Genomic DNA, 113,769 nt, shown 5'->3' with positions numbered 1-113,769 from the left:
TGCGGCACGGACACGCGGGCACATTGAGCATACCGACCGGTAGGCACGGAGGGGAGAGCCGTACGGGACCGAGTACGGGCCGGGACCGAACGGGCCGGGAGGCAGGGCGGGCCGGAGGCAGGACAGGGCGGAGGCAGGGCGGGCCGGAGCGAGTGCGCGCCTGAGCGAGCTCGCCGGAGGGATTGCGGGCCGGGGCGGGGCTCAGTCCAGCACGCGGGCCAGATAGGCGTGCATCATCGCGCGCGTCTCGGCGACGATGTCCGGATCCCCGGCCGGGTCGGTCCTGAAGGCCAGTTGGATCAGCGCGTCGGTGGCCTCGACGGCAACGAGGACGGCGCGTTCGAGGGCGGCGTCGGGGATCAGGCCGAGGTGCCCGGAGAGCAGCTCGGTCAGACGGGCGGCGACCTGGCGGTTCGGGTCGACGTCCGGACCCTCGGCCGGCGGCGCCGGCACGCCGAAGTCGATGAGCGCGAAGCCGGGGACGCTCCGCTTCATCGCCAGGTACTCGTCCAGCACGGCGTCCACGACGGGCCGCCAGTGGGTGGCCGGGAGGTCGGCGAGCCGCTCCGCGATGCCGTCGGCGTAGCGGTCCAGATTGCGGTGCGCGAGGGCGATGGCCATGGCCCGCTTGTTGCCGAAGAAGCGGTAGACGGAGCCGATCGGCACGCCGGCGCGCAGCGCGACGGCACGGGTGCTGAGGTTCTCGTACCCGGTCTCGTCCAGGACCTCGGCGCAGGCGTCGAGGATCCGGGCGAGCCGGTCGGCGCTGCGTTGCTGGATCGGCGCACGGCGCAGGGAGGGGGCGGGAGGCACGGGGTCCATCATGCCGCTCCTCGCTTTCGGGTTCGCCAGGGGCCTCAGTTCAGCAGGAGGCTGAGCCCCCCGATGGTGTACGTGATCATCAGCGCGAGCAGCGGCAGTTGGCCGGCGACCGCCTTCGCGGGCGGGAAGAGGCGTACGGAGCGGTCGTGGGCCGCGACGACGCCGAGCACGTGACCGGTGACGACGGCGATGACCTGGAGGGCGGCGAGGGCCCCGGGACCCAGTGGTGGGACGGGTTCGGGGCCGTTGTCAGTGCCGAGTGCCATGCTGACTGTGCGTGGTCCTTCGACTACCAGGAGGGAGAAGTAGTGGGCGATGAGATAGCCGAGTGCGATCGGCACGAGTGAGTGCGCGAAGGCGGTCAGCGGGCCGGGGTGCGGGCCGCCGACGAGTCGGGTTGCCGCCGCGCAGAGGCAGTAGAGGGTGGCGACGAGGGCGATGGAACCGAGCAGTCCGAGTGTGGCCGCGGGGGTGCGGCCGAGGGGGGAGGTCTGTATGGCGTTGATCCACGAGGGGTTGTCGGAGAAGCCGTCGTAGGCGGTGGAGCCGAGCAGGACGCAGACGGTGGCGACGAGTCCGGGCCGCTCGGGTGTCGCGTCGAGTCCGTGGAAGGGGTTACGGAGGACCAGGCGGCCGTCGCTGCGACGGCCGAGGGGGGAGAGCCGGGCCAGGAGGGCGGAGTACACCTCGAAGGCGTCTCCGTCGTCGAACCAGCGCTCGCCGAAGCGGGCGGCGAGGAGCAGCTGGGCGGTGGCGTAGGCGGCGAGGGCGATCAGGAGGGTGGTGGTGGATGCAGGGTCAGGAGCGACGAGTTCGAGCCAGGTGAAGCCGAACAGGCCTGCGGCGGCGGGCCATTGCCCCAGTCGGGCGGGAAGGGGGCGGTCGGGCCCGCGGCGGCGCAGGGCCCGGGAGAACAGGCGGTGCAGGGTGCGGAGCGGGTTGAGCAGGCGCCAGACGGGGCCGAGGAGGAGGGAGGCGGGGACGAGTCCGACCCAGAGGAGGACGTAGACGGCGCCGGGAGCGGGGTTGTGTGCGGGGGCGTCGGGACCGAGGAGGAGGTGGAGCAGGACGGCAAGTGCGGCGGCGAGTCCCAGTCCGCGCAGGGTGGTGCGGGTGGCCGGCGCGTCGGCCACCCGCTGGAGGGCGGCGGGCAGGGCGAGCCCCGAGCGGTTGCCGCGGAAGCGGGAGGTGGACCAGAGCAGGCCGAGCGCGAGAAAGGAGACGAACAGCGCGGCGAAGGCACCGGCGAACGCGTAGAAGGGAGAGATGGGCAGGTCGTGTTGGGAGCCGATTCCGTGCGCGAGTGCGGTGAGCGGATCGGCCGGGTGAAGGACCACGCCCTGGCCGTGACCGCCACCGCCGGCGCCGGGGAGGAGGCCCGGCCCGACGGGGCTCACCACCGGCCCGCCGACGGCGCTGTCCTGCCGCCGGCTTGACCTGGCATTCCGGACTCGGGCCCGAGTCCGAGCGGCCGGGCCGGGGCGGCGGCCGGGGGCATGGACCGAAGTGCGGGCCGCCGGGGCGCGGCCGCCGGTGCGGGCGCGGGCGCCAGTGCGGGCGCGGGCGCCAGTGCGGGCGCGGGCGCCAGTGCGGGCGCGGGCGCCAGTGCGGGCGCGGCCACCGGTGAAGGGCCGGGCGCCGGTGAAAGGCCGGGCGCCGGTGAAGGGCCGGGCGCCGGTGAAGGCACGAGCACGGGCCCGGCCGCCGGTGCAGGCGCGGCCCCGGCCGCCAGTGCAGGCACGGGTGCGGGCGCGGGACGGGGATGGGTCATCGGACGAGGAGCTGGGTCAGGACGAGGCCGGACTCGTGGGTCTCGACTTCGAAGAGGCCCGTGCGGTCGGCCGTCAGGATCAGGGTGGCCTCCTGGCCTGCGGGCAGAGCGAGTTCCTTGTCGTAGCCGTGGACGTGCAGGGTGTCCGCGCGGTCGCTGGTGACGCGCAGGGCGACCCGCTCCCCGCGCCGCAGCTCGGTGCGGGCGGGGGCGGGGCTGACCTTGCCGTCCCGGACGGTGATGGTGACGGTCCGGTCGGCTTCGGGCGCCGCCGATGGCTGTGCCGGGGGTGGCGATGTGTCGCCGTGACTGTGGCCGCCGGGCGCGGCCGGGGCGGTGGCGGTGAGCTGGGCCGTGCCCTCGACCGGTTTGCCGGACACCGCCCAGGCGGTGTGGTCGTCCGCGTAGAGGCGGACGGTCAGGGTGTGCGCGCCCTCGGGGACCTGGGCGGCGGACAGGTGGAACCAGGGGCCGTACAGCCGGGCCAGCTTGCGGCCGTCGAGCTCCAGGTGCGCGTGGCCGGCGCCCGGGAGCGCCGCGCCGCCGGTGCTGTCGGGGGTGAAGCGGAAGTTGTTCACCGTCAGCTGGAGGTTCCAGCCGTCCTCGGAATCCGGGCGGGCGGTCAGCTGGACCTCCGGCGCGCCCTCGGCCGGGACCTCGCGGAGCCGGTGGCCGGTGCTGTCGGCGGCGGTGAGCAGGGTGCCCACACTGCCGGAGGCCTGCTCGTGGCTGGTGCCGGGCTTGTGGTGGGTGGTGGCCCGCCCTCCGCAGGCCGTCGCCGCGCCGCCCGCGAGGAGCAGGGCGAGGGCGAGCAGGGCTGCGGCGCGGGCGGCTCGGCGGGCTGTCCGCGGCCCGCGGGGTGGCCCTCCGCAGGCGTCGCACCGGATCGGGTCGTCGGTACGGCCGTGGCTCATCGCGCACCTCCCCCGGTGCGCCGAGCCCGCAGGGCAGCGCACCGGCGCGGCCGGGTGGCGGGCCGAGCCCGCAGGGCAGCAGGCCGAGCCCGCAGGGCAGCGGGCCGGGGCGGCAGGGCGGGGGTCATGCGGCGGCCTCCGGGGTGGTCGGGTGGGCCGACGGTTCGGGGGCTACCGCGCGGAGGGCCGGGGCCGGGCCGGCGGGGGCCGGGCTGCGGTCGCCGGCCGGGTCGTCGCCCGGGCCGGAGGGGCGGGCCGGGGTGCCGGGGCGGGCCGAGGCGATGGCTGCCCACAGGATCCAGATCACGGCCACCAGGGCCCGGACCCAGGCGGGGCTCAGGGGGGTCCAGGGGATCATCAGGACCGCCTTGTCGAAGGCGTCCAGCAGGGTGAGCCCGGCCAGGAGCAGGGTCAGACGGGCCAGCCAGGGGCGGGTGGGGCGCAGCGCCACGCCGACGCCCGTCCACCACAGGCCGAGGAGGAGCAGAGCGAGCGCGGGGACGAAGGTCGCGACCAGGGGCATGGTGGAGCCGGCCACGTCCAGGACCAGACCCGCCAGGCCCAGGAGCGAGGCCGCCGTGCCCAGGCGCGAACCGCGCAGGCGGCGCCACCACAGGACCCCGCCGACCAGCAGCAGGACCGCCGCCACGGCCAGCGCGAGCTGGGTCTCCACCCGCTCCAGACCGCGCGCGCCGTACCAGTCGCAGCCGGCCGGGAGTTTGCGCGCCTGGACGTTGTAGTCCGCGCAGACGAAGAGCTGGACCAGCTTGACCGGTTCGCCGACCAGTCGGGCCGAGGCCCCGGAGATGGCGCCCCGGCGGTCACCGCACTGCGGGACCGCGCCCGGGGAGGAGCCGTCGGGGCCGTCCTGCCAGCAGTTGCCGCGGCCCTGGCCGTCCCACCACACGTCCATGCCGTTGGGGCGGGCGGCGCCGGACTTGTCCTTGCCCATGACGTTCCCGGCGTACCGGTTGTGGTGGGAGGTGTCCATCTGCTTCGACCACTGCTCCTCGCCGCGGATGAAGGCCGGGACCGCGCTGAGGAAGAAGCCCGCGCGCCGGTGTCCGTACACCCAGTTGTTCTCGTAGAGGTTCCAGTTGCCGCCCGCGGTGATGATGCCGGTGCCCGGCGGCATGGAGATCTGCGGGCAGACGACACCGCGTTCGTAGCCGCGCTCGATCGGCGGCTTGGCGCAGGTGCCGTCGGCGACGTGGCCGTAGTAGTCCTGGTTGTTGTCGTGGATCAGGTTCCGCTCGAACTTGGCGTGGTTCTGCGGGAGTCCGGGGTGGCCGGGGAAGGCGCTGTCCATCGAGGCGCCGCCCATGTTCTGGTCGAACTCGTTGTCGTGCACCCAGACCGAGTCGCCCGCGGTGCCGGAGTAACCGACCATGTTGTGGTGGCTGCGGCAGCCGGTGATCTCGATGGAGTAGCGGGGGACCTCGTAGCCGCGGCCGTCGTTGATGTTGGAGGCGCTGCCGGGGTAGATGCCGGAGTCGCCGTTCCCGTACGACTCGCAGTTCTTGTAGAGCCCGTGGTCGCTGGCGAAGGTCAGGAAGCCGTACTCGTCGTTCCAGCGGGTCAGCACGTCGTCGATGACGAAGCCGTCGCCCGCCAGCACGTACAGCGAGTTGAAGGTGGTGCGCTGGGCGGTGAAGTTGCGGAAGTAGATGCCGTTGGACTTGTCGGCGCGGATGGCGTTCAGCTTCTGGTACTTGGCGTCGATGACGACGTCCATGCGCGCGGCGCCGGTGCCCTCGATCTGCAGGTTCGTCTTGCCGAGGATCGCGACGAGGTTCTGGTTGTGGCGGCAGGCGACCTGCTGCTCGTAGGTCAGGATCTGGTAGCCGAGGGAGGAGTTCGGGGCCTTCAGTGCGGCGCACTCCCCCGTCGGCGTCCCGAGCGAGGGCTCCTCCTCGTACAGGCCGGGGAGGATCGCGATGTTCATCCCGGGCCGGTCGACGGCGTCGACGGCCTCCTGGAGGTGCCGGTAGCCGCTCTTCTCGCACCGCTCGTACAGGGCGAGGTTGCGCTGCCGGAGCTCCTCCGGGAAGGCGGATATCCGGCGTTCGAAGGCGGGCCGGTCCGTCTTGCAGACGATCAGGTCCGGCTCCGCCCTGCGGTACTCGGGCACGGAGCCGGAGCCGTCGGGGAGGGTGACCGGGCGCTCCTCGTGCGCGCGGGCGGCGGGCGCGGCGGCGAGGAGGGACACAAGAGCGAGGAGGGCGGCGAGGAGCACCGCCGGCACGGCAGGAAACCTGCGGGTCCACGACATGCGCGAGAGAGTAGAGCATTGTTCATCTTTTAGGAGCCCCCTTCGCACGAATCGAATCGGCCCCCGCCCAAGGGCACCGTTGACGTGCGGGCCGCGGAATCCTACTGTCGACCATAGGATTCCTTCGACGGAGCGGGAGCAGCACATGAGCGAGCAGGCCGGCAGCGAGCAGGCCAGGAAGACGGCAGAGGCGCTGGAATACCTCACCGGCTTCGGCAACGAGCACAGCTCGGAGGCGGTCCCCGGCGCGCTGCCGCTCGGCCGGAACTCGCCGCAGCGCGCCCCCCTCGGCCTCTACGCCGAGCAGCTCAGCGGCAGCGCCTTCACCGAGCCCCGCAGCCACAACCGACGCTCCTGGCTCTACCGGATCCGCCCGTCGGCCGCGCACCCGCCCTTCACCCGGATCGACAACGGGGCCCTGCGCACCGGACCCTTCACCGAGGCCCCGGCGGACCCGAACCGGCTCCGCTGGAACCCGCTGCCCGACCCGGCGCCCGGCACCGACTTCCTGGCCGGCCTGTGGACCCTCGGCGGCAACGGCGACGCGACCCAGCGCACCGGCATGGCCATCCACCTCTACGCCGCCAACGCGCCCATGACCGACCGGGTGTTCAGCGACTCCGACGGCGAGCTGCTGATCGTCCCCGAGCGCGGCGGACTGCTCCTGCGCACCGAGCTCGGCCTGCTCGCCGCCCGCCCGGGCGACGTGGCCCTCATCCCGCGCGGCGTCCGCTTCCGCGTGGAGCTGCTGGACGACGATGCCCGCGGCTACGTCTGCGAGAACTACGGCCAGCCCTTCGAGCTGCCGAACCTGGGCCCGATCGGCGCCAACGGCCTCGCCGCCGCACGGGACTTCCAGGCCCCGGTGGCGGCGTACGAGGCGCCCGAGCTCCTCGACCGCCCGACCGAGGTGGTCAACAAGTTCTGCGGCAACCTCTGGTCGGCCACCTACGACCACTCCCCGCTCGACGTGGTGGCCTGGCACGGCAGCCACGTCCCGTACGTCTACGACCTGCGTCGTTTCAACGTCCTGGGCTCGATCAGCTACGACCACCCCGACCCGTCGATCTTCACGGTCCTGACCTCGCCCTCCGACACCCCGGGCCTGGCGGGCGTGGACTTCGTGGTCTTCGCCCCGCGCTGGCTGGTCGGCGAGGACACCTTCCGCCCGCCGTACTTCCACCGCAACGTGATGAGCGAGTACATGGGCCTGATCGAGGGCGCCTACGACGCCAAGGCCGAGGGCTTCGTCCCCGGCGGCGGCTCGCTCCACAACATGATGTCCGCGCACGGCCCCGACCACGAGACCTTCGAGCGGGCGAGCGCCGCCGAGCTGAAGCCGCAGAAGATCGACGACGGCCTGGCCTTCATGTTCGAGACCCGCTGGCCGATCACCGCCACCGCCCAGGCGGCCGGCGCGGATCACCTCCAGCGGGGCTACGACGACGTGTGGCAGGGTCTGCAGCGCCACTTCCGCGCCTGACCTGCACTGCATACCCTGCATGCGCCGCACGTCATCCCTGTCCATCCGTTCGGAGATCCACCCGTGACCGCCTTCGCCCCCGATTCGCTGGTCCTGAACCGGAAGCTGCCCCTCTGGTATCAGGTGTCGCAGTCACTGCGCGCCTCGATACTCGGGCGCACCCCGGACGCCTCGCTGCGCCTGCCCACCGAGGAGCAGCTCGCCGGGCACTACGGGGTGAGCGTGCTGACCATGCGGCAGGCGCTCAAGGAGCTGGAGGGCGAGGGGCTGATCAGCCGGCACCGGCGGCGCGGCACCTTCATCGAGCCGGGGGCGCTGCGCAGCACCCCGGTGCGGCTGCTGGGCTCGGTCGACGCGATCGTGGCCCAGCAGTCGGGTGACCGTACGACGATTCTCGGCCAGGGGCGGACGGCCGTGTCCGGGGAGCTGCTGGAGCACTTCCCGGACACGCCGGAGGTGGTCACGTACCGCCGGCTGCGCCACGACCGCGAGAGCGGCGAGCCGACCAACTGGGTGGAGAACGCGGTGCTCCCGCAGTTCGCCGAGGCGGTGGACCTCGCCGATCTCGAACGCTGGCCGATGACGAAGGTGCTGCGGGACGTCGTGGGGGTGCGCATCAGCCGGATCACGGACACGGTGGAGGCACGGCTCGCGGACCCGGAGACGGCCGAGCTGCTCCAGGTCCCGCTGCTCAGCCCGATCCTGCACTACACGGGCGTGACGTACGACGAGGACGGCCGGGTCGTGGACGTGGCGCGGATCCGCTACCGCGGCGACCGGTTCTCCTTCACCGTGACGGTCGACGCGCACTGAGCCGACGCGCACCGAGCCGAGTCGGCGCGCGCCGACCGGAGACCGAGACGGGGTTACTTCTCGTCGGCGTCCTTGGTGCGCTCGCCCTCCGCCTGGGACGGCGTGGTCCGCATCGTCTGGGGGTGCCGCTCCTTGCGCTGCTTCTCGTCCATGTCCTCGTCGAGGCGCTCGCCCTCGGCCTGCGACGGAGTCGAGTATTCGTCGTACTGGCTCATGACCCACTCCTCGGTCGGAACCGTATGGTGCGCACATGTGCGTACATCTGCGTATATAAGGAGCCTAGCGCTTCGGCCTGGACGCAGCCCGGCCATCGGATCCCGTCGCTACCATCGGCGGCGTGAGCGAAGACGTACCGCTGCTGGACGATCTGATGCCCTGGTCCGTGGGCGGCCTGCGCCTGGGCCGGGACTGGGTGGCCGCGCCCGATCCGGCCGTCCTGCGCGCCCGCTGGGCCGCTCTGACCGGCTCCGAAGGGGCCGAGCGGGAGCGGCTGTTCCGCCCGAGCCGCAGCCGCACGCCCGCCGCCGGGGCGGCCGCGCTGCCGGGTCAGCGCTCGGCGTCCACGGCCCGCTTCGCCGACGCGCCGGGCCCCTGCCCCGACCCCGTACGGGTACTGCGCGAGCCCTTCGACGAGCAGTGGCTCCTGCCCGACCAGCGGCTCATCGACACGGCCCGCCCGGAGCTCTGGCGGGTCCGGGACGAGCACCAGCTGTTCGCCGTCGAGACCCCGGAGCTGCTGGTCACCGCGCACCTCCCGGCCGGCCGGCTCGGCCGCATCCGTCCGCTGCACCGACGCCCCGGCGGCGCCGAGCCGAATCTCGCCCCCGGCCTGCTGCCCCTGCTGGGCGAACGCTACGGCGGCTGGGCCACCCCCGAGGACGTCCTGTGCTGGATCCTCGCGGCCGGCCGCCCCGGGCCGCGGGGGTACGAGGTCCCGCTCGCGGCCGACCCCGAGCGCTGGCGGGCCGGGCTGCGGCTCGGGCACCGGCTGCTCGGCGTCCAGCTGCGCGGGGCGCGCGGCGGCGAGCCGCCCCGGCTGCCCGGCGGGCGCCGCCCGTACGTCCGCTCGGCGGTCGGGACGTGGCCGCACGAGCTCGCGTACGACGCGCAGAGCGAGACCCTGAGCCTCGGCACGGGAACCGTGTCGCCCGTGCCCGCCGGGGCCTGGGAGTACGAGGCGCAGGGCGTGCGGGTGCTGGAGGCCTGGTTCGCCGCGCGCACCGCGCACCGCGGCCCGGACGCCGACGGGCTGGAGGCGCTGGGTCCGGCGCAGTGGCCGCAGAGCTGGACCTCGGAGCTGCTCGCCCTGGTGACCACCCTGGCGCTGCTGGCCGATCTGGCCCCGGAGCGGGCCGCGTTCGAGCCCGGCCCGGGCCTGGCGGCCGGGGAGCTCCGCGCGGCCGGGGTGCTGCCGCCGCCGGCCTGGGCCAGGCGCCCGGCCTCGGTGCTGGACCACCAGGAGGAGGGCCCGGGCGGACAGTTCGCCCTGCTCTGAGCGGCCTTACGAGCCCGAGCCCGAGCCCGAGCCCGAATCCGATCCCGAACCCGGCCCCGCACCGGCACCGGCACCGGCGCCCGCACCCGGATCCCAGGCCCCCAGCAACCGCGTCAGCGTACGGTCGAACACCTCGGCCATGTCCAGCCCGGCGCCCGGCACCGGGCCGCCGCCCGTCAGGGCCGCCGCCAGCCGCGGGTACTGCCCGGTGGCCAGGCAGGAGCCGAGCCAGGCCGTCCGTACGCCCTGCTCCTCCGCCTCGCTCCAGGGCAGCGACCGGGCCCGCTCGGCCAGTGCCAGCTCGCCCGCCACGTAGGTCGCGACGGTGCCGTTGACGGCGGCGACGAGTTCCAGCTTCTCGGCGTCCGGGACGTCCAGCGGCGCCAGGCAGTCCAGGCTGTGCTCCAGGTAGCGCAGGGCGTTCGGACTGAAGCCGTAGACGGGTGTCAGCAGGCCCGGCAGCCACGGGTGACGGTGCATCAGCGCGCGCGTCTGGCGGGCCAGCGCCAGCAGGTCGGCCCGCCATGCGCCGGTCGGCGGGGCGAACTCGTACTCCCCGCTGACGGCGTCGACCATCAGCTCGTACAGGTCCTCCTTGCGCGGCACGTAGTTGTAGAGCGACATCGTCCCGGCGCCGATCCCGGACGCCACCCGCCGCATGGAGACGGCCTCGATCCCCAGGGCGTCGGCGACCCGCACCGCCTCGGCCGCGATCGACTCGCGGCTGTGCGCCGGCCTGGGTCCGCGGCCGGCCCGCTGGGGGCGGGACCAGATCACTTCGGGTTCAGCGGGTCGCCCGCCGGCTGTCATCGCTCAGATCACCTCATCGTCTCGCCACCATCTTAGTTACGTACGCCGTACGTAGTGCGGTAGGGTGCCGCACATGACTACTACGTACGCTGTACTTAGTGAGGGTCTGGAGAAGAGTTACGGGGAGGTCCACGCCCTGCGCGGCCTCGACCTCGCCGTTCCCCAGGGCACGGTCTGCGGCCTCCTCGGCCCCAACGGCGCGGGCAAGACCACCGCCCTGCGGATCCTCACCACCCTCACCGCCCCCACCGCCGGCCGCGCCCTCGTCGCCGGCCACGACGTCACCCGCGACCCCGGCGCCGTCCGCCGCGCCATCGGGGTCACCGGCCAGTACGCCTCCGTCGACGGGGACCTGACCGGCCGCGAGAACCTCAGGCTCTTCGCCCGGCTCGCCGGACTGCGCGGCTCCGCGGGCCGGGCCCGCGCCGACGAGCTGCTGGAGCGCTTCGGCCTCGGCGAGGCCGCCGACCGCATGGCCGGCACCTGGTCCGGCGGCATGAGGCGGCGCCTGGACCTGGCCGCGGGGCTGATCACCCGCCCCCGGGTGCTGTTCCTCGACGAGCCCACCACCGGCCTGGACCCCGCGGCCCGCGAGCAGATCTGGGCCGAGGTACGGGGACTGGTCGACAAGGGCGGCGAGGGCACCACCGTGCTGCTCACCACCCAGTACCTGGAGGAGGCCGACCGGCTCGCCGACGACATCGTGGTCGTCGACCGCGGCCGGGCCGCCGCCACCGGCACCCCGGCCGAGCTCAAGGCCCGGATCGGCGCCTACGCCGAGGTCGCCGTCACCGCCCGCGACTTGCTCACGGGAGCCGCCTCCGTCCTGGACCAGCTCACCGGCGGCCGCCCCGTGCTCGACGAGGAGCGGCTGACCGTGGGCGTGACCGTCCTCGACGCCGGGCTCACCCTGCCCCGGATCATCCGGGAACTCGACACCGCCGGGGTCCCGGTGACGGACGCGAGCCTGCGCCCGCCCACCCTCGACGAGGTGTTCCTGCGCCTCACCCGGCCGCCCGGGCACCAGAAGGAGTACGCGGCATGAGCACCCTGCTGTACGACGGCGGAGCCGTCCTCACCCGCCAGCTCCAGAAGGCCCGGCACGCCCCCGCCCTGCTGATCCTCACCCAGACCATGCCGATCACCATGCTGCTGTTCTTCGGCTACGTGTTCGGCAGCGCGCTCGCCATGCCGGGCGCCGAGTACCGCGAGTTCCTCGTTCCCGGGCTGCTCGCCGCCACCGCCGCGAACGGCCTGATGACCGGCATGTTCACGGCCGCGCAGGACGCCCATCGCGGGGTGATGGACCGCTTCCGGACCCTGCCGATGAGCCGCACCGCCGTCCCGCTCGGGCAGACGGCGGCCGACCTGCTCACCACGGGCGTGTCGATGGTGCCGCTGATGCTGGTGGGTCTCGCGATGGGCTGGCGGGCCGAGAACGGACTCCCGGGCGCGGTGGGGGCCTTGGGCGTGCTGCTGCTGTTCCGCTTCGCCACCGCGTGGGCGGGGACCTACCTCGGCCTGCTGAGCAGGAGCGAGGAGGCGGCGGGCCAGCTCGGCAGCGCCACCTTCGTCCTGCCGATGCTGTCCAGCGCGTACCTGCCGACGGCCGGGCTGCCCGGTTGGCTGCGCGCGGTCGCCGAGTGGAACCCGATCAGCGCGGTCGCCACGGCCGTGCGCGAACTGTGCGGGAACGCGGGCGGCGAGGCCGCGGCGGGCGCGGCCTGGCCCGCCGCCCACCCGGTGGCCGGGGCGCTCGTCTGGTCGCTCGTCCTGCTCGCGGTCTTCGTGCCGCTGGCCACGCGCCGGTTCGCGCGCGGCCAGGACTGAGGTCATCGAGCCCCCGGCCGGGGAGGGGCGGCGGCGCCCGTCACCACGGGCAGGGTGACAGGACCCCGCCCGACCGGGTAGGCAGGGGCCCATGGCTACCGAACCGCTCCCCCTGGACGGCATCACCGTCGTCGCCGTCGAACAGGCCGTCTCGGCCCCCTTCGCCACCCGCCAGCTCGCCGACCTCGGCGCCCGGGTGATCAAGGTCGAGCGCCCCGACGGCGGCGACTTCGCCCGCGCCTACGACACCGCCGCGCACGGCCTCGCCTCGCACTTCGTCTGGGCCAACCGCGGCAAGGAGTCGATCGCGCTCGACCTGAAGGCCCCGCGCGGCCGGGAGATCCTGCACGACCTCCTGGCCGGCGCCGACGTCTTCGTGCAGAACCTCGCACAGGGGGCCGCCGCCCGGCTCGGGCTCGACTCGGCCGCGCTGTGCGCGCGTTACCCGCGGCTGGTCGCCGTGGACGTCTCGGGCTACGGCGCCGAGGGCCCGTACGCCCACAAGCGCGCCTACGACATGCTCGTGCAGTGCGAGGCCGGGCTGGTCTCGGTGACCGGCACCCCGGAGCAGCCCGTGAAGGCGGGCATCCCGGCGGCGGACATCGCGGCGGCCATGTACGCCTTCTCCGGGGTGCTCGCCGCCCTGCTGCGCCGCGGGGTCACCGGCCGCGGGGGCCGGGTGGAGGTGTCCATGCTGGACGCGCTCGCCGAGTGGATGGGGCATCCGCTGCACCACACGATGCACGGCGGGGAGCAGCCGGTACGCACCGGCCTCGCGCACGCGGTGATCGCGCCCTACGACGCCTACCCGACGGCCGACGGGGACCGGGTGCTGCTGTCGGTGCAGAACGACCGCGAGTGGCGGCGGCTCGCCGTGCAGGTGCTGGACCGGCCCGAGTTGGCCGAGGATCTGGCGTACGCGACGAACACGGCGCGCACCGGCAACCGGGAGAAGACCGACGCGGTGGTGGCGGAGGCGCTGGGCCGGCTGGACGCCGACGAGGCGATCGGGCGGCTGGAGGCGGCGGGCATCGCCTGCGCGCGCCTGAACTCTGTGGCCCAACTGGCCGGGCATCCGCAGCTGGCGGCCCGGGACCGCTGGCGGGAGGTGGGCTCACCGGCCGGTCCGCTGCGGGCCCTGCTGCCGCCGATCGGGCTGCCGGGCGGCGCGGCACCGCACATGGGTGCGGTGCCCGCGCTGGGTGAACACACCGAGACCCTGCTGCGCGCCCTGGGGATGGCGGGCGCGCAGATCTCGGAACTGCGCCGGGACGGTGTGATCGCTTAGGGCCGGGAAGCCGCGGGCCCGGGAGGGCCGGCGGCCGCGGTGCGGGGACAGTTACGAACGGCGGCTGCCGAAGAGCGTGCGACGCAGGCGGCGCAGCGGCGCGAAGAGCGAGACGCGCGCGCTCCTGCTCCGCAGGCGGTGCGTGTGGTCGCGGGAGGTGAGCTCGCGCATCAGCAGCGTCGCCTCGGCGGTCTCCCGGTGCGGGACGGCGGGTCCGCCCAGCACGGCGAGATGGCGGTCGAGGCGCGAGCTGGTCGCACTGCTGCCGCAAGTGATGGAAGGCACGCGAGGCGGCCTGCTGCGCATAGCTATCTGTTCCATGTTCTCTCCCCACCCGTACGAGGGCACCCGGCCCGGGCAGGTTAACCCTATCGTCCCCGCGTCGCGCTCGGGTATCCCGGTGGTGTGAATTACCCCTGTGGCTACGGGTAGTTGACGGTTACTCAGTGGAGTCGACGGTCACTCTCCGCACAGATGTCACGCTGCGGAGGGCCCTCGCGCGAGTCGCGTCACGACAGGGGCCACATGCCGCACACTGCGCTAACTTGGAGTGATCGCCCGATGACACATCGGCGCACAGGAGCACTCGGGGGGCTCGCGTGAGTGAGGAATCGAACTCCGATCGTGTCATCTCGGGCCGGTACCGGTTGCTGGAAGCGATCGGCCGCGGCGGGATGGGCATCGTGTGGCGGGCCCGGGACGAGGTGCTGGCCCGTGACGTCGCCGTCAAGGAGGTACGGGCGCCCGCCGGGCTGGATCCGGCCGAACTGCAGCGGATGTACCGGCGGCTGGAGCGGGAGGCCTGGGCGGCGGCCCGGGTCTCGCACCGCGGGGTCGTCACGGTCTACGACGTGGCGTCCGAGGACGGGCGGCCCTGGATCGTGATGGAGCTGGTGCGCGGGCTCTCGCTGGCCGACGTACTGGACGCCGAGGGGCCGATGACCCCGCAGCGCGCCGCGCACATCGGGGAACAGGTACTGGCCGCGCTGCGCTCCGCGCACGACGCGGGGGTGCTGCACCGGGACGTGAAGCCGGGCAACGTGCTGATCGCCAACGACGGCCGGGTGGTGCTCAGCGACTTCGGGATCGCGAGCCTGGAGGGCTCCTCGGCCATCACCATGACGGGCGAGGTGGTCGGCTCACCCGAATTCCTGGCGCCCGAGCGGGCGTTGGGGCGCGATCCGGGACCCGAGTCGGACCTGTGGTCGCTCGGGGTCCTGCTCTACGCCGCCGTCGAGGGCGTCTCGCCGTTCCGGAAGGCCACCCCGCTGGACACCCTGCGGGCCGTGGTGGACGACGCGTTGCCGACGCCGCGCCGGGCCGGGCCGCTGGAGCCCGTACTGGAGGGCTTGCTGCGCAAGGACCCGGACGAGCGGCTGCCCGCGGCGGAGGCGGCCCGGATGCTACGGGTGGTGGGCGCGGGCGGGGCCGTACGGGCCACCGGCGGACCGGTGTCCGGGCCGGTGTCGGGGCCGGTAACGGGGCCGGATTCGCCGACGGCCACCGCGCACCGCCACCCCCGCGAGCGGGAGCCGGGGCGGTACGGGCAGCCCACGCCGCCGCTGCCGTCGCCGCCGCCCGCATCCGGGCCGGTGGCGCGCGAGAGCCGGGCGGGGCTGGTGCTGACCGTCGGGATCGTGCTGATGCTGCTCGCGCTGGCCGCGCTGGGATGGCTGCTGCTGAAGGACCGCGAGAACGGGGACGGCGGCGGGGGCGGCACCCCGACGGGCTCGGCGACCACCGCTCCGACCGTCACCACGAGCCCTTCGGCGCCCGCGTCCGCCTCGGCGTCGGCCTCGGCCTCGGCCACCGCGGGGCAGTACGTCTCCGTGTACGTCGACGCCGTGCGCACCTCGTACACGGGCAGCTGCCCGCCGGCCGCCGAGCGCGCGCCCGCCTTCGCCGCGACCGTGGAGGTGGAGCGCACTCCTGTCTCACTGGAGTACCGCTGGGCCACGAGGAGCGGGCGGACCACCGGCCCCGGCTGGCAGTCCGTCACGTACGAGGAGGGCGGGCCGAAGAGCCGGCGGCTGGAACACACCGAGCTCACGTACGTGCCGGACGCGACCTTCGACGACGCGGTCCGGCTGGAGGTGCGGGGACCGGCGGAGGTGGCCACCCAGTGGGTTCCCACCTCCGTGACGTGCGAGAAGGCGACCCCGACCGGCGGGGCCTCCCCCTCCGGCGCGAGTCCGTCGCCGACGCCGAGCCCGTCCCCGAGCCCGGCGCCGAGCAGTGAGGCGGATCAGGTGGACCGGGTGGACCGGGTGGATCAGGCGGCGTTGGTGAGGACCGGCAGGTAGCCGCCGGAGTGTCCGGCGGCGGTCGGGTGGTACGACTCGCTGATGTTCAGCCAGTTGAGGCTGTGCAGCCACGCGCTGCCGGAGCAGATCTCGTGACCCGTGAAGGCGCCGACGACCGAGGCGTAGGTGAAGCCGTGGTCGGCGGCGCGCTTGGCGATGGCGGCGTTGAGGTGGTCGGCCGCGCCGTTGATGGCGGAGCGCTCGCCCTCCGTCAGCCCCGTGGTGCAGGTGCCGCCCAGCTTGTAGAAGCGGGGGTAGCCGATGACGACGACGCGGGCGGCCGGGGACCGGCTGTCGATGGCGTTGTAGACCTGGTCGAGCTGACCCGGGAGGGTGGAGTCCACGTAGGCCTTGGCCTCGTTCACGCGGCTGATGCAGGTGGATTCGGACTGGAGCACACAGGTCGTCATGACGTCGGAGAATCCGGCGTCATTGCCACCGATGGTGATGCTGACCAGGTCGGTGCCGGAGTTGAGCGGGCCGAGCTGGTTGGCGAGGACATCACCCGTACGAGCGCCCGAACAGGCGGTGAAGGCGAAGCTCTGCGGGGAGTGGGCGGCGGCCCACAGGGCCGGGTAGGCGCGGGTGGTGCGCTTGCAGTTGCCGCTGGCGCTGTCGTAGTTGCCGGCGCCGAGGCCGGAGGAGTACGAGTCGCCGAGGGCGACGTAGCCGAAGTCGGCCTGGGCGGCGGCGGACGCCTGGCCGGCGCCGAACAGGGCGGCGCCCGCGGCGAGTAACAGGGAGGACGTCAAGGCGGCGAAACGCGTCAATCTCATGCTCATGGGGTGCGGCTCCTTGTGGGGGTTACTCCGGAGTTGCTCCTGAGTCCGTGGTACAAGCAGCCGAGCCTGGCTGGAAGTGTCCATGCCAAGAATGTTCGGGGCAGAGTTGTGGCCCGAATCTTCACTCCGAATGCGTTTGAAGAGGGAACTTGGGCACCCGATCCGGCGAAACACGGGTGCACGAGGGCACCGTGTGCCGGATCATGGGCGCCATGCCAGCCAACCCGCATGACGCGCTGCCGATCCGGCTCAATGTCGACGACAGCGATTCACCGTCGGATGTCGTGGACGCGCTGTTTCTCGGCCGGTTCGCCTCCGGCGAGCAGCCGTACTCGCACAGCGTGTCCATCGAGCGGGTCAAGGCGGAGGCGACCCTCCTGCCGCCCGAGGCCACCGTGTTGCGCTCGGCGCGCGACAGCGACCGCAGCGCCATCCTCGCCGAGGGCGAGGACTGGACCATGCTCGTCTCCCGCTGGAGCCGGGGTGCGGACGTCACGGTGACGGCGGTCAGCGACGAACTCGCGGAGACGGTGCTCGCCGCCGCCACGGAGGGGGCGCAGGACGAGCCCGAACCGCAGCCGGAAAACGTCACGATGGGCTTCTGGTACGTCTCCCCGCGCCGCGGCCCGTACCGGACGACCCGCCAGATCGCGGCCGGGACCTGGGCGGAGGTACGGCCCAACTACACGGCGCCGGTGGCCGGGGCGATGGACCGGCTGATGAAGGTGACCCCGGACGACATCGCGGGCCGGCTGCTCCTGCTGCACGGTCCGCCGGGCACGGGCAAGACCTCGGCGCTGCGGACGCTGGCGCGGTCGTGGCGGGACTGGTGCCAGGTGGACTGCGTCCTGGACCCGGAGCGGCTGTTCAACGACGTGGGTTACCTGATGGACATCGCGATCGGCGAGGACGAGGGCACGGCGAGGGGCCGTTGGCGGCTGCTGCTGCTGGAGGACTGCGACGAGCTGATCCGCGGCGAGGCCCGCCACACGGCCGGGCAGGCACTCTCCCGGCTGCTGAACCTGACGGACGGACTGCTGGGCCAGGGCCGCAACGTCCTGGTGGGGGTCACCACCAACGAGGACCTGGAGCGGCTCCACCCGGCGGTGGTGCGCCCGGGGCGCTGCCTGGCCCGCATCGAGGTCGGCCGGCTGACCCACCGGGAGGCGGTGGACTGGCTCGGCACGGACGAAGGGGTCTCCCGCGAGGGGGCGAGCCTGGCGGAGCTCTTCGCCCTGCGGCGCGGCACGGGCCCGGCGGCGATCCTGCCGCCGCAGCCGCACAGCTCGGAGGCGGGCCTGTACCTCTAGCCTCCGGCGGCGGACGGGGTGGCCGGTGGTGCGCGGGCTCGGCGGCGGCGCCGTGCCGCACGGGCGCTGCCCGGACCCGCGCCTCACACGCGCGCGGCTCAAGACCGGGGCACCGCCCCAGACCCCGCCTCACGCGCGCGCGGCTCAACGACCGGGGCTCCGCCCCGAACCCCGCGCCTCAAACGCCGGCGGGGCTGATAGCCGAGGCTCCGCCCCAGACACCCCATCTCAAACGCCCGCGCGGCTCAAGACCGGGGCACCGCCCCAGACCCCACCTCACGCGCGCGCGGCTCAAAGACCGGGGCTCCGCCCCGAACCCCGCGCCTCAAACGCCGGCGGGGCTGATAGCCGAGGCTCCGCCCCAGACACCCCATCTCAAACGCCCGCACGGCTCAAACGCCGGCGGGGCTGGAGAGCGGGCCATTCAGATTGCCCGGCCCGAGGTCGCGCGGAGCGCCTCTGGCCGCGGTCGGGCGCACTTCCAGCCTCGCCGGCGTTTGAGGCGCGGGTCCGGGCGGAGCCCGGTGGGGTCCTGGGGCGGAGCCCCGGCAGCCGGGCCGGAAGGGGCTATTGGGCGTACCGGGCCCGGACCGCGTCGCCGGCCGCGGCCACCGCCTCGGCCTCCGTCAGGCCCAGCCTCCGCACCCGCTCCGCATACGCCTGCGCGGCGGCCGCGGCCTCGCGGGACGCCGAGTCCCCCGCCGCCGCGACGAACGTCCCGTTGCGGCCCCGCGTCTCGATCACCCCGTCCGCCTCCAGCGCCCGGTACGCCTTCGCCACGGTGTTGGCGGCCAGCCCCAGTTCCTCCGCCAGGCCCCGTACCGTCGGCAGCTTGAAGCCCGCCGGCAGCTTCCCCGACCGGGCCCGGTCCGCGATCTGCGCGCGCAGCTGTTCGTACGGGGCGGCCGAGCCGGCCGAGCCGTCGATGGTGATCTTCAGGTTCGTCGAGGTCACGGGGGTGATTCTCCCCCATCACCGGTTAATTGGGAGGCGCCCGGGGCCAGCGCGCCCGTAGCGTCTGACGTATGACCGTATCGATCCGCGACCTGCGTCCGAGCGGGCCCGGCCAGGCAGATGACGCGCAGTCCGTCGTACGGGTAAGGCGCGCGTCCCTGCCCTTCATGATCACCACGCCCGAGGGCGTGGCCTTCGAGCTCTCCTGCGCCCACCCCGCCAAGCACTACCGCCTGCTCGTCGCCGAGACCGCGGACGGCCGGGTCATCGGTACCGCCCAGGTCGGCATCGCCTACGACAGTCCGGAGCCCGGGCAGTCGTACGTCAACGTCCTCGTCGATCCGGCCCACCGCGGCCTCGGCGCCGGATCCCTCCTGCTCCGCGCGGCCGAGGCGCACCTCGCCGCCCGGGGCGCGGTGGACACGTACGCCTGGGTCCTCGACGACCCCGCCCACCGCGCCTTCGCCGAGCGGCGCGGCTACCGCCCCAGCCGGTCCTCGCACTTCCTGCGCCTGGACCTGGCGGCGGGCGCCCTGCCCGCGCTCCCCGAGGTCCTCCCGGCCGGGGTCGAGCTGCGCCCGGCCTCCGCCTTCGCCGCCGACCCGCGTCCGCTCTTCGAGGCCGACGCGGAGACGACGTCCGACGAACCGGGGGACGTGGCAGCCGAGTTCGACGACTACGAGGACTGGCTCGCGCACACCTGGAACAGCCCGTCCCTCGACAAGGAGCTGACCACCGTCGTCCTCGTCGACGGCACGGTGGCCGCCTTCACCGCCGCCCAGACCGACGGAGCGACCCGCTACGCCACGGCGATGACCGGCACCCTGCGCGCCTTCCGCGGCCGGGGGCTGGCCAAGCTCGCCAAGACGGCGTCGCTGCACCGGGCCCGCGCGGCCGGGTACACCGAGGCGTTCACCGGCAACGACGCCGACAATGGTCCGATGCTCGCGATCAACGAGTGGTTCGGATACGAGATCTGCGCGACCGAGACGCGCTACACGAGGAAACTGGAGACAGTGTGACCGAGCAGCTGACCGTCGTCCTGACCAAGGCCGGCCGGACCAAGATCCGCTACCCGGCGGCGCAGGTCGCCGACGACGGCGACCGGATCTCGGTGCGCGCCCCCTGGGCGGCCGAGGGCGTACGGGACTTCGGCTTCGTGCGCTTCGAGCCGGGCGACGTGTTCGTCGAGCACTTCTGGCGCACGCGCTGGTACGCGGTCAAGGAGGTGTGGACCGGCGACGGCGTCCTCAAGGGCTGGTACTGCGACGTCACGCGCCCGGCGCTGGTGCGGAGCGGGGAGATCCTGGTGGAGGACCTGGACCTCGACCTGTGGGTCTCGGCGGACGGGACCTCCGTACTGCGGCTGGACGAGGACGAGTTCGCCGAGAGCGGGCTCGCCACGAGCGACCCGGAGGCGGCCGCCCAGGCCGTACGGGCCCTCGACGCCCTGGACGACCAGGCCCGCACGCCGGCCGGCCTGGGCGCGCTCCTCGCGTAGCGGGAGCGCACGCCGGACCGACCGACCGGGCCGTCGGCGCCACGGCAGGCCGACGGCATCACACCTTGGGGGAACCATGAGCGACACGACCGCGTTGGGCGACCGCATGAAACGGTACGAGGCCGCGCACCGGGCGGTGCTGCCCCGGCGCACGTACACGGTCCTGCGGCTCGACGGCCGGGCCTTCCACAGCTACCTGCGGGAAGCCGACAAGCCGTTCGACCTCGGCTTCGTCGAGGACATGGCGGCCGTGACCGAGGTGCTGTGCGGGGAGATCTCGGGAACGGCTCTCGCGTTCGCGCAGTCCGACGAGATCAGCCTGCTCCTGACGGACTTCGCGACCGCGGGGACCGAGCCGTGGTTCGGCGGAGTGGTGGCCAAACAGCTGTCCGTCTCGGCGTCGCTCGCCACCGCGGTCCTGAACGAACGCCGCCCCGGTCGGCGGGCTCTCTTCGACGCACGCGTCTTCACCCTGTCCGACCCGGTCGAGGTCGCGAACTACTTCCTGTGGCGTCAGCGGGACGCCGTGCGCAATTCCATCTCCATGGCCGCGCAGGCCCACTTCTCCCACAAGCGCCTCCAGCACGTCTCCACCCGTGAGATGCAGGAGCTCCTGTGGGCGGAGGCGGGCGTCAACTGGAACGACTACCCCGACGCCTGCAAGCGTGGCCAGGTCGCGGTGCGGCAGACCGGTGAGCGGGCCGTCGAGTACGTCGACAAGCGCACCGACGAGACGGTGCGGACGACCGCCGTCCGCTCCTGGTGGGAGGTGACCGGAGCGCCGCACTTCACGACGGAGCCGACGGGGTGGCTGGCCCGGGTGATCCCCGCGCTGCCCGTGTTGGCCGGAGCGTCCGCCTGACGCCCACCGGCTCAGAACACGGGCAGGGCGCCGAGTGACGTGCCGTCCAGGAGGAACACGCGGTTCGCGTCGGCCGTGATCCAGTAGCGCTCGGGGTTCTTGATGACGGGGAACACCCACGGCGGCCGGTTCTCGGGCGAGAGGTCGACGACGTTGATGCCTCCTTGGGTCCTGTTGACGGTGACCGACCAGAGGCCGTTTCCCTGCACGACGAGCGGGCTGGGCGGATCGCATTCGAGGAGACCCGCGAAGGCCCAGTCGGTTCCCTTGCCGTTCCGGAGGTCGAAGCGGAGGGGGAACCGCTGGGCAGTCGCGTACACGTGGTCGCCGTGGATGGTCGCGGGGCCCCAGGAGAGTGCTTCGGAGTTCGGCGGCTTGGGGTTCTCGACCGACCAGAGGTCCTTGCCGTCGACGATGTCGAGAGCGAAGAGGTTCTTCCCGGTCACGCACAGGGAGCGGCCCGACAGGGCGACCTTGGCCCGGCCGTCGTCGGACTGCTTGCGGCGGTCCCACACCTTGCGGCCGTCGGCCGTGTCGAGGGCGACGACGGCCCCGTCCGCCGCCGTGATGACCAGCCGGCCGTGGGCCGCCAGGCCGCGCGACGCGGCCTTCGTGCCGAGGTCCGCGTCGACGTCGACCGTCCAGCGGATCTTGGCATCGGACCGGCCGACGCCGCGCACCCGCCTGTCCTTGGTGATCAGGTAGACGGCCTCCTCGTCCGCGGCGAGGAGGGAGGCGGCCTCGGCCGGGGACTTCCACTTCGGCTCGCCGGTCGAGGCGACGAAGGTCACGAGGGTGCCGCTCCGGTCGGTGGCCGCCACCAGCCGGTCGGAGAGGGACAGGTAGCGGTTCGCGGCCACCGCCTCCGGCGCCGACCATCGGAGCGTGCCGTCGACGACGCTGTGCGCGGCGATGCCGCCGTTCGGCGCTCCGACGATGATCACGTTCCGTACGGGGAGGGGCGCGGGCGACTCTTCCGAGAGCGCCGAGGGGACGCTCCAGAGCGGCTTGGCCGTCTCGCCGAGGACGTAGTCGCCCTTCTTCGGGTCCAGGACGCGGGCCTGCGGGGTCTGTACGGCCGGCGGGATGTCGAAGGGGCCGCTTCCCTTCCGGATCCACCACGCGGCGCCGGCGCCGCCGGCCGCGAGCACGGATCCGCCGACCGCGAGGCCCGTCAGCAGGCGGCGACGTGAGACGGAGCGCGGTGCGACCCCGCCCGGCACCGTGGTCAGCCGGTGGAGGCTGTGCTCGCGGGTCGTGATGTCCTGTGCGACCGGTCCGTGCCGCCAGGCGCGTTCGGCGCCCCGGGGCGGGGCGAAGAACCGGATGATCTGCTCCGGCAGGGGCCGCGACGCCGGGTCCTTGGTGAGGCACGGGCCGATCAGCGGCTGGAGCGCGAGCGGTACGCGGTCCAGGCGCGGCTCGCCGTGGACGACCTCGTACTGCACGGCGGCGACGTGTGAACCCTCGTACGCGTGCTGCCCGCTCGCCGCGTACACCAGGACCGCGCCCAGGGAGAAGACGTCGGCCGGTGGGCCGACGCGCTGCCCGAGGACCTGCTCGGGCGCGCCGTAGCCGGGGGTGACCGGGACCTGGCCGGTGGCGGTGAGGGTGAGGCCGTGTTCGGGGCGGGCGATGCCGAAGTCGATGACGCGGGGGCCCGTCGCGGTGAGCACGATGTTGGCGGGCTTCAGGTCCCGGTGGACGAGGCCGGCGGCGTGGATGTCGCGGAGCGCGTGGGCGAGCGCCGCCGCCAGGGCCCGTACCGTCGGTTCGTCGAGCGGCCCGTGGGAGCGGACGGCATCCGCGAGGGTCGGCCCGGTCAGGAACTCGGTGGCGATCCACGGACGCCCGCCTTCCGTCCGGGCGTCCAGGACGCGGGCCACGGAGCCGCCGGTGACCGCCCTGGCCATCTGGGCCTCGCGGACGAATCGTTGCGTGAGGTTCTGGTCGTGCGTCAGGTGGGGGTGCAGCACCTTCACGGCGGCGGCGTGCCCCTCGCCGTCCTGACCGACGTAGACCTTGCCCATGCCTCCTTCGCCGAGCACGGCGAGGATGCGGTAGGGACCGAGTCGGATCGGGTCTCCGGATTCCAGGGGCTTCATTGCGTGTGCGGCTTTCTGTGAGCTCAGTCGAGGGGGTACGCGGCGGTGTATTCGCCGCCGATGGCGATGAGCCGCCTGGCGGACGCGTGGGCGAAGTACCGCGCCTTGGCGGCTTTGAAGGGGCGGGTCACTGCGCCGGTCCGGATGTCGGCGGCCACCAGTCCGGACGAGGCCCTGCTGTGCGCGTACACGTACGCGATCCCGACCGCGGGCGGGGTGTCGAGATCCTCGGCCGGGACCTCGCGGCTCTTCTCCGCCCACCGCTGGGTGCCGTTCGTGGCGTCGAGCGCGACCATGCCGCGGCCTTCCTCGACGGCGTACACCACACCGTCCTTGACGGCCGGGGGGCTGAAGCGCGCCCGCGGAGTCTGCCCTTCGAAACGCCAGGCCTCCTTGCCGTCGGCCAGGGCGAGCGCAACGAGTTCACCCGCCGACGGGTACACGTGCCGGCCGTCCACGGCCAGATGGGCCCGGGTCAGAACCGGCTGCTTGCCGTCGAGCGGCCGGTCCCACAGCGCCTTGCCCGTCCGTGCGTGGTGTACGACGAGGCGCGGTTCTCCGTCGGCGGACTGCTGGACGAGGACCAGGTACTCGCCCACGGCCCGGGCGGACAGGAAGTGCAGGCGCTCGGACTTGTCCGGTCGAGCGGGGAGCGGGACCTCCCAGAGTCTCTTGCCCGAACGGGTGTCGACGCCCAGCAGGAACCACGTCTGGTCCTTGCCGAAGCCGCCTTTCGTGTGCGGGCCCCGGCCGCCCACCAGGTAGACGGCGTCGCCCGTCGCGCAGAGCACCTGGGTTCCGTGGAGGATCGCTCTCAGGTCCCCCAGTTCACCGAACGGGGCCTTGAGCCTTCCGGTGGCCGGATCGACGGTGGAAATCCTGAGCGGATCGGTCTCTTCGAGGGTGTAGTCGACGGCGTGGATCTGCTTGCCGTCCGTGGCGGTCCGGTGCATGAAGTAGACACCGGGGTCCGACCACTTCGTCGCTCCGGTCACGGGGTCCAGGCCCTTTACGCCGTATTCGCCCACGACGACCAGTCCGTCCAGGACGAGCGGCGCGGGCGGAATGCGGGGTTCGGCGTAGCTGGTCTGCACCTGCCAGAGCAGGTCCCAGGCGGGTTCCTTCGAGGCGGCGGCGGGTGGCTTCGGGCCGGTGGTGTCCTGACGGCCCAGCCAGGCCCAGGCGCCTGCTCCGACCGCTGCCGCTCCGAGTACGGAACCGCCCCCGAGGACCAGGAGCCTGCGGCGGGACAAGGCGGACGGGGTGGACGGCGTGAACGGGGTGAACGGCGTGGAGGGGGTGCCGTTCGGAAAGGCTTCGGCGAGGTCGGCTTCCGGTGGGGCCGGGAGGCGGTGGGGCCGGGCGTGCCAGACGCCGCCGACGCGGCGGGCGATCTCCATGAGCAGGGGCTCGGGGAGATGGCCGGCGAAGCCGCCCTCCCCGGGGTGCAGTTGGGCGGCGAGCTCGGTGGTGGTGGGGCGGTCTGCGGGGTTCTTGCCGAGGCAGCGGGCCAGGACCGGGAGCAGGGCCGGGGGGACTCCGGTGAGGTCGGGGTCGGCGTAGCGGACGCGGTAGATGAGGTCGGCGTGCTGTCCGGTGCCGAAGGGGCCGTGGCCGGTGGCCGCGTAGGTGAGGACGCCGGCGAGTGCGAAGACGTCGCCCGCAGAGGTGTGTTCCTGGCCGGTCGCCTGCTCGGGGGACATGAAGGCGGGCGTGCCCGCGGCGGTACCGGTGCGGGTGAGGCGGTCGTCGCCGATGGCACGGGCGATGCCGAAGTCGATGACCTTGGGACCGTCTGCCGTGATCATGATGTTGGAGGGTTTGAGGTCGCGGTGGACGACGTCCGAGGCGTGGAGCTGGGCCAGAGCCGCACACAGCAGGGCTCCCAGCGCGCGTACCGCGGGCTCGGGGAGCGGTCCCGCGGTGGAGACGGCGTCGTCGAGGGGCGGGCCGAGCACGTACTCGGTGGCCAGCCAGGGGGTTTCGGCGAGCGGGTCGGCGTCGAAGACCTGGGCGCCGTGCACGGGGCCGATGACGCGGGCCGCGTCCACCTCGAGGCGGAAGCGGGTGCGGACGGCGGGGTCGGTGGCGATGCGGGCGTGCATCGTCTTCAGCGCCGCCGTACGGCCCGTGGCCGAGCGGGCGAGGTAGACGGTGCCCATGCCGCCGCTGCCCAGGCGGGCGATGAGGCGGTAGGCGCCGAGCCGGTGCGGGTCGTCGTGGGTGAGCGGGGAGAGCATCAGCCGTCAGTCCAGGGAAGCAGGAACGGGGAGTTCGGCCGCGAGGACCTGCGCCGACTGGCGCGCGAGCGCGGCGACCACGGGCGGCGGAAGAGGGATCGGCGCGGCCGGGTCCAGGACGGTGGCCTGATGTGCCGCCGCAGGTGCGGCCGACTCCAGGTGGGCGAGGACCTGGTGCGCCTGCGGACGCCGCTCGGGGTCGCGGGAGAGGCATGCCGCGATCAATTCGCGGAGGAGAGGGGGAAGTTCGTCGCGTTCGGGGACGGTGTGGCCGGTTCCCGCGTAGGCGAGTACCGCCCCCAGGGCGTACACGTCGCCCAGCGGGCGCGGCCGTCCACCGGCCGCCTGCTCCGGGGCGAGACTGCCGGAGTCGAGGCCCGGCAGGCCGCTGCGCCGCTCGCCGTCCGGGGCCGCGGCCCGTACCGCCCCGAAGCAGCTCAGGCGGGGGCCTTCGGTGGTGAGCAGTACGGCGTCGGGGGACAGGCCCGCGTGCGTCACGCCGTGGGCGTGGGCGGTGGCCAGCGTCCGGGCGAGGGCGGCGCCCAGCGCCCGTACGAACGGCTCGGGCAGCGGACCGTCGTGAGCCCGCAGGGCGGCGGGGAGCGGCAGGGCCGGGACGTACGGCGCCGTGCACCAGGGGAGGTCCGCCGTGCCGCCGACCTCCCCGACCGGCAGGAATCCCGGAATCGAGAGCCGGCGGGCACCCTCCGCCTCGATCGCCCAGCGGGTCGGGTCGACGTCGGCGCGCGGGAGGCAGGCGAGGTACGTGCGGTCGCCGTCGGCGCTGCGGGCGATGAAGCGGCGTGCGGGAACGGCCGTGTAGGAGTCCGCATCGAGCCGGGCCAGGTTGATGTGGGGCCCGGTCCGTGGAGGGTCGTCATGGCGCAGCCGTTCCATGCGCGCTCTCCCCCGGTCCGTGATGATCCGGGACCAGCCTACTCAAGCGCCGGTGCGGGGGCGGAGGGCGGTGTCGCAGGCGGCCGGGCCGTGGGGCGGAAGGCTCTGAGAGCCCGGTTCCTGAGCCCCTCCTTACTGCTTCCTTAAGCGGACCCTAAGGATCCCCTCCCGCCGCCCGGATCCGGTGAAAGCCGTGGTCCGGGGGGCTAGCTTGGCGGGGCCAGGACAGGAAGGGCCCGATGTGGCGCCGCCGGGGGGCGGCGCCGCGGAGCCCATTTCCGATTCCGCCGGCGCTCCCCCGCCTTGTGCCCGAAGGAGATCCACCCATGCCCGCACGCCGCACCGTGACCCGTATCGCCGGCAGCGCCGTCGTCGCCGGACTGGCCCCGCTCGCGCTGGCCGCGTACGCCGCCGCTCCCGCGGCCGCCCACGGCTCGATGACGGACCCGGTCAGCCGGGTGGCCGCGTGCTACGCGGAGGGCCCGGAGGCCCCGCGGTCGGCGGCGTGCAAGGCGGCGGTCCAGGCGAGCGGGGCGCAGGCGTTCTACGACTGGAACGCGGTGAACATCGCCAACGCGGCCGGGAACCACCGGGCGTTGATCCCGAACGGCCAGCTGTGCTCCGCCGGCAACGACAAGTACCAGGGTCTGGACCTGGCCCGGGCCGACTGGCCGGCCAGTCCGATGACCGCCGGCGCGCACACCTTCCGCTACAAGGGCACGGCTCCGCACAAGGGTTCCTTCGAGCTGTACGTCACGAGGGACGGGTACGACCCGGCGCAGCCGCTGAAGTGGGCCGACCTGGAGCCCGCTCCCTTCGCGAAGGCCACCGACCCGGGCATGCAGAACGGCGACTACGTCTTCCAGGGCACCGTCCCGAACAAGTCCGGCCGCCACCTGATCTACAGCATCTGGCAGCGCTCCGACAGCCCGGAGGCCTTCTACACCTGCTCGGACGTGGTCTTCGGCAAGGACAACGGAGGCAACGGGGGCAACGGCGGCGGGGGCGGCGGGGGCGGCGGCAACGGCGGCACGCAGACCGGCAAGCCCAGCACCAAGCCCACCGCGAAGCCCAGCGCGAGCTCCGCCCCCTCGGCGCCGACGGACCAGCAGATCGCCGACGGCGCGGACAAGTCCACGGTGGAGCACAACGGGCACGGCGACAACGACCCGAAGACCAACGGCAGTACGGCCGTGCCGACGGCCGTCGACACCACCACCGCCGCCGCGGCCCCGCAGAACGACAACCTCGCGCAGACCGGCGGCAGCAGCGCCACCCCGTCGATCGCGATCGCCGGGGCCGGCGCCCTGTCCGTCGGCGCGGCCGTGCTGTTCGCCGTGGCCCGCCGCCGTGCGACGACCGGGGGAGGGTCGCGCCGCTAGTCGAAGACCGAGGCGCAGGTGGTCCGTTCGGCGTGGGCCGGGTCGAGGGCGTTGAGCGCCTCGTGCCACGCGATCCGGTCCGTGATCCCGATGCCGGCGTGTTCCGAGAAGTCCAGGACGCACAGGTCCTGGAGTACGACGTTCCGTACGTTCGGGCCGTCCAGGAACTGGGTCCGGTACGGGGTCACCACCTCGTCGTACTTGGTCGCGATCACCGTGTACTTCACCCCGGGCACGGTGTCACCGCCCTCGTTCAGCTTCTGCTGGAAGGGGGATCCGGCGATCTGGTCGGCGAGGCCCGGGGTCGCGGTGCTGATGAGGTCCTCGGCCCCGGGGAAGTACGGGAGGAGCTTGGTGAAGCCGAGCAGGGTGGTGCCGTGGTTGCTGGGCGCGAGCCCGACCAGGGCGCTCACCTTCTCGGCGCCGCCGAGGAACTTCAGGTAGTAGCGCGGCATCATGCCGCCCTGCGAGTGGCCGATGATGTCGGTCTTGGCGGAGCCGGTGGAGGCGAGCACCTTGTCGACGAAGACGTCGAGCTGCTCGGCGGACTTGTCGATGGGACCGAGCCCGTGGAAGAAGGGCACGCCGGGCAGTTGCCCGTAGTCGAGCGAGTAGACGCAGTACCCGCGGTGCACGAGGTACGGCGCGAGGCCGAGCCAGTTGTCGACGGAGTTGCCGAAGGTGCCGTGCACGAGCACGACGGGGCGCGGGTGCGCGGCGGACGGCTTGCAGGACCAGTTGTTCCAGCCGCTGCTGGGTGCGGTCGCGGCCTGCGCGGTGCCGGTGGGGGCGACGAGCGCGGCGGCGGTGAGGGTGAGGACGGCCAGCGGGCGGAGCAGGCGTCTCCAGGGCAGCATCGTGTGATCTCCTTGCGGGTCGACTCAAGGGGATGGGCGTGGGGGTTCGTCCCGTGATCCGGATCACAAAGGGGGGCTGCTGCCGCCAAATTACGGGCGAGTAGCAACGCATGGAAGTTACGCGTCGGTAAAAACTCGCGTGTCGCCGATCCTCCGTCAGGCCGCGAGCGTGCCGCGGGCGATGGCCTGCGGCCCGAAGCGTGCGCGGACCCGGTCCGTGACGGCTTCCAGGCGGCGGGCCTTCTCGTCCTCGGGGTCCAGACTGAGCTGCCGCGCGGCCCGTTCGGCCGGGGTCAGGTCCTCGGCCCGCAGGGACAGCGCACGGACCCGGGCCCGTTGCAGGCCGAGGCCCGCGTACAGGGCGTAGGCGGTCGCGGTCAAGGCGGCGGAGTGCGCGGTGGGTTCGGCCAGGATGCGCGTCCGCGTGAGCGTGGTGCGGTCGGCGCAGCGGACGGTGAGCGAGAGGGCGCGGCAGACCTGCCCCCGGCCCTCTTCCTGTGTACGAAGCTTCGCGCCGAGCTCATGCGTCAGCGAGAGCAGGGCCCGCCGGTGCCGCGCGGGATCCAGCTCGTCCCGGTCGAAAGCCCGCTCGGCGGCGATGCTGCGGGCGCCCGCCCCCGGCTGGACGGGGGTCCGGTCGATCCCGAGGGCGCGCTCGTGCACCTCGCGCCCGAGCCGGGCGCCGAGGATCCGCCGCAGGGCCGCGGGCGGGGCGGCGGCGACCCGGCCGACGGAATCCAGGCCGTAGGAGCACAGGGTGCGGGCGGCCTTGGGGCCGACCCCGTCGAGGACGGTGACGGGCTTGCCCGCCAGGAAATCCCGTACGGCGGCGGGCCGTTCGGGAATCACCAGGGTCTGCCCGGGCCGGGTCTCGCGGACCGCCGCCCGGGCCAGCATGGGGTTGCCGGCCACGCCGACGGCCGCGTCCACCCCGTACAGGGCGAGGGCCCGGACCCGGATCACGGCGGCCAGCCGGGCGGCGTCGCAGCCGAAGTAGCGCAGCGCGCCCCGGACATCGGCGAGGGCGGTGTCCGGTGGCAGGGCCTGCACGGCCGGGGTGACGCCGCCGAGCAGCGCGAGCACCCCGGCGTACGCCTCGGCCCCGAGCGGTCCCCCGTCGGCCGGGCGCAGCCGCAGGCACATCACGGCCGCGCGGTCCCCTGCCCCCGCGTCCGCGATCCGGCCGGTGGTCATCCCGCGCTCCCGGGGCTGGAGTGCCACAGCTTGCGGCCGGTCGCGGGGCCGGTGCCGGGGGGCTGGAGGTCGGCCCAGGGGTTCATCTCGTACCCCGTGGAGAAGTGGATCCGGCGGCCCGCTCCCCGCTCGCCCGCCGCACCGTCGCCGTCGCCGTCGCCGGACGCGGCCGACGGGGCCGACGGGGCCGACGCGGTCGGCTCGGCCAGCCGGGCCGCGACCGCGTCCAGGCCGCCCGCCGCCCGCAGTTCCACCAGCTCCGCCAGGTTCCACGCCACCGCCCCGACCACGCTCAGGCTCTGCGGGCCCCGCCGCTGCACGACGCCCCGTACCAGCAGCAGGAAGGAGTGGAAGACGGTGTGCGCGCACCGCTCGTGGCTGTCGTCGAAGAAGGCCAGGTCGACCAGGCCCGTCCCGTCGTCCAGCGTCGTGAAGATGACCCGCTTCCCGGACCGGATCGGCGGGGTCTGGGTGGCCGCCTTGGCCCCCGCGACCAGGACGGTCCGCCCGTGTTCGATGTCCCGCAGCCGGCGCGCCGGGATCACCCCCAGCTCGGCCAGGAAGGCGTGGTGGTCCGCCATCAGGTGCCGCGAGGCGTCCATGCCGAGGACGCCCAGCTCGGCGCTGAGCCGTTCCGCGTCGGTCAGGTCGGGCAGCCCGACGGAGGCCGTGGACCGGCCGCCCTCCAAGGGGAGTTGGGCGCCGCCCCGGACTCCCGCCGCCCGCTGCGCGCCGTGCAGCTCCGTCAAGTGCAGCAGCAGGTCGCGCCGGTTGGCACCGAAGGCGTCCAACGCCCCGACCTGGGCCAGCCGTTCGGCCACCGGGCGGCCGGGGTGCGCCCGGTCCCAGAAGTCGCGCAGGGAGGCGTACGGCTGTCCGGTCTCGATCCGCTCCGCCTCGGCCTCGCTGATGCCGTGGACGTCGGACAGCCCGAGCCGCAGCCCCCACACACCGGCCGGATCGGACACCAGTTCGATGCGGTGGGCGACCGCCGACCGGTTCACGTCCAGCGGCAGCACCGGCACGCCCCGCCGCCGCGCGTCCGCCAGCAGCAGCCGCTTCGGGTACATCCCCGGATCGTGCGTGAGCAGCCCGGCGTAGAAGGCCGCCGGATGGTGCGCCTTCAGCCACGCCGACTGGTAGGTGGGCACGGCGAAGGCCACCGCGTGCGCCTTGCAGAAGCCGTACGAACCGAAGGCCTCCACGATCTCCCAGGTCCGGGCGATCACCTCCACCGGATATCCGTGCTCGGCCGCCTTCGCCGCGAACCAGACCTTGATCCGCGCCTGCGACTGCGGGTCGGACAGCCCGCGCCGCACCCGGTCCGCCTCGTCCCGCCCGCAGCCGGTCATGACGTGCACGATCTCGATGATCTGCTCGTGGAAGACCACCACCCCGTACGTCTCGCGCAGCGCCTGCGCCAGGTCCTCGTGCGGGAAGCGGACCGGCGCCCGCCCGTGCCGGGCCTCGATGAAGGGCCGCACCATGTCGGCCGCCACCGGCCCCGGCCGGAAGAGGGAGATGTCGACGACCAGGTCGTGGAAGGTCGACGGCTGGAGCCGTCCCACCAGGTCGCGCTGGCCCGGCGATTCGATCTGGAAGCAGCCCAGCGTCTCGGCCGAGCGGATCAGCTCGTACGTGGCCCGGTCCCCCGGCGGCACCTGCGCCGGGTCGTCCAGGTCGAGCTCCTGCCCGGTGCCGCGCCGGATCTCCGCGACCGCGTGCGCCATCGCGGACTGCATCCGTACGCCCAGGACGTCGAGCTTGAGCAGCCCGAGCTCCTCCACGTCGTCCTTGTCGAACTGGGACATGGGGAAGCCCTCGCCGCTGGTGGGGACGACGGGCGTACGGGCGAGCAGCGAGGCGTCGGAGAGCAGCACCCCGCACGGGTGCATGGCGATCCCGCGCGGCAGCGCGTCCAGCGCTTCGACGAGCTCCCACAGCCGCCCGTACGACTCCCCCCGTACGTCGCGCAGTTCGGGGAGTTCCTCCAGTGCGGCGCGGGCGTCGCGGGCCCGGATGTGCGGGAAGGCCTTGGCGAGCCGGTCGACGGCGGCCGGGTCCATGGACAGGGCGGCGCCGACGTCGCGGATGGCGTGCCGGACCCGGTAGGTCTCGGGCATGGAGACGGTGGCGACGCGCTCGGTGCCGAACCGGTCGATGATCCGCCGGTAGACCTCCAGCCGGCGGGCGGACTCCACGTCGATGTCGATGTCGGGCAGGACCCGCCGGCGCTTGGACAGGAAGCGCTCCATCAGCAGGCCGTGCGCGACGGGGTCGGCGTGCGCGATCCCGAGCAGGTGGTTGACGAGGGAGCCGGCGCCGGAGCCGCGTGCGGCCACTCGGATGCCCATCTCCCGTACGTCGTCCACTACTTGAGCGACCGTCAGGAAGTACGAGGCGAAGCCGTGGTAGGCGATGATGTCGAGCTCGTGGTGCATCCGCTCCCAGTACGCGCGGTCGTCCGCGTAGCCGCGCAGCACCATGCCCGCCGAGGCGCGGGAGGCGAGGACCCGCTGGGCGCTGCGGTGGGCCGCGCCGACGAGCCGGGCCTCGGGGAAGTGCACGGAGCCCATGCCGAGGTCGTCCTCGGGGTCCACGGAGCAGGCCTCGGCGGTGTGCCGGGTCTCGGCGAGCAGGCGCCTGGCGTCGGCGGGGCGCAGGCCGGCGGCCCGGGCGATCCGGTCGGCGGCCTCGGCCATGGCGTCGGGGCCCTTGAGCCAGCGCTCGCCGGTGTCGAGGGGCCCCCGGTGGTCGATGGGGACCAGGCGGCGGGCCGCGTCGAGGATGTCGGCGACCGGGCCCTGGCCGGGGTCGGCGTAGCGGACGGCGTTCGTGAGCACGGCCGGGACGCCCTGCTCGGCGGCGAAGCCGACGGTACGGGCGGCCAGCCGCAGCGAGCCGGACCCGGTGCCGGTGCGGCCGTGGTGGACGGCCTCCAGGCGCAGGGAGTCCCCGTAGATCTCCCGCCAGGGCGCCAGCAGCCGGGCGGCCCGGTCGGGGCGCCCGGCGGCGAGCGCCCGCCCCACCTCGGAGCCGGGCCCGAGCAGGACGAGGACGCCCTCGCCGCGCAGGGCGCTCCAGGGCAGCAGCGGGACCTCGGCGGCCCCCGCGTGGGCGGCGGTGACCATCCGGCACAGCTCGGCCCATCCGGCGGCCCCGTCCCGGGCCAGGAAGACGGCCCGGGCGGCGGACTCGTCGACGAAGGCCCCGCCCTTGACGGGGGTGCGCCGCCGGTACGAGGCCTCGCCCGTACGCACGCCACCCGCGCCGCCCGCGCCGCCGGCACCGCCCGCGGCGGAGCCGGCCGAGCCCCCCGACCCGGCCGACCCCGCCGGAGGCGACACGGCCATGTCCACCCCGAACAGCGGCCGGATGCCCGCCTTCGCGCACGCCTTGGCGAACCGCACGGCGCCCGCCAGGGTGTCGCGGTCGGTCAGGGCGAGGGCGTCCATGCCCCGCTCGGCGGCGCGTTCCGCCAGCCGTTCGGGGTGCGAGCCTCCGTAGCGCATGGAGAACCCCGAAACGGTGTGCAGATGCGTAAAACCAGGCACCCGCGGCCTCCTGCTTCGCTCGTAGAACACCTCCTCCCCCAGCTCCACCATAGAGCAATTCGAATATCCGTGCGAAACGCTTGTTCGATCGTCTGAGGTCATCCATTCGGCCCCTCCCCTGCTGCGCCCCGCCCCCCGTACGCCGAGCGTGTGAACATGACCCAGCGCACCGAGAGCACCGCCCCAGGCCCGTCCCAAGGCTTCCTCGCCGAGATCAAGGACGCCGTGACCACCCGGGCAGCCCTGCTGGTCCTGGGAGTGCTGGTCCTCCAGCTCGCCTTCATCACCTCGTACATCGGGGCCTTCCACCATCCGAAGCCCAGCGAGATCCCGATCGCCGTGGCCGCCCCCGCCGCACCGGTGGCCGAGCAGTCCGCGAAGCAGCTCGCGGCCCTGCCCGGCAAGCCCCTCGACCCGCACGCGGTCAAGGACGAGGCGGCGGCGCTCGCACAGATCGGCAACCGGGACGTCGACGGCGCGCTGATCATCGACCCGGCCGGCAAGACCGACAGGCTGCTGGTCGCCTCCGGCGGCGGAGCCTCGCTGTCCCAGGCCCTGGAGGAGATCGTGGGCCTCGCCGAGAAGGCCCAGGGGCGCACGGTCCGGGTCACCGACGTGGCCCCGGCCGACAAGGGCGACAGCCGCGGCCTGAGCTCCTTCTACCTGGTGGTCGGCTGGTGCGTGGGCGGCTACCTGTGCGCCGCGATCCTCGCGATCAGCGCGGGCGCCCGCCCGGCGAACTCCGCCCGCGCCGTCATCCGGCTCGGCGCGCTGCTCGCGTACGCGATCGCCGCCGGGCTGCTCGGGACGGTCATCGCGGGCCCGGTCCTGGGCGCGCTGCCCGGCAGCATCATGGGCCTGTGGGGGCTGGGCACCCTGGTCGTCTTCGCGGTCGGCGCGGTCACCCTCGCCTTCCAGGGGCTGGCGGGCGTGGTCGGCATCGGCCTCGCGATCCTGCTGATCGTGGTGTTCGGCAACCCGAGCGCGGGCGGCGCCTACCCGTACCCCCTGCTGCCACCGTTCTGGAAGGCCATCGGCCCGGCCCTGCCGCCGGGCGCCGGTACGTACGCCGCGCGCTCCATCGCGTACTTCAAGGGGAACGGCGCGGGCGGGCCGATGCTGGTGCTGGCCGCCTGGGCGGTGGCCGGCGCGGCCGTCACCGTGGCCTGCGCGGTGTTCCGCAGGGGCCGGCCGGGGGCCGCCGTGGGGAGCGGGCTCCCCGATGACGCGCCCTCCGTACCCCGCTTCGCGGGCGGGGGCACGGACGCCGGGTGAGGAGCCTTTCCCCACCCCGCCCCTTCCCGGAACTGGGGGCTCCGCCCCCATGCCCCCGCGCCTCGAACGCCGGCGAGGCTGGATCTTCAGCCCCGCCCGGCGTCAGGCCGTCCGGTGGACCACCTCGCCCGCGACCACCACCGTCTCCGCGACCGTGCCCGGGATCCGCTCCGGCGGGATGCGCAGGATGTCCCGGGACAGGACCACGAAGTCCGCCGCCTTGCCCACCGTGAGGGAACCGCGCTCCCGCTCCAGGAAGTTGGCGTGGGCGGAGCCCATCGTGTAGCCGTGCACGGCCGTCGCCACGTCCACCGTCTCGGCCGGCTGCCACGGCTCGCCGCCGGCGAGGGGGCGGCGGGTCACCGCCGTGTAGATGCCGACCATCGGGTCCATCTCCGCCACGTTCCAGTCGCTGGAGAACGCCAGCACCGCCCCGGCCTCGTGCAGGCTCCGCATCGGCCAGGCCTTGTGCCAGCGGCCCTCGCCCACGTTCTGCGCCCAGTCCTGGCCCGGCCCCGCGATCTCCGGCGCGCAGTGCCGCGGCTGCATGCACGCGACCACGCCCAGCTCCGCGAAGCGCGGTACGTCCGCCGGGTCCAGGCACTCCACGTGCACCACCTGGTGGCGGGCGTCGCGCGGGCCGTTCACCGTCCGCGCGTGCTCCACCGCGTCCAGCACGGTCCGGATCCCCCGGTCGCCCGTGGCGTGCACGAAGCACTGGAAGCCCCGCGCGTCCAGCCCGGCCAGCAGCTCCGCGAACTCCTCGGCCGGGTAGAAGGTCTCGCCCCGGTGCGTGCCGCACCCCGCGTACGGCTCCAGCAGCGCGGCCGTACGCGGTTCCACCACGTCGTCGATGTACAGCTTGAGCGGCCCGACCCGCAGCCGCTCCCCGGAGAACCGGCGGGCCGCTTCCTCGAAGTCGGCCAGGTCGCTCTCGCCCGTACCCCGCGGGTGGAACAGCGCGGCGACGATCCGCGAGCGCAACCGCCCTTCCGCCCGGGCCCGTTCGTAGAGGGCGAGGTCGTCGAGGGAGTTCTGCGGCTCCACCACCGTGGTGATGCCGAAGCCGATCGCGTCGTCGAGGCTCTTCGCGAGCCGCCCGTACTGCCGCTGCGGCGAGGCCCACGGGACGCCCAGCTCGCGCAGCGCCCGGTGGCCGTCCCGCGAGAGCCCCTTGACGGCGAAGTCCTTGACGAATCCGGTGGGTTCGCCCGCGGCCGGGTCCACCACGGCCGTGCCGAACGGCAGATCGGTGTGGTCCCGCGAGACCCCGAGCCGCCGCATCGCGGCCGTGTTCAGCCAGGCCGTGTGCACGTCGTACGAGAGCACGAGCGCCGGGGTGTCCCCCGTGACCGGGTCCAGGTCGGCGGCGCACGGCATCCGCCCGCCCGGGATCGCGGAGTAGTCGAAGGCCTCGGCCTCGATCCACTGCGCGTCCGGGTTGGCCGCCCGCCAGGCCAGGATCCGCTCGTGGATGCCCTCCAGGGTGCGCACCCCGGCGAGCTGCACGCAGGCGTCGTCCGAGCCGAGCCGGACGTGGTTGTGCGCGTCGATGAAGCCGGGCAGGACCAGCTTCCCGCCCGCGTCGATCCGCTCGGTGTCCGGGCCGGCCCAGGCCGCGGCCTCGGCGTCGGGACCGACCCAGACGATCACCCCGTCGTGCACGGCCAGGGCTTCGGCCTCGGGGAGGTCCGGGTCCACGGTGTGGATGCGGGCTCCGGTGAGCAGCAGGTCGGCGGGGAAGGGGCGTGCCATGTGGGTGTGCTCCATTGCGTAGGGCGTGCGGTTCAGGCGGCCGGGACGTACGAGGGGACGCGCCGGGCGAGGACCCAGTACGTGAGGGCCGAGACGACCGAGCCGAGCAGGGTCAGGTCGGCGCCGCCGAGCGGGGCCACGAGCGGCCCGGTCCACAGCTCGGAGTCGCAGGTCAGGGCCGCGAAGGCCATGCCGGTGAGCAGGGCGGCCATGCCGGCCGGGTGGTAGCCGGCCCGGTACCAGTAGGCGCCCGCGCTCCCGGCGTGCAGCGCGTCGGCGTCGTAGCGGCAGCGGCGCAGCAGCATGTCGGCGAGGAAGACCCCGCCCCAGGGGGCGAAGACGATGATCAGCAGGGAGAGGAAGGAGAGCAGTGAGGTGGTGAAGTCGGTCAGGAACAGCGCGGCAACCGAGCCGGCGGCGGTGACGGCGGCGCTGATCGCGAGGGCGCGGGCGCGGCTCCACGGGATGCCGAGGACCTGGAGGTTCAGGCCGGACGAGTAGAGGGTGATGATCGAGTTGGTGACGGAGCCGCCGAGTACGAGGGCCAGGAACAGCGGCTGGAACCAGCCCGGGAGCAGGCCCTGCGCGCCCGCGACCGCGTCGGTCATGTCGGTCTGGGTGGCGGCGGCCACGCCCGCGACGCCGAGGGCGACGGAGGAGGCGAAGCCGCCGAGGGCGCCGGTCCAGGTGATGGACCTCAGCGAGGTGGTGCGGGGCAGGTAGCGGGTGTAGTCGGCGGGCATCGGCAGGTACGAGAACGGCCCGGCGAGCATGACCACGAAGGCCAGGCTCCATCCGGAGAGGCCGGGAGCGGCGGCCGGGGCGGAGGTGTCGGCGCCGGGCAGGACGAGGACGAGCAGCGCGCCGAAGCCGGCGGCGAGGACGTACGCGGCCCAGCGCTCGGCGAACTGCACGGTGGCGTGGCCCCACAGGGTGACCGCGAAGGTCAGCGCGAGGGTGATCGCGAGGGCGAGGGCGCGGGCCGGCTTGCCGTCCGCCAGGCCGGTCTCGGCGAGGAACAGCTCCAGGGCCAGGGTGCCCACGACCGTGTTGACGATGGTGTAGCCGATGCTCACCACCCAGTTGAGCACCCCGGCCGGGAAGTTGCCCCGGACGCCGAAGGCGGCGCGGGAGATGACCAGGGTGGCGGTGCCGGTGCGGATGCCGCCGAGCCCGGCGGCGCTGACGGCGAAGAACGCCAGTCCGCTGATCACGACCACGGCGGTGGCCTGCCAGAAGGAGAGCCCGAAGGCCACGGCCAGGGCGCCGTTGATCACGTAGGTGAAGGTGAGGTTGGAGCCGAACCAGAGCCAGAACAGGTCCTTGGCGCTGCCGTGCCGTTCCTCGTCCGGGATCGGGTCGATGCCGTGCGTCTCGACTCTGAAGACCTCGTCGCTCATGTGCGTACACCTCTGACTGATCTTGAACGGCGTTCTAAGTTCTTGAATGGCATTCAAGATGAGGGGTGCACCGCCCGACCGTCAAGACCCCGCGCGGGATAAGGTCTGGCCAGGACGTGCGGAGGGCGGGACGGTGGCGGGAGCGGTGGCGGGAGCAGCACGGCGGCGCGACGGGCGGATCGCCCAGGAGCGGATGCTCGAAGAGGCCATGGCGGCGATCGCCGAGGACGGGCTGGCCGCGCTCACCATGTCCGCGCTGGCCGAGCGGCTCGGCACCAGCGGCGGCCACATCCTGTACTACTTCGGCAGCAAGGACCGGCTCCTGCTGGAGGCCCTGCGCTGGAGCGAGGACCTCCTCACCGGGGAGCGCCGGGCCCTGCTGGGCCGCCGGGTGACGGCCGCCCGCAAGCTCGACCTGTTCCTGGAGCTCTACCTCCCCGAGGGGCCGCGCGACCCGCGCTGGACGCTGTGGATCGAGCTGTGGGCCCGTACGGCCTCCAACGAGCCGCTCAAGGCGGCCCAGGAGGAGATCGACGAGGGCTGGCAGCGCGACCTGGAGGCACTGCTGACCAAGGGCGTGGACCAGGGCCGGTTCGCCCCCCTGGACGTGCCGGCGCGCGCCTCGGAGCTCCTCGCCCTGCTGGACGGGCTGAGCACCCGGGTGGTGCTGGGCCAGCGCGGCTCGGACCGCGCCCGGGCCCTGGAACAGGCCCGCTCGGCGACCGCCCTGCTCGTCCCCCGCACCTAGGCCGTCTCTTTCGGATCTTGTCGGGCCCGTCTCGTTGGCCTGCGTGGCGGGAACTCCTTCATTTCGACCGGCCCGAACCGGCGAGCCGCCCTTTTCCCCGACGACTCAGCCCGAAGCTCCAATTCGACGCCCAAAAGCGGAAGCGACCGTGCCGAAAAGCCCATTCCGTGCAGACAGAAGGGCCCTTCACCCGCGTCCACGCCCCCTCGAAAGCCTGGTTGACCTGGGCACATGCGGGAAGACCAAAGACCTCGGCGCGCCTGTGAAACCATTCACAGGAATTTCGCGCGAAGTGCGCCCTACCGCGCTCCTCCCCCAGCGCGCACAATCACCGTGACGACTCAAGTCGACCGTGAGGGAGGGAACGCGTGCGCAAGCAGGTGCGCGCCGCGGACGGACGCGCTCTGACGGTGGAGCGCTGGGGTGATCCGGACGGCAAACCCGTTTTTCTGCTCCACGGCATGCCCGGCAGCCGCCTGGGCCCGGCCCCCCGCGGCATGGTCCTCTACCAGCGCCGGATGCAGCTCATCGCCTACGACAGACCCGGCTACGGAACCTCCGACCGCCACCCGGGCCGCACCGTCGCCGACGTGGCCCAGGACGTGGCCGCCGTCGCCGACGACCTCGGACTGGAGACCTTCGCCGTGGCCGGCCGCTCCGGCGGCGCCGCGGGCGCCCTGGCCTGCGCCGCCCTGCTCCCGGACCGGGTCACCCGGACCGCGGCGATGGTGGGCCTGGCCCCCCGCGACGCGGAGGACCTGGACTGGTTCGCCGGCATGGCCGCCTCGAACGTGAAGGAGTACACCACCGCCACCGACGACCCGGAGGAGCTCGCGGCCCGGCTGATCCCGCGCGCCGCCGGCATCCGCAAGGACCCGGGCCGACTGCTGGACGAGCTGCGCCGGGAGCTCACCGCCAACGACCGCATGATCGTCTCGGACACCGGCCTGCGGTCGATGCTGCTGCGCAACTACAGCGAGGGGCTGCGCCATTCGGCGTACGGCTGGATCGACGACGTCCTGGCCTTCAGCCGCCCCTGGGGCTTCGACCCGGCCGACATCCGCTGCCCGGTGCTGATCTGGCACGGGGAGCTCGACGTGTTCTCCCCCGTGGGCCACTCCCGATGGCTGGCCCGCCGCATCCCGGGGGCCACCACCACCTTCGAGCCGGCCGCAGCGCACTTCGCGGCCTTCCGCGCGCTGCCCGACGTACTGAACTGGCTGCTCCGCGACCTGCCCGCCGACGACCTCACCCCCCGCGGCCTGGCTCCCGACCTCAGCGAACAGCAGCCCGCCTAGGCCCCCTCCCGACCTGTGTCCCGTCCCTGCCCGAGCAGGCCGTGGGGAGCGCTCATGGCGATCACCACGGCCGAGGAGAACGCGACGTCAGGCACCGATGGGGGGCAGCGCCTTCGCCTGGCCGAGCTCGTGCCAGTCGATGGCCTCGCGCACGGCTCCGATGAAGCCGTTCCAGAAGTGGGCCTCGTTCCCGACTCCCTTGCCGGCGGTGTCCCTGCGGCTGTCCCCGCCGCTGAAGTTTTCGAACATCGCCTTGCGCAGTTCGGTGGATATCTCCAGCTGGGCACCGGCTCCGGTGCGCGAGCGGTTGACGATGTTCGCCGGGTCGTCGCCGTTCATTGCGGAGTCGTCGCCCGCGAGGGTCACCTTCACGGAGAGCTCGGGGTTGTCGGTCCGGGTCTTGAGACCGTACTTGTCGAAGGCCCACGCCAGGCTCGTCATCAGCCGCTTGTCCCGGCCGCCGATGAGGATCTCCTTGGCCAAGGGGTTCTCCTTCGGCCTGAAGCCGTGCAGGGAGACGGCGTACAGGTTGTTGGCGCAGACGGCCAGGGCTGCCGGGTCGTCACAGTGGGCCGACGTGACGTGGAGCTCGTCGTGGGAGGTCAGCGCCTCGAACATCCAGTAGTCCCGCTGCACCAGGCCGGGCACGGCGGCCGGCATCGTGTCCGGCTTGGCGGGGTCGGTGTTCGGATCCTGGTCGTGCCTGTAGCCGGCGATGGCCAGACACAGCTCGCTCGTGCCCGGCTCTATGGCGCCGCCGTGCGGGGCGATGACGGCCGTACTGCGGACGGCACTGCTCACGGGCCTCAGGTTGTCGCCGAACTCGGACCGGGCGCCGCACCGGAAGCGACGCATCCAGTCGGTGCCCTCCTTGTACTCGCTGCTGCTGTAGAGCGTGGTGTTCGAGTCGAAGTGCTCCGTCGTGGGGGAGCTGACGCTCCCCTCCGCGGCGGCCGTACTGCCGTTTCCGGCCAGGTCGTTGAGCAGGGGCAGGCTGGCGGCCGCAACCGCCACGGAGGTCAGCACGCTACGTCGGCTGGTGAAATTCATGCGGTGATCATCTCCGATGCCGCCGGCCCGGCGATGACCGGATCCCGCTCCCGGCGGTAACCGGATCCCGCCCGGCCGACCGGATCCCGCCCGCCCGACCGGGCCGCGCCGGCCGTCCGGAGGCCGACCACGACGCACCGAGGACGGACCGATCACCCGCCCCGCTCCGCGACCCCACCAGGAGAAATGGATCTTGCCATCCGGCGAACGGCCGAATAAGCCACCTCGGAAATCCGTTGCGGTTGCTCTAGAACGGTTGACCAGGCGTCATGTCTCGGTTGCCAATGGGGTGTGGCCGAGTAAAGTCCACGCATGACGGCAGCGCGTCGCTGTTTGTCATACGCATGCCCATTCCACATGGCTTCCCCAAGGACGGTGTCGTGAACACTTCCGCAACCCCCGCGACCAGCACGGTCAAGGCCCGCCGGGTCCCGCTCACCAAGATCGACGTCCACACCGCCTCCGCGGTGTCGACGCTCGGCCGCGTGCTGCCGACCGAATCCGGTCGTTCGGTTCAGGCGCCGATCTTCAACTCCGCGCTCTGACACCGAAGTAAGCGCTCTAGACTGGTGGAATGACCGGCCTGATCGCATTTCGCGAGATCGTCCTGAAAGTTCACAGCAGATGCGATCTTGCTTGTGATCATTGCTATGTCTACGAACACGCAGATCAGAGCTGGCGAGCCCGGCCGAAAGTGATCTCCCCCGAGGTTATTTCGCATACCGCGTCGCGGCTCGCCGAACATGCCCGTGACCATGCACTCCCCTCCGTCACGGTGATTCTCCACGGAGGGGAACCCCTGTTGGCGGGCACCGCCCGGCTCCGGCTCGTCTGCCAGGAGTTCAGCCGGGCGCTGGCCGGAACCTCGGCCCTCGACCTGCGGATCCACACCAACGGGCTCCAGCTCAGCACCCGTTACCTCGACCTCTTCGACGAGTTCGGCGTCCGGGTCGGCATCTCCCTCGACGGCGACCGCGCCGCCAACGACCGCCACCGCCGCTTCGCGGACGGCCGTACCAGCCACCCGCTGGTCCTGGCAGCCGTCGCCCTGCTCCGCTCGGAGCCCTACCGCCACCTCTACCAGGGCCTGCTCTGCACCGTGGACGTGGCCAACGACCCCGTGGCCGTCCTGGACGCGCTCGTCGAGCTCGGTCCCCCGCGCGTGGACTTCCTCCTCCCGCACGCCACCTGGGAGACCCCGCCGGCCCGCCCCGACGGCGCCCCCGACGCGTACGCGCGCTGGCTCCTGCGGATCTTCGACCACTGGGAGCGCCTCGGCCGCCCGGTACCCGTACGGCTCTTCGAGTCCCTGCTCTCCACCCTGCGCGGCGGGCCCAGCCTCACCGAGTCGCTCGGCCTCGCGCCCACGGACCTCGTCGTCGTCGAAACCGACGGGACCCTGGAACAGGTGGACTCCCTCAAGAGCGCCTTCGAGGGCGCCGCGGCCACCGGCTTCAACGTCTTCGACCATTCGTTTGACCAGGTCGCGGCCCATCCCGGGGTCCGCGCCCGGCAGCTGGGCCTCGCGGGCGTCAGCGATGCGTGCCGCCGCTGCCCCGTCGTACGTTCGTGCGGGGGCGGGCTCTACACCCACCGCTACCGGGACGGCGGCGAAGCCGGCGGAGGCTTCGACAACCCCTCTGTCTACTGCACCGACCTGCGCGAGCTCGTGGACGGGGTCGAGGGCCGCACGGCGCCGCGGGAAACCGCGCCGCAGCTCTCCGATCCGGCCGAACTGGCCCGCTCCCAGGAGGAGCTGACCCGGGTCCTGCTGGCCCGGCTGCACGCGGACCTCGCCGCCGATCCCGGCTGGGCCCGCGCCTGGGAGCTGCTCGCCGCCGTGGAGCAGGCCGGGGACGCGGGCGCGGACGCGCTGGACGCCGTACTGGAGCACCCCTTCACCCGGACCTGGGTGCTGGCGGCCCTGGACGCCGCCCGGGAGGGCCGGCAGGACGCCCCCGAGGCTGCGCGCAGGCTGACCGCGCTGGCCGTCGCCGCCGTGCTGCGGGGCGGGCTGGACCTGCCGGCCGAGGTGGCCTACCGGGACGGCGAGGTGTACCTGCCGACGCTGGGGCTGCTGCGGCTCGGGGAGCCCGGTACGGAGGGCCGGGCCGCGCTGCGCGTCACCGACGAGGGGTACGCCGTACGGGACGGTCGCGCCGAGCACCGCTTCGGGCCCGCGGCGGGGGACGCGCGCTGGCTGCCCGTACGCACCTGGTCGCCCGGGCCGGACGCGGCCCCGGTGGCGCTGGAGGACCTCGACCCGTACCGCAACTGCTTCGCCCGCCCGCCCAGGCTCCGCCTCGGCGCCGGCGAGGCCGAGGAGTGGCGGGGCAGGCTGGACCGGGCGTGGGCGCTGCTGCACGAGGCCGTGCCCGGGTTCGCCCGGGCGGCGGCGGCCGGGCTGACCACGCTGACCCCGCTCGCGGGCGGCCCGCGGGCCGGCGGCTGGGGCGAGGCGGGCCGGCACGGGCCGGGGGCGCTCGGGGTGCCCTACGCGGCAGGGGTGCGGGAGACCGCGCTCGCGCTGCTGACCGGGCGGCGGCGGACCCGGCTGCGGGCCCTGACCGAGGTGACCGACCTGTACGCGCTGGACGGGCAGTGGCAGCACCCCTCGCCGTGGCGGGAGCGCCCGGTCCCGGTGTCCCGGCTGCTGGCCGACGTACACGAGCGGGTGGCGGTGGAGGCGTACCGGCGGGCCACCGAGGCCCCCGAGCCGGGCGGGGCGGACCGTATCCACCAGGCCCTGGACCGGCTGTCGGAGGCGGCCGAACTGACCATCACCGGCAAGCGGCTCGTCGCGGAGCTCCGCTGGGAGCTGAAGGCGGTCGACGCGTGAGCGCGGCCGCCCCGGGCCCCGGCGCCCCGGCCCCCGTCGGGCCGGGCCGGGTCCGCCAGGGCGGCACCAGCACCCTCCAGCTGGCCGTGCAGCTGCGGCTGCTGGGGGTCCGCCCCGGAATGCGGCTGATGGTGCACGCCTCGCTCGGCGGGACGGGGTTGCGCGCCGAGCAGCTGCGCGACGCCCTGACGGGCGTCCTCGGCCCGCGCGGCACCCTGGTGGTCCCCGCGTTCACTCCCGAGAACTCCAAGACCTCCCACGCCCATCTGGAGCGGATCGCGGGCCTGGACGCGTCCGGGGTACGGGCCTTCCGCGACCGGATGCCCGCCTTCGATCCGGCGAGCACCCCGAGCCAGGGCATGGGTTCCTTCGCCGAAGCCGTGCGCACCGCGCCGGGGGCCGTGCGCAGCGCCCATCCGCAGACCTCTTTCGCCGCCCTCGGCGAGGACGCGGAGCGGCTCTGCTCCGGTCACCGCGTCGAAAGCCACATGGGGGAGGAGTCACCCCTGGGGAAGTTGTGCTGGGAGGGCGGTCGGGTGCTCATGATCAATGTGGGGTTTTCGGTCTGCACCGCATTCCATCTCGCGGAGTATCGAATTCCGAAGCCCCCCTTGCGCATGTACGAGTGTGTGGTGAAGGTGAACCTTCCGGGGCGGGAGCAGGGGCCCCGGTGGGGGGAGGAGTGGACCGCATACGAGGACGTCGCGCTGGACGACAGCGATTTCGCGGAGATCGGCCGCGCGTTCCCGGATTCCCGGGTGCGCAGGGGGCGGGTGGGAGGGGCGCCGACCATGCTGTTCTCGATCCCGGATGCCGTCGATCACGCCCTTGAGTGGATGACCGAAAACAGACGCTGATTGACTGAACGATGAGGGGATGTGGCGAAGCAGCTCCGGAATGATGTTTCTTCGCTCGCATCTTCGGGACGGGGGTCGTGTGCCCGCAAAAGGGGAGCCGTACTTTTTTCTCAGTTATGCGCATACACCGAGATTCGGGGCCGGGGGACCCGACCCGGACATGTGGGTGGAGCGCCTCTTCCGCGATCTCTGCGGCCATGTCATGGCACTGACGGACCTGCCCGCCACCTACGAAGTCGGGTTCATGGACCGGGAGATACGCAGCGGTGAGGGCTGGTCGGAACGGCTCGCCCAGGCACTGGCCAAGTGCCGGGTCTTCGTTCCCCTGTTCTCGCCGCGGTACTTCGCCAGCGAAATGTGCGGAAGGGAGTGGTACGCCTTCGCGCAGCGCACCGTCCACCACGTGGCGGTCAACGCCGGCGGCTCACCGGCCGAGGCCATCGTGCCCGCGTTATGGGTACCGGTGCCGCCGACCCAACTGCCCGGCCCGGCCGAGCGTTTGCAGTTCAACCACAACACCTTCGGCGAGCGCTACGTCACCGACGGCCTGTACGGGCTGATCAAACTGCGCGGTTACGCCGAGCAGTACGAGAAGGCCGTGTACGAGCTCGCCCGGCGCATCGTCCAGGTCGGCGAGAGCGTCCACCTCGATCCCGTCCGCCCGGTGGACTACCGCGTGGTTCCGAGCGCCTTCGGCCCCGCCAACAGCCCGTCCGGCAGCCCCGCCCGAACCCTCCACGTCACCGTGGCGGCCGCCTCCCGGCACGATCTGCCGGACGGCCGCAGCCCCGAGTACTACGGGGACAGCGCGCTGGAGTGGAATCCGTACCACCCGGTGTCCCAGCGGCCCATCGCCTACGTGGCCGAGGACCTGGTCAAGAACCTCAACTACCAGACCACCATCGGCTCCTTCGACGACGAGGCCGGGCACTTCGACAGCAAGCAGCCGCCGACCCGGCCCGAGATCCTGATCGTCGACCGCTGGGTGGTGGAGGACGAGCACCGCCGCCAGCGCCTGGCCGCCTTCGACCAGGAATCCCGCCCGTGGATCAACGTGGTCGTGCCGTGGAACCGCTACGACCACCAGAGCCGCGCGAAGGAGGCCGAGTTGGCACAGCGGCTGGAGGAAACCTTGCCCGTGAAGATGAGCCAGGGCCGGGCCGCCTGCCGGGCCGCCGCCAACGGCGTGGCCAACATGGAGACCCTCGGGCAGATCCTGCCCCAGGTGGTCGAGGCCGCCGCCCAGCAGTTCCTCAGACACGCCCAGGTCTACCTGCCGGCCGGCAACACCCGCGCCGAACGCCCGCGACTGCTCGGGCCGATGGGAATGGGCGGGCCTCCCGCACCGCCGCCGGCCCCCTTCCCGCCCGACGCACACGAAGGCCACAACGACAGCAACGACACCGATCGGGGGGACGCGGATGACAGCGAGTCGTGACAGCAGGGACAGCCGTGACGGACGCATCGTCACCTTCTACTCGTACAAGGGCGGTACGGGCCGCACCATGGCGCTGGCCAACACCGCCTGGATCCTGGCGGCCAACGGCAAGCGGGTCCTCGCCGTGGACTGGGACCTGGAGGCCCCGGGCCTGCACCGCTTCTTCCACCCCTTCCTGGACCCGTCCACGCTCGGGGCCACCACCGGGGTCATCGACCTGATCAGCGAGTACGCGTGGGCCGCGACCAGCCCGGTGCAGCGCCCCGACGACTGGCACAAGGACTACGCGCGGATACAGCCGCACGCGGTCTCCCTCACCCCGGAGTCCCTCGGCTGGGAGTTCCCGGACGGCGGCACCCTGGACTTCGTCTCGGCGGGCCGGCAGAACCGCGAATACTCGGCGACCGTCTCCACCTTCGACTGGGACAACTTCTACGACCGGCTCGGCGGCGGCCTCTTCTTCGACGCCTTACGGGCCGACATGAAGCGGAACTACGACTACGTCCTGATCGACAGCCGCACCGGCCTGTCCGACATCGCGGACATCTGCACCGTCCACCTCCCCGACGTCCTCGTGGACTGCTTCACCCTCTCCGACCAGTCCATCGACGGCGCCGCCTCCGTCGCCCGCCAGATCGACGAGCGGTTCAACGACCGCGGCATCAAGATCTACCCGGTCCCGATGCGCATCGACGAGGGCGAGAAGGAGAAGGCCGACGCCGGCCGGGCGCTGGCCCGGATCAAGTTCGACCGGTTCCCGAACGGCCTGGTCGGGGACGAGCTCACCTCGTACTGGGGCGCGGTGGAGATCCCGTACCGCCCCTACTACGCCTACGAGGAGACCCTGGCCACCTTCGGCGACGAGGCCGGCCTCACCAACTCCCTGCTCTCCGCCTTCGAGCGGCTCACCACGGTGGTCACCGAGGGGGAGATCACCTCCATGCCGGTCATCGGCGAGGAGGTCCGCCTGCGCATCAGGGACGCCTTCACCCGGCGCCGCCCGGCGCTGCCGGCCGACCTGTTCCTGTCCTACGTCGCCGAGAACCGGATGTGGGCCGACTGGATCGAGTCGGTGCTCACCCGGGCCGGCTTCCGGGTCGTCCCCAAGGACGTCTCGGCCGAGCGGCCCCCCGCGACGGTCTCCGCCGGGGACACCCTGGGCGGCGCGGGCATCAGCATCGACACCGCCGCCCGGACGGTGGTGCTGCTCTCCACGGCCTACCTCAAGTCCGCCCGGGCCGTGGACGTGTGGGAGCGCGCGGCCGCCGAGGACCCGACCGGGGGCCGGCGCCAGCTGGTGCCGCTGAGGGTGGGCGACGTACGGCTCTCCACCCCCTACATCGACCGCAACCCGGTGGACCTCTTCCGGCTCGACGAGGTGCACGCCACCACCGCCCTGCTGCGCGCGGTGGAGCGGCCCATGGCCCTGCCCGACAGCGTCAACAGCGCCTCCCAGCCCGGCCCCCGCTTCCCGGGGACCGTTCCCAAGATCTGGAACGCGCCGCCCCGCAACCCCGGATTCACCGGGCGCGGCATGGTGCTGGAGCGGATGCGCGACCAGCTCGGCGGCGGCGTGGCCGTGGTGCTGCCGCAGCCGCAGACCCTGTTCGGCCTCGGCGGCGTCGGCAAGACCCAGGTGGCGCTGGAGTACGTACACCGGTTCATGGCCGACTACGACCTGGTGTGGTGGATCTCCTCGGAGCAGACCGACGACGTGGTCGCGGCCCTCGCGGAGCTGGCCGTACGGCTGGGCGTGCAGACCGGCGAGGACATGTCGGCCGCCTCCCAGGAGGCGATCGACCTGCTGCGGCGCGGGGTTCCCTCCTCCCGCTGGCTGCTGGTCTTCGACAACGCGGACGATCCCGAGACGCTCAAGCGGTTCTTCCCGCCGGGCGGCCCGGGCCATGTGCTGGTGACCTCCCGCAACCAGTCCTGGTCGCAGTACGGGGACGCGCTCCCGGTGGACGTGTTCCTGCGCGAGGAGTCCATCGAGCACCTCCAGCGCCGGGCCCCCGGGCTCAGCAGGGACGATGCCGAGCAGGTGGCGGTGGCCGTGGGCGACCTGCCGCTGGCCGTCGAGCAGGCGGGTGCCTGGATCGCGGAGACGGCGACCCCGGTGTCCGCGTACATCGAGCAGCTGGCCCAGCAGGCCGCCCGCGTACTGGGTCTGAACCAGCCGCCCGGCTACCCGGAGCCGGTGGCCGCCACGTGGAACATCTCCATAGAGCGGCTGCAGTCGCGTTCCCCGGCCGCCGTGCGGCTGCTCCAGCTCTGCGCCTTCCTCGCGCCCGAGCCGATCTCCGCGAACCTGCTCTACAGCAAGGAGATGATCGACGCCCTCAAGCCCTACGACTCCTCGCTGCAGGAGAAGCTGGTCCTCGGCCGGGTGATCCGGGAGATCGGCCGGTTCGCGCTGGCCAAGGTCGACCAGGTCAGCAACAGCATCCAGGTGCACCGCCTGGTGCAGGCCGTGATCCGGTCCCAGATGCCGGAGGAGGACCAGCGGGAGGCCCGGCACGCCGTCCACCGGATCCTGGCCGGTGCCCGTCCGGACGACGACGAGCCGATCGACAACCCGGACACCTGGCCCCGCTTCAACACCATCTGGTCGCACCTGACCCCGTCCGAGGCCCGCTACTGCAAGGAGCCGGAGACCCGCAGGCTGTTGATCGACCGCGTCCGCTACCTCTGGAAGCGCGGTGACTTCAAGGCCGCGTACGCGCTGGGCGAGGAGCTGCGGGAGGCCTGGAAGGAGCAGCTGGGCAACGACGACCTCCAGTACCTGTACCTGCGTTTCCACCTGTCGAACATCCTGCGCTCGCAGGGGCGGTTCGTGGAGGCGAAGGAGCTGGACGAGGTCACCCTGGAGCGGCAGCGGGCCGTGCTCGGCCCCTCGCACCCGCACACGTACATGACCATGAGCGGTCTCGCCAACACCCTCGGCGCGCTCGGCCAGTACGCGGAGGCGATGGAGCTGGCCACCGACGCGCACGAGGGCTTCAGCCAGATCTTCCACGAGGCGCACCCGCGCACGCTGGCCGCCGCGAACAACCTGGCGCTGAACCTGCGGCTGGTCGGCCAGTACACCAGAGCCCGTGAGATCGACCAGGAGGTGCACGACCTGCGCACGGAGGTGCTCGGGCCGGAGCACCCGTACACCCTGTCCTCCGCGAACAACCTCGCCCGCGACCTGCGGGAGGTGGGCCGCTACGAGGACTCGGTGCAGCTGCTCAGCCGGACCTACGAGACCTACAAGCGGACGCTGGGGCGGGCGTTCCCTGGCACCCTGGCGGCCGCGAAGAACCTGGCGGTGTCGCTGCGCCGGGCCGGCCAGCTGGAGGACGCGCTCCGGCTGACCACGGCCACCCGGGCCCGCTACCGGGCCAAGTACACCTCGGTCAACCCCGACCTGCTGTCCTGCGAACTGAACCTGGCCTCCGACCTGTTCGCGACCGGGGACCCGGGCGGGGCGCGGGACCTGGCGCAGGAGGTGGTGGACGAGTACATGAAGGTGCCGGGCGAGCGGCACCCGTACACCCTGGCGGCCGTCAACAACCTTGCGGTCTTCCACTGGGGCACGGGCGCGGCGGAGACGGCGGAGACGCTGCTGAGGCAGACGATCCGGCTGATGCGGGACGTCCTGGGCGACAACCATCCGCACACGGTCTTCGCCATCCTCAACCTGGCCAACGCGCGGGCCGATCTGGGCGATCCGGAAGGCGCCCTGGACCTGGAGCGGATGGCGGTGATGCGGCTGCGCGAGGCGCTCGGGGCGCACCATCCCGAGACCCTGGCGAGCAGCTCCAACATGGCGGTCAGCCTGGACTCGATGGGCCGCAAGGAGGAGGCGGCCCGGCTGCGGACGGAGGCCGTGCTCGAGCTGACCAGACTGCTCGGCGAGGAGCACAGCCTGACCCGCTACGCCCGCGACGAGCGCCGGATCCACCGCGATCTGGAGCCGCTCGCCGTGTGAACCGACGGCGGGCGGCGGGGGCCTCGCGACCGCGGGGGCCCCGCCGCCCGCCACCCGACAGCAGGGGGGCGCTGTGCCCGACAGCATGACCTTTCGAAACGAGGACCTGCCGGCCCTCTTCCACCACACCGACCAGGCGGCCATCTCCCGGCAGCGGGAGTCCACCCAGGCGACGCGCGCGCAGCTGATGCTGCTCGTCGCGGCCGCGGGGGCCGCCGCCCTGCCCGCGGGGCCGAAGCTGGGCTCGCTGTACCTGTTCGGGCTGCTGAGCGTGGTCTCGTACATGGGGGTACTGGGCGTGGGCATGCGGGCGACCCGGCGCCGGGCCCGCCCGCAGTGGCAGCTCAACCGCAGCGCGGCGGAGTTCATCAAGTCCCTGGCCTGGCGGTACGCGGTCCACGGGGCGCCGTTCGGCAGCGAGGTCGAGGCTCCCGAGGCCACGTACCGGACCCGGTTGGAGGCGGGCCTGGCCGAGCTGCGGAAGATGGGCTGGGAGGACCCGCGGACCACCGGGACGGTTCCGGAGGGCGGGGAGATCACCGGCGCGATGCAGCGGCTGCGCTCGATGGACTACCAGGCACGGCGCGAGACGTACGTCCGGGACCGGCTGATCGAGCAGCGCAACTGGTACCGGCGCAAGACCGAGGTGTCCCGACGCGCGACCAACGTGTGGTCGTGGACGATCGTGCTGCTGACCTGTCTGGCCCTGCTGTTCGCGCTGCTGGGGTCGTTCGGGTCGGGCCCGGGGCCGAAGCTGACCGCGCTGCTGAGCGCGGCCGCGGCGGCCGGCATCGCCTGGAACGAGGTGCGCCGCCACCATCCGCTGATCGAGGCGCACACCCTGATCGAGCAGGATCTGGCGGCCATGATGGTCGTGATGCAGACGACCATCACCGAGTCCCAGTGGCCTTCGTCGGTGTACGAGACCGAGCGGTACGTCTCTCCGCAGCACACGGACTGGCTGGCCCGGCACAGCAGTTGAGACCGCGGGCGGAGGGGCGGGGCAAGGGGCGTGGCAAGGGGGCGGGGCTCAGTCCCGGGTCACGCCCTCGCGCCAGATGACGGTGACCGGTTTGCCGAGCGAGCGCGCGTAGGCGACGATCTCGCCGGTGCCGCCGTGACCGCGGGCGGGCAGCCCGTCCCAGACGGCGACGAGCCCGTCGCAGGAGTCGGCGATGTAGGTGCCGGCGGCGTAGTAGGCCTCGTCCGTGGAGCGGGCGAAGTCCATCCGGATCTCCTGGGCGGCCAGGCGCTTGAGCCGGTGGTAGCGGGCCAGGGCTCCGGCGTCCTCGAAGGTCTGCTCGTAGTCCCCGCTGGGGATCACCACGGTGAGGTCGGCGCCGCATTCGAGTGCGATGGCGGCGAACAGCTGGTCCGCACCCTCCGCGAGGCTGGAGAAGGCCTCCAACGGCCCTTCGTGGCCGCCCAGTACGGCGCGCAGACCGCTCTCCACATGGCCGAGCACCGAGTCCGGGATGGACCGGTGCCCGGTCACGCCGATACGTTTCATGCAGAAGCCTCCCCCGTCAACACCCTTGAACATCCTCCCAGAAGCGGGGAGTACGTCCAGGGGTGCGACGGGGGCGCATGAGTCACCGTCAGTAGACGCTGACCCCGTAGGCGTTGAGGGCCTCGACCACCGGCTGGAAGAAGGTCGTCCCGCCGGAGGAGCAGTTGCCGCTGCCGCCGGAGGTGAGGCCGACGGCGCGGGTGCCCGAGTAGAGCGGGCCGCCGCTGTCGCCGGGTTCGGCGCACACGTTGGTGCGGATCATGCCGTAGACGATGTCGCCGCCGCCGTAGTTGACGGTGGCGTTGAGGCCGGTCACCGAGCCGCTGTGGGTGCCGGTCGTGGAGCCGCGCCGCTTCACGGCCATGCCGACGGTGGCGTTGACGGCGCTGGTGATGTCCTGGCTGCCGACGGTGCCGGGCGGCACCGGCGAGTTGCTCGCGTACTTGATGAGGCCGTAGTCGTTGGTCGGGAAGCTGGATCCGACGGTGGAGCCGACCACCGTGGTCCGCGCCGAGTTGCTCCACCAGGTGCCCGCGCCGTCGGTGCAGTGGCCCGCGGTCAGGGCGTAGTACGTGCTGCCGCTGCGCACGTTGAAGCCGAGCGAGCAGCGCCAGCCGGAGGCGTAGATCGCGTCGCCGCCGGAGACCAGCTTGGTGAGCTTGCCGGGGGTGCGCTCGATGCGCAGGGCTCCGGCGTCGGCTCCGGCCTCGCGCTTGATTCTCGCGATGTCGGCGGCGGAGACGGTGGAGTCGGCCGTGACCACGAGGGTCCCGGTGGCGGGGTCGGTGTGCCAGGCGGTGCCCGCTACGTCGGCGCGCAGGACGGATGCGTCGGCCGAGGCGAGCCGGGCGGCGCTGAAGTGGTCGTCCTGCGGGGCCGCGCTCGCCGCGGTGGGGACGGCGAGCGCTGCTGCGGCGGCCAGGCCGGTGGCCATCGCGAGCAGCCTGTTACGGGTCGTGCGCTTGATCCTCACTTCTCGTCCTCCTGGAGAGGGTCGGGGGCCCGGCGGATGTGGGGGTGCCCGGGCCCGTGAGGCGCAGCCGGGGGCACGGCGGGCGCATGAATTTTGGCCGTGCCCCTGACAAGCGCTGTCGGGAGTGTCCTGTCGTCAGATACCGGTCGCAAGAGCGGCTTTCAGCCGCCGCTCGCCCGCCGCAACCTCGAAGGGCAGCGTGTTCCCGGGCGGGGGGAAAGGACAGATGAAATGGTCCGCGAAGGCACACGGGGGCAGCAGGGACCGGTTGAAATCCACGGTGATCGCGCCGTGCGCGTCCGGTATGCCTGGCTTCAGGAAACGGAAGCGATAGCTGGTGCGCCCGCCGGTGGCATCGCCGAAGACGGCCCAGAGGCTGCCGTCGTCCTCGTCGACGGCGACCTGGAGGACGTGCTCGACGCCTGCGAAGGAGAAGCTCAGCTCGCCGCCGAGGCCGAGGCCGCGCGCCCGCCCGTCGGCGTTCTCCACCTGGAGGGTCCGGTCCGCGTCGTACGGCCGGAACCGTCCGGGCAGCGCGAAGGCCGGGTCGTACGGGGTGGCCTCGATGCCGGTGTAGGCCCGGCGGGCCTCGGAGCCGGGGTCGAAGACGCGTACCGCCCACTCCCCTTCGCGCCGGATGAGGACGAGACGCGTCTCCTGCGTGGAGAGCCGGGAGTGCGAGGGCGGGGCCTCGTCGGCGGCCAGTACGGCGTCACCGGTGAAGGGCTCGCCGTCGAGGCGGAGGCCGTCCTCGGCGGTGGCGGTCAGCGCCACACCGCCGACGGTCGTGCGCCAGCGCCCCGGAACGGCCGGAATTCGACCTTCCGGGTAATCGGCGAGCCAGAGGGTACCGGTCAGCGCGAGGGGACCGTAGGGGGCGGACACGGCCTGGACCCTGCGCTCGTGCCATGTCCGCCAGGCCGTGTGCGGATCGTCTGCGTCGTCACTCATCCCGCTCACCCCTTCCACGCGGGTCCGGACGGGAATCCCCCCGTACGCCGTCCGGACCTGTGGAATCCGAAAGAACCTCAGCAGTCGCACCCACAGTCACAGCCGTCGCAGCAGCCGCCTTCGCCACAGCAGTTGCAGCAGCTGCAGTCACAGTTGCCGCAGTCGTTGTCGCACCAAGGCTGCTTCTTCTCCCGGGACCACGGGCCGTCGTGCTCCGTGCAGCACAGCTGGCAGGTGCAGAACAGCCCGATGGCCACGGCGCAGCCGGCGAGCAGCCCGCGCCGCGGCTTCTGAGGGGGCAGGCCACCGCCGCCGCCGGAGCCGCCCCAGCCGGGACCGCCCGGGCCGCCGGGACCGCCCGGACCCATGGGCGGGGCCGTGCCGGGACCGCCGGGGGCGTATGGATTCCCGTTGCCGTAAGGGCTGCCGCCCCCGTACGGGGCGCCCGCGCCCGGGCCGTAGCCCTGCGGCGGCGGGCCGAAGCCCTGCCCGGCGGAATTCATCGCCGTGTGACCGCAGCTGCGGGTCCCGAAGGCCCGGTCCACCGAGGCGGCCAGCTCGTGCACCAGCAGCCGGTGGGCCAGCCCCGCGTCCGCGAACTCGACCTCGCGCAGGGCCAGCCTGATGCCGTGCAGGGCGTCGTCGCACAGCCTGCGGGCCTCGGTGAGCGAGGTCCCGGTGGCGGTGAGCGGGTTCCAGGCGCCGGCCGCCGCGTCCGTGCCCTGGTCCTCCACCGCGTCCAGCAGGTGCGCGAGCCGGCCGAAGTACCGGCCCGCCTCCGCCAGCGCGGGGGCGTTGCCTGGCCGTCCGGCCAGCTGCGCGGTATGCGCGAAGGCGGCGGCCGTCGCGGTCTCCGTCGGCTCGGTCACCACGAGCACGGACGTGCCGAGGCCGGCCAGCGTCTCGATCCCGCCCTGCCGGTCCACGGCGTCGACGAGCACCGCCGTGTCGAAGCCGAGCGAGGCCCCGGTGCGGGCACCGGCCCGGTCCCAGCCGCGGGCCACCTTGCGCGCGGCCATGGCGATGGGGGCCCGGGCCAACAGCCCGTCCCGGTCCGCCACGTGGTCGCGCACCTTCGCGGAGGCGAGCACGAGCGAGACGGCGGCGGCGAGCCGCGCGCCCTCGCCGTTGGCGACGGAGGCCGTGCGCATGCCGCGCAGAGGACAGGGGCCCGCAGTGCGCCGTGCGCCGGAGGCGGGACCCGACTGAGCCTCCGTCAGAACGGAAACGAGCAGCCCGTCATAGTTCGTGACGATCCGGGCGAACTGTCCGTGGTCACCCCGAAGTGCCAGACACAGTCCGCACAGATGGGCCATCCACTCCGCTTTGAACCGCTCCCCCAGCCGGTGCGTGCAAGGTCTGACGATGCCGAACAAGGTGCTTCCCCCGTGTGTCGTACGCGTGCTTGGCGGGCATCGTATCGACCCGCCCTCTTCACCCGTACGTCCGCATCGCTCACCCGCACGGCGGCAGCAGTCGTATTTTCACTCAGTCAGCAGTGGTAGCCACCAGGATCCTTGACCGTGCAACGGATGTTCTGCACCAGTACCGTCACGAAACCCCTGCGCGGCGACTATCCACTTGGCGCGTTGTCAGCATCATGGACGAGCATAGGGGCAGCGGAGAGAAGACAGACTGACCGCGGTGAAAGGAGGCAGTCCATGGGTTCGGTGCGCAAGGCGAGTGCCTGGCTGGGTCTCGTGGAGGACAGCGACGACGAGCGCTACTACGACGACGACTACGCGGAGGCGGCCCAGGGTTCGGTGGCCGGCCCCGGGGAGCAGTGGGTCACCGACCCGCGGGTCAAGGTGGCCTCCGAGTCGGCCGTGGAGCACGGCCGTCGGATCGCGACGGTCACCCCGGACGGCTTCCGTGACGCCCGTGGCATCGGCGAGCTGTTCCGCGACGGGGTCCCGGTGATCGTGAACCTGTCGTCGATGGACCCGGGCGACGCGAAGCGCGTCGTCGACTTCGCGGCCGGACTGACCTTCGGGCTGCGCGGTTCGATCGAGCGGGTGGCGACCAGGGTCTTCCTGCTGACCCCGGCCGACACCCAGATCGTGAGCGGCGAGGCCGGCGGCCGCTCGCGCGACTTCTTCAACCAGAGCTAGGCAGGGCTCTCACCGGAAGGCATCCAGGCCGGTGAGCGCCTTGCCCAGCACCAGCTGGTGCATCTCGACGGTGCCCTCGTAGGTGAGGACCGATTCGAGGTTGGTGGCGTGCCGCATGACGGGGTATTCGAGGGAGATCCCGTTGGCACCGAGGATGGTCCGCGCGGTGCGGCAGATCTCGATGGCCTCGCGGACGTTGTTGAGCTTGCCGAAACTGATCTGCTCCGGCCGCAGGGTGCCCGCATCCATCCGCCGGCCCAGGTGGTGGGCGAGCAGGATCCCCTTGTGCAGTTCCAGCGCCATGTCGGCGAGCTTCGCCTGGGTGAGCTGGAAACCGCCGATCGGCTTGCCGAACTGCTCCCGCGTCTTCGCGTAGTCGAGCGCCGACTCGAAGCTGGCGCGCGCCGCGCCCATGGACCCCCAGATGATCCCGTACCGCGCGTGGCTGAGGCAGCCGAGCGGTCCCTTGAGCCCGGTCACTCCCGGCAGCACCGCATCCGCGGGCAGCCGCACGTCATCCATGACCAGCTCGCTGGTCACCGATGCCCGCAGGGACCACTTGTGCTTGATCTCCGGCGCGGAGAACCCCGCGGAATCCGTCGGGACGGCGAACCCGCGGATCCCCTCGTCGGTCTGCGCCCACACCACGGCGACCGCGGCCACGGACCCGTTGGTGATCCACATCTTGCGTCCGTTGAGCACCCAGTCGCCGCCGTCGCGCTTCGCGTACGTGCGCATGGCGGCGGGGTCCGATCCCACATCGGGCTCGGTCAGCCCGAAGCAGCCGATCAGCTCGCCCGCGGCCATGCCGGGCAGCCAGCGCTGCTTCTGCTCCTCGGAGCCGTACTTCCAGATCGCGTACATGGCCAGCGACCCCTGCACGGAGACCAGCGAGCGGATCCCGGAGTCGGCGGCCTCCAGCTCCAGGCAGGCGAGCCCGTACTGCACGGCGCTGGCCCCGGCGCACCCGTAACCCTGGAGGGACATCCCGAGCGCCCCGATGGCCCCGAGCTCCCGGGCCAGCTCCCGGATCCCGGGCAGCTCACCGCTCTCGTACCACTGGGCGATGTTCGGCAGCACGCGATCGGCGGCCCAGCTGCGCACGGTGTCCCGGACGGCGAGGTCCTCGGGCCCGAGGAGCTCGTCGAGCCCGAGCGGATCGGTGGGAACGAAGGACACGGGGGCCTCCCGGCGGCCTGAGCAGGAACCTAGCAGCGCAAGTTTTGCGCTCGGCCGACGCTATTAGCCTCCGCCGGGCAAATCCAGCCCCCCTCTTTCCTTACAGCCTCGCCGAGCCAGTCCAGCCTCGCCCCACCCCCCGCCTGGCCAACCTCAGCCCCGCCTGGCCACCCGGCCTCGCCTGACCAATCCCAGCCTCGCCTGGCCAATCCCAGCCTCGCCGGCGTTTGAGGCGCGGGGGTCCGGGGGCAGCGCCCCCGGCTCCTTCAGCCCCGCCGGCTCTTTCCTTACAGCCCCGCCGGCGTTTGAGGCGTGGGGGTACCCCCGGACGGAGTCTGGGGGAGGGTCCGGGGCAGCGCCCCGGCAACGGCGATCAGCCCGCGTGCTCAACCGGAGCGGGAGCCGGGCACGGCTCGCCCGTCGCCTGCGCGGGCAACCGCACCGGCTCACCCGGCACCGGCCCGCACTCCATCCCCCGCGGCAGCCTCAGCGCCATGGCGGCCCCCGCGAGCAGCAACCCCGCGCTCACCACGAGAGTGACGTGCAGCCCGTGCACGAACGACCCCCGCGCCGCGGCGTACAGCGAGGCCCCCGCCGCACCGCCGAGGTGCGCCGCGATCTGATAGGCCTCGCCCAGAGAATTGGCCGCGCCCGCCGAGTCCGCGGAGGAAACCCCCGGCACCCCCACCAGCCCCGGCCGGTAGGCCGCGTTCATCACGCTGCCCAGCAGGGCGATGCCCATGCCCGCGCCCAGCTGGTACGAGGTCTCGCCGATCGAGGCCGCACCGCCCGCCGTCGCCGCCGGAGCCTCGCTCAGCATCGACTCGTACGCCGCGAACAGCGTGGTCTGCAGCCCGAAGCCGAGCAGGACGAAGCCGACCGTCAGCAGCACCGGCCGGTCGTTCTGCCCCATCAACGTCAGCAGCAGCACCGCGAAGGCGGTCAGCAGGAAGCCCAGCGACACCATCGTGCGCGGCCCGATCCGGCCCAGGGTGTACGACCCGGTGGCGCCCGCGGCCATGGCGGCGAAGGTCAGGGGCAGCAGCCGCAGCCCGGTCTCCAGCGGGCTGAGGTGCAGCACCAGCTGGAGGTACTGGACCGCGATCAGCTCCAGGCCGACCAGGGCCAGCATGGCGAGCACGATGCAGGCCACGGAGGTGGAGAAGGCGGCCCGGGAGAACATCCGCATGTCGATCAGCGGGTGCTCGCGCCTCTTCTGCCTGCGCACGAACAGCACGAGCAGTACCGCGCCGAGCAGCAGCGGGACCACCGCCTGGGCGTCGAGGAGGTGGCGTTCGGCGCCCAGCCGCTTGATCCCGAGCACCGATCCGAGGACACCGGCGGCGGCCATCAGCGCGCCGAGCACGTCCCACGGCCCGTCCGCTGCGCCGCGCGACTCCGGCAGCAGCCAGCGTCCGAGCGGCAGGATCAGCGCCATCAGCGGGATGTTGATGAGGAAGACGGAGCCCCACCAGAAGTGCTGGACGAGGAAGCCGCCGAGCACCGGCCCGCTCGCGGCGCCGATCGCGGCGACGGCGGTCCAGATGCCGATGGCCAGAGCCCGCTCGCGCCGGTCGGGAAAGACCTGGCGCAGGATCGACAGCGTGGCGGGCATGATCATCGCGCCGCCGATGCCGAGCAGGGCGCGCGCGGCGATGAGGACCTGGGCGTTGTCGGCGAGGGCCGCCATCGCGGAGGCCGCGCCGAAGAGTCCGTAGCCGAGGAGGAGTATGCGGCGGCGGCCGACCCGGTCGCCGAGGGTGCCGAAGAGGATCAGCAGTGCGGCGCAGACCAGCGGGTAGGCGTCGACGATCCAGAGGAGCTCGATGGAGCCGGGGCGCAGGTCCTCGGTGAGGGAGGGGACGGCGACGTGCAGGATCGTCGCGTCGAGGGCGACGAGGACCAGGCTGACGCAGAGGACCGCCAGGACGACCCAGCGGTTGGTCCCGCCGGAGGCGGCGCTCAGCCGCTGCCAGGGGGAAGGGGCCTTGACCCCGGCCGCGTTCGTCCCCGACATGCATGTACCTCCCAGGTGATCCCTCGCGCTCGGCGGACCAGCGTCTTCGGAGCCGCGGGGGGTGGTGCGCTGTGCGGCGTCCAACGGGGTCCGGCATCGACACGCGAGTGAACGGTCAGCGTACGCGAGTTCGCCTGTCCGACACGTGGCCAAGCTCTCATCCCGGCGGCGCCCGCCGTGTGGCGTACGCCACTCCCCGCACCCCGGCCCCTCCCCCGCGTACACGCGCCCTCACGGCGCGTGGCCCTCGGCCCCGGCCTTGAGGGGGCCCGAGCCCGCGCCCCCGATAATCATGCCCGTGAAGGATCTTGGATTTCGCCGGGCCGCGCCCGCGCTGGCCCTCTTCGCGGCGGTCCGGCTGCTCGGGCTGACCGTGCTCGCGGTGTGGGGTGCGGCGGTCGGCAGCAGCCCGCACACGTTGCTCTCGGCCCGCTGGGACTCGCTCTGGTACGCCCGCGTCGCCGCGGAGGGGTACGGGTACGAGGTGGTCCTCCCGAACGGGGACGTCCACTCGAACCTGGCCTTCTTCCCGCTGCTGCCGTGGCTGGAGCGGCTGGTGTCGGCGGCGACCGGGCTCTCGTACGGTTCGGCGGGCCTGGTGGTGTCGGTGCTCGCGGGGCTCGCCGCGGCCTGGGGGATCTTCGCGGTGGCCGATCTGCTCCACGGCCGCCGCGCCGGGGTGTTCGCCGTCGGGGTGTGGGCGGCGCTGCCCGTCGGGATCGTGCAGTCGATGGCGTACAGCGAGTCGCTGTTCACGGCGCTGGCCGCCTGGGCGCTGTACGGGGCCCTGCGCGGCCGGTGGCTGACGGCGGGGCTGCTCGCGGCCGCGGCGGGGCTGACCCGCCCGGTCGGCGCGGCGGTGGTCGCGGCCGTGTGGGTGGCCGCGGTCCTGGCCTGGCGGCGCGGGGAGCGGTCGTGGCGGATGGCTTTGGGCGCGCTCCTGGCCCCGATGGGCGCGGCGGCGTACGTGCTGTGGGTCGGCGCCCGCACCGGGGGCGGGCTGTTCGGGTACCTGGGCGTGCAGGGCGGTTGGGGCAACGGCTTCGACGGCGGCTGGGCCTTCGCCCGGTTCATCGGGGCGAAGCTGGCCTCGTCCGCCTTCCTCGCCGGGGTGGGGCTGATCGTGGGGGTCGTCCTGGTGCTGTGGCTGTACGCGACGTGCGTACGGCAGCGCCAGCCGGCGCCGCTGCTCGTGTACTGCGGGATCGTCGTGGCGCTGGCGCTGTGCGCGTCCGGATACTTCGGCTCCAAGCCCCGGCTGCTGCTGCCGGCCTTCCCGCTGCTGCTGCCGCCGGCGGTGGCGCTGGCCCGGTGGCGGACGGGGCGGGCGGCCCTGGTACTGGGCGCGGCGGCGCTGGCCTCGGCGGTCTACGGGGCGTTCTGGCTGAACGGCTCGGGACCTCCATAGAGCCCTCACATCACGGAACGGATCATTCCCCACCATCTTTCAGCAAAGGAAATGACCTGCGGCAATAAACCTCGGGTAAGCGCGCGAAACAATTCTCGGGACGGTGATCGAAACCGGCCCAACCGGTGCCGGAATACCGGGAATTAAGTCCCGCATGAGACCAACTCCACATCACATGGTCATCACAAAGCCCGCGATTCGCCCGGGCTGAGCAGCGGCGCGCGGTAACGTCGATTGAGTGCGTACCGACCAAATCCTGACCCGTCTGGAGCGGGTGTTCGCCCGGCTGGACCGGGAACCAGAGCGACCGGCTCATCTGCAAACCCCGCAGATGAGCCGGCACCGCGTCGTACTCCTGGGATCGACCCTCGTCTTCTATCTCGCAATCGTGGTGGCCGTACTGACCACTTCCTGGCTGGTCCGCCTGGACTGGCAGGTCATGTTCTTCCGGCCCTACGAGCAGTGGCCGCAGCTGCACGCCTTCCTCGACTACCTCGTCGTGCTCGGCCAGCGCGGACCCACCGCGGTCATGGTCGCCGCCTGGCTCGGCTGGCGCTCCTGGCGCCAGCACACCCTGCGCCCGCTGATCACCCTCGGCGTGGCGCTGCTGCTGCTCAACATCACCGTCGGCTCCGTCAAGCTCGGCCTCGGTCGGCTCGGCCCGCACTACGCCACCGAGATCGGATCCGCCGAACTCTTCGCCGGCGGCGATATATTTCCTTCCGGCCACACCGCCAACGCCGTCGTGACCTGGGGAATCCTGGCCTACCTGGCCTCGACCGTGGTCACCCGGCGGGTGCTGTCCGTGGTGTCCGCGGTCGTCTCGCTGAGCGTCGGCGCCACCACCGTCTACCTCGGCACGCACTGGGTCAGCGACGTCCTGCTCGGCTGGTCCGCGGGCCTGCTGATCCTGCTGGCCCTCCCCTGGTTCGAGCCGCTCATCGCACGGGCCGAGGCCTACGTCTTCGACCTTCGCGAGCTGCTGCGCCGCCGCGCAGAGACCGGGCGGATGTCCGCCCCGGTCGCCTCCGCGCTCACCCCGCTGCTCTCCGCGGGCGGCAAGTGGCAGCTGCGGCGCGTCCCCGACACCACCGGCGCCGCCGAGGAGCCGGTCCCGGTTCCCGCCACGGCCGGCGTGACCACCGGGCACTCCCCGGCCCCCCGGCCCGCCGTGCACCCGGCCGGCCGGGTGCACCTGATCCGCTCCGAGCGCACCCCGGTCACCCCGGTCGGCAGCCGCCGCCCGGCGCACGCCGAGCGGGCCGCCGCCCGCACCGCCGCGGCCCGTCCGGTGGCCGGCGGCTGACGGCCGCGCCGCGGGGGCGGTACGCACCACCTCACCCCGCGACGACGAAGGCGGGCCGGGTCACTGACCCGGCCCGCCTTCGTCGTCCGTCAGCGCCACGCCCGGACGTTCGTCCGTCCCGGGTCACGCTTGTGTCACAGAATATCTACAACCGCAAATTGTTTCCCGGACCGCGACACGCCCGCCGCACAGACGCTTTGGAATTTCCGCCGATCGTCCCGGAATTCCACCCGGAGATTGTCACGGGCCTCATGGACCAGACCAACTGAATCCCCCTCAGGCCCGCTACATTTCCTTCACTTCTCCGGGATCCACGGCCCTCCCCAGGAGATCCCGCGCCGCTCTGATCCGGTCCGTCAGCTCCGGCGGCTCGACCACTTCGAACTCACAGCCGAGCAACATGATGTGAATCACCAGAACGTCCAGGCTCACCGCTCCGGTGCGCAGCAAGCAGCTCTGCCCGTCGACCGGTTCGAGGACTCCGTCGCTCGGCCCGATGATCCGCGCCGCCTCCTGCGCGGAAACCTTCAGCCGCACGACCGCGCGGGCCGCGTACGCCCGCTGCGACACGCCCTGGGAGACGTACGCGGCGAGGTCCTCGGCGGGCGGCGGGCGCGGGGTGAACCGCGGTCCGTGCGGCGGTCTGGGCTCGATCCGGTCGGCGCGGAAGGTCCGCCACGCCTCCCGGTCCAGGTCCCAGGCGACCAGGTACCAGCGCCGCTCCGTGCACACCAGCCGGTGCGGCTCGACCGTGCGGCGGGTGGTGTTGCCCTCGTGGTCCCGGTACTCGAAGCGCAGCCGCTCGCCGTCCCGGCAGACGGAGGCCAGGTCGGTCAGTACCGAGGGGTCCACGGTGGACCGCTGGGCTCCGCGCAGCATCGGCACGGTGAACTCGTTGAGCGCGGACACCCTGCGCCGCAGCCGCGCCGGCAGCACCTGCTCCAGCTTGGCGAGGGCCCGTACGGAGGCCTCCCCGATCCCCTCGACCCCGTTCCCGGCGGCGGTGCGCAGCCCGACGGCGACGGCCACGGCCTCGTCGTCGTCCAGCAGCAGCGGCGGGAGCTCGGCGCCCGCCCCCAACTGGTAGCCGCCCCCGGTTCCGGGACTGGCGTTCACCGGATACCCCAGCTCCCGCAAGCGGTCCACGTCGCGCCGGACCGTCCGCGCGGTGACGCCGAGGCGGTCCGCCAGATCGGCCCCGCTCCATTCGCGGTGGGCCTGCAACAGGGACAGCAGGCGGAGCAGTCGTGCGGAGGTGTCGAGCATCCCCCGAGTCTGCCAGCGGGGCCGACGGCCCTTCAGGGCCGGTACGGCAGCAACGGCACCTCGAAACAATTGCGGGTCATGTCCCCGCCCTGGGTCACCCAGCCCTTGCCGTCCTGCCAGCGGGCCACGGACAGACAGGTCCGGCGCTCGGCGGGCGGCGCCGGCGAGGGGACGAAGGACACCGGGAGCAGCAGCCCGCGCGCCGTGTACGCCTCGGGCCGCTCCAGGAACCGTTCGACACACGGACGAGTGAGGTCCGGCAGGCAGGACCGGGCCGCGTCGGTGAACCACATGGCGGCGGCCCAGCCTTCGAGCTGCCACTGGGACAGCTCCCTCCCGGCGAGCGCGGCGCGGAACTCGGCGACGGCAGGGTCGGCGGCGTCGGCGTGGTTGCGGCTCGACCCGGTCACCCACAGGGAATTGCGGCAGCCGGGCGCGTTCTTGAAGTCGGCTCCCACCCGGTCGTTCCAGTTCTGCACGTTGGTGACCTTCGCGGTCACCGCCACCCCGGCCGCGTCCATCGCCTCGCAGAGCCGGACGTTGCCGTGGGTGTCGAGGGCGTCGAAGACCAGGTCCGTGCCGCGCGCCTTGAGATCGGCCGCGACGGCCCGGAAGTTGGGCAGGGCGAAGTCGACTTGCTCGGGCACCACCTCGTACCCCTCGACGCGCAGCCCCTGGGTGATCTGGCGGGCGTAGGAGGCGGAGGCCGCCTGGTTGTAGGAGACCACGGCCGCGGTCCGGGCGCCGTGCTCGCGCTTGAAGTAGCGGTAGACCTCGGTGCCGTTGTAGAGGGTGCCGCCCCAGCCGGGGGTCTTGCCGTCGCGGGGAGCCTGGCTGCCGTAGATCCCGTACAGGTGCGGGTAGGTGTCGTACGCCGTCCCGATGGGCTGTCCGCCGATGTCGGGCACGGCGGCGCGGCTGACCCGCGGGGCGCCGGCGTAGGAGAGGGAGGTCGTCGCGACGAGGGCGAACACCTTCCGCTCGTCGAGCAGGCGGCGTACGCAGTCGTTGTTGCCGATCCCGCTGCCGCCGTCGTCGCAGTCGACCACCTCGACCGAGCGGCCGCCGAGCCCGCCGCGGGCGTTCAGCGCGGCGAAGTAGGCGCGGGCGCCGTCGCCGGGGCCGGTGAAGGCGTCGCCGCCCACGGGGCTGGTGCGGCTCGCGATGACACCGACCCGCACGGGCCCGGCGGCGGGGCCGGTCCGCGTGCTGCTCTCACTACTCTCACTGCTCTCGCCGAACGCGGTCTCGGGCAGCCGGCTCCCGCAGGCGGCGCTCGCGGTCAGGAGCGCCGCGAGCAGCAGGATTTCAGCACGGCGCCGGCGCCGCATTGCCGCTGAGCTCGATCAGCCCGCAGAGGGACTTGAGCGACACCTTCCAGACTCCGTCGTCGAGCACCGCGATCCCCTTGCTGGCGGGCAGTGCCGGGGAGCCGGAGACGAGCAGGTCGTAGGTCACGGTCGCCTCGGTGGGCGAGGTGAAGGTGACTGCCGTGACCTTGGCGGAGGTCTCGTCCGCGTTGGGGAGGTGCGCGAGGCCTGCCAGCAGCGGCTCCAGCATGTCGCCGTGCTCCAGCAGCTTGGCCTTCTCCTCGGTGGAGGTCTTCGCGTCGAAGAAGACGGCCCAGTTCTTCTCGATCTGCGCCTTGGCGGCCGCGGGGTCGGCGGGGCCGTCCGCGGCCGGCGTGACGGGGGCTGGGGCCTGGGTGGCCGCCATCCTCGCTTCCGAGCTTGATTCCGGGTGCAAGGCCGAGTCCGAGTCCGATGAACATCCTGCGACTGCTGGTACGACCAGCAGGACTGCGGCCGCCGCCCATATCGCGGCTCGGGGGTGTCTGCTCTGGACCATCTGGCTCACCACCGGTGTCCGAGCGAGCCGTTCGGCTCGATGCTTCCAGAGTCAGCGTCTTCACGGCATCGCGCAACGCGCGGAATGACCGGATGGGGGCCGGTATGCGAACTCTGTGGCCGGGCCTGGGGGCGGTGGCCTGCGGGGTGCTGCTGTGTCTGGCCGGCTGGTACGGGGTGTCCGGCGAGCGGTTCGCGGAGCGCCAGATCCCCTACCTGGCCTCGTGCACGGTGCCGGGCGCGGCGCTGATCGTGGCGGGGGCCCAGCTGCTGGCCCGGTGGCACCCGGAACCCGAGCCGGACGCGGCCGCGACTGCGACTGCGACGGGCCTCTCCTCCTCCGCTCCCTCCTCCTCTGCGCCTCCCGTCAGGGTCCCCGGGGGCACGCTCGCCCACCGCCCCGACTGCCCCCTGGTGGACGGCCGCCCTCAGGTGTTCCCGGCGGACCCGGCGGACGGGCTGACCCCGTGCCCGGTGTGTGAGCCCCCGTGGCCTCGCTGACGTACGAGCTCACCCTGGCGGGCCTGGCCGTCGGCAGCGCCGCCGCGCTCACAGGCATCGGGCTGATCGTGACGTACCGCGCGACGGGGGTGCTGAACCTGGCGCACGGGGCGGTGGCGATGGTGTGCGCGTACGTCATGCGGGAGCTGGTGGTGCGGTGGTCGGTGCCGACGGGCCTGGCGGCGGCGCTCACCGTCCTCGGCCTCGCCCCTGCCCTCGGCCTCCTCCTGGACCGCCTGTTCTCGGCCCGGCCCCGGGACCAGGTACGGGACCTGACGGCCACGATCGGCGTGTTCGTCCTCCTCGTCGGGGTGGCGGTGGCCCTATGGGGGCCGGGAGCGCGCGCCGACGCACCGCGGCTCTTCGGCTCGGAGCCCTGGCCGCAGCTGGCGACGGTGGCGGCCCTGGTCCTGCCGGTCACCTGGGTGACCGGCAGGACGTCCTTCGGCCGCTCCCTGCGCGCGGTGGTCGACAACCGCGCGCTGGCCATTCTGGGCGGCATCGACACGGCCCGCGTGGCGGCGGCCGGCTGGGCCTTCGGCGCCGCCACCGCAGGCCTGACGGGCATCCTGCTGGCCCCGTACGTCCGCCTGGACCCCTACGGGCTCCCGCTGCTGGTCCTGGAGACCCTCGCGGTGGCCGTGGCGGCCCGCCTCCACAGCCTGCCGGTGGCGATTACGGTCGCCCTCGCGATCGGCGTGGCCCAGTCCCAGCTCACCCGCCTCCACCCCGAGGGCTGGCCGGCCCCCTTCCTCCAGTCCCTCTCGGCCAACCTCTTCGCGGTAGCCCTCCTGACAACCGCCCTCCTCCCCCCACCCCGCCCCCGACGCCACCCCCCAGCCGTCCCCCCGAAGGCCGGGTCCGCAAGAAACCCCCCGCAGCCGCCGGGCGGGCAGCCAGGCCCGGCGGCCCCGGGAACCGGGCTTGGGACGGGCCCCGCAGGAGACGCCCAAGCTTCGCCCGGCGGGCTGCCGCAGGCGGGGCAGCCAGTGCCTGTGGTCGGGGCGACGGCGCGGCCGGGGCGTGCGGGGGCCGGGCCGGCGGGGTTCAGGGCGGAGCCGGGGCAGGCGACCGTGGGGGGCGGGCCGCGGCGGGGTTTGAGGCTGCCCTTCGGGCCGAGGGGGGACGGGTCGGGGTGGGGTGAAGTGGCTGCGGGGCGGGTGGTCGGGTGGGGGGTGCTCGGTGGGGTGTTGGTGCTGCCGCTGCGGTTCGGTGGGGGCGGGCTCGATACCGCGTTGCGGATCCCGGGGCTCGCCCTGATCCTGCTGTCCCTGGTCGTGGTGACCGGCCGCGGCGGGCAGATCTCGCTGGGGCAGGCGGCGTACGCCGGGCTCGGCGCCCTGTTCACGGCCCATCTGGCCGCCGCCGGTGTGCCCGGCCTGGCCGCCCTCGGGCTCGCCGTGCTGTTCGTCGCCCCGCTCGGACTGCTCACCGGCGCCCCCGCGATCCGCCGGCGCGGGCTGGCCCTGGCACTGGTCACGCTCGCCGTCGGGGTCATGGTCAGCCGGTTCGTGTTCGCACAGCCCTACGCCACGGCCGGGCTGACCCTGGGCCGCCCGGCCGGACTCGCCGGTGACCGGGCCTACTACGCCCTGGAGCTGGCGGTCCTGGCCGCCGCACTCCTTGCCGTACGGCGCCTGCGCCGCGGCCGCCTCGGCCGGGCCTTCGCCGCGATGCGCGACCACGAGGCGGGGGCCTCGGCCGCCGGAGTACCCGTGCCCCGGCTGAAACTCCTCGCCTTCGTCATCGGCGCCGCCCTGGCCGCCCTCGGCGGCGGACTGCTCGGCATGGGGGTGCGGGCCTTCGACCCGGAGGCCTTCGACCCGATCCGCGGCTTGCTGTGGTTCGCGGCCGTGGTCGCCCTGGGCGCGGACAGCATGCTGGGCGCCGTGGCGGCGGCCACCCTCCTGGTCGCCCTCGACGCGGGCCTCCCGGCCGCCCTCCCCGCCCTGGCCGTCGGCCTCCTCGCCCTCGCCGCCGCCGCGGGCCGGCCAACTCCAGCCCCACCGGCCGTCGGCCTCCTCGCCCCCGCCGCCGCCGCGGGCCAGCCAACTCCAGCCCCACCGGCCGTCGGCCTCCTCGCGCCCGCCGCCGCCGAGGGCCAGCCAACTCCAGCCCCACCGGCCGTCGGCCTCCTCGCGCCCGCCGCCGCCGAGGGCCAGCCAACTCCAGCCCCGCCGGCCGTCGGCCTCCTCGCGCCCGCCGCCGCCGAGGGCCGGCCAACTCCAGCCCCGCCGGCGATTGAGGCGCGGGGTCCGGGGCAGAGCCCCGGCAGCGGCGGCCCGGCCGCCCTCTCCCCGGGCCGGGGGTCCGGGCAGGTCCGGCCCCCGGGTGCGAGAGCCGGCACGGCACCGGCGACGCCGCCCCGCAGCACCGGCACCGGCACCCGCACCCGCACCGCGCGCCCCGCCCGGGGCCCGGCCCTCCTCCAAGCCCGCGGCCTGTACGTCCGCTACCCCACCGGCGCGCCGATCCGGGACCTCGACCTGGACGCGCACGCGGGGCGGATCACCGGGATCGTCGGGGAGAACGGGGCCGGGAAGACCACCCTGCTGCACTGCCTGGCCGGCACGCTACGGGCCGCCCACGGGCGGATCCTCCTCGACGGCCGGGACATCACCCGGCTCCCCCCGCACGCCCGGGCCCGGCTCGGGCTCGCCCGGACCTTCCAGCAGCCCGCCGTCTTCGGCACCCTCACCGTCGCCGACAACGTCCGCGTCGGCGAGGAACACGGCCGCCGCCCGCCCCCGGGCGACGAGACCCGCCGCGCCCTGCGCCTCCTCGGCCTGGTCGCCGAGCGGCACTCCCCCGCCTCCCGCCTCCCCACCGGCGTCCTGCGCCGCACCGAGCTCGCCCGGGCGCTGGCCGGCTCGCCCCGGCTGCTCCTGCTGGACGAGCCGACCGCTGGGCTGGACACCGCCGAAGTCGCCGCGCTCGCCCGGGTGCTGCGGGCGCTGGCCGACGACGGGACGGGCCTCGTGGTCATCGAGCACGACCTGGACCTGCTCGCCGCGCTCGCCGACACCGTCCACACCCTCAGGGAGGGCCGCCTCCATGCCACTTGAGATGGCGCTGCGCGCCGCCCGGGTCCGCTACGGCCCCCTCGAAGCCCTGCACGGCATCGACCTGCCGGTGCCCGCCGCCGCCCTCACCCTGCTGCTCGGACGCAACGGCGCCGGCCGCACCACCGCCCTGCGCGCCCTGGCCGGAGCCGTGCCGCTCAGTTCGGGCAGCGTGCACTGGCGCACGGCCGACGTCACCCGTGTCCCGGCCCACGACCGTGCCCGCCGCGGGCTGTGCTTCGTACCGGACCGGGAGGCCGTGTACCCGTCGCTCACCGTCGAGGAGAACCTCCGACTGGCCGGCCCCGACCACGGCGCGGCCCTCGCCGCCTACCCGGCCCTGGCCGCCCTCCTCGCCCGCCCCGCCGGGACCCTGTCCGGCGGGGAGCAGCGGATGCTCGCCGTCTCCCGGGCCCTGCTGAGCGCGTCCGCGACCGTCCTGCTCCTGGACGAGCCGACGCAGGGCATGTCCGCCGCCGTCGCGGCCCGTACGTACGAGCTCCTCGCCGCCCGGGCCGCCTCGGGCGCCGCCGTGGTCCTCGCCGAGCAGCGGCTGCCGCCGGCGCTCGCCCGTCCCAAGGTCCTCGTCCACGAACTGCGCCGCGGGGCCGTGGTGTTCAGCGGGGAGGCGACGGAGCCGGCCCGGGGGCGGTAGGCGACGCGCCCACCGGAACCGGCGGAGCCACCTGAACCGGCGCGACCGGCGGAGCCACCGGCACGGGCACAGGCGTCGACACCGGCACCGGCGCGGGCTGCGGCGTAGGGACGACCAGCATCATGCCCACCGCGAGCGCCTCCGCCCTGGGCCCGATCAGCTCCCGGTTCGCCTCGTACAGCGCCTTCCACCCGCCCCGCACCCGGTGCTTGCGGGCGATCGACACCAGCGTGTCCCCGTCCCGCACCACGTGCATCCGCCCCGCCAGCCCGTACCGCTTGGAGCACACCGGCCAGGCGTTCCACCCCGGCGTGCCGAGGACGTCCTCGGCGACCCGGATCTGCTGGCCGCGGCTGGCCAGGTCGGCCCGCAGGGCGAAGGCCAGCCCTCCGTACTCCTCCCAGGTCGGCTGCCAGAACTGCAGCCCGCCGTAGAAGCCGTTGCCCGTGTTGACCGCCCACCGCCCGCCGCTCTCGCAGTCGGCCACGCAGTCCCAGGGCCACTGCCCGCCCGGCCCGCAGTCCCCGGGCCCGGTCCCGATCACGCCCGGGGAGCCGGGGTGCGCCGCCCCCGCCGGGCCGGGCGCGGGAGGTGGCGGCGCCGCGGCCACCGCGTCACCGGGGAGTCCGACCCCGAGCACGGCGGCAGCGGCGGCAGTGGCCGCGACCGTGACACCGGCGGCCCGACGGATCCGGAGGTGGGGCATCGGGTCACGCTACGCAGCCGTCCGTCACCCCTCCGGGCCCGCCGCGCTGCAGGTCACCGCACCCCACCCGGTCGGCCGACCCGTCATCCCTGTCCCAAACGGCCACACCCGGCCATCAACTGCGCACAACCAGAAAAGAGTTGGTACGAAAAGGAAGCTCCGGTCGGACGGTTCATTCTTCCGGGGGCCCGGTTCGAATCCGTTCCCTCCAATGGCGTGACCCCGGCCGCCGCTCCCACGTTGTGCCCGGCGAGCCGGGAGCCCCCCGGCCCCGCACCTATGCCGAGGAGCCACCCCGTGCCGCGCATGCTCGACGTCAGTGATGAGGTACGTGCCGAGATCGGTGACGAAGAAGCCGACAGGCTGCTCGTCGGCGAGGACGCGCCGCGCAGTTACGACTGCACCTCCTGCCGCACCCCGGGCGACCCGGAGAACGACCGCACCAGCACGGTGCTGTTCGTCGGCGAGGAGACCGCCGTCCTCGCCTTCGCCCACGCCACCTGCATCCCCTCTCAGGTCGTCTCCGTCTCCGAGGAGCAGCTCCAGGGCGCCGTCCGCAGCATCACCGGCGACAGCCCGGCCGGCGACGCGTCCACCGGCGGCAACGCCCCGCAGAACGTGCCCGGCGGCCAGGCCGTCCTCGGCATCACCAGCGGCCTGATCCTGATCGGCGGCGAGCTGCACCCCGCCCTCGTCGTCGAGCCGACCGCCCCGATCGCCCGCCCCGGCAGCGACGGCCCCGGCGACGACTTCCTCCCGCTCCTCATCGAGCAGGGCTTCCGGCCGGTCATGGACACGACCGAGCTCCCCACCCTCCTGGGCGGCTGGTCGGTCCTGCTCGCCGCGGGCCAGCTGCACGCCGTACTGCAGCCGGGCACCGAGGGCGGCGGCCAGGTCGCCTGGTGGCAGGCGCACCAGGCGCTGTCGGTCACCGACGGCTGGCGGGCCGCCGTCAACAAGACCCAGCGCGTGCTCATCTACGCCGCCCCGGTCGGCTCCATCGGCCAGCAGCCCCGCGAGGACCTGCTGCGCGACGCGCTGGACAAGGCCGCCGCCGCCGGCAAGCTCGTGGCCGCCGCGATGCCCCTGGCGGGTACGCCCGGCGCCTGATCTCCAGTGCCGTGTCCGGCAGGGCTTGCCGGAGACGACATCAGGCCGACCGGTATCGAACGGCCGTCAGCCTCCCGCCGAGGGGGCCGGGCGGCGTGCGCCGGGGGTGTGCGGTCCGTCCCGCACACCCCCGGCGATCTGTGTTTCCAGCCCCGTCACCCCGCATCCGCAGGGCGCCGGGTTCGTTGGCTGATACGTGCATTCATACGACTCCTCCCGCGCCCCGTCCTATCCGAGCACCGTTCCCGCGATGCGCCCCGCACGGGACCGGGACAGCTCCCCGGCCGCCGCCGTCTCGCACACCCCGATCTACGACACGCTGTACTCGGAGTACCTGCGCGCCTTCCGGGCGCTGCCTGGCGACCGTACGGGCGAGGAGGACCTCGGGTTCACGGCCTTCTCGTACGGGGGCGCGTACGGCGTGGGCAGCTCGTACGACAGCGGATGGAGCGGTTCCGCGTGGCAGCGGGCCGACGGCTGGCAGCCCTCGTACACCCCGCAGCCGGCGTCACAGCCGCAGCCGGTGTACTCGTACGCGGGCAGCAGCGGCCGCGGATACGCCGACGGGCGGCAGCACCAGACCGGGACGACACACATCCCGGCGGCCCTGCCGCCCGCTCCGCGCCGGGGCTACTGACCCCGGCGCCTCCGGCGAATCCCGGTTACTTCTTCTTCTTGTACTGGGCGCCGCGCTTCTCGCGCACCCGCACCGAGATGTGGATCGGGGTGCCCTCGAAGCCGAACTCCTCGCGCAGGCGGCGCTCGATGAAGCGCCGGTAGCCGTGCTCCAGGAAGCCGGAGGCGAAGAGGACGAACCGCGGCGGCTTGCTGCCCGCCTGGGTACCGAACAGGATGCGGGGCTGCTTGCCGCCACGGATCGGGTGCGGGTGGGCGGCGACGACCTCACCGAGGAAGGCGTTCAGCCGACCGGTCGGGACGCGCGTCTCCCAGCCCGCGAGGGCGGTCTCGATCGCCGGGACCAGCTTCTCCATGTGGCGGCCGGTGAGCGCCGAGACGTTCACCCGGGGCGCCCAGGCGACCTGCTGCATCTCGGTCTCGATCTCGCGCTCGAGGTAGTAGCGGCGCTCCTCGTCGAGCTCGTCCCACTTGTTGTACGCGATCACGATGGCCCGGCCCGCCTCGACGGCCATGGTGATGATGCGCTGGTCCTGGACGCTGATCGTCTCGGTGGTGTCGATCAGGATGACCGCGACCTCCGCCTTCTCGACGGCCGCGGCCGTGCGCAGGGAGGCGTAGTAGTCGGCGCCCTGCTGAAGGTGGACCTTCTTGCGGATGCCGGCGGTGTCGACGAACTTCCAGGTGATGCCACCGAGCTCGATCAGCTCGTCGACCGGGTCGCGGGTGGTGCCGGCCAGCTCGTTGACGACGACGCGGTCCTCCTTCGCCACCTTGTTGAGCAGCGAGGACTTGCCGACGTTCGGGCGGCCGATCAGCGCGATGCGGCGCGGGCCACCGGGGGCGGCGGCGCCGAAGGTCTGCTCGGGGGCCTCGGGCAGGGCGTCCAGGACGGCGTCGAGCATGTCGCCGGTACCGCGGCCGTGCAGCGAGGAGACGGGGTGCGGCATGCCGAGGCCCAGGGACCACAGGGAGGCCGCGTCGGACTCGCCGCTCTGGCCGTCGACCTTGTTGGCGCACAGGACGACGGGCTTGCCGGCCCTGCGCAGCAGGCGTACGACGGCCTCGTCGGTGTCGGTGGCGCCGACCTTGGCGTCGACGACGAAGACGACCGCGTCGGCGGCCTCGATGGCGTACTCGGCCTGGGCGGCGACGGAGGCGTCGATGCCGAGGACGTCCTGCTCCCAGCCGCCGGTGTCGACGACCTTGAACCGGCGGCCGGCCCACTCGGCCTCGTACGTGACGCGGTCGCGGGTGACGCCGGGCTTGTCCTCGACGACCGCCTCACGGCGGCCGATGATCCGGTTCACCAGGGTCGACTTGCCGACATTCGGGCGGCCGACGACGGCGAGGACGGGCAGCGGGCCGTGGCCCGCCTCCTCGATGGCGCCTTCGACTTCCTCGATGTCGAAGCCCTCTTCCGCGGCGAGCTCCATGAACTCCGCGTACTCGGCGTCGCCAAGTGCTCCGTGGTCGTACTGGTCGTTCATGAAGTCCGTTCCTCGTCGTTCGTGGTGATCGGTGGCACCCGCGCAGCGCGGTTCCACTACTAGGTCAAGTCTCGCTCAGCGCCCGGTGAGGCGCTTGGCGTCGGCCAGGTGGGCGGTCAGCCGGTCCTGGATGCGTACGGTCGCCCCGTCCAGGGCGGTGCGGGTGCGGCGGCCGGTGCCGTCGCCCGCGTCGAAGGCCGAGCCGAAGACGACGTCGACCCGGCTCTTGAAGGCCGGCAGCCCCTTGACGAGCCGCCCGCGGGTGTCGCCGCTGCCCAGCACGGCCACCGGAACGATGGGCGCGCCGCTGCGGACCGCGAAGTACGCGAGGCCCGCGCGCAGCGAGGCGAAGTCTCCCTCGCCGCGGGTGCCCTCGGGAAAGATTCCCAGGGCCCCTCCATTGTCGAGCACGGCGAGGGCGCGGCCTATCGCCGTGCGGTCGGCGCCGCCGCGGTCGACCTTGACCTGCCCGATCCCGTCGAGGAAGGGGCCGAGCGGGCCCACGTACGCTTCCTTCTTGATCAGGAAGTGCAGCGGGCGGGGCGCGGTGCCCATCACCATCGGGCCGTCGATGTTGTGCGAGTGGTTCACGGCGAGGATCACGGGGCCCGAGGCGGGCACCTTCCAGGCGCCCAGGACGCGCGGCTTCCACAGGCCGTACATGAGGCCTATGCCGATGCGCCTGCCGACCGCCGCACCCTTGAGGGAGGGCGCTTCGCTCACTTGCGGCCCGCCCGCTTCTCTTCGACGAGCGTGACCACGCACTCGATGACCTGGTCGAGCGTGAGCTCGGTGGTGTCCACCGCGACGGCGTCGTCGGCCTTGGCCAGCGGGGAGGTCTTGCGGCCGGAGTCCGCCGCGTCGCGCTTGATCAGCGCCTCCTTGGTGGCCGCGAGGTCCGCGGCCTCCTTGCCCCGGAGCTCTCCGCTGCGCCGGGCGGCGCGCGCCTCGGGGGAGGCCGTCAGGAAGATCTTGAGGTCGGCGTCGGGCAGGACGGTGGTGCCGATGTCCCGGCCCTCGACGACGATCCCGTCGGCCTCCTGGGCCGCCTCGGCGGCGATGGAGCGCTGGAGCTCGGTGATGAGGGTGCGCACCTCGGGGACGGCGCTGACGGCGCTGACCTTGGAGGTGACCTCCTTGGTCCGGATGGGACCGGAGGCGTCCAGGCCGTCCACGGTGATGGTGGGAGCGGACGGATCGGTGCCGGACACGATGGCGGGCTTGCCCGCGGCGACCGCGATGGCCTGCGGGTCCTCGGTGTCCACGCCGTTGGTGATCATCCACCAGGTGATGGCCCGGTACTGGGCACCGGTGTCCAGGTAGCGCAGCCCGAGCTTGGCGGCCACGGCCTTGGAGGTGCTGGACTTGCCCGTGCCGGAGGGACCGTCGATGGCGACGATCACGGCGGACGGAGCTGCGGTTTCCACGGTGCGGGCACCTTCCTGGTTGCGCGTACGTGTCCGGGCGCGGCAAAGCGCCCCTCCCCAAGGTTACCGGCCTCCGGCACCCCCCGATCCCGGGCGGCAAATCCAGCTCGGCCCGGCACATCCCAGCCCCGCCGGCGTTTGAGGCGTGGGGTCCGGGGCGGAGCCCCGGCAACGGCGCCGCACCCGCCCTGGCAGCCGGCCCGCGGGCCTACTGCTGCCGCAGCGCCCAGCCCCGGTCCCGCAGCTCGGCCGTCAGGCCGGCCACCGCCCGCGGCTCGACCATCAGCTGCACCAGACCCGCCTGCTGCCCCGTCGCGTGCTCGATCCGCACGTCCTCGATGTTGACCCCCGCCCGCCCCGCATCGGCGAAGATCCGCGCCAGCTCCCCCGGCTGGTCGGAGATGAGCACGGCCACCGTCTCGTAGACCGTCGGCGCCGCGCCGTGCTTGCCCGGCACCCGCACGCGCCCCGCGTTCCCCCGCCGCAGCACGTCCTCGATGCCCGCCGCCCCGCCCCGCCGCTTCTCCACGTCGGCCGACTCGAGGCCCCGCAGCGCCTCCACGGTCTCCTCCAGGTCGGCGGCGATCCCGGCGAGGACGTCTGCCACCGGCCCCGGGTTCGCCGACAGGATCTCCACCCACATCCGCGGGTCGGAGGCCGCGATCCGAGTCACGTCCCGGATGCCCTGCCCGCACAGCCGGACCGCCGTCTCGTCGGCCTCCTCCAGCCGGGCCGCGACCATGCTGGAGACCAGCTGCGGGGTGTGCGAGACCAGCGCCACCGCCCGGTCGTGCGCGTCCGCGTCCATCACCACGGGCACGGCGCGGCACAGCGCCACCAGCTCCAGCGCGAGGTTCAACACCTCGTGGTCCGTGTCCCGGGTGGGGGTCAGCACCCACGGGCGGCCCTCGAAGAGGTCCGCCGTCGCGGCGAGCGGCCCCGACTGTTCCTTGCCGGCCATGGGGTGCGTCCCGATGTACGCGGTGACGTCCACGTCGAGCGCCGCCAGTTCCCGCCGCGGTCCGCCCTTGACGCTGGCCACGTCCACGTACGCCCGCGCCACCCCGCGCCCGATCAGGTCGGCCAGCGTGGCCGCCACATGGGCCGGCGGTACGGCGACGATGGCGAGGTCGACCTGGCTCTGCGGCGCCTCGTCGGTGCCGGCGCCGAGGGCGGCCGCCGTCCGGGCCTGGGCCGGGTCGTGGTCGGCGAGGTACACGGTGATCCCGCGGGCGGTCAGGGCGAGCGCCGCGGAAGTGCCGATCAGTCCGGTTCCGATGACGACGGCGGTTCTCACGGGGCGCTCCAGGGTTGCGTACGGCACGACGGCGGGACTTGCCTGGCCAGGGTAGCCAGCGCGGACAGCACGAGGGCCCGGCCGTCCGTTCGTTGGGACGGGCGCCGGGCCCTCACGGCACTGGTGTTGCCTGCTGTCGACGGCTCGTCAGAGCTTCTGCGCCTTGATGATGTCCTCCAGCGAACCCGAGGGCACCTCCCCCGTCGGCGTCAGCTTGTCGACCGCTTGCGGCAGCACCTGCGCGATCTGGTCGGCGGCCGTCTCCGGGCTGACGCCGGCCTGGTCGGCGACCTTCTGGAGGGTGTCGGCCGGCAGCGCCTCCTTGATCTGGTCGGCGCTGACGGGCTGGTTGTCGCCGGTGCCGATCCAGGACTGCGCCTGGTCGGCGAGGCCGGACTTGGTCAGCATGGCCAGCAGACCACCGAGGGGGTTGTTCGCGCCTCCTCCGGCCCCCTGCGCACCGCCGCCGGCGCCGCCGCCCATGAGCGCGCCGAGCAGCGAGCCGAGGATGTTGCCGCCGCCACCGCCCTGACCGCCACCACCCTGGCCGCCGCCGCCCCCGAGGAGGCCGCCGAGAAGAGAGCCGAGGTCGTTACCCGCCATGGTCCTGCCTTTCGAAGTGGGACCGGGCCGCACGGACAGCGCCGTACCCGGCTTCGAGACACGGACAATGTCACCCGAACCGGATGGCGCCGCCACCTGGCGCATACGCCCGCGGCCACTGCGGTAGAACGATCGGCATGATCTTCCACATCGTCCCGCTCGCCGACTGGACCGCCGCGCGCGACCTCCCGTACGCCCCGCCGTCGCTCGACTCCGAGGGTTTCGTGCACTGTTCGGCGGACCGCCCGACGGCGCTCGAAATCGCCGACGCGCATTACCGCGAGGTGCCGGGGACCCTGCTCGCGGTGGAGCTCGACGAGGACGCCCTGACCGCGGAGGTCCGCCGTGAGGGTGAATCGGGCGGCCGTTACCCGCATGTCCACGGCCCGTTGAACCGGGACGCCGTGATCCACGTGTGGGAGGTCGTACGCACACCCGGCAGCCCGGCCGCGCTGGCCCCTTGGCAGCCGGGTGGCCACTGAAACGGCGCGGCGGGCTTCTCCCGGAGGGCCGCCGCAGGCCAGGATGCTGATCGCCCAACGGCCACGAACCGAGGAGACACCCATGAGCGACCCCACGCAGACCGCCCGGCGCACGGTACTGGCGGCCGGCGCGGCAGCCCTGGCCGGCGGCACCCTCGCCGCGTGCGGCAGCGACGGAGAGAAGAGCTCCGGAAGCCAGTCGAGCGCCGCGGCCACCTTGTCCGCCCCCGCCCCCGCCCCCACCTCCGCCTCGGGCTCCGCCTCCACGGACACCGGCGCGGCGGCCGGGAAGGCCCTCGCCAAGTCGGCGGACGTGCCCGTGGGCGGCGGCAAGATCCTCAAGGACGAGAAGCTCGTGGTCACCCAGCCCACGGCCGGGTCCTTCCGCTGCTTCACGGCGGTGTGCACCCACCAGGGCTGCATCGTGAACAAGGTGGAGAACGGCACCATCGACTGCCCCTGCCACGGCAGCAAGTTCGAGGTCGCGGACGGCGCCGTGGCCAAGGGGCCGGCCACCCGCCCGCTGGCGGAGAAGAAGATCACGGTCGCGCCGGACGGCACTATCTCGCTCGCGTAGCAGCAGGTCAGGCGCCTACGCTCCGCGCATGGACGATCTGACGCTGGTACGGGAACACACGGTCTACCAGTGCGTGATGGGCTCCCGGGCGTTCGGGCTGGCGACGGAGGCGAGCGACACCGACCGGCGCGGTGTCTACCTCGCCCCGACGCCGCTGTTCTGGCGGTTCGAGAAGCCCCCCACGCACGTGGAGGGCCCCCGGGACGAGGAGTTCTCCTGGGAGCTGGAGCGCTTCTGCGAACTCGCCCTGCGCGCCAACCCGAACGTCCTGGAGTGCCTGCACTCCCCCCTGGTGGAACGCGTCACCCCGGTCGGCGAGGAACTGCTCTCCCTGCGCGGGGCCTTCCTCTCCCGCCGGGCCCACACCAGCTTCAACCGGTACGCGGCCTCCCAGCGCGGCAAACTCCTCGCGGACGTCCGCATCCACGGCGAACCGCGCTGGAAGCACGCCATGCACCTGCTGCGCCTGCTGCTGTCCTGCCGCGACCTCCTGCGCACGGGCCGCCTGACCATCGACGCGGGCCCGTACCGCGACCGGCTCCTCGCCGTCCGACGTGGCGAGCTCGGCTGGGAGGAGGTCGACGCCTGGATGGCCCGCCTCCAGGAGGAGACCGAGACCGCCCTCGCCACCACCCCCCTCCCCCCGGACCCGGACCTCCCCCGCGTCCAGGACTTCCTCGTCCGCACCCGCCGCGCGTCAGCCGCGCAGCTCGTGCCGCTCGCGTAGCCCCAGCAGCCCCAGCAAGCCCCCCTAGCGCCGGCGGCTCGCGTGGCCCTCGTACCTCAGGCGTCCCAGAGGGCGCCGAAGGCCAGGAGTTCGTCGCGGTACTCGATGCGGCCCTCCCAGTCGCGCGGCCAGACGTCCGCGCCGAGGTGGGCTCCGGCGAAGGCGCCGGCCAGGCAGGCGATCGAGTCCGAGTCGCCCTGCGTGCAGGCCGCGCGGCGCAGGGCGAGGAGGGGCTCCTGGGGGAAGAGGAGGAAGCAGTGCAGCGCGGTGGCGAGGGCCTCCTCCGCGATCCAGCCGTCACCCGTGGTCAGGCAGGGGTCCGTCTCCGGGGACGGGGTCCGCAGGGCGGTGGCCAGGCGGTCCAGGACCGCCAGGCACTCGTCCCAGCCCCGTGCGATGAAGGACTCCGGCGAGGCGTCGGAGGGGGTCCGCTGCCAGAGGTCCCCGAGCCAGCGCTCGTGGTAGCGGGTGCGGTTCTCCAGGGCGTACGAGCGCAGCAGCCCGACCAGGCCCGTCACCTCCGTACCGGCGGCCAGCAGGTACACCGCCCGCGCCGTCAGGTCGGATGCCGCGAGCGCCGTCGGGTGGCCGTGGGTGAGGGCCGACTGGAGCTGGGCCGCGCCGGCCCGCTCCTCCTGCGTCCAGCCCGGGACCAGCCCCACCGGGACCACCCGCATGTTCGCCCCGCAGCCCTTGGAGCCGGTCTGGCTGGCGTCGCGCCAGTCCCGCTCCGGGTGGTCCAGCAGCCGGCAGGCCGTCAGGCAGGTGTTGCCCGGGGCGCGGTTGTTCTCCGGCGAGTGGTACCAGTCGACGAACTCCTCCCGGACCGGTCGGGCCAGGCGGAGCGGGCTCACCGGGCCCCGCTCGGCCGCCGTCCGCATGCCGCGCGCCAGGGCGAGGGTCATCTGGGTGTCGTCCGTGACGATGGCCGGGCTCGGCAGCGCCATCTCGCGCCACGGGCCCGTCTTGGCCAGGATCGACGGCACGTTGCTGAACTCGGTCGGGAAGCCGAGGGCGTCGCCCAGGGCCAGGCCGATCAGGGCGCCGGTCGCGGCTCGCTTCGTCATCGGGTGGGTCCTTCCGGTCGGAGCAGCGGGGGATGGAGGGTGGTCGCCGGGCCGGCCCGGTAGAGGGCGGCCGGTTTGCCGCGGCCTCCGGTCAGCCGGACGGCGCCCGGTACGGCCTCGACGAAGCCGGGCGTCGCCAGGACCTTGCGGCGGAAGTTGGGACGGTCGAGGGCGGTGCCCCAGACGGTCTCGTAGACGGCCTGGAGCTCCCCGAGGGTGAACTCGGGCGGGCAGAAGGCGGTGGCCAGGCAGCTGTACTCGAGCTTCGAGCCGATCCGCCGCCTCGCGTCGGCCAGGATCGCCGCGTGGTCGAAGGCCGGCTCCGCGACCTCCTCCACCGGCACCCAGCGGGCGTGCGCCGCGTCCCCGCCGCCCTCCGCCGCCGGCTCGGGCAGGTCCGGCACGAGCGCCGTGAAGGCCACCGAGACCACCCGCATCCGCGGGTCCCGGTCCGGCTCGCTGTACGTGCGCAGCTGCTCCAGGTGGAGCGCCGCCACGACCGGCTCCGCCAGCCCGGTCTCCTCGGCCAGTTCGCGGCGGGCGGCCGTCTCGGCGGACTCCCGGGGCAGGACGAACCCGCCGGGCAGCGCCCAGGACCCCTCGTACGGCTGCTGCCCGCGCCTGATCAGCAGGACGTGCAGGGAGCCGCCCCGCACGGTGAACACGGCCAGGTCGACGGTCACGGCGAACGGCTCGAACTGCGACCGGTCGTACGCGGTCGGGTTCATGGTGACCACCCCCTTTAATAGTCAGGTTGACTATAAACCGCGCCGGGGGCTCCTGGCAACGGAAAAGCCCGCAGCGCCATCGGGCACTGCGGGCTTTCCGGGGATCTGTCTTGTGACGGACCGGACTACAGACCGACCTCGCGCATCAGCATGCCGACCTCGGTGTTGGTCAGGCGGCGCAGCCAGCCGGACTTCTGGTCGCCCAGCTCGATCGGCCCGAAGGAGGTCCGTACGAGCTTCTCGACCGGGAAGCCGGCCTCCGCCATCATGCGGCGGACGATGTGCTTGCGGCCCTCGTGGAGGGTGACCTCGACCAGGTAGTTCTTGCCGACCTGGTCGACGACACGGAAGTGGTCGGCGCGGGCGTACCCGTCCTCCAGCTCGATGCCGTCCTTGAGCCGCTTGCCGATCTCACGCGGCAGCGGGCCGGTGATGGCGGCGACGTAGGTCTTCTTCACGCCGTACTTCGGGTGCGTGAGGCGGTGGGCCAGCTCACCGTGGTTGGTGAGGAGGATGATGCCCTCGGTCTCGGTGTCGAGCCGGCCGACGTGGAAGAGACGCGTCTCACGGTTGGTGACGTAGTCGCCCAGGCACTGGCGGCCGTCCGGGTCCTCCATGGTGGAGACGACACCGGCGGGCTTGTTCAGCGCGAAGAACAGGTACGACTGGGTGGCGACGGTCAGGCCGTCCACCTTGATCTCGTCCTTCGGCTGGACGCGCTTGCCCTGCTCCAGCACGATCTCGCCGTTGACCTCGACGCGGGCCTGCTCGATGAGCTCCTCGCAGGCGCGGCGCGAACCCATGCCGGCGCGGGCGAGCACCTTCTGCAGTCGCTCGCCCTCCTCCTCGGCACCCGGGAAGGTCTTCGGGGTCTTGATCACGGGCTTGTCGGCGTACCGGTCGCGCACGCGCTCCTCGATCCGCGCGTCCAGCTCACGCGGACGGGACTGGCCGCTGCGGCTGCCGGGACCGCGGCGCGGGCCGCCGGCCCCGCCGATGCCGGGGGTCTTGGAGGTCTTCGGGCCGCCCTTGGCGCCACCGCGCGCGGACGCGCCACGGGCACCGCCGCCGCCGGCCTTGGGGCCCTGGCGTCCACTGCGCTCGCCCTCGGGGCCCACGTCGTAGCGACGCTCCTCGGGGCGGGGGTTGCGGATCCGCGGCGGCGGAGCCTGGTCGCGGTCGCGCGCGTCCGAGCCGCCGCCCTGGTAGCCGCCGCCGGAGCTGCCGCCCTGGTAGCCGCCGGAGCTGCCGCCGCGGTAGCCGCCGCCTCCCGTGGAGCCGCCGCGGTAGCCGCCGCCTCCGGTGGAGCCGCCGCGGGAGGAGCCACCGCCGGAGGAGGAGCCACCGCGGGAGCTGCCACCGCCGGAGGAGCCGCCACCGCGGTAGTTGCCGCCGCCGGAGGAGGAGCCGCCGCGGGGGTTACCGCCGCGTCCGCCACCACCGCCGCCGCCGCTGTTCCTGTTGCCGCCGCCGTTGCCGTTGCTTCGCATCAAATGTCCGTCGTCTTGTCGTCGTCTTCATCAGTGTCCGGTGCGTCCGGATCGAACGACGGCACACCTTCTTGCGTCTCGGCTTCGATCGCGTCCGCCTCGGGGAGGAAGGGCGCGAGCTCCGGGAGCTCGTCCAGGCCGCGTAGGCCCATCCGCTCCAGAAAGTAGTTCGTCGTCCTGTACAGGATCGCACCTGTTTCGGGTTCCGTCCCCGCCTCCTCCACCAGACCGCGCTGGAGGAGGGTCCGCATGACCCCGTCGCAGTTGACTCCGCGGACCGCCGAGACCCGTGATCGGCTCACCGGCTGGCGGTACGCGACGACCGCCAGGGTCTCCAGAGCCGCCTGGGTGAGCCGGGCCTGCTGGCCGTCCAGTACGAAGCCCTCGACGGCCGGTGCGTACTGCGCCCGGCTGTAGAACCGCCACCCGCCGGCGACCAGCCGCAGCTCGAATCCCCGGCGCGCGGCCGTGTACTCGTCGGCGAGCTCCCGCAGCGCGTCCGCGACCTCGCGGGGGGTGCGCTCCAGCACCTTGGCGAGGTGCGCCTCGGTCGCGGGCTCGTCCACGACCATGAGTACGGCTTCCAGGGCCGGCTTCAGCTCCAGCGCGGCCACCGCGCCGGCGCCCGCTCCGGCGCTCGTCTCGCTGCTCAATCCTTCGCCTCCACGATCTGGTCGAACTCGTCGGTCACGGTCGGCATGCCGTCGCCGTCCCCGCCGCTCCAGCGCACGGTGAGGGTGTTCAGGGCCTCCTCCTGGTCGAGGACGACCGCCTTCTCCCGGTAGAGCTCCAGGAGGGCCAGGAAGCGCGCGACGACGGTGAGGGTGTCCGCGGCGTCCTCGGTGAGCTCCTGGAAGGTGGCCTCACCGCGCGCCTTCAGCATCCGCACCACCAGCCCGGCCTGCTCGCGCACGCTGACGAGCGGTGCGTGGATGTGGTCCACGTACACCTGGGGCTTGGCCTTGGGCTGCATGGCCTTGACGGCGAGCCGGGCGAACCCCTCCGGTCCGATGCTGATGACGACCTCGGGCAGGAGGTCGGCGTGGTGCGGCTCCAGCCCCACCGTGCGGGGGTAGCGCCTGGCCTCGGCCTCCGCCCGCCGCTCGAAGATCTCGGCGATCTGTTTGTACGCCCGGTACTGGAGCAGGCGCGCGAAGAGCAGGTCCCGGGCCTCCAGCAGGGCGAGGTCCGCCTCGTCCTCGACCTCGGCGACCGGCAGCAGCCGGGCGGCCTTCAGGTCGAGCAGGGTGGCGGCGACGACGAGGAACTCGGTGGTCTGGTCGAGGTCCCAGTCGGGCCCCATGGCCCGGATGTGCGCCATGAACTCGTCGGTGACCTTGGACAGCGAGACCTCGGTGACGTCGAGCTTGTGCCGGGAGATCAGCTGGAGCAGCAGGTCGAAGGGCCCCTCGAAGTTGTCCAGCCGCAGGGTGAACCGCCCGTCGCCCGGCCCCCCGCCCGATCCCCCGCGCGACCCGGAGGGCTCTTCCCGCCCCGGAACGGGCCCGCCGACGGCCCGTGGGCCGGCCTCGGGCCCCGGCCGCGTGTCGGGCCCCACAGGAGCCACAGGAGCCACTGACGCCTCGGCGCCGGCTCGGTCCGGGCCCGGGACCCCGTCCCCGGGCTCAGGGGCCCGCTGGGGCTCCGCCCCGCCCTCGGTCGGCGCGGGGCGCCGGGCGGGCGCCTCAGGGCCCGCCCGGCCCTCTCCCGGCGTGCCGGGACCGCGGCCCAGCAGGCGGCGGGAAGGGCGGCCGGGTTCGGCGGGGTAGGGCATCGCGGTCCAGGTGGTGCGGAGGGGCGGCGGGGCGCGGAAGTGGCGGGGCAGCCACGAGCAGCCTAGGGGGTGTCGTGTCGATCAGCCCGGATCGGGGACCGACGGCAACGCGGCGCGGGGTCCGGGGCAAAGCCCCGCTCTTCCAGCCCCGCCCCTTTCAGCCCCGCCGGCGTTTGAGGCGCGGGGGCCCGGGGGCAGCGCCCCGCTCCTTCAGCCCCGCCGGCGTTTGAGGCGCGGGGGTCCGGGGGCAGCGCCCCCGGCAACGGCGCCGCACCCGGCACCACACCGCGCGCGGCCCGGCACGGCACCTCGCCGCGTGGTCGGACCGCGAGTACGGCCGGGTACGAGCTGTGGTCTCGCCCGGCTACCGCGGGAGGGCCCCGGCGCAGCCAGGGCCCGGACCCACGCGCGGTGCGCTGCGGGGCGGAGCGGCCAGCCGGTCACGGCGTCGGCCGGGCCCCGGCCCGCGGGGCGGGAGCCGCAGGGCTCCGGGGAGCGGCCCGCAGGGCGGTCAGCGGCCGCGCAGGCGCCGTACGAGGATGCTGGCGTCGCCCCGGGATTCGAGATCGGCGAGGACGACCGCCACCGCCTCGCGGACGATGCGTCCGCGATCGACCGCCAGCCCGTGCTCACCGCGCAGCACCAGCCGCGCGTGTTCCAGGTCCATGAGCTCCTCGGCGGAGACGTAGACCGTGATCTTCTCGTCGTGCCGTTCGCGGCCGCTGGGCCGCCGGTTCGCGCCCCGGCCCTGGCCCTTGCCCCGACGGGTCGCGCCCGTCGGGCCGGGGCCCGCCCCGCCGGACGAGCCGGCGGGGCTGACAGAACCTTCCTGCGGTCGCCGCGGCTGCCCCACCACGGGCCCGCCGGACTCCGTACCGGCCTCAGCCTCCCGGCTGCGGCCCTCCTGCCCCGCGCCCTCGGCCGAAGCGGCCGAGTGTTCCACGGCGGGCGACTCCTCGGCCCCGCGCCGCGGCGAGGACGACTGGAGTGCCATCCCCCCGGTCGTACGGAACAGTTCGTCGGCTCCGGGCAGACTCACTCGGCGTGACACCGGGCGAGCACCTCCCTGGCAAGCTGGCGATACGCGGCGGCGCCGACGGAGTTGGAGGCGTACGTCGTGATCGGCTCACCGGCGACCGTGGTCTCCGGGAAGCGCACCGTGCGGCCGATGACCGTGTGGTAGACGTGGTCGTCGAAGGCCTCGACGACGCGCGCCAGCACCTCACGGCTGTGCACCGTACGGGAGTCGTACATCGTGGCGAGGATGCCGTCGAGCTCCAGCTCGGGGTTGAGCCGCTCCTGCACCTTCTCGATGGTCTCGGTCAGCAGTGCCACGCCGCGCAGTGCGAAGAACTCGCACTCCAGCGGGACGATGACCTTGTGAGCCGCCGTCAGGGCGTTCACGGTCAGCAGACCGAGCGAGGGCTGACAGTCGATCACGATGTAGTCGTAGTCGGCCATCAGGGGCTTGAGGGCCCGCTGCAGCGTGGACTCGCGCGCGACCTCGCTGACCAACTGCACTTCGGCAGCGGACAGGTCGATGTTGCTCGGCAGCAGGTCCATGTTGGGGACCGCCGTCTTGAGCAGCACCTCGTCGGCCGACATGCCCCGCTCCATGAGCAGGTTGTAGACCGTCAGGTCGAGTTCCATCGGGTTCACGCCGAGACCCACGGACAGTGCGCCCTGCGGGTCGAAGTCGACGAGCAGCACGCGGCGCCCGTACTCGGCGAGCGCGGCACCCAGGTTGATGGTCGACGTGGTCTTGCCCACGCCGCCCTTCTGGTTGCACATCGCGATGATCTTCGCCGGACCGTGGTCGGTCAGCGGACCCGGGATGGGGAAGTACGGGAGCGGGCGTCCGGTCGGGCCGATCCGCTCACGACGCTGGCGTGCAGCGTCGGGGGCGAGAGTGGCCGCGTACTCGGGGTCCGGTTCGTACTCCGCGTCGGGGTCGTAGAAGTGCCCCTCGGGCACATTGTCGTAGTCGGCGAAACCAGTGGGCTTTTCGCCGCTCAGGTCGCCGGCCCTGGAGTTCACGTCTAGGCCGTCCATGCTCTTTTGGGGCGTCGTCATGTGCTGGTGGTTTGCGAAGGTGCGTACTGCGACGGAGCCGACAGCCTCGAGCCCGGCAGGGCCTTCGCCCCGCGCGGGCATCCCCGCTCGACCACCCCCAGGAGCAAATGTCGACTCATTCACAAGTCGTCTTACCTCCTCGGACGTGACCAGGACACTTATCGATAGGTCAGCGTGGCACCATGCCGACGGTTGGCGACTCTATGGCGTGTCACCACTCAGCGGCAACACAATCCGCCGGACCCGGCACGATGTGTCGGCAACCGAACACCACTCTGTCAAGGGCGTGCGAGCTGTCGCTGCGAAGTTTCGCGGGTGTGCGAAAGGGTTAAAGGGTTACGTTCGAGGCGAGTTGAGCGGCCTCTCGGGGCACCCCGCAAACACGTCCGGCCGGACCTTGCGGGCAAGGTCCGGCCGGATACGTGAGATTGACGTCAGTCGTTGACGGTTCAGCCGAGCAGCGTGCTCAGCTCAAGGGTCTCCAGGCCGTGGGCCTCGGCGACGGGACCGTAAACGACCTGGCCGTCATGGGTGTTGAGGCCCAGCGCGAGCGCGGGGTCACGACGCAGCGCCTCGACCCAGCCGAGGTTCGCGAGCTGCACGATGTAGGGCAGCGTGGCGTTCGTCAGCGCGTAGGTGGAGGTGTTCGGCACCGCGCCCGGCATGTTGGCGACGCAGTAGAAGACCGAGTTGTGGACCTGGAAGGTCGGCTCGGCGTGGGTGGTCGGACGGGAGTCCTCGAAGCAGCCGCCCTGGTCGATCGCAATGTCGACAAGGACACTTCCGGGCTTCATCTTGGCGACGAGCTCGTTGGTGACCAGCTTCGGGGCCTTCGCACCCGGGATCAGCACCGCGCCGATGACGAGGTCGGCCTCGATGACGGCCTTCTCCAGCTCGTAGGCGTTGGAGACGATCGTCTTGATCTTCGTGCCGAAGATCTTGTCGGCCTCGCGGAGCTTGTTGATGTCGCGGTCCAGCAGGGTCACGTGGAAGCCCATGCCGACGGCGATCTGCACGGCGTTCCAGCCGGAGACGCCGCCACCGATGACGACGCACTCGCCGGCGTGGGTGCCGGGGACGCCGCCGGGGAGCACGCCGCGGCCGCCGACCGAGCGCATCAGGTGGTAGGCGCCGACCTGCGGGGCCAGGCGGCCCGCGACCTCGGACATCGGGGCGAGCAGCGGAAGCGCGCGGTTGGCGAGCTCGACCGTCTCGTACGCGATGGCGGTGGTGCCGGACTCCAGCAGGGCGTCCGTGCACTCGCGGGAGGCCGCCAGGTGCAGGTAGGTGAAGAGGGTCTGGTCCTTGCGGAGGCGGTGGTACTCCTCCGCGATGGGCTCCTTGACCTTCAGCAGCAGGTCGGCGGTGGCCCAGACCTCGTCGGCGGTGCCGAGGATCTCGGCGCCGGCCGAAACGTACTCGGCGTCCGTGATCGAGGAACCCACACCGGCGTTCTGCTCGATGAAGACCTGGTGGCCGTTGCGGACGAGCTCGTGGACACCGGCGGGGGTGATGGCCACGCGGAACTCGTTGTTCTTGACCTCGCGGGGGATGCCGACCTTCATCGTCGATCACGGTCCTTGGCTCAGGGGAAATTACGGGGCACTTCCATACATACCCGCCCACAAGAACGCGCAACGGGATGCACCACGGGATGACGTGGTGAAGCCAGTTTAATGAAGGATGAACTCGTGTCTAGCCTTGCAAACAAATAATCTCAGTCGGATCCACTACGGATTTCGCAGGCTGCGGGGTCCTCCCCCAGCAATCTGTCGGCCGCTGACCGGTGCAGCCTGGCGGCCGCCGGATCCCCCAGCCGGTCCAGCGTGTCGGCCAGCCGGACCTGCAGCGCGGCCTGAAGCCGCTGGTCCCCGGCCCGGCGCGCCAGCTCCACCGCCTCGCGGCAGGTGTGCAGGGATTCCTCGGGCCGGCCCGCGTACTCCTGGACCCGCGCCATCTCGCTCAACGCCTTTGCCTGACCCGGGACATCGGCCAGCTTCCGGTAGCCCGCGGCGGCCGCCCGCCAGCTGCGCAGCGCGTCCCCGTACCGGCCCGCGTACGTGTGGACGTTCCCGAGCCGCCCGTACAGCCGCGCCTCGTCCGCGCGCTCCCCCCGAGCGAGGGCCTGGGACAGGGCCCGCCCGAACCAGTCGGAGGCCCGGTGCCAGTCCTCCAGCTCCTGGTAGGCACCCCCTACGGATTCCATCGCGCGGCCTGTCGCGTACGGGTCATTCGCGGCCCTTCCGGCGTCCAGCGCGGCCCGGTAGCGCTCCAGGGCCTCCTGGGTCCGGCCGGTCTCGGCGTCCAGATCGGCCAGGTTCAGCAGCGCGGCGGCCTGCTCCCGGTGCAGGTCCCGGCGCTCGGCCACGTCCAGGACCAGGCGGTGCAGCCCGTACAGCTCGGGGGCGGCCCCGGCCGTGCCCCGGTGCTCGGCGAGGGCCCGCACGAGCGCCGCGACCAGCCGGCGGGCCAGGGTGTCCAGCTCGCCGTCGGCCACGGCCAGGGAGGCGGCCGCGCCGAGCGCGGGCAGCCGGGTGTCCAGCCAGGTGGCGGCGGCCCGCCGGTCGGGGAACCGCAGGGCGCGCGGCAGCCCGTCCAGCATCTCCCGCGCGCCCTGCTCGTCCGGTGCGGCCACGGCACGGCACGAGTGCAGCAGCCGTACGGTGCGCTCCAGCATCCGGGCCCGGGCCAGCTGGACCTCGGCGGGACGCTCCCTGGTCTCCAGCAGGGCCTGGAGGAGCGGCGCGAGGCAGCCCGGCAGCAGGAACAGCCCGTCGGCGGCCTGACGTACGAGCCCCAGCCCGGCGAAGTCGTCCAGCGTGGCCTGGGCGGCGGCGACGGAGCAGCCGGCTAGGGCGGAGGCGGTGTGCGAGTCGATGATGCCGGCGGGGGCGAGCGGCAGCAGGCGCAAGGTCCGCTGGGCGGGCTGCGGCAGGGACTCGTAGACGAGCCGGAAGCCCCGGGCGAGCGGGCCGCCGGTACTGGCCGGCATGTCGTGCAGCTGCTTGGCCAGATCGGAGACGGAGGCCTTGGGATGGGCGGCGAGCCACCCGCCGACGAGCCCGAGCGCGGCGGGCTGGCCCCCGAGCTCCTCGGCGAGGGTCTCCGCGGCGCGGGGGTCGGCGGTGACGCGGGTGTCCCCGATGCGCTGCGCGAGCAGCTCCACGGCGGAGGGCGTGTCCAGCCCGCCGAGGGTGCAGGGCCGCACATCGGGGATCCCCGTGAGCGGCCCCTCGGCGGTGACCACGACGAGGCACTCGGGGGTGTCCGGCAGCAGGGCGTCGACCTGGTGCGGATCGGCGGCGTCGTCGACCAGGATGATCACCCGCCGCCCGTCGAGCGCGGTGCGCAGGGCCGAGCTCAGCTCGTCCTCGCCGGCGCCGGGCGGGGTGGGCCGCCCCAGCGCCTCCAGCAGGCCGCGGACGGCCCGCTCGGTGGCGACGGTCTCCCCGCCGGGAGCGGTGAGCCGGGTCCGGAGCACGCCGTCGGGATACTGCGCGGCGATCTCGCTCACGAACGCCTCGGCAAGAGCAGTCCGCCCGGAGCCGGGCCGCCCGGCGACGAGCAGCACCCGGGCCCGGGGCGCTTTGGCCTTCCGGCCGGAGAGGGTGTCGAGCCCGGTCCGCGCGATGTCCTCGCGCAGCTCCTTGAGCTCACGCCGCCGCCCGACGAAATCCGTCACGGATCCGCTCCTCTCCCTGCCTTCGGATTGCGAGCGTAGTTCACGCAGAGCGACGGCCAGGGTGGAGCGCGGCGGGCATATCGCCTGATCGGATCAGCGGATGGTCCTCTTTTTCACGCGACGCTCGCACGCTGCGGCCCTGGCGGGCCTCAGCGGCTTCGCGCCGCTGCGCCGGACTCCGTCCGTCGTTCCACCGGGCGGGGCCCTGAGCCGTGCCTCGGGTCTGGCCGCTGCGCGGAGCCGTCCCCTACCCGCCCTTCCACCGTTCCCTGGGGCTCCGCCCCAGACCCTCCCCCAGACTCCGTCCGGGGGTACCCCCACGCCTCAAACGCCGGCGAGGCTATATTTCAGCCCCGCCGCACAAATCCAGCCCCGCCGGCGTTTGAGGCGCGGGGGTCCGGGGGCAGAGCCCCCGGCCACGGCGCCGCGCCCGGCGGCTACGCCTCGTACGGCCGGGCCGGCCACGGGGCCAGAGCGGGCCGCAGCGCCTCCAGGCCGTCGCCCGCCAGCGCAGCGGAAACGGCGAGCACACCCGTCACCAGCCCCGGGTTGCCCAGCTCGCCCGCCAGGATCCCGCGTACCAGGTCACCGAGAGGAACACGGGCGATCTCCATGTCCGCCTCCTCCTCGGAGACCTCGTACCGCTCCCCCTCCGCCTCCGCCAGATCCCGCGCCAGGAAGACCCGCACCGCCTCGTCGGACCCGCCGGGCGAGGAGAAGAAGTCGGCCAGCACCCGCCAGTCCCCCGCCTTGACGTGCGCCTCCTCGTACAGCTCCCGCTGCGCCGCGCGCAGCGGGTTCTCCCCCGCCACGTCCAGCAGCCCGGCCGGCAGTTCCCACAGCCGGTGGCGCACCGGGTGGCGGAACTGCCGCAGGACCAGCACCCGCTGCTCCTCGTCGAGGGCCAGCACGCAGACCGATCCGGGGTGGGCCTGGTAGTCGCGGCGTACGACGGACCGGTCCGGCATCCGGACCTGATCGGAACGGACCGCCGTTTTCGCTCCCTGGAACGGGGTCCGCGAAGCGATGACTTCCCACGACTCCGGTGTGTCCACGATGTTGCCCATGGCCATGGCCAGTACCTTCCCCAGAAACGCGACAGCCGGGGCACGATCCGTGCCCCGGCTGTCTACGTTATGCGGTCAGGCCCTCACTTCGCGGACTGCTGCCGCTCCACGGCCGCCTTGACCAGACCCGCGAACAGCGGGTGCGGGCGCGTCGGGCGCGAGCGCAGCTCCGGGTGGGCCTGGGTGGCCACCAGGTAGGGGTGCACCTCGCGCGGGTACTCGACGTACTCGACCAGCTTGTTGTCCGGGGAGGTGCCGGAGAAGACGAGGCCCGCCTTCTTCTCCAGCTCGCCGCGGTAGGCGTTGTTCACCTCGTAGCGGTGCCGGTGGCGCTCGTCCACGTACGCCTGGTCGCCGTAGACCTCGCGCACGATGGAACCCTCGGCGAGCTTCGCCGGGTACATGCCCAGGCGCATGGTGCCGCCCAGGTCGCCCGCGCCCTCGACGAAGGCCAGCTGCTCCTCCATGGTCGAGATGACCGGGTGCGGGGTGGAGGCGTCGAACTCGGTGGAGTTCGCGTCCTCGATGCCCGCGAGGTTGCGCGCGGCCTCGATGACCACGCACTGCAGGCCCAGGCACAGGCCGAGCAGCGGGATCTTGTTCTCGCGGGCGTAGGTGATCGCGCCGACCTTGCCGTTGACACCGCGGTCGCCGAAGCCGCCGGGCACGCAGATCGCGTCCACGTCGGCCAGCTGCGCCGCGGCGCCGGCCGGGGTCTTGCAGTCGTCGGAGGTGACCCACTTGATCTGGACCCGGGCCTTGTTGGCGAAACCGCCGGCGCGCAGCGCCTCGGTCACCGACAGGTAGGCGTCGGGCAGGTCGATGTACTTGCCGACGAGCGCGACCTTGACCTCGTGGTCGGGGTTGTGGACCCGGTCGAGCAGGTCCTCCCACACCGTCCAGTCCACGTCGCGGAAGGGCAGGTCGAGCTTGCGCACGACGTACGCGTCCAGGCCCTCGGTGTGCAGCACCTTCGGGATGTCGTAGATCGACTTGGCGTCGATCGCCGCGACCACGGCGGCCTCGTCCACGTCGCACATCAGCGAGATCTTGCGCTTGATGGAGGTGGGGACGTCGCGGTCGGCGCGCAGCACGATGGCGTCGGGCTGGATGCCGATGTTGCGCAGGGCCGCGACCGAGTGCTGGGTCGGCTTGGTCTTGAGCTCGCCGGAGGGGCCGATGTAGGGCAGCAGCGAGATGTGCACGACGAAGACGTTGTCGCGGCCGACCTCGTGGCGGACCTGGCGGACGGTCTCCAGGAAGGGCAGCGACTCGATGTCGCCGACCGTGCCGCCGACCTCGGTGATGACGACGTCTACGTCCTCGGTCGCCATGCGGCGGATGCGGTGCTTGATCTCGTTGGTGATGTGCGGGATGACCTGCACGGTGTCACCGAGGTACTCGCCGCGCCGCTCCTTGGCGATGACCTGCGAGTAGACCTGGCCGGTGGTGACGTTGGCCGAGCCGTCGAGGTCGACGTCGAGGAAGCGCTCGTAGTGGCCGATGTCCAGGTCGGTCTCGGCGCCGTCGTTGGTGACGAACACCTCGCCGTGCTGGAACGGGTTCATCGTGCCGGGGTCGACGTTCAGGTACGGGTCGAGCTTCTGCATCGTGACCCGCAGGCCGCGCGCCTTCAGCAGCGCACCCAGGCTGGAGGCCGTCAGGCCCTTGCCGAGGGAGGAAGCGACACCCCCGGTGACGAAGATGTGCTTGGTCGTCATGGATTTGGGCGGCATCGCCAAGAGGGGGCTCCCGTGGTCGCGAGGTGAGGTGCGTCCGGCGCCGGCCACCGTCGATCCGGAAGGGTCTCAGGGGGCGCCGAAGCTGCGGTTTCGGGGCTCCTGATTCGCACAGGCAGACCACCGGTCCACGGGGTACCAGCCTATCAGCGCCCGGGCCGGTCCGCCTCCGGCCACGCGGCGCGGGCCCCTCGTCCGGGGTCGCCGGGGCGCGCTGAGCTGACGCGTCGACGGCTCACCCGTTCGGCGGAGCCGCATTCTTCCAAGCCTCGGGGAGATCACTAGGGTGCCGTCATATCCTGCTCGGATATTGCACACATCACCGCCGGGCAGTCCGTCAGACGGCCTAACCGAGCCGATATACGGAATCATGGGCTCACGCGGGGATCCCTGCACACAGGAGACCGCGCAACCGCGCAATGCAAGCGCCCTTCGGGGCGGACGTGGCCGTTCGACTGGAGATGCAACGTGTCCGGGCGCATCGAGGATTACGCACTGATCGGGGACATGCAGACCGCCGCGCTGGTCTGCCGGGACGGGGCGGTGGACTGGCTCTGCCTGCCACGTTTCGACTCCCACGCCGTCTTCGCGAGCATTCTCGGCACCGAGGATCACGGGTTCTGGCGGATCGGCCCGGCCTTTCCGGCGGGCGCCGAGGCCCCGCGCGCCGCCCGCCGCCGCTACCGCGGTGACTCGCTGGTGCTGGAGTCGGAGTGGGACACCCCGCGCGGCACGGTCCGCGTGATCGACTTCATGCCGCCCCGCGAGCAGCACGCGCCGCAGCTGATCCGCATCGTGGAGGGCGTCAGCGGCCGCGTCCCGATGCGCTCGGCGCTGCGGATGCGCTTCAGCTACGGGCGGGTCGTGCCCTGGGTGCACAAGGTCGACGGGCGTACGGTCGCCGTCGCGGGCCCCGACTCGGTCTGGCTGGACACCGACGCGCAGACGTACGGCAAGGACCTGACGACGTACTCCGACTTCACCGTCGGGCCCGGCGACCGGATGGCCTTCAGCATCAGCTGGCAGCCCTCGCACCGCGGCGCTCCGGAGGCCCCCGACGCCGAGGCGGCCCTGGACTCGACCGCCGAGTTCTGGCGCGAGTGGGTCGAGCAGTGCACCTACCACGGGCCCTACCGGGAGGCCGTGGTCCGCTCCCTGATCACCCTCAAGGCCCTCACCTACGGCCCCACGGGCGGGATCGTCGCCGCGCCGACCACCTCCCTGCCGGAGGAGATCGGCGGGGTCCGCAACTGGGACTACCGCTACACCTGGCTGCGCGACGCGGCCATCACCCTCTCCTCGCTGCTGCGCACCGGCTACCGCGAGGAGGCCCGCGCCTGGCGCGAGTGGCTGCTGCGCGCGGTGGCCGGGGACCCGGAGAACCTCCAGATCATGTACGGGATCGCGGGCGAGCGGGAGCTCGGCGAGACCGAGCTGGACTGGCTGCCCGGCTACGAGAACTCCCGCCCGGTCCGCGTCGGCAACGGCGCCGCGGGCCAGCTCCAGCTCGACGTGTACGGCGAGGTCACCGAGGCCCTGCACCTGGGCCACATGACCGGCCTGGCGCGCAGTGACTACGCCTCGCTGCTCCAGCTGAAGCTGATCCGCTACCTGGAGACCCACTGGGACCAGCCGGACGAGGGCATCTGGGAGGTGCGCGGCCCGCGCCGCCACTTCGTGCACTCGAAGGTGATGGCCTGGGTGGCCGTGGACCGCACGATCAAGCTGATCGAGAGCGGGGACGCGGACGGCCCGCTGGACCGGTGGCGCGAGCTGCGCGACGAGATCCACCAGGACGTGTGCGAGAAGGGCTACGACAAGGAGCGCAACACCTTCACCCAGTCGTACGGGTCGAAGGAGCTGGACGCCTCCCTGCTGCTGATTCCGCAGATGGGCTTCCTGCCGCCGGACGACAAGCGGGTCATCGGCACCATCGAGGCGATCCAGCGCGAGCTGTCCACGCCCGACGGTTTCATCCTGCGCTATCCGACGGCCGGCGAGGAGGCCGGTGTGGACGGCCTGGAGGGCGACGAGGGGGCCTTCCTCGCCTGCTCGTTCTGGATGGCCGACGACCTCGCGATGATCGGCCGCGTGGACGAGGCGCGCCGACTCTTCGAGAAGCTGCTCTCGCTCCGCAACGACCTGGGGCTGCTCGCGGAGGAGTGGGACCCGAAGGCCAAGCGCCAGGTCGGGAACTTCCCGCAGGCCTTCAGCCACGTTCCGCTGATCGACACGGCACTGCGTCTGACGGCGAGCGGGGCGTACGGCGGCTAGCCGCTTCGCCGGGGCCCCGTGCTCGACGCGCCGACGTGATCGCCCCCGCCTACGCTGGAAGGGTCCCATGCCCTTCTCGGAAGGGGGAGGCCATGACGCCCCTCTCGAAGGCGGGTACGGCGCTGACCGCACTCCGCGAGGATCTGGCCGGTGACGTCTTCACCCCGGACGATCCGGGGTACGACGAGGCCCGGACGATCTTCAACGCGATGATCGACCGCAGGCCGGCCGTCATCGCCCAATGCGAGAGCGCGACGGACGTGGTGACCGCCGTGCGGTTCGCGAGGGAACTGGACCTGAAGATCGCGGTGCGCGGCGGCGGGCACAGCGTCGCCGGGATGTCCCTCAACGACGGCGGCATGGTCGTGGACCTGCGCCGGATGCACGAGGTGACGGTCCACCCGGCGGCCAGGGCGGCCCACATCGAGGGCGGGGCCACGATGAGCCATTTGGACCGGGCCTGCCAGCCGTACGCGCTGGCGACCACCGGCGGCCGGGCCTCCACCACGGGTGTCGGCGGCTTCGTCCTGGGCGGCGGCAGCGGCTGGCTGGACCGCAAGTTCGGGCTGGCGGTGGACAACCTGCTGGGCGTGGACCTGGTCACCGCCGACGGCGAGCTGGTGCACGCGACGGCGGAGGACCACCCCGAGCTGTTCTGGGGGCTGCACGGCGGCGGCGGGAACTTCGGCATCGCCACCTCGCTGACCCTGCGGCTGCACGAACTGCCCGCCATGTCGATCGCGTTCATCCTGTACCTGCCGGAGCGCGGGCCCGAGATGGTCCGTACGTACCGGGACGTCATCGCCGCCGGCCCCGTGGAGGCCTCCGGCGGCGCCATCTACCTGACCGGCCCGCCCGAGGAGTTCGTGCCCCCGCACCTGGTCGGCAGGCTGCTGGCCGCCGCGCTGCTGACCTACGCGGGCCCCGAGGAGGAGATGCGCGAGCTGGCCGAGCCGCTGCTGGCGATCCCGCACGAGGTGGAGCTGGTCATGGCCATCCCGTACGCCGATCTGCAGTGCATGATCGACGACCCGCCGGGCATGCGGAACTACTGGTCGGCGGAGTACCTCACCGGTGTGCCCGACGAGTTCGTCGACGTGTTCTGCGCCCGCGGCGACTCGATGCCCGTGCCCACCGGCACCCAGCACGTGGTCTGGCCGCAGGGCGGCGCGATCGCCTCGGCGCCCGGCGACTACCCGGTGGCCTTCCGCGACGCGCCCTGGGCGGTGCACCCGTTCGGGATCTGGGAGGACCCCGAGGACGACGAGCGCGTCCGGCAGTGGGTCAAGGACGTCCGCGCCGATGTCCAGCCGTGGAGCACCGGCGCGGTCTACCTCAACTTCACCGGCGACGAGGGCCACGAACGGGTGATCGCGGGCCTCGGCGCCGAGAACATGCGGCGGCTGGGCGAGCTGAAGCGGCGGTACGACCCGGACAACGTCTTCCGCTTCAACCACAACATCCAGCCGGCCTGATGCCTGTCAGGTGAGGGCGGCGATCACCTCCCGGGCGGCCCGCTCGCCCTCGGTGGCGCCGCCCTCCATGAACCCCTGGAAGTCGTAGCTGCAGTGCTCGCCGCCGATGTGGACGTTGCCCTGCGCGGTGCCCTCGTACTTGGCGTAGCGGTGCAGGTAGCCGGTCGGCCAGTACGAGTACGCGCCGAGCGAGTACGGGTTGCGGTGCCACGCGGAGAGCTGGGCCTTGCCGGTCCAGGCGGCCTTGGTGCCCGGGTAGAAGGCGTCGATCCCGGTCAGCATCCGGCCGGCGAGGCCGCGTACGTACGGATCGGCCTCGGTCGCGAAGGGGCTCCCGGGGGTTAGCGATCCGGCGAGGGTGCCGCCGCCGTACTGGAGCAGGATGCCGCCGGTGCCCGGCTGCACCTTGGTGGTGTCCCAGGTCTGCTGGACCTCGCCGTCGGTGAAGCAGTCGCCCGCGGAGACGCCCGGCCAGGGGCCGGTGCCGCGCCAGGGTCGGGCGGTGAACTGCATGTTGAGCTTGGTGCAGTAGCCCATCCGGGCGTCGCGCAGCAGGTTCCTCATCAGCGGGTCGAAGCCGGCCTGCGCGGTGTCGACGCGCTGGAGGATCGGCAGCGGCAGGCACAGGACGGTGTGGTCGGCGACGGCGGTCCGGACGGCGCCCGCGTCGTTGAAGGTCAGGGTCTGGGTGCCGTCGGCGTTGGCCCGTACGGCGACCAGCTCGCGGCCCATCACGATCGAACCGGCGGGCAGGGCCGCGGCGATGGCGTTCGGCAGCCGGTCGTTTCCTCCGGTGATGTGGTAGCGCTCGTTGGACAGGCCCCAGACGTTGAAGTTGCCCGGATTCGTCTGGTAGCCCATCAGGAGGACCAGGGCGAGGGCGGACTGCTGGTCGGTGTCGGCGCCGTACTCGACGTTGTAGGCCACGTCGATGAAGCGGCCGAGCTGCGAACCGTGGCCGCCGGGGACCCGGGTCTCGATCCACTCGTACAGGGTCATGTTGTCGAGGGCCGTGCCGGTGGGCGTGGTGCTGTTCCAGGCGACCTCCCCCGCTTCGGAGAGGTCGCGGCGCAGCGCCTGGTAGACGGCCTTGAAGTCCTCGTCCGCCTGGGTGCGGGAGTAGTACTCGCCGTTGAACCAGAGCACCTCCTCCGCCCCGTTGGGCCCGCCGCCGAGGAAGTCCTCGACGGGCAGGCCGAAGCGGCGGCACAGCTCCAGGATCTTCTTGTGGCTGGTGTCGATCAGCTCGCCGCCGATCTCGGAGGTCTGCCCGTACGCCCAGTGGCCGCGCTGGGTCCACATCCGGCCGCCCACGCGGCTCGGGTTGGCCTCGTACAGGGTGAAGGGGATCCCGGCGTCCTTGAGGGTGAGGGCCGCGGTCAGACCGGAGATGCCGGCGCCGACCACGGCGACGCGGGCGGGACCGACGGGCTTCTTGTCGGGGGCGGTCGCGGGGGCGGTCGCGGCGGCGTGGGCGGTCGCGGCCCCCGCGGAGGCGAGCGCGGTGCCGAGGCCGAGTGCGGCGGCGCGTCCGAGGAGCTCGCGGCGGGTGGAGCTGCGGACCTCGGCGGCGGGCAGCGCGAGCCGCCGGGCGGCTGCGTGCTCGGCGGCGAGCCGGCGCAGGGCGTGCATGACGGGCGTACGGGCCATGGCGGGGCTCCTCAGAAGTGCGCGGCGGCGGTGGGGTCGGACGGGGCGGCCTGGCCCGGCAGGCCGGCGGGCTCGCCGGGGCGCTCGGCGGCGTCCTCCAGGACGATCCGGCCGATGATCTCGTAACGCGCGGGGGCCTTCGCCTTGAGCCAGAGGCCGAGGCCGAGACCGCCGAGGAAGACGGCGCCCACGATCCACGGGATCAGCTTGAAGAAGAGGGAGCCGGCCGCGCTGCCCGCCGCGGTCTCCATGTTGAGGACCAGCAGGACCACGACGGCGATCATGCCGATGCCGCCGAGCAGCGGCGCGGTGAAGGTCTTGAACCAGTGCCGGTCCTCGGGGTGGTTCTTGCGGAAGTACCCGATGACGGCGAAGGAGCACAGCGTCTGGACGATCAGGATCGCCATCGTGCCGAGGATCGCGAGCAGCGTGTAGAGGTGCAGGTACGGGTCCTGACCGGTGAGCCAGAAGCCGGCGACGAGCGCGGTGGCGATGGCGGTCTGCACGACCGAGGCCACGTACGGGGAACCGTGCTTGGCGTGGGTGTGGCCGAGCTTCGGCGACAGGAAGCCCTCGCGGCCGATGGCGTAGAGGTAGCGGGCGGCGCACTGGTGGAAGGCCATGCCGCAGGCGAAGGAGCCGGTGAGCAGCAGCCACTGGAAGGTGTCGACGGCCCAGGCGCCGATGAAGGATTCGGTGGGGGCGAAGAACAGGTCCAGGGGGTTCTTGGAGGCGGACAGTTCGACGGACTTGGCCATGCCGTTGCCCGCGATGGTCATCCAGGAGACGTAGATGTAGAAGAGGCCGACTCCGACCACGGAGACGAGGGTGGCCTTGGGGATGGCCCGCTTGGGGTCGCGGGACTCCTCGCCGTACATGGCGGTGGACTCGAAGCCGACCCAGGACCAGAAGGCGAAGAAGAGGCCGAGCCCGGCGGAGGTGCCGGTGAAGGCGTTCTTCGGGTTGACGGGCTCCAGGGGGATCCCCTCCGGGCCGCCGCCGGCGATCAGTACGGCGGTGGCGACGGCGAACAGCACGGCGATCTCGGCGACGAGCATCACGCCGAGCGCCTTGGCAGTGAGGTTGATGTCGAAGTGCGCGAGGGCGGCGGTGACGGCCAGCATGGCGGCGGCGTAGAGGATCCAGGGCAGGTCCACGCCGAGCTGGTCCTGGACGGTGGTCTTGGCGAAGTAGGAGAACACCCCGACGATCGAGGCCTCGAAGACGACGTACGCGAGGACGGCGAGCATCCCGGACGCCATGCCGGCGATGCGGCCGAGGCCGTGCGAGATGTATCCGTAGAAGGCGCCGGCGGCGGTGATCCGCTTGGCCATGGCGACGTAGCCGACCGCGAAGACGGTCAGGACGAGGGTCGCGAAGAGATATCCGGCTGGAGCTCCGGTGCCGTTGCCGAAGCCGACCGCGATGGGCAGGTTGCCCGTCATCGCGGTGATCGGGGCGGCGGTGGCGACGGCCATGAACACGACGCCGACCAGCCCGACGGAGTTGGCCTTGAGCCGCTGGACCTGCGGGGCTCCGGGTGCCTGGGGCGACTCACCGGTGATGTCTCTGCTCATTGCGTCCTCTTCCGTGTGGAGGGCGCCCACTCTCGCCCCGCGTGACGCACGCCACAATCGGCACGTGGTCCGATAATCTCCTTGCGGGGGCGACGAGTTGTCGGGCCGTTCGGGCGGCAGCGCGTCACTTGTAACCGAGGAGTGATGTGTTGGGAACAGGCCTGCCGGTACCGTCCCGCGATATGGACAACCAGGGCGGGATCACGGTTCAGCGGGCACTGGAGCTGCCGGGGCTGCGCAGCGGACTGCCCGAGGTGGTGGCCTGCGCGGACCGCCTGGGCCGGACCGTCCGCTGGGTGCACGCGGGCGAGGTGCCGAACATCGCCTCCCTCCTCAAGGGCGGCGAGCTGCTGCTGACCACGGGCCTCGGCCTCGGCACCCGGCCCGCCGAGCAGCGTGCCTTCGTACGCCGCCTCGCGGACCGCGGGATCGCCGCACTGGTGGTCGAGCTGGGCCCGCGCTTCACCCGCCTGCCGGCGACCATCGTGGAGACCGCGCGCACGTCGGGACTGCCGCTGGTCCAGCTCCACCGGGAGGTCCCCTTCGTCACCGTCACGGAGGAGGTCCACACCGAGATCGTCAACCACCACTACGCGCTGCTCCAGCGGGCCGAGGAGGTCCACCGGCGGTGTACGGAGGCCCTGTTGGGCGGCGGTGGCATCCCGCAGGTGCTGCGGATCCTGGCCGACTTCACGGGGAACCCGGTCTTCCTGGAGACCCCCGACGGGCAGTTGCTGTACGCGGCGGGCAGCTCGGCCGGGGACGCGGGCGCGGACCCGCTCCAGGTCTGGGAGGGCCTGCGGGGCCAGCGCGAGGCCGAGCCCTCGGCGAACACGGTGGTGATCGACGTACCGGGCGGTGGCCACGGCACGGGCTCGGTCCGGGCCCGGGTGGTACTGGTCGGGGTGTCGGCCCCGCTGCTGCAGGTCCACCGGATGGCGGCGGAACGCACGGCGGGAGTCCTGGCCGTGGTCCTCATGCAGGCACGGCAGGAGGAGGAGCTGGCGGCGCGCGGTCGCGGCGACTTCCTGACGGACCTGGCGGAGGGCCGCATCTCGGCGGAGGACGCCCCGGCGCAGGCCCGCGTCCTGGGCTTCAAGCCGGGGACGGGGCCGCTGCTGCCGATAGTGATGCGCCTGTCCTCGGAAACGAGCCCGTCAGGGAACTGGGCCGTGCTGGCCCGCGCGGTCCTGGAGGAGCTCTCGTCCGTGGGCGTGCCGGTCCTGCTGGGCGTCCGCCCGGTGGAGGGCCGCGTCCCGCTCCTCGTGTCCCTGCGCACCGAATCAGAACGTACGGCGGTGGCCGACCGGGTCTCGGCCGCGCTCCGGGCGGGCGTGGAACGGGCCGGCCTGGACCGGGCCGCGGCCCCGCCGGCCGTGGTCGTCGGCGTCGCGGGCGGCTGGGCCGCCGCCTCGGCGGGCCTGCGCCACGCCGCGGAGACCGCCACGGCGGCCCACGGCCTGCCGGCCCGGCCCTGGTACGACGCGAGGAGGCTGGACATCGACCTCCTCCTCTGGCGGCTGCGCGAACACCCCGACCTGGCGGCCTTCGTGGACCGCGCGATCGGCCCGCTCCGCACCCACGACACGACCTCCCGCCCGCCGCTCCTGCCCACCCTGGAGACGTACCTGGCCCACGCCGGCCGCAAGGCGGAGACCGCCCGCGAGCTCCACCTGAACCGCCAGACCCTCTACAACCGCCTGGCCCGCATCTCCGAACTCCTGGGCACGGACCTGGACGACCCCGAAACGGTCCTCTCCCTCAGCCTGGCCCTCCGCGCCCGCCGCCACACGTCTTCTTGACGGGTGGGCGGCCCTGGCGGGGCTGAATTTCAGCCTCGCCGGCGTTTGAGGCGCGGGGTTCGGGGCGGAGCCCCGGTCTTTCAGCCTCGCCGGCGTTTGAGGCGCGGGGGTCCGGGGGCAGCGGACCCGCACCCGAACGGCTAGCGCCGCCCCCGCTCCATCAACTCGTCGTAGACGGACAGGACCTGCGCGACGGTGTCGTCCTCCGACGGCCAGGTCGCGGCCTGCGCCAACCCGGCGGCGGCCACCGCGGCCCGGCGGTCCGGATCCGCCAGCAGGTCGGTCACGGCCGAGGCAAAGGCCCCCGCATCCCCCGGTGGCACCAGCACCGCCCCCTCCCCCACCAGCTCCGGCACGCCCCCCACCGCCGTGGCCACCAACGGCACCCCCACCCGCAGCGCCTCCTGCGCCAGCAGCCCCCGCGCCTCCCACCGGCTCGGCAGCACCGCCACGTCCGCCGCCGCCAGCAGCCGCGCCGCGTCCCGGCGCCGCCCCAGCAGCCGCACCGGCAGGGCCTCCGCCTCGATCCGCCGGGACAGTTCGGCCCGTAGCGGCCCCTCCCCGGCGATCACCAGCAGCGGTGCGGGTTCCAGCGTCCGCCACTCCCGCGCCGCGTCGAGCAGTACGGAGTACCCCCGGTGCGCCACCAGGCTGCCGACGGCGATCAGCAACGGCCGCTCCACCGCCCCGAGTTCCGCCCGCACCTTGCCCGGGTCGACCACCGGCGAGCCCGCCGGCACGGCGACCGGTGCCAGCCGCGCGTCGCGCGCCCCCCGCAGCCGCGCGAGGTCCACCTGGTCCGAGGAGGCCCCGAGCACCACCGCCGCGGCCCGCGCCACGTGTCGTTCCAGCATCCGGCTCAGCCGCCCGAGCGCGCCCGCGGCCGTCGGGCCGTCGCCGTGCCAGCTCACCACCAGCGGCACCCGCCGCCCCCGCATGGCCAGCGCGGCCCGCATCCCGGCCCGTACCCCGTGCGCGTGCACGACGTCGGCCCCGGCACACGCGGCCCGCAGCACGCTCACCGCGTCGGGCGCGAACCGCGCCCCGGCGCCGGTGAAGTCGTACTCCCCCTCCGCCTGGACGGGCGCGCACACCGTGACCCGTACCCCGCGCGCGGCGAGCCCGGTCGTGAGCGACCGTACGTGCGCGTTGCTGCCCGCGCCTGCGCCGCCGTCGAGTACCTGGACGGTGCGGAGCGGCGGCCGCCCGTAGGGCTGGGCGGGGACGGGGGTGGAGACCGGGGAGCTGCTCACGGGCCGAAGCTCCAGGGTGAGGGAGTCAGAGATGTCGCCAAGGATGCCAGTCCGCACGCGCGTTCCGGGACCATACGGGTGCGGATCCGGTAGAGGATGTCGTCAGACACCCTTCCGCCTCACCCACACGGGCTAGGCCGTCTCTTTCGGATCTTGCCTGGCCCGCGCTGCCTGGCACCGCACCTCGCCGCGTTGTCGGGGCGCCCGAGTACGTCCAGTACTCGGGCGCCCCTCCGCCTTGCGATGCACGGCACCAGACAACGCGGGCTTAACCGGCAAGATCCGAAAGAGACGGCCTAGCGCGGTGTCACCCCGGCGCCTGCGCGCACCGGATGTGCCCCGACGAACGGGCGGGCCCGGAGCGCCGCGCGCCCCGGGCCCGTGCCCCGGAATCCTCTCGTCCCCGCGCGGCAGCGCCTACGCGTCGGCGCGCGCCGCCGCCAGCAGTTCCTCGGCGTGCGCCCGCGCCGAGACCGAGTCCTCGTGTCCCGCCAGCATGCGCGACAGCTCGCGGATCCGGGCCTCGCCCTCCAGGACGGTGACACCGCTCCTCGTGACCGACCCGTCGTTGGTCTTCTCGACCAGCAACTGCCGGTCGGCGAAGGCGGCCACCTGCGGCAGGTGCGTGACGACCACGACCTGCGCCGACTTGGCCAGCTTCGCGAGGCGCCGGCCCACTTCCACCGCCGCCTTGCCGCCGACTCCCGCGTCCACCTCGTCGAAGAGGTAGGTGGGCACCGGGTCGGAGCCCGCGAAGACGACCTCCACGGCCAGCATCACCCGGGACAGCTCACCGCCGGAGGCGCCCTTGGCGATCGGCCGCGGCTGGGCCCCGGGGTGCGGGGCCAGCAGCAGTTCGACCTCGTCGGCGCCCGAGGGGCCGTAGGCGACCGGGCGGCCGTCCACGTCCACGCCCTCGGGGTCCTCGGCCTGCCGGATGTCGATCGTCACGCGGGCGTGCGGCATCGCCAGCGACGCCAGCTCCTCCGTCACGGCCGCGGCGAACCGGGTCGCCGCCTCCACTCGGGCGTCCGTCAACGCCTGGGCCAGCAGCGACAGTTCGGACCGCAGCCCGTCCCGCTCGGCGGTCAGCTCCGTGATCCGCTCGTCGTCGCCGTCCAGCTCCAGCAGCCGAGCCGAGCCCTGTTCGGCCCACTCCAGTACGGCGTCCACGGTGCCCGCGGCGCCGTACTTGCGCGTCAGCTGCGTCAGGGCGGCCCGCCGTTCCTCCACCGCGGCCAGCCGCAGCGGATCGGCGTCCAGGTCGTCGGCGTAGCCCGCCAGTTCCCCGGCCACGTCGGACAGCAGGATGCCCAGTTCCCCGATCCGCTCGGCGAGCACGCCGAGCGCCGGGTCGTGCGACCGTACGGATTCCAGGGCCCGGTGGGCGCCCGCGACGAGCATGTTCGCGTCGATGGCCTCCGGGTCCTCGGGATTGCCCGCGAGTGCGGCGTGCGCGAGCTGCGCCGCCGAGGCCAGCGATTCGGCGTGGCCGAGGCGCTCCGCCTCCGCCGCCAGCTCGACGTCCTCGCCGGCCACCGGTTCCACGGCGGCGATCTCGTCCAGCCCGAAGCGCAGCAGGTCCGCCTCCTGGGCCCGCTCCCGGGCCCGGGTGGTGATCTCCTCCAGCTCGACGGCGACCGCGCGGAGCCTGCGGTAGGCCGAGCCGTACTTCTCCAGCGGGACGGCGACGGCGTCCCCGGCGTACCGGTCGAGGGCCTGGCGCTGCCGGGCGGGCCGCAGCAGCCCCTGCTGGTCGGTCTGCCCGTGTACGGCGACCAGGTCGTCCGCGAGCTCGCCGAGCAGGCCGACGGGTACGGAGCGGCCGCCGACGTGGGCGCGCGAACGCCCCTCGGCGGACACGGTCCGGCTGATCAGCAGGGCGCCGTCGTCGAGCTCGGCCCCGGCCTCCTCGGCGCGGACGGCGGCGGGGGCGTCCGGGCGCATGACGATGCGGCCCTCGACCACCGCCGCCTTGGCCCCGATCCGTACCAGGGCCGGGTCGGCGCGACCGCCGAGCAGCAGCCCGAGGCTGGTGACGACCATCGTCTTGCCCGCGCCGGTCTCGCCGGTCACCGCGGTGAAACCGGGCGACAGCTCGACCACCGCGTCGTCGATGACCCCGAGCGACCGTATCCGCATCTCCTCAAGCACGGGACGACGATACCGAGGTTTCACGGGTGCCATGTGACGTCACCCGCCCCAAGTTCTCCGAACGGATGTGCTATTAAGCTCATGCGTCACGCCGTGGCGTCCGTCAGTGCGGCGCCCCACGCCACCCCGACACCGGCAGCGCGAACTTCGCGACGAGCCGGTCGGTGAAGGACGCGTGGTGCAGCCGGGCGAGCCGCACCGGCACCGCGCCCCGCCGGACCTCCACCCGGGCTCCGGCCGGCAGCTCCAGCATCCGCCGGCCGTCGCACCACAGGACCCCGTGCGGGGTGCCGGTCTGCACCTCCACCGCCAGCACCGAGGTGGGCGAGGTCACCAGCGGCTTCGCGAACAGCGCGTGCGCGCTGATCGGCACCATCAGCAGTGCCTCCACCTCCGGCCAGACCACCGGGCCGCCCGCGGAGAAGGCGTACGCCGTCGAGCCCGTCGGAGTCGCGCAGACGATCCCGTCACAGCCGAAGCCGGACACCGGGCGCCCGTCGATCTCCAGGACCACCTCCAGCATCCGCTCCGGGGACACCTTCTGGACCGCGGCCTCGTTCAGCGCCCAGTCCCGGTGGACCACGTCCCCGTTCGTCCGCACGACCACGTCGAGGGTCATCCGCTCCTCGACCTCGTACGCGCGCGTCACCACCCGGTCCACGACCCGGTCCAGGTCGTCCCGCTCGGCCTCGGCGAGGAACCCCACCCGCCCCAGGTTGACGCCCAGCATCGGCACCCCCGAGGCGCGCGCGAACTCCGCGCCCCGCAGCAGGGTCCCGTCGCCGCCCAGCACGATCAGCAGCTCACACCCGTCCAGCACCCCCGGCGTGGACTCGGTGACGAGCTCCACCTCGGACGGCAGCGGCAGGTCCACCGCCTCGTGCGCGAAGACGCGTACGCCCAGCCCGCACCGCAGCAGGCCCTTCACGACCAGCTCGGCGCTGCGGATGGCCGCGGGCCGCCCGGTGTGCGCGAGCAGGAAGACGGTGCGCCCCTCCGCCGAAACCGATGAATCCGATGCACCCGATGAATCTGTCACTGCGGCCCCTCCGCCACTGCACGGTCAACATCCGCCGGGTCGAGTTCCGGTGCCCCCGCCCGCAGCCACAGAAAGTACTCGACGTTGCCCGACGGACCCGGCAGCGGACTCGCGGTCACCCCGAGAACCCCCAGCCCCAGCTTCGCCGCCTGCGCCGCGACCTCGCGCACGGCCTCCGCCCGCAGCTCCGGGCTGCGCACCACGCCGCCGCTGCCCAGCCGGTCCTTGCCGACCTCGAACTGCGGCTTGACCATCAGCACCAGGTCCGCGTCGGGCGCGCAGCACCGTACGAGCGCGGGCAGCACCAGCCCGATGGAGATGAAGGACAGGTCACCGACGACGAGGTCGACCGGAGTCCCGTCGATCAGCTCCACCGTCAGTTCACGCACGTTCGTACGGTCCTTGACCGTGACCCGGTCGTCGCTCTGCAGCGACCAGGCGAGCTGCCCGTAGCCGACGTCGACGGCGACGACGTGGTCCACGCCCGCCCGGAGCAGCACATCGGTGAAGCCTCCGGTCGAGGCGCCGGCGTCCAGCGCCCGGCGGCCCTCGACGCGCAGCCCCTGCGGCCGGAAGGCGGCCAGCGCCCCCGCGAGCTTGTGGCCGCCGCGCGAAACATAATCCGGATCGCTGTCGTCCTTCAGCACCACCAGGGCCGCGCTGGTCTCCACTTGGGTGGCCGCCTTGGTCGCGGTGGTTCCGCCCACGGTCACCCGGCCGGCGGCGATCAGCTGCGCGGCGTGCTCCCGCGAGCGGGCCATGCTGCGGCGCACCAGTTCGGCGTCCAGGCGGCGGCGTGCCACTCCTGCCACGTTCGGTTCAGCTCCTGTTTTCGTACGGACCAGGGACGGGCGGTGCGTCCAGCGCGGTCAGCGCTTCGCGCAGCCCCCTGTGGACATCCTCGTACACCTCGACGTGTCCGTCCGCCGCGAGGTGGTCCGCGTCCGCCAGCCGCGCCAGGTGCGCGTCCACGCCGGCGTGGCCGGTGGGCGTACGTACGACGCCCAGCGCCACGGGCCCGGCGGGCCCGGTCGGGGTCTCGGCAGCTTCGTCGGTCATGCCCTGACGCTACCCCGTAGCGCCCCACGACCACGCACGGCTCTGCGGTACGGTCCTGATCACGATGGCTACGATCCAGGAGTGCCGCGAAGCACTCGACAACCTCTCCGGCAACCTCGCGCGGGCCGAAGGCGGCGCACGCGGCGCGGCCGCGCTCGACCGCTCCCTGAGCTGCCACATCACCGACCTCGACGAAACCTTCACGGGCCGCCTCGACGGAGGCCGGATCCGGGTGGACACGCTCACCCCCGGCCCACCGGCCACCAAGGCCGAGATCCGCCTCGCGATGACCGGCGACGACCTGGTGGCCCTGGTGGCGGGCGACCTCAAGTTCGCCAAGGCCTGGGCCTCGGGCCGCGTCAGACTGGAAGCCGGCTTCCGCGACCTCCTCCGCCTGAAGGCCCTGCTCTAGGGTTTCAGCCTCGCCGGCGTTTGAGGCGCTCTTCCAGCCCCGCCGGCGTTTGAGGCGCTCCTTCAGCCCCGCCGGCGTTTGAGGCGCTCTTCCAGCCCCGCCGGCGTTTGAGGCGCGGGGTCTGGGGCGGAGCCCCAGCAGACGGCCCGCACCCGCTACTCGGCCCGAGCCACCGCAGGGGCCACCGCTCGGGAAGCACGCGCCGCCGGCACCACCAACGGCGTCCCGGTCTCCGGATCGGAGATCACCTGGCACCGCAGCCCGAACACCAGCTCCACCAGCTCCGCGGTCACCACCTCCCCCGGCGGCCCCTCCGCCACGACCTTCCCGTCCCGCATCGCGATCAGATGCGTCGCGTAGCGCGCCGCGTGGTTCAGGTCGTGCAGCACCGCGACCAACGTGCGCCCCTGCTCCTCGTGCAGCTCGGCGCACAGGTCCAGCACATCGATCTGGTGCTGGATGTCCAGGTACGTCGTCGGCTCGTCGAGCAGCAGCAGTGGCGTCTGCTGCGCCAGCGCCATCGCGATCCACACGCGCTGCCGCTGCCCGCCCGACAGCTCGTCCACGGCCCGGTCGGCGAGCTCCGCGACCCCGGTCGAGGCCATCGACTCGTTCACGACCCGCTCGTCCTGCGCCGACCACTGCCGCAGCAGCCCCTGGTGCGGGTACCGGCCGCGCGAGACCAGGTCGGCCACCGTGATGCCGTCCGGCGCGATCGAGGACTGCGGGAGCAGGCCCAGGGTCTTGGCGACCTTCTTCGCCGGCATCGACCCGATCGCCGCCCCGTCCAGCAGCACCCGCCCCACCGTCGGCTTCAGCATCCGCGACAGGGCCCGCAGCAGCGTGGACTTGCCGCAGGCGTTGGGGCCGACGATCACCGTGAAGGAGTGGTCGGGGATCTCCACCGACAGGTTCTCGGCGATGACCCGCTGGTCGTAGCCGAGGGTCACGTTCTCCGCGGTCAGCCGCTGCACTCGCGTGCTCCTTACGTTCCTGTGTGTCGCCGTCATATACGTCCCGCCTTGCGCTCGGTGACGAGCAGCCAGAGCAGGTAGACACCGCCGACGAGCCCGGTCACCACACCCACCGGCAGCTGGTCGGCGCCGAAGGCCCGCTGCGAGGCCCAGTCGGACGCCAGCAGCAGCACCGCGCCCATCAGCGCCGCGGTCAGCAGGTTCCCGCCCGGCGAGCGGGTCAGCCGCCGCGCCAGCTGCGGCGCGGCCAGCGCGACGAAGCTGATGGGCCCGGCCGCGGCGCTCGCCCCGGTGGTGAGCAGGATCGCCGCCAGCATCAGCAGCAGCCGCGTCCGTTCCACCCGTACCCCCAGGGCGTACGCGGCGTCGTCGCCCATCTCCATCATCCGCAGCGCCCGGCCCTGCCCGAGGATCAGCGGGAAGAGCACCGCGCAGAGCACGAGCAGCGGCCACACCTGCGCCCAGTCCCGGCCGGCCAGCGAACCGGTCAGCCAGACCATCGCACGGGTGGCGTCCACCACTTCGGCCTTGGTGAGCAGGTACTGGATGGCGGCGATGAGCATGGCGGAGGCGCCGATGCCGACGAGCACCAGCCGGTAGCCCTGGATGCCCTTCTTGTACGCGAGCAGGTAGACGGCGGCTCCGGACAGCAGGCCGGCGAGCAGCGCGCCCACGGCCACCTCGGTGGCGCCGCCCTTGAACAGGATGATCACGACGAGCGCGCCGACCGCGGAGCCGTACCCGAAGCCCAGCATGTCCGGGGAGCCGAGCGGGTTGCGGGAGACGGACTGGAAGACGGCTCCGGCCATCCCGAGGGCGGCGCCGACGAGCAGGCCGACCAGCACCCGCGGCAGCCGCAGGTCGTTGACGATGAAGTCGTGGGCGGGGCTGCCGTTGCCCAGCAGGGTCTGTACGACGTCCCACGGCGCGATCCGGAAGTCACCGGTACCGATGAGCAGGACGGCCAGCGCGAGCGCCGCCACGGCGAGGAGCACCCCGACGGCCAGGGCGCGCCGCTCGACGCGCAGCGAGATCCCGCCGGGGAGGGTCAGCCGGCGGGCTTTGGCGGTCACGGTCACAGCTGGGCCATCCTCTTGCGCCGAACCAGGTAGATGAAGACGGGCCCGCCGATGAGCGCGGTGACGATGCCGACCTGGAGCTCGGCGGGCCGGGTGACGACCCGGCCGACGACGTCCGCGCCGAGCAGCAGCGCGGGCGAGAGCACCGCCGAGTACGCGAGCACCCAGCGCATGTCGGGCCCGGTGAAGGCCCGTACCAGGTGCGGGATCATCAGCCCGATGAAGACGATCGGCCCGCACGCGGCGGTCGCCGCGCCGCACAGCAGGGTGATGGCGAGCATGGCGGCGATCCGGGTCCGCGTCAGGTGCGCGCCGAGCGCCCGCGCCGTGTCGTCGCCCATGGCCATCGCGTTGAGCGGCCGGCCCAGCGACAGTGCGAGCACCGCCCCGGCCAGCAGGAAGGGGGCCACCTGCCGGACGGTGTCCATGTTGGCCGAGGCCAGCGAACCCACCGTCCAGAAGCGCAGCTTGTCGAGGGCCTTGCTGTCGAGGAGCTGCACGGCGTTGATGTAGCCGACCAGGGCCGCGCTGGCCGCCGTACCGGCGAGCGCGAGGCGTACCGGCGTCGCGCTGCGGCTGCCGCCGAGCACGTACACGGCGACCGAGACGACGGCGGCGCCGAGGAAGGCCCACCACACGAACTCGCTCAGCGAACTCGCGCCGAAGAAGCTGATGGCGGAGACCACGGCGGCCGCGGCGCCCGCGTTGACGCCGAGGATGCCGGGCTCCGCCAGCGGGTTGCGGGTCAGCGCCTGCATCACCGCGCCGGACAGTCCGAGGCCGAGGCCCACCATCAGCCCGAGGAGGGTGCGCGGGACGCGCAGGTCCCGCACCACCACGTCGGAGGGCGTCCCCGCGTAGTGGAACAGGCCGTGCCAGACCTCGTCGAGGGGCATCTGCTTGGCGCCGACGGCGATGCTCACGACCGCGATCAGCGCCAGCGCCGCGAGCGCGGCGAGCAGACCGGCGACGCGCGGGGCACGGCGGCGCGGGCGGGCACGCGGCTCGGGTTCGGATTCGGGGGGACTCTCGACCAACACGCGAGTTAGGTTAGCCTACCCTGAACCGACGCCAGACCCCCGCGTCCTACAGACCCAGCCTGGCCAGGGCCTTCGCCACGTCCAGCGTGCAGACCCCGTCCCCGGCCGCCGTCCAGGCCGCCGCGCACAGCGCCCGCAGCCCGTCGAGCGGATCCCCGTCCTCCCCGCGCACCTCCAGCGCGCCGCCGTCCGGCGCCACCGCCGTCCACCCGCCGCAGCGGAAACCCTCCCCGTCCGCCTCCACCGCCGGCTGCCCGGTCAGCAGCCCCCGCAGATCCCGGTCCACGTACGTCGGCCGGTGCCTGGGCTCGGCCCGCACCAGCTGCTCCGCGTCCGTCACCCCGGTCAGCACCAGCAGCGAGTCCACGTCCCCGTTGAAGGCGCCCTCGATGTCCGTGTCCAGCCGGTCCCCGACCACCAGCGGCCGCCGCGCCCCGGTCCGCAGCACCGTCTCCCGGTGCATCGGCGGCAGCGGCTTGCCCGCCACCTGCGGCTCCGCGCCCGTGGCGATCCGTACGACCTCCACCGCGGCCCCGTTGCCCGGCGCGATCCCCCGCGCCCCCGGAATCGTCAGGTCCGTGTTCGAGACGTACCACGGCACCCCGCGGTTGATCGCGTACGAGGCCTCCGCGAACCGCCCCCACGCCAGGTCGGGCCCCCCGTACCCCTGGACGACCGCCGCGAGACCCTCCTCGTCGGCCGACTCCACCGGCACCAGCCCGCGCTCGCGCAGCGCGACCCACAGCCCCTCCCCGCCGATCACCAGCACCTTCGACCCCGGCTCCACCTGCTCCGCGATCAGCCGGGCCACCGCCTGCGCCGAGGTGATCACCTCGCCCGCCTCGGTCGGGATGCCCAGCTCGCTCAGGTGCTCCGCGACGGCGTCCGGGGTCCGCAGCGCGTTGTTCGTGACGTACGCGAGGTGCATCCCGTCGGCCCGGGCCGCGGCGAGGGACTCCACCGCGTACGCGATGGCCTCACCGCCCGCGTACACCACTCCGTCCAGGTCCAGCAGAGCGGTGTCGTACGCCTGGTGCAGCCTCCGCTCGCTCGCCGCGGGACTGGTCCTGCTCTGCCGGGTCATCCTGTCCGCTCCTCACCCGATGGATCTTGTCCGAATTCCGTACTGCCCCGATCATCCCGCATGGCGAGACGCGATTTACCATGCACCAATGACCACACCTGGCACCGCGGACCACGGCCTGCGCCTGATCCCCTTCCACGGCCTGCGCTATGTCCCGGAGCGTGTCGGCAGCCTCGCCGCCGTCACCTCGCCGCCGTACGACGTGGTCGTACGCCCCGACGGAGTCGACCACCTCGAATCGGCCGACCCGCACAACATCGTCCGCCTGATCCTGCCGCAGGCCGGCACCCCGGCCGCACGCAACGAACAGGCCGCGCGCACCCTGCACGACTGGCTCGCCCAGGGCATCCTCAGTGCAGACCCCGAGCCCGCGCTCTACGTGTACGAGCAGCGCAGGGCCGGTCTGCTCCAGCGCGGGGTCATCGGCGCCCTCGCCCTGTCCGCCGCCGAGGAGGGCATCGTCCTCCCCCACGAGGACGTCATGCCGGACGTGGTCACCGACCGGGCCGGTCTGATGCGGGCCACCTCCGCCAATCTCGAACCCCTCCTCCTCACCTACCGCGGCGACGACCCCGGCACGGGTGCGGCGGACGTCGTGGAGAAGACGGCGCAGCGCGCGCCCCTCCTGTCGACCACCACCGAGGACGGCTTCCAGCACCGCCTCTGGGCCATCACGGATCCGGCCGAGCTCGCCGCCGTAACGACTGATCTCAGCCATCGCCAGGCCCTCATCGCCGACGGCCACCACCGCTGGGCGACGTACCTGCGCCTCCAGGAGGAGCACGGCTCCCCCACCGCCTGGGACTTCGGCCTGGTCCTCCTCGTCGACACTGCCCGCTACCCGCTCCAGGTCCGCGCCATCCACCGGATGCTGCGCCGCCTCCCGGTCGCGGACGCCCTCACCGCCCTCGAAGGCCGATGGCGGATTCGCCCCGTCGACGGGCCGCTCCCGCTGGCCCTGGACACCCTCGCGGACGCCGCGGAGCGGGGCAACGCCTTCCTCCTCGCCGGCGACGGCACCTTCCACCTGGTCACCGACCCCGACCTGGCCCTCCTCGACCGCACGGTCCGCCACGACCGCCCCGAGGCCTGGCGCCGGCTCGACGCCACCGTCCTGCACGCGACCCTGCTCGACGCCCTCTGGCGCATCCCGGACACCCCCGACCAGATCACGTACATCCACGACGCCGAGTCCACCGTGGCCATGGCCGAACGCCACGGGGGCACCGCGGTCCTGCTGCACCCCGTACGGGAGGAAGTCGTACGGGACCTGGCCCGTCAGGGCGTCACCATGCCCCGGAAGTCCACCTCCTTCGGCCCGAAACCGGCCACGGGCCTGGTCCTGCGCGGCCTCGGCTGAGCCTTCCGGGCGGGACTCGGGACATGGGCCGGACATGACCCCGGACATGAAGAAGGGCGGTACCCCGACCGGGGTACCGCCCTTCTTCATGTCACCGTGCCTCAGGCCTTGTCGCGGCCCGAGTCCCGCTCGTCGTCCTCGACGTCGGCGTCGGCCGCGGACTGCTCCAGCGGCTCGTACTCCTCGTCATCCTCGTCGTAGTACTCGGCGACGTCGGAGGCGCGCTCGGCCGCGGCGATCTCCGCCGCGTCCTCACCCTCGTCCTCGTCCTCATCCACGTCGTCCAGGTCTTCCACATCGTCCACGTCGACGTCGTCGGCCAGGTCGACAGCGGCGTCGACGAACTCGACACCGTCGAGCTCGGCGAGGCGGTCGGAGGCGTCGGTGGCCCCGTCCTTGTCCGCTTCGAGGGTCTTGCCGAACCACTCGCGCGCCTCGTCCTCACGACCGGCCGCCAGCAGGGCGTCGGCGTAGGCGTACCGCAGACGCGCGGTCCACGGCTGGACGCTGCTGGAGGCCAGCTCGGGGCTCTGCAGGGTCACGATGGCCGCTTCGAGCTGCCCCTGGTCCCGCCGGGCACCGGCCGCGACGAGACGCATCTCGACCTGGCCGGCCTTGTCCAGCTTCTGCACCTCGGGCTCACCGGCCATGGCCAGCGCCCGCTCCGGACGGCCGAGGCCGCGCTCGCAGTCGGCCATGACGGGCCACAGCTCGACCGAGCCGGTCATGCGCTTGGCGGCGCGGAACTCCGCGAGCGCCTCGCTGTACTTCTGCGTGGCGTACGCGGCGAAGCCGGCGGCCTCACGGACGGCGGCGACGCGCGAGGCCAGGCGCAGGGCGATGCGCGAGTACGCGTACGCCTGCTCCGGGTCCTCGTCGATCAGCCGCGCGACCATGACCAGGTTCTTGGAAACCTCTTCGGCCAGGCCCTTGGGCAGGCTCAGCAGCTCCTGACGCACATCGGCGTCGATCTCCAGGCCGGTGACGTCCTCGTCGATCGGAAGCCGCTTGACCGGGTCCCGGTCGCGGTCCGCGCGGAAGTCGCGGTCGCCGCCACGGTCATCGCGGCCACGGTAGCCACCACGGTCACCACCGCGATCGTCACGGCCACCACGGAACCCGCCACGGTCGCCACCGCGGTCGTCACGACGGGGGTAGGACGGGCGGTCGCCGCCACGGTCGTCACGGCCACCGCGGAAGCCACCACGGTCGTCATCACGACGGGGGTACGACGGACGGTCGCCACCACGGTCATCGCGACGGAAACCGCCGCCACCACCGGAGGGACGGTCGCCACCGCGGTCATCGCGACGCGGGTAGGACGGGCGGTCGCCGCCACGGTCGTCACGACCGCCACGGAAGCCACCACGGTCGTCATCACGACGCGGGTACGACGGACGGTCGCCACCACGGTCATCACGACGCGGGAAGGACGGACGGTCCCCACCACGGTCATCGCGACGGAAACCGCCACCGGTGGGACGGTCGCCGCCACGGTCATCACGGCGCGGGTAGGACGGGCGGTCGCCGCCACGGTCGTCACGACCACCACGGAAGCCACCACGGTCGTCATCACGACGCGGGTACGACGGACGGTCCCCACCGCGGTCATCGCGGCGCGGGAAGGACGGACGGTCCCCACCACGGTCGTCACGACGGAAACCGCCGCCACCACCGGAGGGACGGTCGCCACGGTCGTCACGACGGGGGTACGACGGACGGTCCCCACCGCGGTCATCGCGGCGCGGGAAGCTCGGACGGTCCCCACCACGGTCGTCACGACGGAAACCGCCGCCACCACCGGAGGGACGGTCGCCACCGCGGTCATCGCGACGCGGGTAGGACGGGCGGTCGCCACCGCGGTCGTCACGACCACCACGGAAGCCACCACGGTCGTCATCACGACGCGGGTACGACGGACGGTCCCCACCGCGGTCATCGCGGCGCGGGAAGCTCGGACGGTCCCCACCACGGTCGTCACGACGGAAACCGCCGCCACCACCG

At 73.1% G+C, this 113,769-nt stretch carries 93 protein-coding genes and 1 pseudogene; 37 read left to right on the top strand and 57 right to left on the bottom strand.

Annotation, left to right across the window (positions count from 1 at the left end; genetic code table 11):
• Window positions 1–201: 201 nt before the first annotated feature.
• From ACZ45T_RS06730 to ACZ45T_RS06715, 4 genes are all read right to left on the bottom strand, one after another.
• Entirely contained in the window at window positions 202–822 is a 621-nt protein-coding gene (locus tag ACZ45T_RS06730) for a TetR/AcrR family transcriptional regulator (RefSeq protein WP_468438716.1), read from the bottom strand.
• A 35-nt stretch (window positions 823–857) separates the two neighbouring features.
• Complete coding sequence (locus ACZ45T_RS06725) at window positions 858–2,159, bottom strand: hypothetical protein (RefSeq protein ID WP_468438192.1); 1,302 nt, start codon at window positions 2,157–2,159, stop codon at window positions 858–860.
• A 430-nt stretch (window positions 2,160–2,589) separates the two neighbouring features.
• Window positions 2,590–3,507: a cupredoxin domain-containing protein gene (locus ACZ45T_RS06720; RefSeq protein WP_468438191.1), complete on the bottom strand. Its 918-nt coding sequence runs from the start codon at window positions 3,505–3,507 to the stop codon at window positions 2,590–2,592.
• A gap of 124 nt (window positions 3,508–3,631) precedes the next feature.
• Window positions 3,632–5,779 (bottom strand): right-handed parallel beta-helix repeat-containing protein, encoded by a 2,148-nt coding sequence (locus tag ACZ45T_RS06715; protein WP_468438190.1) that lies wholly within the window; start codon window positions 5,777–5,779, stop codon window positions 3,632–3,634.
• 145 nt (window positions 5,780–5,924) lie between these two features.
• Here ACZ45T_RS06715 and hmgA point away from each other — a divergent pair, with 145 nt between their 5' ends.
• Both hmgA and ACZ45T_RS06705 read left to right on the top strand, forming a co-directional pair.
• The gene (gene hmgA / locus ACZ45T_RS06710; RefSeq protein WP_468438188.1) at window positions 5,925–7,262 is read left to right on the top strand and encodes a homogentisate 1,2-dioxygenase; all 1,338 of its coding nucleotides are present in this window, start codon (window positions 5,925–5,927) and stop codon (window positions 7,260–7,262) included.
• 63 nt (window positions 7,263–7,325) lie between these two features.
• A complete protein-coding gene (locus ACZ45T_RS06705) occupies window positions 7,326–8,075 on the top strand; it encodes a GntR family transcriptional regulator (RefSeq protein ID WP_468438187.1) in 750 nt (249 codons plus the stop codon).
• Window positions 8,076–8,128: 53 nt separating this feature from the next.
• On the opposite strand, the gene ACZ45T_RS06700 is transcribed toward ACZ45T_RS06705, so the two are convergent.
• Entirely contained in the window at window positions 8,129–8,290 is a 162-nt protein-coding gene (locus ACZ45T_RS06700) for a hypothetical protein (protein ID WP_468438185.1), read from the bottom strand.
• 155 nt (window positions 8,291–8,445) lie between these two features.
• Here ACZ45T_RS06700 and ACZ45T_RS06695 point away from each other — a divergent pair, with 155 nt between their 5' ends.
• Window positions 8,446–9,570 carry a type ISP restriction/modification enzyme gene (locus tag ACZ45T_RS06695; protein WP_468438714.1) on the top strand — a complete coding sequence of 375 codons (1,125 nt, stop codon included), beginning with the start codon at window positions 8,446–8,448 and terminating at the stop codon, window positions 9,568–9,570.
• 6 nt (window positions 9,571–9,576) lie between these two features.
• Here the strand turns inward: ACZ45T_RS06695 and ACZ45T_RS06690 are convergent, their stop codons facing one another.
• The gene (locus ACZ45T_RS06690) at window positions 9,577–10,380 is read right to left on the bottom strand and encodes a TetR/AcrR family transcriptional regulator (protein WP_468438183.1); all 804 of its coding nucleotides are present in this window, start codon (window positions 10,378–10,380) and stop codon (window positions 9,577–9,579) included.
• Between the two features lie 73 nt (window positions 10,381–10,453).
• Between ACZ45T_RS06690 and ACZ45T_RS06685 the strand changes: the two genes are divergently transcribed.
• The 3 genes from ACZ45T_RS06685 to ACZ45T_RS06675 all read left to right on the top strand — a co-directional run bounded on the left by ACZ45T_RS06685 (window position 10,454) and on the right by ACZ45T_RS06675 (window position 13,498).
• Window positions 10,454–11,425, top strand: a complete 972-nt coding sequence (locus tag ACZ45T_RS06685) for an ATP-binding cassette domain-containing protein (protein WP_468438181.1) — start codon at window positions 10,454–10,456, stop codon at window positions 11,423–11,425.
• Complete coding sequence (locus tag ACZ45T_RS06680) at window positions 11,422–12,210, top strand: ABC transporter permease (RefSeq protein ID WP_468438179.1); 789 nt, start codon at window positions 11,422–11,424, stop codon at window positions 12,208–12,210. Before ACZ45T_RS06685 ends, ACZ45T_RS06680 begins: the two co-directional genes overlap by 4 nt.
• 91 nt (window positions 12,211–12,301) lie before the next feature.
• The gene (locus tag ACZ45T_RS06675) at window positions 12,302–13,498 is read left to right on the top strand and encodes a CaiB/BaiF CoA transferase family protein (RefSeq protein ID WP_468438177.1); all 1,197 of its coding nucleotides are present in this window, start codon (window positions 12,302–12,304) and stop codon (window positions 13,496–13,498) included.
• 51 nt (window positions 13,499–13,549) lie between these two features.
• On the opposite strand, the gene ACZ45T_RS06670 is transcribed toward ACZ45T_RS06675, so the two are convergent.
• The gene (locus tag ACZ45T_RS06670; RefSeq protein ID WP_468438175.1) at window positions 13,550–13,819 is read right to left on the bottom strand and encodes a hypothetical protein; all 270 of its coding nucleotides are present in this window, start codon (window positions 13,817–13,819) and stop codon (window positions 13,550–13,552) included.
• Between the two features lie 278 nt (window positions 13,820–14,097).
• On the opposite strand from ACZ45T_RS06670, the gene ACZ45T_RS06665 reads away from it, so the two are divergent.
• Window positions 14,098–15,801 carry a serine/threonine-protein kinase gene (locus ACZ45T_RS06665; protein ID WP_468438174.1) on the top strand — a complete coding sequence of 568 codons (1,704 nt, stop codon included), beginning with the start codon at window positions 14,098–14,100 and terminating at the stop codon, window positions 15,799–15,801.
• Here ACZ45T_RS06665 and ACZ45T_RS06660 read toward each other — a convergent pair.
• A complete protein-coding gene (locus ACZ45T_RS06660; protein ID WP_468438712.1) occupies window positions 15,771–16,577 on the bottom strand; it encodes an SGNH/GDSL hydrolase family protein in 807 nt (268 codons plus the stop codon). The genes ACZ45T_RS06665 and ACZ45T_RS06660 overlap by 31 nt on opposite strands.
• A gap of 218 nt (window positions 16,578–16,795) precedes the next feature.
• Here ACZ45T_RS06660 and ACZ45T_RS06655 point away from each other — a divergent pair, with 218 nt between their 5' ends.
• Complete coding sequence (locus tag ACZ45T_RS06655) at window positions 16,796–17,893, top strand: DUF5925 domain-containing protein (protein WP_468438173.1); 1,098 nt, start codon at window positions 16,796–16,798, stop codon at window positions 17,891–17,893.
• Window positions 17,894–18,460: 567 nt separating this feature from the next.
• Here ACZ45T_RS06655 and ACZ45T_RS06650 read toward each other — a convergent pair.
• Window positions 18,461–18,847 (bottom strand): GntR family transcriptional regulator, encoded by a 387-nt coding sequence (locus ACZ45T_RS06650; protein WP_468438172.1) that lies wholly within the window; start codon window positions 18,845–18,847, stop codon window positions 18,461–18,463.
• Window positions 18,848–18,918: 71 nt separating this feature from the next.
• Here ACZ45T_RS06650 and ACZ45T_RS06645 point away from each other — a divergent pair, with 71 nt between their 5' ends.
• The 3 genes from ACZ45T_RS06645 to ACZ45T_RS06635 all read left to right on the top strand — a co-directional run bounded on the left by ACZ45T_RS06645 (window position 18,919) and on the right by ACZ45T_RS06635 (window position 21,210).
• Window positions 18,919–19,869, top strand: a complete 951-nt coding sequence (locus ACZ45T_RS06645; RefSeq protein ID WP_468438171.1) for a GNAT family N-acetyltransferase — start codon at window positions 18,919–18,921, stop codon at window positions 19,867–19,869.
• Entirely contained in the window at window positions 19,866–20,348 is a 483-nt protein-coding gene (locus ACZ45T_RS06640; protein ID WP_468438170.1) for a ribonuclease FAU-1 family protein, read from the top strand. Before ACZ45T_RS06645 ends, ACZ45T_RS06640 begins: the two co-directional genes overlap by 4 nt.
• Before the next feature lie 76 nt (window positions 20,349–20,424).
• Window positions 20,425–21,210: a tRNA(His) guanylyltransferase Thg1 family protein gene (locus tag ACZ45T_RS06635; RefSeq protein WP_468438169.1), complete on the top strand. Its 786-nt coding sequence runs from the start codon at window positions 20,425–20,427 to the stop codon at window positions 21,208–21,210.
• Window positions 21,211–21,221: 11 nt separating this feature from the next.
• Here ACZ45T_RS06635 and ACZ45T_RS06630 read toward each other — a convergent pair whose 3' ends face one another.
• The 3 genes from ACZ45T_RS06630 to ACZ45T_RS06620 are packed head-to-tail and all read right to left on the bottom strand — an operon-like array spanning window position 21,222 to window position 26,452.
• A complete protein-coding gene (locus tag ACZ45T_RS06630; protein WP_468438168.1) occupies window positions 21,222–23,315 on the bottom strand; it encodes a protein kinase domain-containing protein in 2,094 nt (697 codons plus the stop codon).
• A 23-nt stretch (window positions 23,316–23,338) separates the two neighbouring features.
• Window positions 23,339–25,555, bottom strand: coding sequence for a serine/threonine-protein kinase (locus ACZ45T_RS06625; RefSeq protein ID WP_468438167.1), 2,217 nt, complete (start codon window positions 25,553–25,555; stop codon window positions 23,339–23,341).
• A gap of 6 nt (window positions 25,556–25,561) precedes the next feature.
• A complete protein-coding gene (locus ACZ45T_RS06620; protein WP_468438166.1) occupies window positions 25,562–26,452 on the bottom strand; it encodes a protein kinase family protein in 891 nt (296 codons plus the stop codon).
• Between the two features lie 326 nt (window positions 26,453–26,778).
• On the opposite strand from ACZ45T_RS06620, the gene ACZ45T_RS06615 reads away from it, so the two are divergent.
• Window positions 26,779–27,834, top strand: a complete 1,056-nt coding sequence (locus ACZ45T_RS06615; RefSeq protein ID WP_468438165.1) for a lytic polysaccharide monooxygenase — start codon at window positions 26,779–26,781, stop codon at window positions 27,832–27,834.
• Here ACZ45T_RS06615 and ACZ45T_RS06610 read toward each other — a convergent pair.
• The 3 genes from ACZ45T_RS06610 to ACZ45T_RS06600 form a co-directional block, all read right to left on the bottom strand.
• The gene (locus ACZ45T_RS06610; protein ID WP_468438163.1) at window positions 27,831–28,691 is read right to left on the bottom strand and encodes an esterase/lipase family protein; all 861 of its coding nucleotides are present in this window, start codon (window positions 28,689–28,691) and stop codon (window positions 27,831–27,833) included. The genes ACZ45T_RS06615 and ACZ45T_RS06610 overlap by 4 nt on opposite strands.
• A gap of 156 nt (window positions 28,692–28,847) precedes the next feature.
• A complete protein-coding gene (locus ACZ45T_RS06605; protein ID WP_468438161.1) occupies window positions 28,848–29,885 on the bottom strand; it encodes a DNA polymerase Y family protein in 1,038 nt (345 codons plus the stop codon).
• The gene (locus tag ACZ45T_RS06600) at window positions 29,882–33,439 is read right to left on the bottom strand and encodes a DNA polymerase III subunit alpha (RefSeq protein ID WP_468438159.1); all 3,558 of its coding nucleotides are present in this window, start codon (window positions 33,437–33,439) and stop codon (window positions 29,882–29,884) included. Before ACZ45T_RS06600 ends, ACZ45T_RS06605 begins: the two co-directional genes overlap by 4 nt.
• 156 nt (window positions 33,440–33,595) lie before the next feature.
• Here ACZ45T_RS06600 and ACZ45T_RS06595 point away from each other — a divergent pair, with 156 nt between their 5' ends.
• Window positions 33,596–34,714 (top strand): DUF3533 domain-containing protein, encoded by a 1,119-nt coding sequence (locus ACZ45T_RS06595; RefSeq protein WP_468438157.1) that lies wholly within the window; start codon window positions 33,596–33,598, stop codon window positions 34,712–34,714.
• A 102-nt stretch (window positions 34,715–34,816) separates the two neighbouring features.
• On the opposite strand, the gene ACZ45T_RS06590 is transcribed toward ACZ45T_RS06595, so the two are convergent.
• Together ACZ45T_RS06590 and ACZ45T_RS06585 are read right to left on the bottom strand one after the other, a co-directional pair.
• Window positions 34,817–36,469 (bottom strand): amidohydrolase, encoded by a 1,653-nt coding sequence (locus ACZ45T_RS06590; protein WP_468438155.1) that lies wholly within the window; start codon window positions 36,467–36,469, stop codon window positions 34,817–34,819.
• A 32-nt stretch (window positions 36,470–36,501) separates the two neighbouring features.
• A complete protein-coding gene (locus ACZ45T_RS06585) occupies window positions 36,502–37,869 on the bottom strand; it encodes a purine-cytosine permease family protein (protein ID WP_468438153.1) in 1,368 nt (455 codons plus the stop codon).
• A 145-nt stretch (window positions 37,870–38,014) separates the two neighbouring features.
• On the opposite strand from ACZ45T_RS06585, the gene ACZ45T_RS06580 reads away from it, so the two are divergent.
• Both ACZ45T_RS06580 and ACZ45T_RS06575 read left to right on the top strand, forming a co-directional pair.
• Window positions 38,015–38,617 (top strand): TetR/AcrR family transcriptional regulator, encoded by a 603-nt coding sequence (locus ACZ45T_RS06580; protein WP_468438151.1) that lies wholly within the window; start codon window positions 38,015–38,017, stop codon window positions 38,615–38,617.
• A 368-nt stretch (window positions 38,618–38,985) separates the two neighbouring features.
• Window positions 38,986–39,915: an alpha/beta fold hydrolase gene (locus ACZ45T_RS06575; protein WP_468438149.1), complete on the top strand. Its 930-nt coding sequence runs from the start codon at window positions 38,986–38,988 to the stop codon at window positions 39,913–39,915.
• Between the two features lie 87 nt (window positions 39,916–40,002).
• Here ACZ45T_RS06575 and ACZ45T_RS06570 read toward each other — a convergent pair whose 3' ends face one another.
• On the bottom strand, window positions 40,003–40,965 hold the full coding sequence (locus ACZ45T_RS06570) for a poly-gamma-glutamate hydrolase family protein (protein WP_468438147.1): 963 nt from the start codon (window positions 40,963–40,965) through the stop codon (window positions 40,003–40,005).
• A gap of 380 nt (window positions 40,966–41,345) precedes the next feature.
• Between ACZ45T_RS06570 and ACZ45T_RS06565 the strand changes: the two genes are divergently transcribed.
• The 6 genes from ACZ45T_RS06565 (at window position 41,346) to ACZ45T_RS06540 (ending at window position 51,054) form a co-directional block, all read left to right on the top strand.
• On the top strand, window positions 41,346–41,510 hold the full coding sequence (locus tag ACZ45T_RS06565) for an FxSxx-COOH cyclophane-containing RiPP peptide (RefSeq protein WP_468438145.1): 165 nt from the start codon (window positions 41,346–41,348) through the stop codon (window positions 41,508–41,510).
• Window positions 41,511–41,539: 29 nt separating this feature from the next.
• Window positions 41,540–43,804, top strand: a complete 2,265-nt coding sequence (gene fxsBH, locus ACZ45T_RS06560; protein ID WP_468438143.1) for a radical SAM/SPASM protein FxsBH, inactivated beta-hydroxylase extension form — start codon at window positions 41,540–41,542, stop codon at window positions 43,802–43,804.
• Window positions 43,805–43,923: 119 nt separating this feature from the next.
• Window positions 43,924–44,661, top strand: a complete 738-nt coding sequence (locus tag ACZ45T_RS06555) for an AAC(3) family N-acetyltransferase (RefSeq protein WP_468438710.1) — start codon at window positions 43,924–43,926, stop codon at window positions 44,659–44,661.
• 19 nt (window positions 44,662–44,680) lie between these two features.
• Window positions 44,681–46,099: a TIR-like protein FxsC gene (locus tag ACZ45T_RS06550; RefSeq protein WP_468438141.1), complete on the top strand. Its 1,419-nt coding sequence runs from the start codon at window positions 44,681–44,683 to the stop codon at window positions 46,097–46,099.
• On the top strand, window positions 46,083–50,072 hold the full coding sequence (gene fxsT / locus ACZ45T_RS06545; protein ID WP_468438139.1) for an FxSxx-COOH system tetratricopeptide repeat protein: 3,990 nt from the start codon (window positions 46,083–46,085) through the stop codon (window positions 50,070–50,072). Before ACZ45T_RS06550 ends, fxsT begins: the two co-directional genes overlap by 17 nt.
• A gap of 85 nt (window positions 50,073–50,157) precedes the next feature.
• The gene (locus tag ACZ45T_RS06540) at window positions 50,158–51,054 is read left to right on the top strand and encodes a DUF4231 domain-containing protein (protein ID WP_468438137.1); all 897 of its coding nucleotides are present in this window, start codon (window positions 50,158–50,160) and stop codon (window positions 51,052–51,054) included.
• 48 nt (window positions 51,055–51,102) lie between these two features.
• Here ACZ45T_RS06540 and ACZ45T_RS06535 read toward each other — a convergent pair whose 3' ends face one another.
• The 4 genes from ACZ45T_RS06535 to ACZ45T_RS06520 form a co-directional block, all read right to left on the bottom strand.
• Window positions 51,103–51,582: a hypothetical protein gene (locus tag ACZ45T_RS06535; RefSeq protein ID WP_468438135.1), complete on the bottom strand. Its 480-nt coding sequence runs from the start codon at window positions 51,580–51,582 to the stop codon at window positions 51,103–51,105.
• A gap of 88 nt (window positions 51,583–51,670) precedes the next feature.
• Window positions 51,671–52,555: a S1 family peptidase gene (locus ACZ45T_RS06530; protein ID WP_468438133.1), complete on the bottom strand. Its 885-nt coding sequence runs from the start codon at window positions 52,553–52,555 to the stop codon at window positions 51,671–51,673.
• A 135-nt stretch (window positions 52,556–52,690) separates the two neighbouring features.
• Entirely contained in the window at window positions 52,691–53,506 is an 816-nt protein-coding gene (locus ACZ45T_RS06525; RefSeq protein WP_468438131.1) for a DUF1684 domain-containing protein, read from the bottom strand.
• Between the two features lie 77 nt (window positions 53,507–53,583).
• Window positions 53,584–54,882, bottom strand: coding sequence for a DUF5685 family protein (locus tag ACZ45T_RS06520; protein WP_468438129.1), 1,299 nt, complete (start codon window positions 54,880–54,882; stop codon window positions 53,584–53,586).
• Window positions 54,883–55,167: 285 nt separating this feature from the next.
• Here ACZ45T_RS06520 and ACZ45T_RS06515 point away from each other — a divergent pair, with 285 nt between their 5' ends.
• A complete protein-coding gene (locus ACZ45T_RS06515; RefSeq protein ID WP_468438127.1) occupies window positions 55,168–55,617 on the top strand; it encodes a cell division protein SepF in 450 nt (149 codons plus the stop codon).
• A gap of 9 nt (window positions 55,618–55,626) precedes the next feature.
• Here ACZ45T_RS06515 and ACZ45T_RS06510 read toward each other — a convergent pair whose 3' ends face one another.
• Window positions 55,627–56,796: an acyl-CoA dehydrogenase family protein gene (locus ACZ45T_RS06510; RefSeq protein ID WP_468438125.1), complete on the bottom strand. Its 1,170-nt coding sequence runs from the start codon at window positions 56,794–56,796 to the stop codon at window positions 55,627–55,629.
• 373 nt (window positions 56,797–57,169) lie between these two features.
• Complete coding sequence (locus ACZ45T_RS06505) at window positions 57,170–58,813, bottom strand: MFS transporter (protein ID WP_468438123.1); 1,644 nt, start codon at window positions 58,811–58,813, stop codon at window positions 57,170–57,172.
• A gap of 292 nt (window positions 58,814–59,105) precedes the next feature.
• Between ACZ45T_RS06505 and ACZ45T_RS06500 the strand changes: the two genes are divergently transcribed.
• Together ACZ45T_RS06500 and ACZ45T_RS06495 are read left to right on the top strand one after the other, a co-directional pair.
• Window positions 59,106–60,221: a hypothetical protein gene (locus ACZ45T_RS06500; protein ID WP_468438121.1), complete on the top strand. Its 1,116-nt coding sequence runs from the start codon at window positions 59,106–59,108 to the stop codon at window positions 60,219–60,221.
• A 238-nt stretch (window positions 60,222–60,459) separates the two neighbouring features.
• Window positions 60,460–61,527, top strand: a complete 1,068-nt coding sequence (locus ACZ45T_RS06495) for a phosphatase PAP2 family protein (protein ID WP_468438119.1) — start codon at window positions 60,460–60,462, stop codon at window positions 61,525–61,527.
• A 285-nt stretch (window positions 61,528–61,812) separates the two neighbouring features.
• Here the strand turns inward: ACZ45T_RS06495 and ACZ45T_RS06490 are convergent, their stop codons facing one another.
• From ACZ45T_RS06490 to ACZ45T_RS06480, 3 genes are read right to left on the bottom strand one after another with little or no spacing between them, the layout of a single operon-like run.
• Window positions 61,813–62,793 carry a helix-turn-helix transcriptional regulator gene (locus ACZ45T_RS06490; protein ID WP_468438117.1) on the bottom strand — a complete coding sequence of 327 codons (981 nt, stop codon included), beginning with the start codon at window positions 62,791–62,793 and terminating at the stop codon, window positions 61,813–61,815.
• Between the two features lie 32 nt (window positions 62,794–62,825).
• Window positions 62,826–64,124, bottom strand: coding sequence for an ABC transporter substrate-binding protein (locus ACZ45T_RS06485; protein WP_468438115.1), 1,299 nt, complete (start codon window positions 64,122–64,124; stop codon window positions 62,826–62,828).
• Window positions 64,102–64,509: an MTB12 C-terminal domain-containing protein gene (locus ACZ45T_RS06480; RefSeq protein WP_468438113.1), complete on the bottom strand. Its 408-nt coding sequence runs from the start codon at window positions 64,507–64,509 to the stop codon at window positions 64,102–64,104. The genes ACZ45T_RS06485 and ACZ45T_RS06480 overlap by 23 nt, the downstream gene beginning before the upstream one ends.
• Window positions 64,510–64,745: 236 nt before the next feature.
• Here ACZ45T_RS06480 and ACZ45T_RS06475 point away from each other — a divergent pair, with 236 nt between their 5' ends.
• The 3 genes from ACZ45T_RS06475 to ACZ45T_RS06465 are packed head-to-tail and all read left to right on the top strand — an operon-like array spanning window position 64,746 to window position 68,858.
• Window positions 64,746–65,141 (top strand): hypothetical protein, encoded by a 396-nt coding sequence (locus ACZ45T_RS06475; RefSeq protein WP_468438111.1) that lies wholly within the window; start codon window positions 64,746–64,748, stop codon window positions 65,139–65,141.
• A complete protein-coding gene (locus ACZ45T_RS06470; RefSeq protein WP_468438109.1) occupies window positions 65,129–68,206 on the top strand; it encodes an ABC transporter permease subunit in 3,078 nt (1,025 codons plus the stop codon). Before ACZ45T_RS06475 ends, ACZ45T_RS06470 begins: the two co-directional genes overlap by 13 nt.
• Complete coding sequence (locus ACZ45T_RS06465) at window positions 68,196–68,858, top strand: ATP-binding cassette domain-containing protein (protein ID WP_468438107.1); 663 nt, start codon at window positions 68,196–68,198, stop codon at window positions 68,856–68,858. Before ACZ45T_RS06470 ends, ACZ45T_RS06465 begins: the two co-directional genes overlap by 11 nt.
• On the opposite strand, the gene ACZ45T_RS06460 is transcribed toward ACZ45T_RS06465, so the two are convergent.
• Window positions 68,821–69,564 (bottom strand): transglycosylase family protein, encoded by a 744-nt coding sequence (locus ACZ45T_RS06460; protein WP_468438105.1) that lies wholly within the window; start codon window positions 69,562–69,564, stop codon window positions 68,821–68,823. The two genes, ACZ45T_RS06465 and ACZ45T_RS06460, sit on opposite strands and share 38 nt — an antisense overlap.
• Before the next feature lie 297 nt (window positions 69,565–69,861).
• On the opposite strand from ACZ45T_RS06460, the gene ACZ45T_RS06455 reads away from it, so the two are divergent.
• The gene (locus ACZ45T_RS06455; RefSeq protein ID WP_468438103.1) at window positions 69,862–70,674 is read left to right on the top strand and encodes a hypothetical protein; all 813 of its coding nucleotides are present in this window, start codon (window positions 69,862–69,864) and stop codon (window positions 70,672–70,674) included.
• 196 nt (window positions 70,675–70,870) lie between these two features.
• Window positions 70,871–71,311: a hypothetical protein gene (locus ACZ45T_RS06450; protein ID WP_468438101.1), complete on the top strand. Its 441-nt coding sequence runs from the start codon at window positions 70,871–70,873 to the stop codon at window positions 71,309–71,311.
• Window positions 71,312–71,336: 25 nt separating this feature from the next.
• On the opposite strand, the gene der is transcribed toward ACZ45T_RS06450, so the two are convergent.
• From der to ACZ45T_RS06425, 5 genes are all read right to left on the bottom strand, one after another.
• Window positions 71,337–72,800 carry a ribosome biogenesis GTPase Der gene (der, locus tag ACZ45T_RS06445; protein WP_468438099.1) on the bottom strand — a complete coding sequence of 488 codons (1,464 nt, stop codon included), beginning with the start codon at window positions 72,798–72,800 and terminating at the stop codon, window positions 71,337–71,339.
• Between the two features lie 75 nt (window positions 72,801–72,875).
• A complete protein-coding gene (locus ACZ45T_RS06440; protein ID WP_468438097.1) occupies window positions 72,876–73,565 on the bottom strand; it encodes a lysophospholipid acyltransferase family protein in 690 nt (229 codons plus the stop codon).
• Window positions 73,520–74,227, bottom strand: coding sequence for a (d)CMP kinase (gene cmk, locus ACZ45T_RS06435; protein WP_468438095.1), 708 nt, complete (start codon window positions 74,225–74,227; stop codon window positions 73,520–73,522). Before cmk ends, ACZ45T_RS06440 begins: the two co-directional genes overlap by 46 nt.
• Window positions 74,228–74,435: 208 nt before the next feature.
• Window positions 74,436–75,524 (bottom strand): prephenate dehydrogenase, encoded by a 1,089-nt coding sequence (locus ACZ45T_RS06430; RefSeq protein WP_468438093.1) that lies wholly within the window; start codon window positions 75,522–75,524, stop codon window positions 74,436–74,438.
• A 147-nt stretch (window positions 75,525–75,671) separates the two neighbouring features.
• A complete protein-coding gene (locus ACZ45T_RS06425; RefSeq protein ID WP_468438091.1) occupies window positions 75,672–76,127 on the bottom strand; it encodes a YidB family protein in 456 nt (151 codons plus the stop codon).
• A 137-nt stretch (window positions 76,128–76,264) separates the two neighbouring features.
• Between ACZ45T_RS06425 and ACZ45T_RS06420 the strand changes: the two genes are divergently transcribed.
• The 3 genes from ACZ45T_RS06420 to ACZ45T_RS06410 all read left to right on the top strand — a co-directional run bounded on the left by ACZ45T_RS06420 (window position 76,265) and on the right by ACZ45T_RS06410 (window position 77,913).
• A complete protein-coding gene (locus ACZ45T_RS06420) occupies window positions 76,265–76,609 on the top strand; it encodes a DUF952 domain-containing protein (RefSeq protein WP_468438089.1) in 345 nt (114 codons plus the stop codon).
• Window positions 76,610–76,691: 82 nt separating this feature from the next.
• Window positions 76,692–77,186 carry a Rieske (2Fe-2S) protein gene (locus ACZ45T_RS06415; protein ID WP_468438087.1) on the top strand — a complete coding sequence of 165 codons (495 nt, stop codon included), beginning with the start codon at window positions 76,692–76,694 and terminating at the stop codon, window positions 77,184–77,186.
• Between the two features lie 28 nt (window positions 77,187–77,214).
• The gene (locus ACZ45T_RS06410) at window positions 77,215–77,913 is read left to right on the top strand and encodes a nucleotidyltransferase domain-containing protein (RefSeq protein WP_468438085.1); all 699 of its coding nucleotides are present in this window, start codon (window positions 77,215–77,217) and stop codon (window positions 77,911–77,913) included.
• 56 nt (window positions 77,914–77,969) lie between these two features.
• Here the strand turns inward: ACZ45T_RS06410 and ACZ45T_RS06405 are convergent, their stop codons facing one another.
• From ACZ45T_RS06405 to ACZ45T_RS06355, 11 genes are all read right to left on the bottom strand, one after another.
• The gene (locus ACZ45T_RS06405) at window positions 77,970–78,980 is read right to left on the bottom strand and encodes an ADP-ribosylglycohydrolase family protein (RefSeq protein WP_468438083.1); all 1,011 of its coding nucleotides are present in this window, start codon (window positions 78,978–78,980) and stop codon (window positions 77,970–77,972) included.
• The gene (locus ACZ45T_RS06400; protein ID WP_468438081.1) at window positions 78,977–79,708 is read right to left on the bottom strand and encodes an NUDIX hydrolase; all 732 of its coding nucleotides are present in this window, start codon (window positions 79,706–79,708) and stop codon (window positions 78,977–78,979) included. The genes ACZ45T_RS06405 and ACZ45T_RS06400 overlap by 4 nt, the downstream gene beginning before the upstream one ends.
• Before the next feature lie 125 nt (window positions 79,709–79,833).
• Window positions 79,834–81,198, bottom strand: a complete 1,365-nt coding sequence (locus ACZ45T_RS06395; RefSeq protein ID WP_468438079.1) for a pseudouridine synthase — start codon at window positions 81,196–81,198, stop codon at window positions 79,834–79,836.
• Entirely contained in the window at window positions 81,198–81,851 is a 654-nt protein-coding gene (scpB, locus tag ACZ45T_RS06390) for an SMC-Scp complex subunit ScpB (RefSeq protein WP_468438077.1), read from the bottom strand. The genes ACZ45T_RS06395 and scpB overlap by 1 nt, the downstream gene beginning before the upstream one ends.
• Complete coding sequence (locus tag ACZ45T_RS06385) at window positions 81,848–82,972, bottom strand: segregation and condensation protein A (RefSeq protein WP_468438075.1); 1,125 nt, start codon at window positions 82,970–82,972, stop codon at window positions 81,848–81,850. Before ACZ45T_RS06385 ends, scpB begins: the two co-directional genes overlap by 4 nt.
• A gap of 511 nt (window positions 82,973–83,483) precedes the next feature.
• Entirely contained in the window at window positions 83,484–84,023 is a 540-nt protein-coding gene (locus tag ACZ45T_RS06380; protein ID WP_468438073.1) for a hypothetical protein, read from the bottom strand.
• Window positions 84,008–85,126: a ParA family protein gene (locus tag ACZ45T_RS06375; protein WP_468438071.1), complete on the bottom strand. Its 1,119-nt coding sequence runs from the start codon at window positions 85,124–85,126 to the stop codon at window positions 84,008–84,010. The genes ACZ45T_RS06380 and ACZ45T_RS06375 overlap by 16 nt, the downstream gene beginning before the upstream one ends.
• A 368-nt stretch (window positions 85,127–85,494) precedes the next feature.
• Window positions 85,495–86,610: an alanine dehydrogenase gene (ald, locus tag ACZ45T_RS06370; protein ID WP_385394579.1), complete on the bottom strand. Its 1,116-nt coding sequence runs from the start codon at window positions 86,608–86,610 to the stop codon at window positions 85,495–85,497.
• 152 nt (window positions 86,611–86,762) lie between these two features.
• Window positions 86,763–88,775: a tetratricopeptide repeat protein gene (locus ACZ45T_RS06365; RefSeq protein WP_468438708.1), complete on the bottom strand. Its 2,013-nt coding sequence runs from the start codon at window positions 88,773–88,775 to the stop codon at window positions 86,763–86,765.
• Between the two features lie 389 nt (window positions 88,776–89,164).
• Window positions 89,165–89,800 carry an NUDIX domain-containing protein gene (locus tag ACZ45T_RS06360; protein WP_468438068.1) on the bottom strand — a complete coding sequence of 212 codons (636 nt, stop codon included), beginning with the start codon at window positions 89,798–89,800 and terminating at the stop codon, window positions 89,165–89,167.
• Window positions 89,801–89,877: 77 nt separating this feature from the next.
• Window positions 89,878–91,530, bottom strand: coding sequence for a CTP synthase (locus tag ACZ45T_RS06355; protein WP_468438706.1), 1,653 nt, complete (start codon window positions 91,528–91,530; stop codon window positions 89,878–89,880).
• 471 nt (window positions 91,531–92,001) lie between these two features.
• Here ACZ45T_RS06355 and ACZ45T_RS06350 point away from each other — a divergent pair, with 471 nt between their 5' ends.
• Both ACZ45T_RS06350 and ACZ45T_RS06345 read left to right on the top strand, forming a co-directional pair.
• Window positions 92,002–93,807 (top strand): glycoside hydrolase family 15 protein, encoded by a 1,806-nt coding sequence (locus tag ACZ45T_RS06350; RefSeq protein WP_468438066.1) that lies wholly within the window; start codon window positions 92,002–92,004, stop codon window positions 93,805–93,807.
• Window positions 93,808–93,899: 92 nt separating this feature from the next.
• Window positions 93,900–95,282: an FAD-binding protein gene (locus ACZ45T_RS06345; RefSeq protein ID WP_468438064.1), complete on the top strand. Its 1,383-nt coding sequence runs from the start codon at window positions 93,900–93,902 to the stop codon at window positions 95,280–95,282.
• 6 nt (window positions 95,283–95,288) lie between these two features.
• Here the strand turns inward: ACZ45T_RS06345 and ACZ45T_RS06340 are convergent, their stop codons facing one another.
• A complete protein-coding gene (locus tag ACZ45T_RS06340) occupies window positions 95,289–96,932 on the bottom strand; it encodes a flavin monoamine oxidase family protein (RefSeq protein WP_468438062.1) in 1,644 nt (547 codons plus the stop codon).
• An 11-nt stretch (window positions 96,933–96,943) separates the two neighbouring features.
• The gene (locus ACZ45T_RS06335; RefSeq protein WP_468438060.1) at window positions 96,944–98,509 is read right to left on the bottom strand and encodes an APC family permease; all 1,566 of its coding nucleotides are present in this window, start codon (window positions 98,507–98,509) and stop codon (window positions 96,944–96,946) included.
• Window positions 98,510–98,691: 182 nt separating this feature from the next.
• Here ACZ45T_RS06335 and ACZ45T_RS06330 point away from each other — a divergent pair, with 182 nt between their 5' ends.
• Window positions 98,692–100,311, top strand: coding sequence for a PucR family transcriptional regulator (locus tag ACZ45T_RS06330; protein WP_468438058.1), 1,620 nt, complete (start codon window positions 98,692–98,694; stop codon window positions 100,309–100,311).
• 140 nt (window positions 100,312–100,451) lie between these two features.
• Here ACZ45T_RS06330 and ACZ45T_RS06325 read toward each other — a convergent pair whose 3' ends face one another.
• The 5 genes from ACZ45T_RS06325 to ACZ45T_RS06305 form a co-directional block, all read right to left on the bottom strand.
• Window positions 100,452–101,564 (bottom strand): glycosyltransferase family 4 protein, encoded by a 1,113-nt coding sequence (locus ACZ45T_RS06325; protein ID WP_468438056.1) that lies wholly within the window; start codon window positions 101,562–101,564, stop codon window positions 100,452–100,454.
• 417 nt (window positions 101,565–101,981) lie between these two features.
• Window positions 101,982–103,706 carry a DNA repair protein RecN gene (recN, locus tag ACZ45T_RS06320; RefSeq protein WP_468438704.1) on the bottom strand — a complete coding sequence of 575 codons (1,725 nt, stop codon included), beginning with the start codon at window positions 103,704–103,706 and terminating at the stop codon, window positions 101,982–101,984.
• Window positions 103,707–103,821: 115 nt separating this feature from the next.
• Window positions 103,822–104,757: an NAD kinase gene (locus ACZ45T_RS06315; protein WP_468438054.1), complete on the bottom strand. Its 936-nt coding sequence runs from the start codon at window positions 104,755–104,757 to the stop codon at window positions 103,822–103,824.
• The gene (locus ACZ45T_RS06310; protein WP_468438052.1) at window positions 104,754–105,569 is read right to left on the bottom strand and encodes a TlyA family RNA methyltransferase; all 816 of its coding nucleotides are present in this window, start codon (window positions 105,567–105,569) and stop codon (window positions 104,754–104,756) included. Before ACZ45T_RS06310 ends, ACZ45T_RS06315 begins: the two co-directional genes overlap by 4 nt.
• Window positions 105,570–105,576: 7 nt before the next feature.
• On the bottom strand, window positions 105,577–105,816 hold the full coding sequence (locus ACZ45T_RS06305) for a hypothetical protein (protein ID WP_468438050.1): 240 nt from the start codon (window positions 105,814–105,816) through the stop codon (window positions 105,577–105,579).
• 64 nt (window positions 105,817–105,880) lie between these two features.
• On the opposite strand from ACZ45T_RS06305, the gene ACZ45T_RS06300 reads away from it, so the two are divergent.
• Window positions 105,881–106,228 (top strand): SCP2 sterol-binding domain-containing protein, encoded by a 348-nt coding sequence (locus ACZ45T_RS06300; protein ID WP_468438048.1) that lies wholly within the window; start codon window positions 105,881–105,883, stop codon window positions 106,226–106,228.
• Between the two features lie 155 nt (window positions 106,229–106,383).
• On the opposite strand, the gene ACZ45T_RS06295 is transcribed toward ACZ45T_RS06300, so the two are convergent.
• Genes ACZ45T_RS06295 through ACZ45T_RS06280 form a run of 4 tightly spaced genes read right to left on the bottom strand, consistent with a single transcriptional unit; the run spans window position 106,384 to window position 110,405 of the window.
• Complete coding sequence (locus ACZ45T_RS06295; protein WP_468438046.1) at window positions 106,384–107,238, bottom strand: ABC transporter ATP-binding protein; 855 nt, start codon at window positions 107,236–107,238, stop codon at window positions 106,384–106,386.
• A complete protein-coding gene (locus tag ACZ45T_RS06290; RefSeq protein WP_468438044.1) occupies window positions 107,235–108,281 on the bottom strand; it encodes a FecCD family ABC transporter permease in 1,047 nt (348 codons plus the stop codon). The genes ACZ45T_RS06295 and ACZ45T_RS06290 overlap by 4 nt, the downstream gene beginning before the upstream one ends.
• Window positions 108,278–109,321, bottom strand: a complete 1,044-nt coding sequence (locus ACZ45T_RS06285) for a FecCD family ABC transporter permease (RefSeq protein WP_468438042.1) — start codon at window positions 109,319–109,321, stop codon at window positions 108,278–108,280. Before ACZ45T_RS06285 ends, ACZ45T_RS06290 begins: the two co-directional genes overlap by 4 nt.
• A gap of 46 nt (window positions 109,322–109,367) precedes the next feature.
• Window positions 109,368–110,405, bottom strand: coding sequence for an HAD-IIA family hydrolase (locus ACZ45T_RS06280; protein WP_468438040.1), 1,038 nt, complete (start codon window positions 110,403–110,405; stop codon window positions 109,368–109,370).
• Between the two features lie 88 nt (window positions 110,406–110,493).
• On the opposite strand from ACZ45T_RS06280, the gene ACZ45T_RS06275 reads away from it, so the two are divergent.
• Window positions 110,494–111,765 carry a DUF1015 family protein gene (locus ACZ45T_RS06275; protein ID WP_468438038.1) on the top strand — a complete coding sequence of 424 codons (1,272 nt, stop codon included), beginning with the start codon at window positions 110,494–110,496 and terminating at the stop codon, window positions 111,763–111,765.
• Between the two features lie 101 nt (window positions 111,766–111,866).
• On the opposite strand, the gene ACZ45T_RS06270 is transcribed toward ACZ45T_RS06275, so the two are convergent.
• Entirely contained in the window at window positions 111,867–112,724 is an 858-nt protein-coding gene (locus tag ACZ45T_RS06270) for a tetratricopeptide repeat protein (protein WP_468438702.1), read from the bottom strand.
• 90 nt (window positions 112,725–112,814) lie between these two features.
• Window positions 112,815–113,769 (bottom strand): annotated as a pseudogene (locus ACZ45T_RS06265) (hypothetical protein); the annotation flags it as partial.

It is taken from the genome of Streptomyces sp. NPDC030995 (assembly GCF_055571215.1).
Note: the sequence above shows the minus strand (reverse complement) of the source record. Positions and strands in the feature narration are given on the sequence as shown.

What these genes read in the sequence shown, in the direction of transcription:
- ACZ45T_RS06715 (WP_468438190.1), bottom strand. Translation starts at nt 5,779, where the DNA reads ATGTCGTGGACCCGCAGGTTTCCTGCCGTGCCGGCGGTGCTCCTCGCC.
- fxsT (WP_468438139.1), top strand. Translation starts at nt 46,083, where the DNA reads ATGACAGCGAGTCGTGACAGCAGGGACAGCCGTGACGGACGCATCGTC.
- ACZ45T_RS06695 (WP_468438714.1), top strand. Translation starts at nt 8,446, where the DNA reads ATGCCCTGGTCCGTGGGCGGCCTGCGCCTGGGCCGGGACTGGGTGGCC.
- ACZ45T_RS06410 (WP_468438085.1), top strand. Translation starts at nt 77,215, where the DNA reads ATGGACGATCTGACGCTGGTACGGGAACACACGGTCTACCAGTGCGTG.
- ACZ45T_RS06490 (WP_468438117.1), bottom strand. Translation starts at nt 62,793, where the DNA reads ATGCTCGACACCTCCGCACGACTGCTCCGCCTGCTGTCCCTGTTGCAG.
- ACZ45T_RS06605 (WP_468438161.1), bottom strand. Translation starts at nt 29,885, where the DNA reads ATGACCACCGGCCGGATCGCGGACGCGGGGGCAGGGGACCGCGCGGCC.
- ACZ45T_RS06360 (WP_468438068.1), bottom strand. Translation starts at nt 89,800, where the DNA reads ATGGCCATGGGCAACATCGTGGACACACCGGAGTCGTGGGAAGTCATC.
- ACZ45T_RS06525 (WP_468438131.1), bottom strand. Translation starts at nt 53,506, where the DNA reads ATGAGTGACGACGCAGACGATCCGCACACGGCCTGGCGGACATGGCAC.
- ACZ45T_RS06690 (WP_468438183.1), bottom strand. Translation starts at nt 10,380, where the DNA reads ATGACAGCCGGCGGGCGACCCGCTGAACCCGAAGTGATCTGGTCCCGC.
- ACZ45T_RS06335 (WP_468438060.1), bottom strand. Translation starts at nt 98,509, where the DNA reads ATGAGCAGAGACATCACCGGTGAGTCGCCCCAGGCACCCGGAGCCCCG.
- ACZ45T_RS06420 (WP_468438089.1), top strand. Translation starts at nt 76,265, where the DNA reads ATGATCTTCCACATCGTCCCGCTCGCCGACTGGACCGCCGCGCGCGAC.
- ACZ45T_RS06465 (WP_468438107.1), top strand. Translation starts at nt 68,196, where the DNA reads ATGCCACTTGAGATGGCGCTGCGCGCCGCCCGGGTCCGCTACGGCCCC.
- ACZ45T_RS06375 (WP_468438071.1), bottom strand. Translation starts at nt 85,126, where the DNA reads ATGCCCGCGCGGGGCGAAGGCCCTGCCGGGCTCGAGGCTGTCGGCTCC.
- ACZ45T_RS06505 (WP_468438123.1), bottom strand. Translation starts at nt 58,813, where the DNA reads ATGTCGGGGACGAACGCGGCCGGGGTCAAGGCCCCTTCCCCCTGGCAG.
- ACZ45T_RS06395 (WP_468438079.1), bottom strand. Translation starts at nt 81,198, where the DNA reads ATGCGAAGCAACGGCAACGGCGGCGGCAACAGGAACAGCGGCGGCGGC.
- ACZ45T_RS06500 (WP_468438121.1), top strand. Translation starts at nt 59,106, where the DNA reads ATGCCCGTGAAGGATCTTGGATTTCGCCGGGCCGCGCCCGCGCTGGCC.
- fxsBH (WP_468438143.1), top strand. Translation starts at nt 41,540, where the DNA reads ATGACCGGCCTGATCGCATTTCGCGAGATCGTCCTGAAAGTTCACAGC.
- ACZ45T_RS06595 (WP_468438157.1), top strand. Translation starts at nt 33,596, where the DNA reads ATGACCCAGCGCACCGAGAGCACCGCCCCAGGCCCGTCCCAAGGCTTC.
- ACZ45T_RS06635 (WP_468438169.1), top strand. Translation starts at nt 20,425, where the DNA reads ATGAGCGACACGACCGCGTTGGGCGACCGCATGAAACGGTACGAGGCC.
- ACZ45T_RS06385 (WP_468438075.1), bottom strand. Translation starts at nt 82,972, where the DNA reads ATGCCCTACCCCGCCGAACCCGGCCGCCCTTCCCGCCGCCTGCTGGGC.
- ACZ45T_RS06630 (WP_468438168.1), bottom strand. Translation starts at nt 23,315, where the DNA reads ATGAAGCCCCTGGAATCCGGAGACCCGATCCGACTCGGTCCCTACCGC.
- ACZ45T_RS06645 (WP_468438171.1), top strand. Translation starts at nt 18,919, where the DNA reads ATGACCGTATCGATCCGCGACCTGCGTCCGAGCGGGCCCGGCCAGGCA.
- ACZ45T_RS06485 (WP_468438115.1), bottom strand. Translation starts at nt 64,124, where the DNA reads ATGCGGCGCCGGCGCCGTGCTGAAATCCTGCTGCTCGCGGCGCTCCTG.
- ACZ45T_RS06700 (WP_468438185.1), bottom strand. Translation starts at nt 8,290, where the DNA reads ATGAGCCAGTACGACGAATACTCGACTCCGTCGCAGGCCGAGGGCGAG.
- ACZ45T_RS06670 (WP_468438175.1), bottom strand. Translation starts at nt 13,819, where the DNA reads ATGGAACAGATAGCTATGCGCAGCAGGCCGCCTCGCGTGCCTTCCATC.
- ACZ45T_RS06400 (WP_468438081.1), bottom strand. Translation starts at nt 79,708, where the DNA reads ATGAACCCGACCGCGTACGACCGGTCGCAGTTCGAGCCGTTCGCCGTG.
- ACZ45T_RS06570 (WP_468438147.1), bottom strand. Translation starts at nt 40,965, where the DNA reads ATGAATTTCACCAGCCGACGTAGCGTGCTGACCTCCGTGGCGGTTGCG.
- ACZ45T_RS06345 (WP_468438064.1), top strand. Translation starts at nt 93,900, where the DNA reads ATGACGCCCCTCTCGAAGGCGGGTACGGCGCTGACCGCACTCCGCGAG.
- ACZ45T_RS06515 (WP_468438127.1), top strand. Translation starts at nt 55,168, where the DNA reads ATGGGTTCGGTGCGCAAGGCGAGTGCCTGGCTGGGTCTCGTGGAGGAC.
- ACZ45T_RS06330 (WP_468438058.1), top strand. Translation starts at nt 98,692, where the DNA reads ATGGACAACCAGGGCGGGATCACGGTTCAGCGGGCACTGGAGCTGCCG.
- ACZ45T_RS06680 (WP_468438179.1), top strand. Translation starts at nt 11,422, where the DNA reads ATGAGCACCCTGCTGTACGACGGCGGAGCCGTCCTCACCCGCCAGCTC.
- ACZ45T_RS06425 (WP_468438091.1), bottom strand. Translation starts at nt 76,127, where the DNA reads ATGGCGGGTAACGACCTCGGCTCTCTTCTCGGCGGCCTCCTCGGGGGC.
- ACZ45T_RS06585 (WP_468438153.1), bottom strand. Translation starts at nt 37,869, where the DNA reads ATGAGCGACGAGGTCTTCAGAGTCGAGACGCACGGCATCGACCCGATC.
- ACZ45T_RS06625 (WP_468438167.1), bottom strand. Translation starts at nt 25,555, where the DNA reads ATGCTCTCCCCGCTCACCCACGACGACCCGCACCGGCTCGGCGCCTAC.
- ACZ45T_RS06275 (WP_468438038.1), top strand. Translation starts at nt 110,494, where the DNA reads ATGACCACACCTGGCACCGCGGACCACGGCCTGCGCCTGATCCCCTTC.
- ACZ45T_RS06480 (WP_468438113.1), bottom strand. Translation starts at nt 64,509, where the DNA reads ATGGCGGCCACCCAGGCCCCAGCCCCCGTCACGCCGGCCGCGGACGGC.
- ACZ45T_RS06730 (WP_468438716.1), bottom strand. Translation starts at nt 822, where the DNA reads ATGGACCCCGTGCCTCCCGCCCCCTCCCTGCGCCGTGCGCCGATCCAG.
- ACZ45T_RS06280 (WP_468438040.1), bottom strand. Translation starts at nt 110,405, where the DNA reads ATGACCCGGCAGAGCAGGACCAGTCCCGCGGCGAGCGAGCGGAGGCTG.
- ACZ45T_RS06550 (WP_468438141.1), top strand. Translation starts at nt 44,681, where the DNA reads ATGTGGCGAAGCAGCTCCGGAATGATGTTTCTTCGCTCGCATCTTCGG.
- ACZ45T_RS06415 (WP_468438087.1), top strand. Translation starts at nt 76,692, where the DNA reads ATGAGCGACCCCACGCAGACCGCCCGGCGCACGGTACTGGCGGCCGGC.
- ACZ45T_RS06460 (WP_468438105.1), bottom strand. Translation starts at nt 69,564, where the DNA reads ATGCCCCACCTCCGGATCCGTCGGGCCGCCGGTGTCACGGTCGCGGCC.
- ACZ45T_RS06340 (WP_468438062.1), bottom strand. Translation starts at nt 96,932, where the DNA reads ATGGCCCGTACGCCCGTCATGCACGCCCTGCGCCGGCTCGCCGCCGAG.
- ACZ45T_RS06295 (WP_468438046.1), bottom strand. Translation starts at nt 107,238, where the DNA reads ATGACGGCGACACACAGGAACGTAAGGAGCACGCGAGTGCAGCGGCTG.
- ald (WP_385394579.1), bottom strand. Translation starts at nt 86,610, where the DNA reads ATGAAGGTCGGCATCCCCCGCGAGGTCAAGAACAACGAGTTCCGCGTG.
- ACZ45T_RS06300 (WP_468438048.1), top strand. Translation starts at nt 105,881, where the DNA reads ATGGCTACGATCCAGGAGTGCCGCGAAGCACTCGACAACCTCTCCGGC.
- ACZ45T_RS06555 (WP_468438710.1), top strand. Translation starts at nt 43,924, where the DNA reads ATGCGGCTGATGGTGCACGCCTCGCTCGGCGGGACGGGGTTGCGCGCC.
- recN (WP_468438704.1), bottom strand. Translation starts at nt 103,706, where the DNA reads ATGCGGATACGGTCGCTCGGGGTCATCGACGACGCGGTGGTCGAGCTG.
- ACZ45T_RS06405 (WP_468438083.1), bottom strand. Translation starts at nt 78,980, where the DNA reads ATGACGAAGCGAGCCGCGACCGGCGCCCTGATCGGCCTGGCCCTGGGC.
- ACZ45T_RS06475 (WP_468438111.1), top strand. Translation starts at nt 64,746, where the DNA reads ATGCGAACTCTGTGGCCGGGCCTGGGGGCGGTGGCCTGCGGGGTGCTG.
- ACZ45T_RS06535 (WP_468438135.1), bottom strand. Translation starts at nt 51,582, where the DNA reads ATGAAACGTATCGGCGTGACCGGGCACCGGTCCATCCCGGACTCGGTG.
- ACZ45T_RS06720 (WP_468438191.1), bottom strand. Translation starts at nt 3,507, where the DNA reads ATGAGCCACGGCCGTACCGACGACCCGATCCGGTGCGACGCCTGCGGA.
- ACZ45T_RS06675 (WP_468438177.1), top strand. Translation starts at nt 12,302, where the DNA reads ATGGCTACCGAACCGCTCCCCCTGGACGGCATCACCGTCGTCGCCGTC.
- ACZ45T_RS06685 (WP_468438181.1), top strand. Translation starts at nt 10,454, where the DNA reads ATGACTACTACGTACGCTGTACTTAGTGAGGGTCTGGAGAAGAGTTAC.
- ACZ45T_RS06660 (WP_468438712.1), bottom strand. Translation starts at nt 16,577, where the DNA reads ATGAGATTGACGCGTTTCGCCGCCTTGACGTCCTCCCTGTTACTCGCC.
- ACZ45T_RS06620 (WP_468438166.1), bottom strand. Translation starts at nt 26,452, where the DNA reads ATGGAACGGCTGCGCCATGACGACCCTCCACGGACCGGGCCCCACATC.
- ACZ45T_RS06590 (WP_468438155.1), bottom strand. Translation starts at nt 36,469, where the DNA reads ATGGCACGCCCCTTCCCCGCCGACCTGCTGCTCACCGGAGCCCGCATC.
- der (WP_468438099.1), bottom strand. Translation starts at nt 72,800, where the DNA reads ATGAACGACCAGTACGACCACGGAGCACTTGGCGACGCCGAGTACGCG.
- hmgA (WP_468438188.1), top strand. Translation starts at nt 5,925, where the DNA reads ATGAGCGAGCAGGCCGGCAGCGAGCAGGCCAGGAAGACGGCAGAGGCG.
- ACZ45T_RS06615 (WP_468438165.1), top strand. Translation starts at nt 26,779, where the DNA reads ATGCCCGCACGCCGCACCGTGACCCGTATCGCCGGCAGCGCCGTCGTC.
- ACZ45T_RS06610 (WP_468438163.1), bottom strand. Translation starts at nt 28,691, where the DNA reads ATGCTGCCCTGGAGACGCCTGCTCCGCCCGCTGGCCGTCCTCACCCTC.
- ACZ45T_RS06305 (WP_468438050.1), bottom strand. Translation starts at nt 105,816, where the DNA reads ATGACCGACGAAGCTGCCGAGACCCCGACCGGGCCCGCCGGGCCCGTG.
- ACZ45T_RS06655 (WP_468438173.1), top strand. Translation starts at nt 16,796, where the DNA reads ATGCCAGCCAACCCGCATGACGCGCTGCCGATCCGGCTCAATGTCGAC.
- ACZ45T_RS06540 (WP_468438137.1), top strand. Translation starts at nt 50,158, where the DNA reads ATGACCTTTCGAAACGAGGACCTGCCGGCCCTCTTCCACCACACCGAC.
- ACZ45T_RS06355 (WP_468438706.1), bottom strand. Translation starts at nt 91,530, where the DNA reads ATGCCGCCCAAATCCATGACGACCAAGCACATCTTCGTCACCGGGGGT.